Source organism: Roseateles sp. (genome assembly GCF_052436255.1).
Lineage (GTDB): Bacteria > Pseudomonadota > Gammaproteobacteria > Burkholderiales > Burkholderiaceae_C > Pelomonas.
This window is the reverse complement of sequence record NZ_JBQVNP010000005.1, coordinates 1-100,679: the sequence shown is the minus strand read 5'-3', so window position 1 is coordinate 100,679 and position 100,679 is coordinate 1. Positions and strand designations below refer to the sequence as shown.

The 100,679-nt window shown below is 66.7% G+C and carries 101 protein-coding genes and 1 tRNA gene; 61 read left to right on the top strand and 41 right to left on the bottom strand.

Translation table 11 applies throughout. From position 1 onward, the window contains the following. From truB to ACT6S0_RS02560, 12 genes are all read left to right on the top strand, one after another. Positions 1-862, top strand: an 862-nt coding sequence (gene truB / locus ACT6S0_RS02615) for a tRNA pseudouridine(55) synthase TruB (protein ID WP_444762358.1), incomplete at its 5' end; no start/stop codon positions are given. A gap of 26 nt (positions 863-888) precedes the next feature. Next, the gene (gene typA / locus ACT6S0_RS02610; RefSeq protein ID WP_444762357.1) at positions 889-2,712 is read left to right on the top strand and encodes a translational GTPase TypA; all 1,824 of its coding nucleotides are present in this window, start codon (positions 889-891) and stop codon (positions 2,710-2,712) included. A 108-nt stretch (positions 2,713-2,820) separates the two neighbouring features. Next, entirely contained in the window at positions 2,821-3,702 is an 882-nt protein-coding gene (locus ACT6S0_RS02605) for a DMT family transporter (RefSeq protein WP_444762356.1), read from the top strand. After that, positions 3,699-4,814, top strand: a complete 1,116-nt coding sequence (locus tag ACT6S0_RS02600; RefSeq protein ID WP_444762355.1) for an enoyl-CoA hydratase/isomerase family protein — start codon at positions 3,699-3,701, stop codon at positions 4,812-4,814. Before ACT6S0_RS02605 ends, ACT6S0_RS02600 begins: the two co-directional genes overlap by 4 nt. Further along, positions 4,811-6,820, top strand: coding sequence for an acyltransferase family protein (locus ACT6S0_RS02595; RefSeq protein WP_444762354.1), 2,010 nt, complete (start codon positions 4,811-4,813; stop codon positions 6,818-6,820). Before ACT6S0_RS02600 ends, ACT6S0_RS02595 begins: the two co-directional genes overlap by 4 nt. Positions 6,821-7,167: 347 nt before the next feature. Next, a complete protein-coding gene (dusA, locus tag ACT6S0_RS02590) occupies positions 7,168-8,121 on the top strand; it encodes a tRNA dihydrouridine(20/20a) synthase DusA (protein ID WP_444762353.1) in 954 nt (317 codons plus the stop codon). Between the two features lie 64 nt (positions 8,122-8,185). Further along, positions 8,186-8,467: a hypothetical protein gene (locus ACT6S0_RS02585; RefSeq protein ID WP_444762352.1), complete on the top strand. Its 282-nt coding sequence runs from the start codon at positions 8,186-8,188 to the stop codon at positions 8,465-8,467. Continuing rightward, a complete protein-coding gene (locus tag ACT6S0_RS02580; RefSeq protein WP_444762351.1) occupies positions 8,464-8,916 on the top strand; it encodes a methylated-DNA--[protein]-cysteine S-methyltransferase in 453 nt (150 codons plus the stop codon). The genes ACT6S0_RS02585 and ACT6S0_RS02580 overlap by 4 nt, the downstream gene beginning before the upstream one ends. Before the next feature lie 131 nt (positions 8,917-9,047). After that, entirely contained in the window at positions 9,048-10,292 is a 1,245-nt protein-coding gene (locus tag ACT6S0_RS02575) for a DEAD/DEAH box helicase (protein WP_444762350.1), read from the top strand. Beyond that, complete coding sequence (locus tag ACT6S0_RS02570; protein ID WP_444762349.1) at positions 10,282-10,761, top strand: CYTH domain-containing protein; 480 nt, start codon at positions 10,282-10,284, stop codon at positions 10,759-10,761. The genes ACT6S0_RS02575 and ACT6S0_RS02570 overlap by 11 nt, the downstream gene beginning before the upstream one ends. A gap of 84 nt (positions 10,762-10,845) precedes the next feature. Next, the gene (locus tag ACT6S0_RS02565) at positions 10,846-11,349 is read left to right on the top strand and encodes a hypothetical protein (RefSeq protein ID WP_444762348.1); all 504 of its coding nucleotides are present in this window, start codon (positions 10,846-10,848) and stop codon (positions 11,347-11,349) included. A 141-nt stretch (positions 11,350-11,490) separates the two neighbouring features. Continuing rightward, the gene (locus ACT6S0_RS02560) at positions 11,491-13,581 is read left to right on the top strand and encodes a TonB-dependent receptor (protein ID WP_444762347.1); all 2,091 of its coding nucleotides are present in this window, start codon (positions 11,491-11,493) and stop codon (positions 13,579-13,581) included. Between the two features lie 4 nt (positions 13,582-13,585). Here the strand turns inward: ACT6S0_RS02560 and ACT6S0_RS02555 are convergent, their stop codons facing one another. Continuing rightward, the gene (locus ACT6S0_RS02555) at positions 13,586-14,557 is read right to left on the bottom strand and encodes a recombination-associated protein RdgC (RefSeq protein ID WP_444762346.1); all 972 of its coding nucleotides are present in this window, start codon (positions 14,555-14,557) and stop codon (positions 13,586-13,588) included. 105 nt (positions 14,558-14,662) lie between these two features. Continuing rightward, complete coding sequence (locus tag ACT6S0_RS02550) at positions 14,663-15,322, bottom strand: DsbA family oxidoreductase (RefSeq protein WP_444762345.1); 660 nt, start codon at positions 15,320-15,322, stop codon at positions 14,663-14,665. 176 nt (positions 15,323-15,498) lie between these two features. On the opposite strand from ACT6S0_RS02550, the gene ACT6S0_RS02545 reads away from it, so the two are divergent. From ACT6S0_RS02545 to ACT6S0_RS02525, 5 genes are read left to right on the top strand one after another with little or no spacing between them, the layout of a single operon-like run. Then, positions 15,499-16,755 carry a hypothetical protein gene (locus ACT6S0_RS02545; RefSeq protein WP_444762344.1) on the top strand — a complete coding sequence of 419 codons (1,257 nt, stop codon included), beginning with the start codon at positions 15,499-15,501 and terminating at the stop codon, positions 16,753-16,755. A gap of 4 nt (positions 16,756-16,759) precedes the next feature. Further along, the gene (locus ACT6S0_RS02540) at positions 16,760-17,200 is read left to right on the top strand and encodes a hypothetical protein (RefSeq protein ID WP_444762343.1); all 441 of its coding nucleotides are present in this window, start codon (positions 16,760-16,762) and stop codon (positions 17,198-17,200) included. Then, positions 17,197-18,843 (top strand): diguanylate cyclase domain-containing protein, encoded by a 1,647-nt coding sequence (locus ACT6S0_RS02535; RefSeq protein WP_444762342.1) that lies wholly within the window; start codon positions 17,197-17,199, stop codon positions 18,841-18,843. The genes ACT6S0_RS02540 and ACT6S0_RS02535 overlap by 4 nt, the downstream gene beginning before the upstream one ends. After that, complete coding sequence (gene yghU, locus ACT6S0_RS02530; protein ID WP_444762341.1) at positions 18,840-19,715, top strand: glutathione-dependent disulfide-bond oxidoreductase; 876 nt, start codon at positions 18,840-18,842, stop codon at positions 19,713-19,715. The genes ACT6S0_RS02535 and yghU overlap by 4 nt, the downstream gene beginning before the upstream one ends. Beyond that, positions 19,712-20,341 carry a glutathione S-transferase family protein gene (locus tag ACT6S0_RS02525; RefSeq protein ID WP_444762340.1) on the top strand — a complete coding sequence of 210 codons (630 nt, stop codon included), beginning with the start codon at positions 19,712-19,714 and terminating at the stop codon, positions 20,339-20,341. Before yghU ends, ACT6S0_RS02525 begins: the two co-directional genes overlap by 4 nt. Before the next feature lie 246 nt (positions 20,342-20,587). Here the strand turns inward: ACT6S0_RS02525 and ACT6S0_RS02520 are convergent, their stop codons facing one another. From ACT6S0_RS02520 to ACT6S0_RS02495, 6 genes are read right to left on the bottom strand one after another with little or no spacing between them, the layout of a single operon-like run. Next, entirely contained in the window at positions 20,588-21,571 is a 984-nt protein-coding gene (locus ACT6S0_RS02520; RefSeq protein WP_444762339.1) for a succinylglutamate desuccinylase/aspartoacylase family protein, read from the bottom strand. A 4-nt stretch (positions 21,572-21,575) separates the two neighbouring features. Next, a complete protein-coding gene (locus tag ACT6S0_RS02515) occupies positions 21,576-22,427 on the bottom strand; it encodes a PIG-L deacetylase family protein (RefSeq protein ID WP_444762338.1) in 852 nt (283 codons plus the stop codon). Between the two features lie 9 nt (positions 22,428-22,436). Further along, positions 22,437-23,327 (bottom strand): DMT family transporter, encoded by an 891-nt coding sequence (locus ACT6S0_RS02510; RefSeq protein WP_444762337.1) that lies wholly within the window; start codon positions 23,325-23,327, stop codon positions 22,437-22,439. 8 nt (positions 23,328-23,335) lie between these two features. Continuing rightward, entirely contained in the window at positions 23,336-24,517 is a 1,182-nt protein-coding gene (locus ACT6S0_RS02505) for an esterase-like activity of phytase family protein (RefSeq protein ID WP_444762336.1), read from the bottom strand. A 59-nt stretch (positions 24,518-24,576) separates the two neighbouring features. Beyond that, positions 24,577-25,893 (bottom strand): aspartate aminotransferase family protein, encoded by a 1,317-nt coding sequence (locus tag ACT6S0_RS02500; RefSeq protein ID WP_444762335.1) that lies wholly within the window; start codon positions 25,891-25,893, stop codon positions 24,577-24,579. Between the two features lie 60 nt (positions 25,894-25,953). Next, entirely contained in the window at positions 25,954-26,745 is a 792-nt protein-coding gene (locus tag ACT6S0_RS02495) for a ferritin-like domain-containing protein (protein ID WP_444762334.1), read from the bottom strand. Between the two features lie 40 nt (positions 26,746-26,785). Between ACT6S0_RS02495 and ACT6S0_RS02490 the strand changes: the two genes are divergently transcribed. Both ACT6S0_RS02490 and hslO read left to right on the top strand, forming a co-directional pair. Next, positions 26,786-27,310, top strand: a complete 525-nt coding sequence (locus tag ACT6S0_RS02490) for a gamma carbonic anhydrase family protein (RefSeq protein ID WP_444762333.1) — start codon at positions 26,786-26,788, stop codon at positions 27,308-27,310. Beyond that, on the top strand, positions 27,307-28,263 hold the full coding sequence (gene hslO, locus ACT6S0_RS02485; RefSeq protein WP_444762332.1) for an Hsp33 family molecular chaperone HslO: 957 nt from the start codon (positions 27,307-27,309) through the stop codon (positions 28,261-28,263). Before ACT6S0_RS02490 ends, hslO begins: the two co-directional genes overlap by 4 nt. On the opposite strand, the gene ACT6S0_RS02480 is transcribed toward hslO, so the two are convergent. The 12 genes from ACT6S0_RS02480 to ACT6S0_RS02425 all read right to left on the bottom strand — a co-directional run bounded on the left by ACT6S0_RS02480 (position 28,221) and on the right by ACT6S0_RS02425 (position 40,137). Next, positions 28,221-28,766 (bottom strand): AAA family ATPase, encoded by a 546-nt coding sequence (locus ACT6S0_RS02480; protein ID WP_444762331.1) that lies wholly within the window; start codon positions 28,764-28,766, stop codon positions 28,221-28,223. The genes hslO and ACT6S0_RS02480 overlap by 43 nt on opposite strands. Further along, positions 28,763-29,374, bottom strand: a complete 612-nt coding sequence (gene pnuC, locus ACT6S0_RS02475; RefSeq protein WP_444762330.1) for a nicotinamide riboside transporter PnuC — start codon at positions 29,372-29,374, stop codon at positions 28,763-28,765. The genes ACT6S0_RS02480 and pnuC overlap by 4 nt, the downstream gene beginning before the upstream one ends. A gap of 16 nt (positions 29,375-29,390) precedes the next feature. Then, positions 29,391-29,693 carry a septum formation initiator family protein gene (locus tag ACT6S0_RS02470; protein WP_444762329.1) on the bottom strand — a complete coding sequence of 101 codons (303 nt, stop codon included), beginning with the start codon at positions 29,691-29,693 and terminating at the stop codon, positions 29,391-29,393. Next, the gene (eno, locus tag ACT6S0_RS02465) at positions 29,694-30,980 is read right to left on the bottom strand and encodes a phosphopyruvate hydratase (protein ID WP_444762328.1); all 1,287 of its coding nucleotides are present in this window, start codon (positions 30,978-30,980) and stop codon (positions 29,694-29,696) included. An 81-nt stretch (positions 30,981-31,061) separates the two neighbouring features. Continuing rightward, positions 31,062-31,352 (bottom strand): DUF1330 domain-containing protein, encoded by a 291-nt coding sequence (locus ACT6S0_RS02460; RefSeq protein ID WP_056271530.1) that lies wholly within the window; start codon positions 31,350-31,352, stop codon positions 31,062-31,064. Between the two features lie 58 nt (positions 31,353-31,410). Continuing rightward, complete coding sequence (gene kdsA, locus ACT6S0_RS02455; protein WP_444762327.1) at positions 31,411-32,268, bottom strand: 3-deoxy-8-phosphooctulonate synthase; 858 nt, start codon at positions 32,266-32,268, stop codon at positions 31,411-31,413. Positions 32,269-32,270: 2 nt separating this feature from the next. After that, entirely contained in the window at positions 32,271-33,899 is a 1,629-nt protein-coding gene (locus tag ACT6S0_RS02450) for a CTP synthase (protein WP_444762326.1), read from the bottom strand. A gap of 59 nt (positions 33,900-33,958) precedes the next feature. Beyond that, positions 33,959-34,759: an alpha/beta fold hydrolase gene (locus ACT6S0_RS02445; RefSeq protein ID WP_444762325.1), complete on the bottom strand. Its 801-nt coding sequence runs from the start codon at positions 34,757-34,759 to the stop codon at positions 33,959-33,961. A 43-nt stretch (positions 34,760-34,802) separates the two neighbouring features. Continuing rightward, positions 34,803-37,328, bottom strand: coding sequence for a DNA mismatch repair protein MutS (mutS, locus tag ACT6S0_RS02440; RefSeq protein WP_444762361.1), 2,526 nt, complete (start codon positions 37,326-37,328; stop codon positions 34,803-34,805). 151 nt (positions 37,329-37,479) lie between these two features. Then, complete coding sequence (locus ACT6S0_RS02435) at positions 37,480-38,475, bottom strand: hypothetical protein (RefSeq protein WP_444762324.1); 996 nt, start codon at positions 38,473-38,475, stop codon at positions 37,480-37,482. A 193-nt stretch (positions 38,476-38,668) separates the two neighbouring features. After that, the gene (locus tag ACT6S0_RS02430; protein WP_444762323.1) at positions 38,669-38,983 is read right to left on the bottom strand and encodes an energy transducer TonB; all 315 of its coding nucleotides are present in this window, start codon (positions 38,981-38,983) and stop codon (positions 38,669-38,671) included. Positions 38,984-39,207: 224 nt separating this feature from the next. Continuing rightward, positions 39,208-40,137, bottom strand: coding sequence for an inositol monophosphatase family protein (locus tag ACT6S0_RS02425; RefSeq protein ID WP_444762360.1), 930 nt, complete (start codon positions 40,135-40,137; stop codon positions 39,208-39,210). A gap of 110 nt (positions 40,138-40,247) precedes the next feature. Between ACT6S0_RS02425 and ACT6S0_RS02420 the strand changes: the two genes are divergently transcribed. Further along, entirely contained in the window at positions 40,248-40,985 is a 738-nt protein-coding gene (locus ACT6S0_RS02420) for an RNA methyltransferase (protein ID WP_444762322.1), read from the top strand. A gap of 40 nt (positions 40,986-41,025) precedes the next feature. Further along, positions 41,026-41,802: a serine O-acetyltransferase gene (cysE, locus tag ACT6S0_RS02415; RefSeq protein WP_444762321.1), complete on the top strand. Its 777-nt coding sequence runs from the start codon at positions 41,026-41,028 to the stop codon at positions 41,800-41,802. Here cysE and mog read toward each other — a convergent pair. After that, positions 41,795-42,379 (bottom strand): molybdopterin adenylyltransferase, encoded by a 585-nt coding sequence (gene mog, locus ACT6S0_RS02410; protein ID WP_444762320.1) that lies wholly within the window; start codon positions 42,377-42,379, stop codon positions 41,795-41,797. The two genes, cysE and mog, sit on opposite strands and share 8 nt — an antisense overlap. After that, on the bottom strand, positions 42,372-42,905 hold the full coding sequence (gene yjgA, locus ACT6S0_RS02405; protein WP_444762319.1) for a ribosome biogenesis factor YjgA: 534 nt from the start codon (positions 42,903-42,905) through the stop codon (positions 42,372-42,374). The genes mog and yjgA overlap by 8 nt, the downstream gene beginning before the upstream one ends. Positions 42,906-42,987: 82 nt before the next feature. On the opposite strand from yjgA, the gene pmbA reads away from it, so the two are divergent. Then, the gene (gene pmbA / locus ACT6S0_RS02400) at positions 42,988-44,355 is read left to right on the top strand and encodes a metalloprotease PmbA (RefSeq protein ID WP_444762318.1); all 1,368 of its coding nucleotides are present in this window, start codon (positions 42,988-42,990) and stop codon (positions 44,353-44,355) included. 129 nt (positions 44,356-44,484) lie between these two features. Further along, the gene (locus ACT6S0_RS02395; RefSeq protein WP_444762317.1) at positions 44,485-45,573 is read left to right on the top strand and encodes a TRAP transporter substrate-binding protein; all 1,089 of its coding nucleotides are present in this window, start codon (positions 44,485-44,487) and stop codon (positions 45,571-45,573) included. A gap of 55 nt (positions 45,574-45,628) precedes the next feature. Here ACT6S0_RS02395 and ACT6S0_RS02390 read toward each other — a convergent pair whose 3' ends face one another. From ACT6S0_RS02390 to ACT6S0_RS02365, 6 genes are all read right to left on the bottom strand, one after another. Then, positions 45,629-47,389 carry a TRAP transporter large permease gene (locus tag ACT6S0_RS02390; RefSeq protein WP_444762316.1) on the bottom strand — a complete coding sequence of 587 codons (1,761 nt, stop codon included), beginning with the start codon at positions 47,387-47,389 and terminating at the stop codon, positions 45,629-45,631. Further along, positions 47,386-47,889 carry a TRAP transporter small permease subunit gene (locus tag ACT6S0_RS02385; protein WP_444762315.1) on the bottom strand — a complete coding sequence of 168 codons (504 nt, stop codon included), beginning with the start codon at positions 47,887-47,889 and terminating at the stop codon, positions 47,386-47,388. The genes ACT6S0_RS02390 and ACT6S0_RS02385 overlap by 4 nt, the downstream gene beginning before the upstream one ends. Positions 47,890-48,035: 146 nt before the next feature. Then, complete coding sequence (locus ACT6S0_RS02380; protein ID WP_444762314.1) at positions 48,036-48,380, bottom strand: TIGR01244 family sulfur transferase; 345 nt, start codon at positions 48,378-48,380, stop codon at positions 48,036-48,038. Positions 48,381-48,389: 9 nt separating this feature from the next. After that, a complete protein-coding gene (locus ACT6S0_RS02375) occupies positions 48,390-48,836 on the bottom strand; it encodes a GatB/YqeY domain-containing protein (RefSeq protein WP_444762313.1) in 447 nt (148 codons plus the stop codon). A 100-nt stretch (positions 48,837-48,936) separates the two neighbouring features. Next, a complete protein-coding gene (rpsU, locus tag ACT6S0_RS02370; protein ID WP_056196873.1) occupies positions 48,937-49,149 on the bottom strand; it encodes a 30S ribosomal protein S21 in 213 nt (70 codons plus the stop codon). 144 nt (positions 49,150-49,293) lie between these two features. Then, entirely contained in the window at positions 49,294-50,532 is a 1,239-nt protein-coding gene (locus ACT6S0_RS02365; RefSeq protein WP_444762312.1) for an NAD(P)/FAD-dependent oxidoreductase, read from the bottom strand. Between the two features lie 215 nt (positions 50,533-50,747). On the opposite strand from ACT6S0_RS02365, the gene ACT6S0_RS02360 reads away from it, so the two are divergent. Continuing rightward, positions 50,748-51,755, top strand: a complete 1,008-nt coding sequence (locus tag ACT6S0_RS02360; protein WP_444762311.1) for a GGDEF domain-containing protein — start codon at positions 50,748-50,750, stop codon at positions 51,753-51,755. On the opposite strand, the gene ACT6S0_RS02355 is transcribed toward ACT6S0_RS02360, so the two are convergent. The 8 genes from ACT6S0_RS02355 to ACT6S0_RS02320 all read right to left on the bottom strand — a co-directional run bounded on the left by ACT6S0_RS02355 (position 51,752) and on the right by ACT6S0_RS02320 (position 57,691). After that, positions 51,752-52,564 (bottom strand): sulfite exporter TauE/SafE family protein, encoded by an 813-nt coding sequence (locus tag ACT6S0_RS02355; RefSeq protein ID WP_444762310.1) that lies wholly within the window; start codon positions 52,562-52,564, stop codon positions 51,752-51,754. The two genes, ACT6S0_RS02360 and ACT6S0_RS02355, sit on opposite strands and share 4 nt — an antisense overlap. Beyond that, a complete protein-coding gene (locus ACT6S0_RS02350; protein WP_444762309.1) occupies positions 52,561-53,016 on the bottom strand; it encodes an EVE domain-containing protein in 456 nt (151 codons plus the stop codon). Before ACT6S0_RS02350 ends, ACT6S0_RS02355 begins: the two co-directional genes overlap by 4 nt. A 217-nt stretch (positions 53,017-53,233) precedes the next feature. Continuing rightward, positions 53,234-53,545 (bottom strand): cell division protein ZapA, encoded by a 312-nt coding sequence (locus tag ACT6S0_RS02345; protein WP_444762308.1) that lies wholly within the window; start codon positions 53,543-53,545, stop codon positions 53,234-53,236. After that, positions 53,542-53,751, bottom strand: a complete 210-nt coding sequence (locus ACT6S0_RS02340) for a DUF904 domain-containing protein (RefSeq protein ID WP_444762307.1) — start codon at positions 53,749-53,751, stop codon at positions 53,542-53,544. The genes ACT6S0_RS02345 and ACT6S0_RS02340 overlap by 4 nt, the downstream gene beginning before the upstream one ends. A 13-nt stretch (positions 53,752-53,764) precedes the next feature. Further along, complete coding sequence (gene nth / locus ACT6S0_RS02335; RefSeq protein ID WP_444762306.1) at positions 53,765-54,409, bottom strand: endonuclease III; 645 nt, start codon at positions 54,407-54,409, stop codon at positions 53,765-53,767. 9 nt (positions 54,410-54,418) lie between these two features. After that, on the bottom strand, positions 54,419-55,063 hold the full coding sequence (gene rsxB, locus ACT6S0_RS02330) for an electron transport complex subunit RsxB (RefSeq protein WP_444762305.1): 645 nt from the start codon (positions 55,061-55,063) through the stop codon (positions 54,419-54,421). After that, entirely contained in the window at positions 55,060-56,379 is a 1,320-nt protein-coding gene (locus ACT6S0_RS02325) for a polyhydroxyalkanoate depolymerase (RefSeq protein WP_444762304.1), read from the bottom strand. The genes rsxB and ACT6S0_RS02325 overlap by 4 nt, the downstream gene beginning before the upstream one ends. A 121-nt stretch (positions 56,380-56,500) precedes the next feature. After that, complete coding sequence (locus tag ACT6S0_RS02320) at positions 56,501-57,691, bottom strand: amino acid aminotransferase (RefSeq protein ID WP_444762303.1); 1,191 nt, start codon at positions 57,689-57,691, stop codon at positions 56,501-56,503. Between the two features lie 115 nt (positions 57,692-57,806). Between ACT6S0_RS02320 and uvrB the strand changes: the two genes are divergently transcribed. The 9 genes from uvrB (at position 57,807) to tsaD (ending at position 66,471) form a co-directional block, all read left to right on the top strand. Further along, on the top strand, positions 57,807-59,936 hold the full coding sequence (gene uvrB, locus ACT6S0_RS02315) for an excinuclease ABC subunit UvrB (RefSeq protein WP_444762302.1): 2,130 nt from the start codon (positions 57,807-57,809) through the stop codon (positions 59,934-59,936). A gap of 184 nt (positions 59,937-60,120) precedes the next feature. Next, positions 60,121-60,654, top strand: a complete 534-nt coding sequence (gene iscR, locus ACT6S0_RS02310) for a Fe-S cluster assembly transcriptional regulator IscR (protein ID WP_056271467.1) — start codon at positions 60,121-60,123, stop codon at positions 60,652-60,654. Between the two features lie 19 nt (positions 60,655-60,673). Beyond that, the gene (locus ACT6S0_RS02305) at positions 60,674-61,894 is read left to right on the top strand and encodes an IscS subfamily cysteine desulfurase (protein WP_444762301.1); all 1,221 of its coding nucleotides are present in this window, start codon (positions 60,674-60,676) and stop codon (positions 61,892-61,894) included. 21 nt (positions 61,895-61,915) lie between these two features. Next, positions 61,916-62,302 (top strand): Fe-S cluster assembly scaffold IscU, encoded by a 387-nt coding sequence (gene iscU / locus ACT6S0_RS02300; protein WP_444762300.1) that lies wholly within the window; start codon positions 61,916-61,918, stop codon positions 62,300-62,302. A gap of 1 nt (position 62,303) precedes the next feature. After that, a complete protein-coding gene (gene iscA / locus ACT6S0_RS02295; protein ID WP_444762299.1) occupies positions 62,304-62,627 on the top strand; it encodes an iron-sulfur cluster assembly protein IscA in 324 nt (107 codons plus the stop codon). A gap of 59 nt (positions 62,628-62,686) precedes the next feature. Continuing rightward, on the top strand, positions 62,687-63,205 hold the full coding sequence (gene hscB, locus ACT6S0_RS02290; protein WP_444762298.1) for a Fe-S protein assembly co-chaperone HscB: 519 nt from the start codon (positions 62,687-62,689) through the stop codon (positions 63,203-63,205). 6 nt (positions 63,206-63,211) lie between these two features. Next, the gene (gene hscA / locus ACT6S0_RS02285; protein ID WP_444762297.1) at positions 63,212-65,074 is read left to right on the top strand and encodes a Fe-S protein assembly chaperone HscA; all 1,863 of its coding nucleotides are present in this window, start codon (positions 63,212-63,214) and stop codon (positions 65,072-65,074) included. Positions 65,075-65,083: 9 nt separating this feature from the next. Beyond that, on the top strand, positions 65,084-65,422 hold the full coding sequence (gene fdx / locus ACT6S0_RS02280) for an ISC system 2Fe-2S type ferredoxin (protein WP_444762296.1): 339 nt from the start codon (positions 65,084-65,086) through the stop codon (positions 65,420-65,422). Beyond that, positions 65,419-66,471 carry a tRNA (adenosine(37)-N6)-threonylcarbamoyltransferase complex transferase subunit TsaD gene (gene tsaD, locus ACT6S0_RS02275; RefSeq protein WP_444762295.1) on the top strand — a complete coding sequence of 351 codons (1,053 nt, stop codon included), beginning with the start codon at positions 65,419-65,421 and terminating at the stop codon, positions 66,469-66,471. Before fdx ends, tsaD begins: the two co-directional genes overlap by 4 nt. On the opposite strand, the gene ACT6S0_RS02270 is transcribed toward tsaD, so the two are convergent. Then, positions 66,468-66,863 (bottom strand): Hsp20/alpha crystallin family protein, encoded by a 396-nt coding sequence (locus tag ACT6S0_RS02270; RefSeq protein WP_444762294.1) that lies wholly within the window; start codon positions 66,861-66,863, stop codon positions 66,468-66,470. The genes tsaD and ACT6S0_RS02270 overlap by 4 nt on opposite strands. Positions 66,864-67,250: 387 nt before the next feature. Here ACT6S0_RS02270 and rpsO point away from each other — a divergent pair, with 387 nt between their 5' ends. The 24 genes from rpsO (at position 67,251) to ACT6S0_RS02150 (ending at position 92,742) form a co-directional block, all read left to right on the top strand. Further along, entirely contained in the window at positions 67,251-67,520 is a 270-nt protein-coding gene (gene rpsO, locus ACT6S0_RS02265) for a 30S ribosomal protein S15 (RefSeq protein WP_444762293.1), read from the top strand. Between the two features lie 208 nt (positions 67,521-67,728). Continuing rightward, a complete protein-coding gene (gene pnp / locus ACT6S0_RS02260) occupies positions 67,729-69,882 on the top strand; it encodes a polyribonucleotide nucleotidyltransferase (RefSeq protein WP_444762292.1) in 2,154 nt (717 codons plus the stop codon). Between the two features lie 10 nt (positions 69,883-69,892). After that, positions 69,893-70,879, top strand: a complete 987-nt coding sequence (locus tag ACT6S0_RS02255; RefSeq protein WP_444762291.1) for an NAD(P)H-quinone oxidoreductase — start codon at positions 69,893-69,895, stop codon at positions 70,877-70,879. Positions 70,880-70,889: 10 nt separating this feature from the next. Further along, entirely contained in the window at positions 70,890-71,633 is a 744-nt protein-coding gene (tpiA, locus tag ACT6S0_RS02250; RefSeq protein ID WP_444762290.1) for a triose-phosphate isomerase, read from the top strand. A 58-nt stretch (positions 71,634-71,691) separates the two neighbouring features. Further along, positions 71,692-72,081, top strand: a complete 390-nt coding sequence (gene secG, locus ACT6S0_RS02245) for a preprotein translocase subunit SecG (RefSeq protein ID WP_444762289.1) — start codon at positions 71,692-71,694, stop codon at positions 72,079-72,081. Between the two features lie 111 nt (positions 72,082-72,192). Then, positions 72,193-72,277, top strand: a tRNA-Leu gene (locus ACT6S0_RS02240). Positions 72,278-72,506: 229 nt separating this feature from the next. Beyond that, positions 72,507-72,866 (top strand): NADH-quinone oxidoreductase subunit A, encoded by a 360-nt coding sequence (locus ACT6S0_RS02235; RefSeq protein WP_444762359.1) that lies wholly within the window; start codon positions 72,507-72,509, stop codon positions 72,864-72,866. 30 nt (positions 72,867-72,896) lie between these two features. Next, complete coding sequence (locus ACT6S0_RS02230; protein WP_046113908.1) at positions 72,897-73,373, top strand: NuoB/complex I 20 kDa subunit family protein; 477 nt, start codon at positions 72,897-72,899, stop codon at positions 73,371-73,373. 10 nt (positions 73,374-73,383) lie between these two features. Beyond that, on the top strand, positions 73,384-73,980 hold the full coding sequence (locus ACT6S0_RS02225; protein WP_444762288.1) for an NADH-quinone oxidoreductase subunit C: 597 nt from the start codon (positions 73,384-73,386) through the stop codon (positions 73,978-73,980). A gap of 11 nt (positions 73,981-73,991) precedes the next feature. Further along, positions 73,992-75,248, top strand: coding sequence for an NADH-quinone oxidoreductase subunit D (locus tag ACT6S0_RS02220; RefSeq protein ID WP_444762287.1), 1,257 nt, complete (start codon positions 73,992-73,994; stop codon positions 75,246-75,248). Next, complete coding sequence (locus tag ACT6S0_RS02215) at positions 75,245-75,748, top strand: NADH-quinone oxidoreductase subunit NuoE family protein (RefSeq protein ID WP_444762286.1); 504 nt, start codon at positions 75,245-75,247, stop codon at positions 75,746-75,748. Before ACT6S0_RS02220 ends, ACT6S0_RS02215 begins: the two co-directional genes overlap by 4 nt. Positions 75,749-75,755: 7 nt before the next feature. After that, positions 75,756-77,099 carry an NADH-quinone oxidoreductase subunit NuoF gene (nuoF, locus tag ACT6S0_RS02210; RefSeq protein WP_444762285.1) on the top strand — a complete coding sequence of 448 codons (1,344 nt, stop codon included), beginning with the start codon at positions 75,756-75,758 and terminating at the stop codon, positions 77,097-77,099. Positions 77,100-77,119: 20 nt separating this feature from the next. Beyond that, positions 77,120-79,426 (top strand): NADH-quinone oxidoreductase subunit NuoG, encoded by a 2,307-nt coding sequence (gene nuoG / locus ACT6S0_RS02205; protein WP_444762284.1) that lies wholly within the window; start codon positions 77,120-77,122, stop codon positions 79,424-79,426. A gap of 14 nt (positions 79,427-79,440) precedes the next feature. Further along, on the top strand, positions 79,441-80,538 hold the full coding sequence (gene nuoH / locus ACT6S0_RS02200) for an NADH-quinone oxidoreductase subunit NuoH (RefSeq protein ID WP_444762283.1): 1,098 nt from the start codon (positions 79,441-79,443) through the stop codon (positions 80,536-80,538). A 249-nt stretch (positions 80,539-80,787) separates the two neighbouring features. Beyond that, entirely contained in the window at positions 80,788-81,276 is a 489-nt protein-coding gene (gene nuoI / locus ACT6S0_RS02195; protein WP_444762282.1) for an NADH-quinone oxidoreductase subunit NuoI, read from the top strand. Positions 81,277-81,330: 54 nt separating this feature from the next. Beyond that, on the top strand, positions 81,331-81,972 hold the full coding sequence (locus tag ACT6S0_RS02190; RefSeq protein WP_444762281.1) for an NADH-quinone oxidoreductase subunit J: 642 nt from the start codon (positions 81,331-81,333) through the stop codon (positions 81,970-81,972). After that, the gene (gene nuoK, locus ACT6S0_RS02185) at positions 81,969-82,289 is read left to right on the top strand and encodes an NADH-quinone oxidoreductase subunit NuoK (protein ID WP_444762280.1); all 321 of its coding nucleotides are present in this window, start codon (positions 81,969-81,971) and stop codon (positions 82,287-82,289) included. Before ACT6S0_RS02190 ends, nuoK begins: the two co-directional genes overlap by 4 nt. A 7-nt stretch (positions 82,290-82,296) precedes the next feature. Next, the gene (gene nuoL, locus ACT6S0_RS02180) at positions 82,297-84,327 is read left to right on the top strand and encodes an NADH-quinone oxidoreductase subunit L (RefSeq protein WP_444762279.1); all 2,031 of its coding nucleotides are present in this window, start codon (positions 82,297-82,299) and stop codon (positions 84,325-84,327) included. A 21-nt stretch (positions 84,328-84,348) separates the two neighbouring features. Then, positions 84,349-85,824, top strand: coding sequence for an NADH-quinone oxidoreductase subunit M (locus ACT6S0_RS02175; RefSeq protein WP_444762278.1), 1,476 nt, complete (start codon positions 84,349-84,351; stop codon positions 85,822-85,824). A gap of 20 nt (positions 85,825-85,844) precedes the next feature. Continuing rightward, complete coding sequence (gene nuoN, locus ACT6S0_RS02170) at positions 85,845-87,326, top strand: NADH-quinone oxidoreductase subunit NuoN (protein WP_444762277.1); 1,482 nt, start codon at positions 85,845-85,847, stop codon at positions 87,324-87,326. A gap of 13 nt (positions 87,327-87,339) precedes the next feature. Next, complete coding sequence (locus tag ACT6S0_RS02165) at positions 87,340-87,654, top strand: DUF2818 family protein (RefSeq protein WP_444762276.1); 315 nt, start codon at positions 87,340-87,342, stop codon at positions 87,652-87,654. Continuing rightward, entirely contained in the window at positions 87,641-88,225 is a 585-nt protein-coding gene (locus ACT6S0_RS02160; protein WP_444762275.1) for an NUDIX domain-containing protein, read from the top strand. Before ACT6S0_RS02165 ends, ACT6S0_RS02160 begins: the two co-directional genes overlap by 14 nt. 101 nt (positions 88,226-88,326) lie before the next feature. Then, entirely contained in the window at positions 88,327-89,496 is a 1,170-nt protein-coding gene (locus ACT6S0_RS02155) for an efflux RND transporter periplasmic adaptor subunit (RefSeq protein ID WP_444762274.1), read from the top strand. Between the two features lie 12 nt (positions 89,497-89,508). Continuing rightward, the gene (locus tag ACT6S0_RS02150; RefSeq protein ID WP_444762273.1) at positions 89,509-92,742 is read left to right on the top strand and encodes an efflux RND transporter permease subunit; all 3,234 of its coding nucleotides are present in this window, start codon (positions 89,509-89,511) and stop codon (positions 92,740-92,742) included. Here the strand turns inward: ACT6S0_RS02150 and ACT6S0_RS02145 are convergent. Then, a complete protein-coding gene (locus ACT6S0_RS02145) occupies positions 92,720-94,123 on the bottom strand; it encodes an FAD-binding oxidoreductase (protein WP_444762272.1) in 1,404 nt (467 codons plus the stop codon). The two genes, ACT6S0_RS02150 and ACT6S0_RS02145, sit on opposite strands and share 23 nt — an antisense overlap. Continuing rightward, entirely contained in the window at positions 94,120-94,500 is a 381-nt protein-coding gene (locus ACT6S0_RS02140) for a DUF2069 domain-containing protein (protein WP_444762271.1), read from the bottom strand. The genes ACT6S0_RS02145 and ACT6S0_RS02140 overlap by 4 nt, the downstream gene beginning before the upstream one ends. A gap of 21 nt (positions 94,501-94,521) precedes the next feature. On the opposite strand from ACT6S0_RS02140, the gene ACT6S0_RS02135 reads away from it, so the two are divergent. After that, a complete protein-coding gene (locus tag ACT6S0_RS02135) occupies positions 94,522-95,823 on the top strand; it encodes a YihY family inner membrane protein (protein WP_444762270.1) in 1,302 nt (433 codons plus the stop codon). Here the strand turns inward: ACT6S0_RS02135 and ACT6S0_RS02130 are convergent. Together ACT6S0_RS02130 and ACT6S0_RS02125 are read right to left on the bottom strand one after the other, a co-directional pair. Next, positions 95,795-96,754 (bottom strand): Bug family tripartite tricarboxylate transporter substrate binding protein, encoded by a 960-nt coding sequence (locus ACT6S0_RS02130; RefSeq protein ID WP_444762269.1) that lies wholly within the window; start codon positions 96,752-96,754, stop codon positions 95,795-95,797. The two genes, ACT6S0_RS02135 and ACT6S0_RS02130, sit on opposite strands and share 29 nt — an antisense overlap. A 28-nt stretch (positions 96,755-96,782) precedes the next feature. Then, positions 96,783-97,358, bottom strand: coding sequence for a helix-turn-helix domain-containing protein (locus ACT6S0_RS02125; RefSeq protein WP_444762268.1), 576 nt, complete (start codon positions 97,356-97,358; stop codon positions 96,783-96,785). An 80-nt stretch (positions 97,359-97,438) separates the two neighbouring features. On the opposite strand from ACT6S0_RS02125, the gene kbl reads away from it, so the two are divergent. The 3 genes from kbl to ACT6S0_RS02110 are packed head-to-tail and all read left to right on the top strand — an operon-like array spanning position 97,439 to position 100,435. Continuing rightward, positions 97,439-98,635: a glycine C-acetyltransferase gene (kbl, locus tag ACT6S0_RS02120; RefSeq protein ID WP_444762267.1), complete on the top strand. Its 1,197-nt coding sequence runs from the start codon at positions 97,439-97,441 to the stop codon at positions 98,633-98,635. After that, entirely contained in the window at positions 98,632-99,576 is a 945-nt protein-coding gene (locus tag ACT6S0_RS02115) for an NAD-dependent epimerase/dehydratase family protein (protein ID WP_444762266.1), read from the top strand. Before kbl ends, ACT6S0_RS02115 begins: the two co-directional genes overlap by 4 nt. Positions 99,577-99,610: 34 nt before the next feature. Then, positions 99,611-100,435: a MipA/OmpV family protein gene (locus tag ACT6S0_RS02110; protein WP_444762265.1), complete on the top strand. Its 825-nt coding sequence runs from the start codon at positions 99,611-99,613 to the stop codon at positions 100,433-100,435. The last annotated feature ends 244 nt before the right edge of the window (positions 100,436-100,679 follow it).

The following is a 100,679-nucleotide window of genomic DNA, read 5'->3' as shown; positions in this document are numbered from 1 at the left end:
GTCGAGCAACGACGCGTTGCAGAAGGCCAAGTGGCTGCTGCGCGCCGAGAAGGCCGGCCACACCGGCACGCTGGACCCGCTGGCCACCGGCCTGCTGCCGCTGTGCTTCGGCGCGGCGACCAAGTTCAGCCAGCTCAGCCTGGATGCCGACAAGCGCTATCTCGCGACCCTGGCCTTGGGCATCCGCACGACCACCGGCGACGCCGAGGGTGAAGTGCTGGAGCGCCGCGAGATTGACGGCATCACGCCCGAGCAGATCGCCGTCGCCTGCGCCGCCTTCACCGGCGAGATCGACCAGATGCCGCCGATGTACTCGGCGCTCAAGCACGAAGGCAAGGCGCTCTACGAGTACGCCCGTGCCGGCATCGAGATCGAGCGCAAGAGCCGTCGGGTGACGATTCATGCCATCGACATCGTCAGCGTGCAGGCTGGCAGCGTGACCCTCGACGTGCGTTGTACCAAAGGCACCTACATCCGCACGCTGGCCGAAGACATCGGCACGCGGCTGGGCTGCGGCGCCTCGCTGGCCGCCCTGCGCCGCACGGCTTCAGGCAGCCTGACGCTGGACGGCAGCATCACGCTGGCAGCCCTGGAAGCCCTGCCCGAAGAGCAGCGCGCCGCGCTGCTCACCTCACCCGACCGCCTGCTGGCTGACGCGCCTGCACTGCAGCTCCCCGCGCCCGAAGCGGCCCGTTTCCTGTCCGGGCTGCGCCGCCGCGTCGACGCGCCCGATGCCCAACGGGTGCGCGTCTACGGCCCCGAAGCGCGCGCCTTTCTCGGCAGCGCCCACATCACTGCTGGCGAGCTGATCGCCGACCGCCTGTTGACCCCGCCGGAGGTCCAGGCTCTGCTCTGCGCCTGACCCGGTTTTTTTTAGAAGCAAGTCCCATGACCACCCCGATCCGCAACATTGCCATCATTGCCCACGTCGACCATGGCAAAACCACCATGGTGGACCAGCTCCTGCGACAGAGCGGCACCTTCGCCGACCACGAGAAGGTCGTCGACACCGTGATGGACAGCAATGCCATCGAACGCGAGCGCGGCATCACCATCCTGGCCAAGAACTGCGCCGTGTCCTGGGGTGGCACGCACATCAACATCGTCGACACGCCCGGCCACGCGGACTTCGGCGGCGAAGTCGAACGCGCGCTGTCGATGGTCGACGGCGTCGTGCTGCTGATCGACGCCCAGGAAGGCCCGATGCCGCAGACCCGCTTCGTGACCAAGAAGGCGCTGGCCCTGGGCTTGAAGCCCATCGTCGTCGTCAACAAGGTGGACAAGCCGGGCGCCAAGCCTGATGCCGTCATCAACGCCGCCTTCGACCTGTTCGACAAGCTCGGCGCCACCGACGAGCAGCTCGATTTCCCGGTCGTCTACGCCTCGGGCATCAACGGCTGGACCTCCCTGACCGAAGGCGCGCCGGGCGAGCAGTGGGGGCCCGACATGTCGGCCCTGTTCGACACCATCCTCAAGCACGTGCCGCCGCAGTCCGGCGACCCGGCCGCGCCGCTGCAGCTGCAGATCTCTGCGCTCGACTTCTCCACCTTCGTCGGCCGCATCGGCGTGGGCCGCATCAGCCAGGGCACCATCAAGCCCGGCATGCAGGTCGCCGTGATGGAGGGTCCGGACGGCAAGAGCGTCAACGGCCGCATCAACCAGGTGCTGACCTTCCACGGCCTGGACCGCGTGCAGGTCACCGATGCGGGCCCCGGCGAGATCGTGCTGATCAACGGCATCGAGGACATCGGCATCGGCGTCACCGTGACCGACCCGGCCAACCCCGCGCCGCTGCCGATGCTCAAGGTCGACGAGCCGACGCTGACGATGAACTTCTGCGTCAACACCAGCCCCCTGGCCGGCCGCGAAGGCAAGTTCGTCACCAGCCGCCAGATCTGGGACCGCCTGCAAAAGGAGCTGCAGCACAACGTGGCCCTGCGCGTGAAGGAGACCGACGAAGACGGCATCTTCGAGGTCTGCGGCCGGGGTGAACTGCACCTGACCATCCTGCTGGAAAACATGCGCCGCGAGGGCTACGAGCTGGCCGTGTCCAAGCCGCGCGTGATGTTCAAGGACGTCGATGGCGAGAAGCACGAGCCGATGGAGCTGGTGACGGCCGACGTGGAGGAAATCCACCAGGGCGGCGTCATGCAGGCGCTGGGCCTGCGCAAGGGCGAAATGCTCAATATGGAGCCGGACGGCCATGGCCGCGTGCGCCTGGAGTACCGCATCCCCGCGCGCGGCCTGATCGGCTTCAGCAACGAGTTCATGAACCTGACGCGCGGCTCGGGCCTGATCTCCTCGATCTTCGATGGCTACGAGCCCCACAAGGGCGAGATCGGCGGCCGCAAGAACGGCGTGCTGATCTCCATGGACGATGGTGAGATCTTCACCTACGCCCTGGGCAAGCTCGACGACCGCGGCCGCATGTTCGTCAAGCCGAACGACCCGGTCTACGAAGGCATGATCGTCGGCATCCACAACCGCGACAACGACCTCGTCGTCAACGCGACGCGCACCAAGCAGCTGACCAACTTCCGCGTCTCCGGCAAGGAAGACGCCATCAAGGTCACGCCGCCCATCGAGCTGACGCTGGAATACGGCGTGGACTTCATCGACGACGACGAACTGGTCGAGATCACGCCCAAGAGCGTTCGCGTCCGCAAACGCCACCTGTCGGAAAACGAACGCAAGCGAGCTTCGCGCGCTTAAGCGCACGAAGCCCGCTCGCGTTCCGCGGAAATGTTGAGCTCCCCCTGCCCCCTCCGAGAGGGGGTTCTAGTCAGTTGATTGCCCGCGCCCCGAAAGGGGCGCTCTGCTATGAGCCACCGATCCGCTGTGTTGCTGATGCTGCTGGTCACGCTGATGTGGAGCTCGGCGGGGGTGGTCACGCGGCATCTGGAGGCGGCGCGGGGCTTCGAGATCACGTTCTGGCGCAGCGCCTTCAATGCGATGGCGCTGGTCATGATCCTGGGCTTCATGCGGGGCAGGGCGCTGCTGCCCAGCCTCAAAGGCCGCGCCGTCTGGGCCTCGGGCCTGTGCTGGGCCGTCATGTTCACGGCCTTCATGGTGGCGCTGTCGCTGACGACGGTGGCCAACGTGCTGGTCACGATGTCGCTGTCGCCGCTGTTCACGGCAGTCTTTGCTCGCGTCTTTCTGCATCAGCCCATCCCCGCACGTACCTGGTGGGCCATCGGCGTGGCGGGCGCCGGCATCGCCTGGATGTTCGGCGGGCAGCTTGGCGGGCCGCTGCTCGGCGTGCTCGTCGCGTTGGGCGTGCCGCTGGCGGCCGCGACGAACTGGTGCCTTCTGCAGAAGGTTGGGCAGGGCGGCCGGCCGAGTGCGCCCGACATGCTCCCTGCCGTCCTGATCGGCGCGCTGCTCTCCATGGCGCTGACGCTGCCGCTGGCCTGGCCCCTGCAGGCCGGCGCGCACGACCTGACCCTGCTGGCCGGCCTCGGCGTCTTCCAGCTGGCTGTTCCCTGTCTGCTGGCGGTGCGGCTGGCGCGCGAGCTGCCGGGTCACGAGCTGGCCTTGCTTGGTCAGATGGAAACCCTGCTCGGTGTGCTGTGGGCTTGGCTCTTTGCGGGCGAACACCCAGGCAGCGCGGCGCTGATCGGCGGTAGCCTCGTGCTTGCCGCGCTGGTCGCCAACGAAGCCCTCGCCCCTCCCTCCGTCAAATCCGTCCTGAAGAACGCATGAACGATCCGATCCCGCCCCTCGGTGCCGATGGCCAAATCCTGGCCGAGGTCAACGGCTGCCTTGGCCTCATCACGCTGAACCGCCCGCAGGCGCTGAACGCGCTGTCGCTGGCCATGATTCGTGACATGACGGCCCTGCTGCGCCATTGGGCGGCGCGTCCCGAGATCCAGGCGGTCACGGTGCTCGGCGCGGCGCGTGAGGGCAAGGCACCGGCCTTCTGTGCTGGTGGCGACATCCGCTTCTTCCACCAGGCCGCGCACGCCGGTGACTCGGCGCTGGAGGACTTCTTCACCGAGGAATACCGCCTCAATCACCTCATCCACCACTACCCCAAACCCTATATCGCGCTGATGGACGGCATCGTCATGGGCGGCGGCATGGGCATCAGCCAAGGGGCCAAGCTGCGCGTGCTCAGCGACCGCTCCAGGCTCGCGATGCCTGAGACCGCTATCGGCCTGTTCCCCGATGTTGGCGGCGGTTACTTTCTCGCCCGCTGCCCCGGCCATGTGGGCGAGTGGCTGGCGCTGACCGGCCAGGCCATTGCGGCGGGCGACGCCATCGAGTGGGGCCTGGGCGACGTCTATGTGCCAGCCTCGCAGTGGGACGACCTGATCGCCGCCTTGAGGGCCAGCCCGCAAGCCAGCGCCGAGCATGTCGTCGCGACCGTCATGGAGCGCGCCGACCTCGCCCCGGCCGCCGACCCCAAGGCCGCCGCCGAGCGCATCGATCGCCACTTCGGCGAGCCGACGCTGGCCGGCATCCTGGATTCGCTGGCCGCCGCGGGCGACGACTGGTCACGCCAGACCCGCCAGGCGCTGCTGCAACGCTCGCCGACCATGATGGCCGTCACGCTCGAACTCGTGCGCCGCAGCCGCAAGCTCAGCCTGGCCGACGACCTGCGCCTGGAGCGCGATCTCGTGCACCACGCCTTCCACCTGCGCGGCGCAGCCCGCAGCGAGACGGTCGAAGGCATCCGCGCACTGGCCGTCGACAAGGACCACGCCCCGCGCTGGCAGCCCGCCGCGGTTGCCGACGTGGACCCCGCCGAGGTTGCTGCCTTCTTTGTCAGCCCTTGGACGGCGCCAAAACATCCACTGAAAGATCTCGCGTGAGCGCCGCTCAACCGGCGCTCTTGCGAACGGCGGGCGCTGTCGTTGCGCCAAACCGGTTTAACCCCGGCTTGCAAGGAATGCGCGGGATCGCAATCCTGCTTGTGCTGCTGAACCACGCCGGTGTGCCGGGCTTTGGCGGCGGCTACGTCGGGGTTGACGTGTTCTTCGTAATCTCGGGCTATCTCATTGGCGGACTATTGCTAAGGGAACTCGAGAGCAAGAACGGGCTGGACCTTTGGGCGTTCTATGCACGCCGGGTGCGGCGCCTGCTCCCCGCTGCCGCAGTGGTGCTGGCCTGTACTGTGGTCGGCATCCGCCTGTTGTATGCGCCTCAGGAGCAGGATGAACTCCTGTCGTCCGCGCGAGCCGCCGCGCTCTATGCCTCTAACCTCTGGTTTGCTAGCCGCCCCACAGACTATTTCGGCGGGCACACGGAGGCGAATCCCACGTTGCACCTTTGGTCGTTGGCGGTGGAGGAGCAGTTCTATGTGGTCTGGCCCCTGCTCATGCTATTTTCGACGCGCCGGTTCCGCGGCAGGCCCCGCTTGGTGACGGGTTGGCTGCTTGTGATCATCGGGGGGCTCAGCTTCGCAAGCTGCGTGGCCATCACGCAGTTAAATTTCAAGTACGCGTTCTTCCTCACGCCATTCCGGATCTGGGAGTTTGCGGTCGGTATGGCCATCGCCGTCTGGCCGCGACTTTTGATCGGCTGGAGCACGCGCACCGTGGCGGCTATGGGCTGGGTCGCAATGGCCATGCTCTGCTTGATCTCCTTACTGTTCGACGGCCGGATGAGGTTCCCCGGTTTCTTGGCGGCGTTTCCGGTCGTGGCCGGGGGTCTGCTACTTGTCGTTGTCCAGCATGGCGGGCAGACGATGGTAGGCAGGCTGCTGCAGTCTCGGGTCATTCGGCAGCTCGGCGATTGCTCCTATTCCGTCTATCTGTGGCATTGGCCCGTCCTAATCGCAGCTGCCGTGATCACGCCCAAATCCGGCGCCTTGTTGACCGTTGGGTTGATCGCACTGTCCATTGCACTGGGTTGGCTGTCCTACCGCTTCGTCGAACAGCCCTTTATGCATTCCTTGTTTCCGGGCGGGTCGGCTCGCCAGGTCGTTTTCGCCGGCTTGGCGTTGTGCGTGGTGGTCGCCGCCGGCGCGCAGTTCACCCGCAAGTTCATCCATGTCGGGCCTGAACAGGAGCGCTTCGAGCGCGCAGCCCGATGGGACATCACCGAGGCCACGGGCTGCCTCACGCTGGCCGACGCCGTAGATCAGCCCGCGTGCGAGTTCGGATTCGAACGCCCGAGCGCCACGGTCGTGCTGTTCGGGGATTCCCATGCGGCGCAGTGGTTCGTTCCGTTGCAGCAGCTAGCGCTCAAACACCACCTGCGTTTGGTTGTGCTGACCAAGTCGGCATGCCCCTCCGTGGATGTCCAAGTTGCCGTCTACACGACGCTCGGCGACTATCACGAATGCACGGCGTGGCGGGAGCGGATGCTTCAGCGCATCGAGCGGATGCGGCCTGCGCTAGTGATCATGGCTAGTTCTTCGGGCTATAGCATGGAGCCCGGCCGCTGGCAGGCCGGCCTGGACCGTACGGTGGAGCGGTTGCAGCGCACCGGCGCCCAGGTGGGCTACCTGAAGGACATTCCATTCCCCGGTTTCAACGTGCCGGCCTGCTACGCGCGCGCGTCCTGGCGCAATTGGTCCGTCGATGAGGCCTGCACCTATTTGGCCGCCGACGAAGAGGCGCGCGTTGGACCGCTCGCGACCGCCGAGGAGGAGGTGCTGGTGCGCCGTGGCGCGGCCTTCATCAACTTATCTCACGCCATCTGCGACGGGCCGGTTTGCCCAACAGCGCGAAATGGGTTGATCATGTTCAAGGACCGGAACCATTTGACGGAAGAGTTCGCGCTCAGTCTCGCGCCGGCGCTTGAAGCACCAATGCTCAAACTGCTGGCGGAGAGCGGTTCAGCCGAGCAGCAGGCGGATTCGCCGGCACCTTGACCGCTCGCCCTTGTCGCGGCTTGCAACCTCACTTTGGCCTCACCGGAACAACAGCTTTAAGCGCTTGACGATTCACAGCAGCTTCCTGTGGCGTTGCTCGGACGACGCTGCCGCGGTGCAGTCGGTAGCACCCCAGCATGAAGCTGCGCGCGAAGCCATCGGCCCGCTTCCGAGTGAGAATACTGGCCACGGTGTCGGGGCGACAGGAGTTTTGATAGCACTCGCTGTAGCACCAGGTGCTGAAGGGTGGAACGGACTGGAATGGGCAAGGATCGGCGGGTATTCGTGGGGCAGTTCTCTCTATGAAAGCGGCCACTCACAGGGGCTGGCGATTAAGCGTCGCGCCCATGATGGACTGGACCGACCGGCATTGCCGCTACTTCCATCGGCTCATCACCCGCCATACGCTGCTCTACACGGAGATGGTGACGACGGGCGCCTTGCTGCACGGCGACCAGCCGCGGCACCTGGACTTCAACGCCGAGGAGCACCCGGTGGCGCTGCAACTCGGTGGCAGCGAACCCGCCGACCTGGCCGCCTGCGCCACGCTGGCCGAGCGCTGGGGCTATGACGAGGTCAACCTGAACTGCGGCTGCCCGAGCGAGCGGGTGCAGAAGGGCGCCTTCGGTGCCTGTCTGATGGCCGAGCCGCAATTGGTGGCCGATTGCGTCAAGGCCATGCGCGACGCGACGGCGCTGCCGGTCACCGTCAAGCACCGCATCGGCATCGACAGGAACGAAAGCTACGACTTCGTGCGCGACTTCGTCGGCACGGTCGCCGCAGCGGGTTGCGAGGTCTTCATCGTGCATGCCCGCAATGCCTGGCTGCAGGGCTTGTCGCCCAAGGAGAACCGTGAGGTCCCGCCGCTGCGCTACGAGCTGGTCGCGCAGCTCAAGCGCGAGTTCCCGCAGCTGACCATCGCCATCAACGGCGGCCTGAAGACGCCTGACCAGATCGCCGACCAGCTCGCCGTGCTGGATGGCGTCATGGTCGGCCGCGAGGCCTACCACGAGCCCTGGAGCATGGCGCAATGGGATTCGCGCTTCTTCGGTGCGGCCGACCCCGCGACCTCGCGCGAGCAGGTCGAGGATGGCTGGCTGGACTATCTCGACCGCGTGCACGCCGCCGGTCGCTCGTGGTCGCACGCGATGCGCCATGCGCTGGGCCTGTGGAACGGCACACCGGGCGCGCGCCGCTGGCGCCAGGTCTGGAGCGACCATCGCCTGAAGATGCTGCCACCGCGCCAGGTGGCTGAACAGGCGACCGCGGCGCGGCTTTCGAGCGCGGCCGTCGCGGCCTGAAGGTGACGACCCGCCGGCCGCCGGTCGTGCGCGAGCATCCGCTGTTGCGCCTCTGATGCCCTTCATGGACACCGCGTGCCCGCCCGCCTGGCCGCAGATCGCAGCGCAGCCGTTCAAGCGCCCCGTGCCGGGCCACGGCCCGGTGATGAGCAGCGTCGACGTTGAGCGCTGCCGGGGCGGCTTCGAGGCGCTGCTGGTGTGTGCCGACCAAGGCCTGCATCCGGCGGCCTGCTCGGCGGCCCGGCGCTCCCACGTCGCACCCTGGCTGGACGACGCCGGCCGCGCGCGCGGCGCTGGCATGCTTGGCTACTACTTCAAAACTGCAAGCGCCGCCCGGATAACGTGAGCGATTCTGTCAACGATCTTGAGATGCCGCACGACGAGCCGCTGTGGAGCCACAGCTTCGCCACCGCGCTGGGAACCTGCGGCATCGTCTGGAGCGCGCAGGGCGTCGTCGCCTCGCTGCTGCCTCAGGCGAGCCCGACCCAGCTCAAGCGGCGGCACCCGGGCGCTCGGCTGACAGATGAACTGCCGCCCGCCATCGCCCACGCCGTCGATGGCATCCGCGCGCTGCTGGCCGGCGAGGTGCGTGACCTCAGCGACATCCCGCTCGACGAACGCGGCATCCCGGCGTTCCGCCGCCAGGTGCATGCGCTGACCCGCGCCATACCGCCGGGCCAAACGCGCACCTATGGTGACATCGCCGCCGCGCTGGGCCGGCCAGGCGCGGCACGCGCGGTCGGCCGCGCCGAGGGCGATAACCCGTTTCCGCCCATCGTGCCCTCCATCGCGTGATGGGGGCGGGAGGCGAGCCGACGGGCTTTTCTGCGCCCGGCGGCGTCGAGACCAAGCGGCGCTTGCTGCTCATCGAAGCGCGCGCTGTCGGCCAGCTCGCAGGCGACCAGCGGCCGCTGTTCTAATTCCGCATGTCTTTTTCTTCCCTGGGCCTGTCGCCCGCCCTGCTGCGCGCCGTGCGCGAACAGGGCTATCACGCCCCTACCGCCGTCCAGGCCGCTGCGCTGCCGCCCATCCTGGCCGGCGCCGACGTGCTGGCACTGGCCCAGACCGGTTCGGGCAAGACCGCCGCCTTCGCGCTGCCGCTGCTGCAACGGCTGATCACCGCGCCGCCGCGCCCCGGACCGCGCGTGCTGGTGCTGGCGCCCACCCGCGAGCTGGCCGCGCAGACCGCCCAGCTGCTGCGCGACGTCGCGGCCCTGCTGCTGCACCGCCCCAGGATCGCGCTGGCGTTCGGCGGTGTGTCCATCAATCCGCAACTGATGGCACTGCGCGGCGGCTGCGACGTGATGGTGGCCACGCCGGGCCGCCTGCTCGACCTCATCGATCACAACGGCCTGAAGCTGGCGGGCATCGACTGCCTGGTGCTGGATGAGGCCGACCGCCTGCTCGGCCAGGGCTTCGCCGATGAGTTGCAGCGTGTGCTGGCGCTGCTGCCCGTGCGACGCCAGACCCTGCTGTTCTCTGCCACCTGCCCGGCGGCGGTGCAGACGCTGGCCGAGCAGTTGCTGCGCGACCCGGTGCGCATTGATATCCAGGAGGCAGCACCGCAGATCAAGCAACGCGCCATCCAGCTTGACCGCGCCCAGCGCCTGCCGGCGCTGCGGCACCTGCTCAAGGACGAGGCTTGGGACCGCGCGCTGGTCTTCGTCGCCAGCCGCTACACCGCCGAGCTGGTGTCGGACAAGCTCTTCGCCCACGGCTTCAAGGCTGGCGCCCTGCATGGCGAGCTGAGCCAGGGCGCGCGCAGCGACGTGCTGGCGGCGCTGAAGGCCGGCAGCGTCAAGGTGCTGGTCGCCACCGACGTGGCCGCGCGCGGCCTGCATGTCGATGCGCTGGATGCCGTCGTCAACTACGAGCTGCCGCGCTCGCCGGCCGACTATACCCACCGCATCGGCCGCACCGGCCGCGCTGGCGCCACCGGCGTGGCGGTCAGCTTCATCTGCGCGGACAGCGCCGAGAACGCCGAGAGCCATTTCCGCGTCATCGAGAAGCGCCAGGGCCAGCGCGTGCCGCGGGAGCGGCTGGACGGCTTCGAGCCGACGGCACTGGCCAGCGAGGCGCAGGCAGCGGGCGGCATCAAGAGCACGACGCGCAAGAGCAAGAAGGACAAGCTGCGTGAGGCGGCGGCAAAGGCGGCGCAAGATGGGCATTGAGATCGAACGCAAGTTCCTCGTCACGGGCGACGGCTGGCGGGGGCAGGCGTCAATGCAGACCCGCTTCAGCCAGGGCTACCTCAGCCGCGAGCCGGCGCGCACGGTGCGCGTGCGCATCGCGGGCGACGCCGCCTTCCTGACCATCAAGGGCGCCACGCAAGGCGCCACGCGGGCCGAGTTCGAGTACGGGATCCCGCTCGCCGACGCCGGGCAGCTGCTGGCGCTGTGCGACGGTCCCGTCGTCGAAAAGATCCGCCACCTCTGCCCGCATGAGGGCATGACCTGGGAGGTCGACGAGTTCCTTGGCGCCAATGCCGGCCTCGTCGTCGCCGAGATCGAGCTGGTGGCGGAGGGACAGGTCTTTGCCAGGCCGGGCTGGCTGGGTGCCGAGGTGACCGGCGATGCCCGCTATGTCAACGCGAACCTGGCGGTGAACCCGTTCACGCACTGGGGCGCTGCGAGAAGCTAGGGGGCGGTCGGCGAATCCGCCGGCCGCACGGGCGCGTAGAGGCTGTACGACGGTTGTCCGCAGCTCGCCCACCTCTGCCCACCTGTGCCCACCTGCCTGTCCTCACTGCTGCACCGAACGCGCATCGCCGTCCTGGCGATGTTGCTCGTCGTGTTGCCGCTGCAGGGCGCCGCGCAACTGGTCGCTGGTATCCAGGGCCAGCGTCATCTGCACACCGGCGCGTCGCATCAGGACACGCCTCTGGCCAGCGTGCGCGGCGCGTTGCGAGCCGTGCTGGATCAGCTTCACGCCGCCCAGGCGCCGCAGCTCAGGCATCAGCAGCACGCCTGGCTGCCCAGCACCGGGCCGGCAACCGGCTTGCATGAGCATGGCAGCGTCTATCACCAGCACTCGCACGACACTGGCGACGTACTGGATGTGACCGACCCGGCCGACAGCTCGCCGCAGGGTGGGGCGACCGTCTTCCAGGCGTGGCTGCCGGCCGGCCTCGCCGTCCCGCCTGCTGCCGCTGGCCACCATCCCGCCATCGCCGAGCCTGGCTGGCGCGACCGGGCCGTCGCGCCCCCGCGCATGCCCCCACGCGGCTGACCGTGCGCGGGCACGCTGCCCGCTGCAGCACCACCAAGGCGCCTCGCTGCGCCTGCCCCACGCTGCCCCGGTTTCCGCCTGCTCCGGCCGGACAGGTGGCGCCTGCGCATGACCGCCGGTCCCCGACCCCGAGGCAATCAAATGTTCATCCATCGTTCCTCGATCCCTGCGGCGCTGGCCCTGATGGCCGCGTCGGCTTCGCAAGCCCAGCCCACAGCGCCCACCGTGGTTGCCGCAGCCACCCAGCTGGAGCGTGTGCAGCTCGCAGGCCGCCACTACGACAACGCCATCGGCAGCGCCGACGCCGCTTCCCAAGGCACGATCCGCGCCGAGCTGCTGAAGAGCCGCCCCGCGCTGCGCCCGGGCGAGGTGCTGGAGTTCGTGCCCGGCCTGATCGTCACCCAGCATTCGGGCGACGGCAAAGCCAACCAGTACTTCCTGCGCGGCTTCAACCTCGACCACGGCACCGACTTCGCCACCAGCGTCAACGGCCTGCCGGTCAACATGCCCTCGCACGGCCATGGCCAGGGCTATTCGGACCTGAACTTCCTGATCCCCGAGCTGGTCGACCGCATCGAGTACCGCAAGGGCCCTTACTTCGCACGGAACGGCAACTTCGCCGCCGCCGGCTCGGCCGACATCGCCTATCGCACGACGCTGGACCAGAGCTTCGCCACGCTGACCTTGGGCCAGCGGCAGTTCCAGCGCTTTGTCGGCGGCGGCTCCGTCGCGCTGGGTGACAAGCGACTGCTCGGCGCCGTCGAGGTGCAGCACAACGACGGGCCCTGGACGCTGCCGGAGCGCCTGCGCAAGCGCAATGGCGTGCTGACCCTGTCCGGCGGCACGCGGGCCGCGGGCTGGAGCGCCAGCGCGATGGGCTATGACGCCAGCTGGAACTCGACCGACCAGATCCCCGAGCGCCTGATCGCCGCCGGCAGCTTCAACGGCCAAACCTTTGGCCGCTTCGATGCCATCGACACCAGCGACGGCGGCCAGACGCGCCGCAGCAGCCTGTCCGGCGAATGGCATGACGTCAGCAGCACGCAGGCCACGCAGGTCGCCGCCTATGCGATGGACTACCGGCTCAAGCTTTTCTCCAATTTCACCTATGCGCTGGAGCGCCCGGGCGATGGTGACCAGTTCTCGCAGCAGGACAGCCGCCGGGTCTACGGCTTCAGCGCCAGCCACGCGGTCGAGCACCGGCTCGGCGCACTGCCGGCGCGCAGCGAGATCGGCCTGCAACTGCGCCATGACCGCGCGCGCGTCGGCCTGTTCGACGCCGTCGAGCGCCGCATCACCGCCACCACACGCGACGACGCCGTGCGCGAGACCCAGCTTGGCATCCACGGCCAGACCTCGGTCGAGCTGACGCCCTGGCTGCGCAGCGTCGTCGGCCTGCGTGCGGACGACGCGCGCTTCAGCGTGGAAAGCCACAGCAACGCGGCCAACTCCGGCAGCGCCTCGGCCCAACTGCTGTCGCCCAAGCTGTCGCTGATCGCGGGGCCTTGGGCCAGGACCGAGTTCTTCTTCAACGCCGGCCGCGGCTTCCACAGCAACGACGCGCGGGGCACGGCGGCCCGCATCGACCCCAAGACGGGCAGCCCGGTCGACGCGGTGCCAGGTCTTGTCGCGGCGCGCGGCCTGGAGCTGGGCGCGCGGACCGAGTGGGTACCCGGTCTGCAGAGCTCGGTGGCGCTGTGGAAGCTGGACTTCGACTCCGAGCTGATCTACGTCGGCGATGCCGGTGCGACCGAGCCCAACCGGCCCAGCAAGCGCCGCGGCATCGAGTGGAACAACCGCTTCGTCCCAGCCCCATGGCTGCTGATCGACGCCGACCTGGCCTGGACGCACGCCCGCTTTGCCAACGTCGACCCCGCCGGTGACCGCATCCCGAATGCGGTCGACAAGGTCGGCTCCGTGGCCGTGACACTGTGCGACCTCGGGCCCTGGTCGGCCAGCCTGCAGTGGCGCTACCTCGGCGCGGGCTCGCTGGTCGAGGACAACAGCGTGCGCTCACGGTCGTCGCTGACGACGAACCTGCGCGTCAGCCGCAAGTTGTGGGCGGGCAGCGAGCTGACGGTGGACGTGTTCAACCTGACGGATCGCAAGGTCAACGACATCGAGTATTTCTACGAATCACAGCTGCCCGGCGAGGCCGCGCCGGTGGCCGATCGGCATGTGCACCCGGCCGAGCCACGCACGGTGCGCGTGACGCTCAAGCTGGGTTTCTAGCGCCTCACCAGGGCGGCGCTTCCTCGGCCACGGCCTCGGTCGAGGCGGGCAGGGCGGCAGGTGCCGGCGCCCCGGCGGCGGCGAAGTCATGCTCGCCGCCCAGGCCCTCGATCAGCGCCGGGATCAGCCGGCCCAGCTCGCCGGTGGCCAGCGCCATGTCGGCGTCAAACGCCTCGTCGCCACTGGCCTCGGCGCGGCCCTCGAAGGCCAGGTCCAGGAAGCTGATCTTCTTGACGGCGAAGCCCTCGGTCAGCGTGAAGGCGACGCGCTCGTTCCAGCTCAGCGCCAGGCGGGTCGGCATCTTGCCGCTGGTCAGGTGGGCGCGCACCTCATCGATGTCCAGCGGGTGGCGGGCGTAGCGCACGACGGGCTTGTGCTCGTCGCTGCCCTTGAGCTCGCATTCGCGCTCGATCTGGAAGCCCTCGGGCGTCACGCCGTCCAGCAGCCAGGCGGCCATGCAGGCGGCGGGGCTCTCGGCGGTCTGCACCAGCTGTAGCGACAGACCCGGGCTGGCCTGGATCAGCAGCGTGATGACCTCGTCCGCACGGCTGCTGGAGCCGGCGTCAACGAACAGCAGGCGCTGCGCGGGCGCGATCCATACCTGGGTGGCCGAGGTCTTGGTGAAGGCACGCGGCAGCAGCTCGTGCTCGGCCTGCTCCTTCAGTTCCTTCTTGGCCTTCTTGCCGGGCTTGCGGCCGGTGGTGGCCTCGATGTGTTCGGCCAGTTCGTCCACGCGCTCCTGCACGACCGACGAGGGCAGCAGGCGCTGCTCGCGCTTGAGCTTGACGAGCCAATGGCCGTCGACCACTTCGACGAGGGGGGCGTGCTCGATGCCGCGCGGCGGTGCCCAGCCGACGGCCAGGGGTTGCGTGGGGGCGCAGGCCAGGAAGGGTTCCTTGGCGAGCTGCTCGGCGAGCTGCTTGGCATCGGTGGCCCAGCCTTCGCCGATGCGGTAGGTGATCAGGTTCTTGAACACGGGAAATGGAACTCCGGAGAAAGGCGAAGCCCGCCAGCGGCGGGCTTCTTCGGGATGGCGTGATTGTCGCAGGCTCGGCCGGACCTGCCCCGGGTCGTGAGCTTGTTACACCGCCGCCGGCTGGGCCATGACCTGGCGCAGCAGCTGCTCGAACACCTCGACGGATTGCCCACCCTGGATCAGGTGGCGCTGGTTGACGACGATGGCTGGCACGGCGTGGATGTTCTGGGCGTGGACCTGCGCCTCGGCGGCGGCCACGTCGGCCGCGTGGCGGTCACCGACCAGCAGCTCGCGTGCCTCGGCCTCGGGCAGGCCGGCCGCGGTCGCGAGTTCCACCAGCACGTCGTGGTTCGAGACGTCGCGGCCATCGGTGAAATAGGCTTTCAGCATCGCCACCTTCAGCGTGCGCTGCATCGCACTGCCAAATACCTCGCCGGCCCAGTGCAGCAAGCGGTGGGCGTCACGGGTGTTGTAGATGCGGCTGCGCGCACCCGGGCGGAAATCAAACCCCAGCGTCGCGCCACGTTCGCGGATCGCCTGGCGCGTGCCGGCGAGCTGGGCGGGGCTGGCGCCGTATTTCTCCGCCAGATGTTCTTCGATGTCCTGCCCTGCGGGCCCCATGCCCGGGTTGAGCTCGAAGGGATGGAAGTGCAGGTCCAGAGTCAGCCCAGGGATGCGGGCCGCGGCCGCTTCCAGCGAATACAGGCCGATGGCACACCAGGGACAGACGATGTCGGAGATGAAGTCGATACGCATGCGTGGCATTTTCACGGGCCGGCAACGCCCCCCGTGTTTGTAAGGGTTGGGCCAAGCGTGAAGGGGTTGCCGTTGATGGTCGTGGCGCCCGCCACTTTGGGCGCTGCGGCTGAATAATCCGCAGGCAGTACCCGAGAAACATGCTTTTCAAGACCTCCCCAAGTTCCCGCCCCTGGGCAAGCCGCTTGTTTGCAGCGCTAGCCTGCGTCGCCATGGCCGCGCAGGGCGAGTCTGAGACCGACAGGCCGAGCGGCGCAAGCGGCCTCAGGGTCAGCGGTTTCGGCAGCATCGGCCTCGCGCACGTCGACGCGCCAGTGGGCTGGGGCTACCGGCGTGAACTGACCCAGGGTGGCAGCGATTCGCGCTGGCGCCATGACGTGGACACCCGGCTTGGCGTGCAGTTCAACTACAGCGTGAGCAGCCAGTTCGAACTCGTCGCCCAGGCCATCGCCAGGAAGCGCGGCAGCTACGCCGGCGGCAGCGATACGCTGGAATGGGCCTATGCAGCCTACCGGCCCACGGCCGACTGGACCGTGCGCATCGGCCGCGTCAACTTGGACGCCTTTTTGATGGCCGACTACCGCAATGTCGGCTACGGCTTCATGGCGGCCCGGCCGCCGGTCGAGCTCTACGCCATGCTGCCGACGGCGCTGGACGGCGCCGATGTCGCGCGCAGCTGGTTCCAAGGCAATGCGCAGTGGCGCGCGAAGCTGATGCTCGGCACAGCACAGATCGGCGACTTCCATACTGCTCCGCCGGGCCGGGTGCGTGACATCGTCGGCGTCATGATGTCGCGCGAGGAGGCTGGGCTGCTGGTGCGCGCCAGCGCATCGCGGACGCGCATTGAACTCGACCTCGGCAGCGCCCAGGCCGCCGTCGACGCCCTCGGCCAGTTGGGCAGCCTGCCCATCCCGCCCGTGGCCGACCAGGCGCGACAGCTGCGCGAGCGCCTGGGGGCGAGCGACATCTGGGCCACCTTCCTGGAGCTGGGGCTGCGTTACGAGCTGGGCGACTGGCAATGGAGCGCCGAGCTCGTGCGCATCTCGGCCGCGCCGCTGGTGCGCCAGCTGTCGGCCTATGCCACCGTCGGCCGCCGGCTGAGCGACTGGACGCCCTTCATCGGCTATGGCCGCACGCGCGATGCCATGCCTGTGACACCCTTGCCGGCCTGGCAAGCCGTGCTGACGCCGGTGCTCGGGCCGGCCGGCGCGGCCCAGTCGCAGATGCTGGGCACGCTCATCACCGATGCCGTCAATCGCTCGCGTGTGCAGCAGTCGGGCTGGTCACTCGGCACCCGCTGGGACTTCCATCCGCAGGCAGCGCTGAAGCTGCAATGGGACCGCATCCGCGTCGACGCCGGCGGGCCCGGGCTGTGGACCGGTGCCGACGTCGCCGCTGCAAAAGCCCATGTCGCGACGGCCGTCGTGGACTTCATCTTCTGAAGTCATGAAAGCCCCTTCCGCACTCCTGGTCGTGCTGCTCGGCCTGGTGCTCGCGCTGCCGGTGCGGGCCGACTTTTACATCGTCGTGCACGCCAGCAACCCGCAGCGCGCGCTGACTCAGAAGGAAGCGGTCGACCTCTTCATGGGCCGCAGCCGTGCCTTCGCCAATGGCGACTTCGCGCTGATCTTCGATCTGCCGCGCGACAACCCGCGCCGCGCGGCGTTCTACCAATCGCTGACCGGCATGAGCGTGGCCCAGGTCAACAGCTACTGGTCGCGGCTGATGTTCTCCGGCCAGAGCGCCCCGCCTCACGCCCTCCCTGACGAGACTGCCATGGCCGGCATCCTGCGCCGCAATCCCAGCGCACTGGGCTGGCTCAGCAAGGAGCCGGCCGATCCTGGCCTGCGCACGGTATTGGTCATCAAGGAAGCACCGGCGCAATGACGATTCAGGCCGGTGGCACCCTTCGTGTGCGCGGTGCAGACAGCCTGCAACTGCGGTTCATGCTGCTGGTGTGCCTCAGCGCGGTGCTGCTGGCCGTCGTTGCGGCCACCATCGCCTACCAGTTTGCCCAGGCGCGCGCCCTGGCCAGCAGCCGCAACAGCGTCCAGGCGCTGGCGACGGCGGTCGAGAAGACCGTGGCCATCGGCGCCTTCGCCAACGACGCCGTGCTGCTGCAGGAGATCGTCGCCGGCCTGGCGCGCAACGAGTTGGTCGCCCTCGCCGAGGTTGTGGGCACCGACGGCAGGGCGCTGGCCCAGGTGCTGCGGCCCGGCGTGGCCGAGGGAGGCGGCGGCACGCTGCTGGCATGGCCGGTCGTGTCGCCCTTCGACGCCAGCCAACACCTGGGCCGGTTGCGCATCCGCCTGGATGGCGCCCAAGTCCGGGCCATCGCCGACCGCGAGGCCTACACGCTGGCAGCGGCCATGGCCGGGCAGGCGGCGCTGCTGGCTGCCATCCTCTACCTGCTGGCCGCGCGCATGGTGTCGCGGCCCATCGTGCGCCTCGCCAGTGCGCTGCGCGGCATGACGCCCGGCTCGGCCGAGCGGCTTGAAACACCGGCCGGCCATGAGCGCGACGAAATCGGCGTGTTGATCGCCGGAGCGAATGCGCTGCTGCAAAGCAATCAGCGCCAGCTGCAGACTGAGCGCGCGCTGCGTGCCGAGGTGGAGGCCATGGAGGCCCAGTATCGGCAGATCTTCGACTCCAGCAGCGCCGGCATCTTCGTGCTCAACGAGAGCGGCCGCCTCATCAACGGCAACCCGACGGTGTCGCGCGTCGTCGGCCTGTCCATGGACGAGCTGCGCACCCTCAGCGAGGACGACTTCATTGCCCGCGTCTTCCACCGCCCCGAGCAGGTGCGGCAGATGATCGATGCCGCCACCGCGCGCGCAGAGACCGTCTCGGCCGACCTGGAGTTGGTGCAACTCGGTGACGAGCGGCGCTGGGTGCATTGCCTGATCTCCGTGCAGCACATCGACGTGGACGGCCAGACGGTCGAGGGAGTCATCTACGACATCACCGATCGCAAGAGCGACGAGAACGCCGTGCGGCATCAGGCCAACCATGATGCGCTGACCCAGCTGAAGAATCGCGCCGCAGGGCAGGCGACGCTTGAGCGTCATGTCGCCGAAACGCTGGCGCGCCGGGCCCCGCTGAGCGTGGCCTGCGTGGACCTCGACGGCTTCAAGCAAATCAACGACCGCCACGGCCATGCTTGCGGTGACGAGGTGTTGGTGGCCTGCGCCGAGCGCATGCGCTCGGCGGTGCGGCGGTCTTCGGACCTGGTTGCACGGCTTGGCGGCGACGAATTCCTCGTGGCGCTGCGCGACGTCGGTCCGGCGGACAACGTGCTCGGCCAGGTCATGCGCGACCTCATCGACGGCCTGTCCCAGCCCATCGTCCTGTCCAATGGCGCGGTGGTCAGCGTCGGCGTCAGCATCGGCGTGGCCTGCCTGCCGCTGCACGGTGACGATCCGCAGCTTCTCGTTCGCATCGCCGATGAAGCCCTCTATTACGTCAAGCGAAACGGTAAACAGGGTTTTGCGCTAGCGTTGCCGGGTTCAAACCCGACACCGCTTCGATGACCGACTACATCCCTCCCCAGATCTGGACCTGGAACAAGGCCAACGGCGGCCAGTTCGCCAGCATCAACCGCCCGGTGGCCGGCGCGACGCACGACAAGGCGCTGCCGGTCGGGCGCCATCCGCTGCAGCTGTACTCGCTGGGCACGCCCAACGGCATCAAGGTGACGGTGATGCTGGAAGAGCTGCTGGCCCTGGGCCATGTCGGCGCCGAGTACGACGCCTGGCTGATCCGCATCAATGAGGGCGAGCAGTTCGGCAGCGGCTTCGTCGAGGCCAATCCCAACTCCAAGATCCCGGCGCTGGTGGACCGCGGCGCCGGGCCTGACACGGAGCCGGTGCGGGTGTTCGAGTCGGGCGCCATCCTGATGTACCTGTCCGAGAAGTTCGGCGGCGCCTTCCTGCCCGTTGGCGGTTCCGCTCGCGCCGAGGCCCTGAGCTGGCTGTTCTGGCAGATGGGCAGCGCGCCCTTCCTGGGCGGCGGCTTCGGTCACTTCTATGCCTATGCGCCGACCAAGCAGGAATACCCCATCGACCGCTATGCGATGGAGGTCAAGCGCCAGCTCGACGTGCTGAACCGCCATCTGGCCGAGCGCCCCTACCTGGCCGGCGAGGCTTACAGCATTGCCGACATGGCCGCCTGGCCCTGGTATGGCGCGTTGGCCAAGGGCCAGCTCTATGGCGCGGGCGAATTCCTGTCGGTGCATGAGTACACCCACGTCATCCGCTGGGCCGACGAGATCGCGCAGCGCCCGGCCGTGCAGCGCGGCCGCAAGGTCAACCGCACCTGGGGCGAGCCGAGCAGCCAGCTGCACGAGCGGCATGAGGCCAGCGATTTCGACTTGAAGACGCAGGACAAGGTGGTAGCGCCATGATCACTCTCTACGACTGCGCCACCGCCCCCAGCCCGCGCCGCGCGCGCATCCTGCTGGCCGAGAAGCGCGTGCCGCATGAGACGGTGCAGGTCGACCTGCGCAGCGGCGAACAGCTCGGCGAGGCGTATCGGCGCATCAACCCGCAATGCACCGTGCCGGCGCTGGTGACGGGCGAAGGCCCGGTGCTGACCGACAACGCCGCGATTACGGCCTACATCGAGGCGCGCTTCCCGGAGCCGCCGCTGCTGGGCCGCACGCCGCTGGACAAGGCCGAGATCGCAAGCTGGCAGTGGCGCGTCGAGTTCGAGGGGCTGGCGGCGATCGCGGAGGCATTCCGCAACAGCAGCCCGGCGATGGCCAACCGCGCGCTGACCGGACCGGTGGCCTTTGCCCAGATCCCGGAGCTGGCGCAGCGCGGCCTGGCGCGCGTGCAGCTGTTCTTCGCGGCGCTGGACGAGCACCTCGCCGGCCGCGACTTCATCGCCGCAGGGCAGTTCAGCGTCGTCGACATCACGGCCGTCGTGGCCATCGACTTCGCGCGAGTCGTCAAGGTCAGGCCGGGTGACGAGCATGCGCATCTGCGCCGCTGGCGCGAGGCCATGCAGGCGCGCGGGACGATGGCGTGAAGAAGTGGGATCGCTGAGGTGAAATTCAAAGGCAACCACAGAAGCACAGAGTGAACACAGACAGCACTTCTCTGGCATCCGCACGGTTCAGGATGCGCGGCGCTTATCTGGAGGACGCGCTTAAACGCGTGACGACCAACTCGGCTCCGCCTTCCAGCGACCAGCAGGTGCTGTTGTAGGCCATCGAACTGCGAGGTGGCCTCGTCGATTCCGCGTTGCGAAGTCGACGGCACCGCGGGGCAGCACTCAACCGAGCTTCCGGTCGCTCGGCCTGGCCAGGTAGAACCACTCCGTCCCCGGCTGCGACTTGACGTTGGGGAAGACGATGCGCCCCTGGCTCGGCGCCAGCACGGCGGCGCCGCTGGCGCGGGTGCCGATCTTCTGACCCTGCTCGATGGCGTCGAAGCTGGCCCATTCGCGCTCGAAGCGGTCGCCCATGTCCTCACGGTCGATGACGTCGTAGAGCTGCAGCAGCTCGGGCGGCTGCGCGGGCCGGTGCGGCTCGACGACAGCCTCGTCCAGCATGCCGAGGAAGACCAGGGTGCGCAGGATGGCCAGGCGCGCGACCTCGGGGCCGTTGGGGTCCAGGTGCTGGCCGCATTCCAGCGTGATGGCCCAGCCGCCAGTGGAGCGCATGTACTCGGTGGTGCCGACGCCGTAGTGCGGGTCGGAGATCAACGCCGCGCGGCGCGAGCCGTCGTGCTCGCGCTGCTGGCGGCGCTGCAGGCCCAAGGCGTAGGTGGACAGCCAGCCTTCGACGATGCGGCCGACGCCCAGGCGGGCCGCGAGCGCAGATTCGGTCGCCTCCTGCGAGAACGGCTCCAGGTCGCCCGTGTTGTTGCGCGGGCCGATCATGGCGAAGGCCGGGCCCTGGCCCTGGAAGCTGTGCAGGTCGAGGATGCCGTCGTGCTGCGCGATCAGCGGGCACAGCTGCCTGGCGATGCGGTCCTCGAAGTCATGTGCGATGACGGGCGGGCGCAGGTTGCGGTTGAGGTTGCGGTCGCCCTCGCGGCGGTTCAGCTGGTGGGCCAGCGGGTTGACGATAGGGACCAGGGTCAGCGTGCCGCGCAGCAGCGTCAGCTCGCCGGCGTCAAGCTGGCGAATGATCTCGGCCATCGCCGTCGTGCCGTGGATCTCGTTGCCATGCACGGCGCTGGTCACGAGGAAGCGCGGGCCGGTCTGCAGGCCGGCGAACTGGTGCACGCGGATATGGGTCGGTGGGCTGGACATGGGATCAGGGCTTGAGCGAGGCGGAAGAGAGGGCGCGGTCGGCGGCGAAGACGCGGCGCGGCAGTTCGGCCGCGGGTTGGCCGGCGCGGTAGGCGACGAGGCGATACAGCGTAGCGAAGGCGAAGTCGGGCACCGCCTCGCCGGCCCCCAACACCAGCTCGCCACCGCGGCGCACGGCGTCGGCCAGGAAGGCCGGCAGGCGCAGGTGGTAGGGGTTGCGCTCGATCTCGCCGGCATGGCGCTCCAGCGCGGCGATGAGGCGGGCGGTGTCGGCGATGCTCGTTTGCACCAGCGCGTTCGGCGCGGCCTGCGTCGACCAGAACTCCGTGTGGCCAACAACGGTATCCAGCTGCGTGACCGCCAGCGCCTCGGTGACGAGCCGGCAGACGCCGCGATGGCTGGGGTTGTCGTCCAGCGCATGCGGCGCCAGCACGAGGGCCGGGCGATGCTTGGCCAGCAGGGCGGCGATGGTGTCGACATGCACCTGCCACAAGCGTGGCTGGCGCTCGGCCGTGTCGGCGCGCACATCCGACAGGCCCTCGGCACCGACGCGGATGCAGTCGAAGCCCAGCACGGCGCAGGCATCCTGCAACTCGGCCCAACGCGACTCGCGGCGCTCGGCGTTGCTGCCCAGCGTCACGGCGACATTGCTGACGCGCCAGCCCGCCTCCTGCTGCAGCCGCAGCGGCAGCGCGCCGACGATGCATTCATCGTCGGGGTGGGGGGCGAAGATCAGGCAGTGGCCGGGCGCCCGTTCGGGTGCCGGCGTCGCGCTGCGGTCGGGCGGGTCGCCCAGCAGGGCGGCGAAACGGCTGAGGTGCTCGCGCCAGCGGGCGAGGTCGGCATCCAGGGACATGCCGGCATCCTACCGAGCCAATGGGCGCGCCGGCCATGTCGCCAGCAGCACGCCCAATAAGGCCAGGCCATAGGCCAGGGCCTGCTGGACCGACAGCGTCTCGCCCAGCAGCAAGCCGACCAGGGCCGTGCTGATGGGCAGGAAGACCATGAAGACCCCCGCCTTGGCCGCGGGCAGGCCCTTGAGCCCGGCCATCCACAGCCAGACCGTGATGACACTGGCCGTGGCGGCGTAGTAGCCCAGCAGCGCCCAGTCGAGCAGGCGCGGCGCGCCGAAGTCGAAGCTCAGGCCCTGCCAGACGGCCAGCGGCGCGACCAGTGCGAGACCCCACAGGTTGATCAGCGCGCTGATGCGCTTCGGCCCCAGGCCGGCGGTGAGCTTCTTGCCGATGACGACATAGCAAGCCTCGCAGAAGACGGCCGCGATCAGCAGCAGCGCGCCCAGCGTCGTCGTCTCGCCAGCTTCGTATCCTGGGCCCTGCTTGCCGCCGGCGACCAGGGCGATGCCGCCGACGGCGCAGGCAATGCCAGCCAGCACGCGGCCGCTCAGGCGCTCGCGCAGGAAGGCCCAGCTCAGCAGCGCGACCGCCGCTGGAATGCCGGCCAGGATGACACCGGCGACGACGGCGGAACTCTGTCGCAGCCCGAACAGCATGCAGATCGAGAACAGGAAGTTGCCAAGGAAGGACTCGAGAAACAGCAGCCTCCTTGAGCGCGCGTCCAGCGGCGCCTCGTGGGCGGGCTTGCGCAGCCAAGGCAGCATCAGCACGGCCGCAAAGCCGAAGCGCAGGCCGGCGAGCAAGAAGACGGGAAAGGCCGCGACCAGCAGCTTGGACAGGCCGACGTAGCTGCCGACAAGGCTGGTGCTGGCCGCAAGCAGCGCGTAGGCGCGCCACGGCACGGCTGAACTCAGGGCAGTGGTCCTTCGATCGTTAGAGCCACGAACTGCGTGAACTGCGCCGGGTTGAAGTTGTTGTCAGACACCAGGATCAGCGTGCGCTTGCCCTCATGCATGGGGCCGAAGGTGAGGCCCTCGATGTTGTCCAGGGCCAGCACGCTGCCGTCGTCGTTCTTCAGGGACGACAGGTCCAGCAGCATGGTGCGCTTGACCGGCACCACGTCGCGGCCCTTGATGCTGGGCCAGCCGGACACGTCGGTGGCGCCGCGGGTGTCGACGAGGTAGAGCTTGATGGTGTTGCTGGTCGGCAGCTTGGTGTGCGCGGCGGTGCCCGGTGTCAGCGCGCCCACGGCGAAGGCGCGTTCGATGACGATGAACTCGTGGGCCGACAGGGCCAGCATGTCGGGCACGCCGTTGGTGGCGAAGTCACCCGGGCGCGCGGGCGGGAAGGGCACGGGCCCGACGTCGTAGAGGTACTCGGCACCGGCCTTGCCGCTTTCGAGGTCGAAGGAGAGCATGCGTGCCCGGCTGCCGCGGCCCAAAGCTGCGGGCAGGCTGTCCTGGGCCAGGCCGTTTTCGCTCATGGTCCACAGCGTCTTGCCGTCGGGCGTGAGCGCGATGCTTTCGAAGGCGAGGTTGCTATAGGGGCCGGTGTCGCCCGCCGCCAGGCCGCCGGCGCTGCCCGATGGGTTGTAGTAGCCCGGCACAGCGAACTCGCCGGCTGGCTTGCCGTCGGGGTGCATGCGGCGCACCGTCGGGTTCTGCATGGCGCTGGAGATGCGTTGGCCCTCGTTGCTCCAGTAGATGAGGTTGCGTTTGGTGTCCAGGCGCAGGCTCTCTGGGTCGACCTGGTTGCGACCGAAGGGCTGGCCGTCCAGGTCCAGCAAAGTCGTCATGCCTACCCAGGCGACACCGGCCGAGCCGGGGCTGGCACTGCGGCGGAACTTGGCCAAGTCCAGCGCCAGCTCGTAGAAGCGCGCCGGCCCGCGGTCGCTGCGGTCATCGCAGATGGCCAGGTAGCGGCCGGTGGCCGGCACGTAGTCGAGGCTGGACAGGCCGCCCACGGGCGAGCCCTGGAAGCTCGCGCTGGTGGGCACGATCTGCTGGCCCAGATAGGTCAGCGTCTGTGAAACGGCCGGCAGGGCTGCCAGCGTCAGGCTGGCGGCAAGGGCGCAGCGGGCGAACAACTTCATCAAAATCCTTGGGCGCGGCCGGGGTGCCGCAGCGCGGCGGCGCAGTCTAGTGCAAGCTTTCAGGCGGCCCGGCGCAGCGCGCCACGCAGCGTGTCGATGATGCGTTCGATGTGGCTGCTCTCGATGATCAGCGGCGGCGACAGCGCGATGGTGTCGCCCGTCGTGCGGATCAGCAAGCCCTTGTCCCAGCAGTCCAGGAAGACGTTGAAGGCGCGCTTGGCGGGCTCGCCGGGCAGCGACTTGAGTTCGACGCCGCCAACCAGGCCGATGTTGCGCACATCGATGACATTGGGTTCGTCGCGCAGCGAGTGCAGCGCCTTGGCGAATTCGTCCTGCATGCGCGCGGCGCGCATCAGCAGGTCGTCGTCGGCATAGGTGTCCAGCGTGGCGATGCCGGCGGCGCAGGCCAGCGGGTGGGCCGAGTAGGTGTAGCCGTGGAAGAACTCGATCAGGTGCTCGGGCCCGGTCATGAAGGCGTCGTGGATCTTCTGCTGCGCGAACACCGCGCCCATGGGCACGCAGCCGTTGGTGATGCCCTTGGCGACCGTCATCAGGTCGGGCGTGACGCCGAAGGTCTGCGCAGCGAAGGGGTTGCCGGTGCGGCCGAAGCCGGTGATGACCTCGTCGAAGATCAGCAGGATGCCGTGCTTGTCGCAGATCTCGCGCAGGCGCTGCAGATAGCCGGCTGGCGGGACCAGCACGCCGGTGGAGCCGGCCACGGGCTCGACGATGACGGCGGCGATTGTTGAAGCGTCATGCAGGGCTACCAGGCGCTCCAGGTCGTCGGCCAGCTCGGCGCCGTGTTGCGGGATGCCCACCGAGAAGGCATTGCGTGCCGGGTCGTGGGTGTGGCGGATGTGGTCGACGCCGGCCAGCAGGCTGCCGAACATCTTGCGGTTGGCCACCATGCCGCCGACCGAGATGCCGCCGAAGTTGACGCCGTGATAGCCGCGCTCGCGGCCGATGAGTCGGGTGCGGGCACCTTCGCCGCGCACGCGGTGGTAGGCGATGGCCATCTTCAACGCCGTGTCCACCGACTCGGAGCCCGAGTTGGTGAAGAACACGCGGTTCATGCCCGTGGGTGCGATGGCCGCCAGCCGCTCGGCCAGCTCAAAGGCCTTGGGATGGGCCATCTGGAAGGGCGGGGCGAAGTCCAGCTCCGCAGCCTGCTCCTGGATCGCCTTGACGATGCGCGGCCGGTTGTGGCCGGCGTTGACGCACCAGAGGCCGGCAATGCCGTCCAGCACCTCGCGGCCCTTGTCGTCGCGGAAGAACATGCCGTCGGCCCGGGTGAGCAGGCGCGGCGCCTGCTTGAACTGGCGGTTGGCCGTGAACGGCATCCAGTAGGCATCTAGCTTGGCAACGTCGGCGGTCATGCGGGGCTCCTTGCAGGATTCGGTTGCCTTGGATTCTGACGGGTTGGTCAGATTTTGGACTCAGGGCTTGCCTGCATCCGCCAGAGCGGCCAGCTCCGCCTCTTCAAAACCGGCGGCGCGGCGGGCTTCGAGGTTGAAAGGCGCGCGCAGCTTGGGCGCTTGGTAGCGGACGGCCAGTTCGGCGTAGGTCGTGATCGGGTCCAGCCCGCGCTGCTCGCACAGGAAGCGGTACCAGCGGTTGCCGGCCAGCACATGGCCGATTTCGTCGTGCAGGATGATGTCGAGGATCGCGCCTGCACGCTTGTCGCCCGCGCCGACGAGCTTGGCGCGCACGGCGGGGGAGGCGTCCAGCCCGCGCGCTTCCAACGTGCGCGGCACCAGCGCAATGCGGGCGAGCAGGTCGTGCCGGGTGCGCTCGGCCATCTCCCACAGTGCGTTGTGGGCGTCGAAGTCGCCATAGTCGAAGCCCAGGCTCAGGAGATGCTCGCGCAGCAGCGTGAAGTGCCTGGCCTCCTCCTGGGCAATGCGCAGCCAGTCGCGGTAGAAGGCCTCGGGCATGCCGGTAAAGCGCCAGCAGATGTCCAGGGCCAGGTCGATCGCGTTCAGCTCGATATGGGCGATGGCATGCACCAGGGCGGCGATGCCGGCGGCTGTGCGCAGTGACGGAGGTTTGAGCGTGACATGCCCGACCAGCTGCGGGCGCGCGGGCCGACCGGGGATACCGGCAGGCTCGGCAATGACGACGGTGGCATCGACGGGCAGCGTGGCGTCGAGAGCGAGCGTCGCACTTGCCTTGGCGGGCGCTTCGGCAATCAGCAGGGGGCCGAGCGTGGCCAGGCGGAGTTCAGACATGGTCGGGATTCTAAAATTCGCGTTTTGACGGAGGGCCGTGATGGCGATCTACCAGCTCGACGAACACCTGCCCGATGTGGCCGATACGGCCTGGGTGGCCGATAGCGCCGAAGTCATCGGCCGCGTCACCCTGGGTGAGGGCGTCAGCATCTGGTTCAACGCCGTGCTGCGCGGCGATAGCGACACATTGACCATCGGTGCGGGCAGCAATGTCCAGGACGGCTCGGTACTGCACGCCGACCACGGCTTTCCGCTCGTCATTGGTGAGAACGTGACGGTCGGCCACCAGGTCATGCTGCATGGCTGCACGGTGGGCGACGAAAGCCTCATCGGCATCGGGGCCGTGGTCTTGAATGGCGCACGTATCGGCCGCAACTGCATCGTCGGCGCTGGCGCGCTGGTGACCGAGGGCAAGGAATTCCCCGACGGCTCGCTGATCGTTGGCGCGCCGGCCAAGGTCGTGCGCGAGCTGAGCGAGGCGCAGATTGCCGGGCTCAAGACCAGCGCCGCCCATTACGTCAACAACGGCCGCCGATACGCGGCCGGCCTGAAAAGAATCCGATGAGTGAATTGCACAAGTTCCTGTTCGACGGCCTGCCCGTGCGCGGCATGCTCGTGCGCCTGACCACGGGCTGGCAGGAACTGCTGTCGCGCCGTGAGCCCGGCGCCGAATATCCGCCCGAACTGCGCGACCTGCTGGGCCAGATGAGCGCGGCCGCGGTGCTGATGCAGGCCAACATCAAGTTCAACGGCGCACTGGTGCTGCAGGTCTTCGGCGACGGCCCGGTCAAGCTGGCCGTGGCCGAAGTGCAGCCCGATCTGAGCTTTCGCGCCACGGCCAAGTGCGTCGGCAGCGTCGAGCCCGGTGCGACGCTGGAGGCCATGGTCAACCTGAACGGCCAGGGCCGCTGCGCAATCACGCTGGACCCCAAGGACAAGTTCCCCGGCCAGCAGCCCTACCAGGGCGTCGTGCCGCTGTACGGCGACCAGCGCGAGCCGCTGCAAAAGGTCAGCGAGGTGCTGGAGCACTACATGCTGCAGTCAGAGCAACTCGATACCAAGCTGGTGCTGGCGGCCGATGGCGAGATCGCGGCTGGTCTGCTGATCCAGCGTCTGCCGGTCGAGGGCGAGGGCAACCTCGAAGGCCGCCGCAATGAAGACGACATCGGGTTGTCGGACGCCTTCAACCGCATCTCCATCCTGGCCGGCACGCTGACCACCGAGGAGCTGCTGACGCTGGATGCGGACACGGTGCTGCGCCGCCTGTTCTGGGAGGAGACGGTGACGCGTTTTGAGCCCCAGCAGCCACGCTTTGCCTGCACCTGCTCGCGCGAGCGCGTGTCGCAGATGCTGCGCGGCCTGGGGCGCGACGAGGTCGACAGCGTGCTGGCCGAGCGCGGCGATGTCGAGATCGGTTGCGACTTCTGCGGCCGGCACTACCGCTTCGATGCGGTGGACGTGGGTGCGCTGTTCGATCAGCGCACGGAGCTGGGTGGCGGCTCGACGACGCTGCAGTAGCGATCGACAGCGGCGCTGGCCTGCGCGAGGCGCGTGGGGCCGTCGCCGCTGATGTCCACCCAGGCCAGCCCGGCCTGCGCCAGCGCGGCGCGTAGCCGGTCGTCGAAGGCGGCGCGCACCGCCGGGCCGTCGCGCTGGATGCCGTCGGCCTGCCAGGGCAGGTCAGGCGCGCACAGCAACGTCAGGTCGCAATCGCGCTGGAAGGCGATGGCGCCGGCGAGCAGGGCGTCGTCTTGAAAGTAGTGCTGGCTGCACAGCGCCGTGATGAGCGGCGTCGTGTCGCAGAACACCAGCTCATGCGCGCGCGCGGCGGCGTCGATGCGCGCGGCCTGCTCGGCGGCGATATGGGCCTGCTCATGCCGCTGCGGCGTGCGGCCGTGGACCTCGCACCATTCGCGCAGGTACTCCGTGACGAGGCCGGCGTTGAAGCGCAGCGCCAGCGCTTCGGCCAGCGTCGACTTGCCGGTGCATTCAGCACCCAGCAGGGCAACACGACGGCTCACGCCCGTCTCCACGCGCGCCACCCGATCACGCTCATCGGGATGAATCCGGCATAGAGGATGACCGTCAGCCAATAGCCCTTGAGGCCGAACAGCACGACGCTGGCGATATTGACGACGATCCAGGTCGGCCAGTTCTCCTCGTACTTGCGGGCCAGCAGCCATTGGCCAAGCAGGCTGGCCACGGTGGGGAAGGCGTCCCAGTAGGGCAGGGGGCTGTCGGTGGCACGGTCCAGGAAGAGGCCGAGCAGCGGCCAGGCAGCCAGCGTCAACAGCGCGGGCGCGGCGAGTCCCCGCAGCCCGAGGCGGCGCACCTTGAGCACCTCGCCCGTTGCCATGCGGCCAAAACGCCATTGCCACCAACCCCACACGGCCAGCGCGGCGAAGACGATCTGCAGCGCGGCCTCGCCATAGAGCTTGCCGTCCCAGAACAGCGCGAAATACATCAGCGAACTGGTGAAGGCCAGCGGCCAGGCCAGCAGATGGACGCGCATATTGCAGACCACCATCCAGACGGCCAGCACGAAGGCGATCAGCTCCAGCCAGGACGCGGGGCTGCCAAAAGCGGTGAAGGCCGGCGCCAGCAGGGCCGCCCAGACGGTGGCAAGCATCGGCGGCGGCGGACAGCTAGCGACTGACGGCCGACGCGGCCGGCCGGACCGATGCCGCCAGCGGCACGAAGACTTCGTCGGCCTTGATCATCCCCAGCTCGAAGCGAGCCTTCTCCTCGACCATCTCGAGGCCTTCGCGCAGGTCGCGCAGTTCGGCCTGCAGCTGGGCATTGCGGGCACGCGCCTCGTCGTTCTCGATGCGCGCCTGGGCCACCTCCTCCCGGAGGTGGGCCACATAGGGAATGCTGCCCCGGCCCACCCAGAGCTGGGCTTGGATGGCGATCAGGAAGAGCGCCAGGACCGCGGCCAGAACCTTCAATTACTTGAGGTTGTAGAAGGCGGCGCGGCCAGGGTAGACAGCGACGTCGCCCAGATCCTCTTCGATACGCAGCAGCTGGTTGTACTTGGCCATGCGGTCCGAGCGCGACAGCGAGCCGGTCTTGATCTGGCCGGCGTTCAGGCCGACGGCGATGTCGGAGATGGTGCTGTCCTCGGTCTCGCCCGAGCGGTGCGAGATGACGGCCGTGTAGCCGGCGCGCTTGGCCATCTCGATGGCGGCGAAGGTCTCGGTCAGCGTGCCGATCTGGTTGATCTTGATCAGGATCGAATTGGCGATGCCCTTGTCGATGCCTTCCTGCAGGATCTTTGTGTTGGTGACGAACAGGTCGTCGCCGACGATCTGCACGTTTTGCCCCAAGCGCTCGGTCAGGATCTTCCAGCCGTCCCAGTCGCCTTCGGCCATGCCGTCCTCGATGGAGATGATGGGGTATTTGTCGACCCAGGTGGCCAGCATGTCGGTCCACTCCTGCGCGGTCAGCTGGATGCCGCCTTCGCCTTCGAGCACGTACTTGCCGTCCTTGTAGAACTCGCTGGCGGCGCAGTCCAGCGCGATGGCGATCTGCGAACCGGCCTGGTAGCCGGCCTTGTCGACGGCCTGCAGGATCAGCTGGATGGCGGCTTCATGGCTCTCGACGCTGGGCGCGAAACCGCCTTCGTCGCCGACGGCGGTGGAGATGCCCTTGTCGTGCAGGATCTTCTTCAGCGCGTGGAAGACCTCGGCCCCCCAGCGCAGCGCTTCGCGGAAGCTCGGCGCGCCGACCGGAACGATCATCAGTTCCTGCAGGTCCAGCGAGTTGTTGGCATGCGCGCCGCCGTTGATGACATTCATCATCGGCACGGGCAGTTGCACGGCGCCCATGCCGCCGAAGTAGCGGTACAGCGGCAGGCCGGACTCTTCGGCGGCGGCGCGCGCCACGGCCATCGACACGGCCAGCATGGCGTTGGCGCCCAGGCGGCTCTTGTTCTCGGTGCCGTCGAGGTCGATCAGTGTCTTGTCCAGGAAGGCCTGCTCGGCGGCATCCAGGCCCAGCACGGCCTCCGAGATCTCGGTGTTGATGTGCTCGACGGCCTTGAGCACGCCCTTGCCGAGGTAGCGGCCCTTGTCGCCGTCACGCAGCTCGATGGCCTCGCGCGAGCCGGTGGACGCGCCCGACGGCACCGCTGCACGGCCCATGACGCCCGACTCCAGCAGCACGTCGCATTCGACGGTGGGGTTGCCGCGGCTGTCTAGGATCTCTCTGCCGACGATGTCATCAATGGCGCTCATTCGTGTGTCTCCAGGAAGTGAAAAATTCAAAGCGGGCGCAGTGTGCCAATCGGGCGTTACCGCGTCACAACAATGCGGGCGTCAGACGCCTTCGATCAAAACCATGCGCATGACGGCGATGCCCTCGCGGGCCTCGCGCGCGGCGCCGTACTCGGGCGAGTCGTAGAAGGCCTGTGCGGCCTCGGGCGACGGGAACTTCAACAGCACGACGCGCTCGGGCGTCCAGTCGCCTTCGAGCACGGTGGTCTTGCCGCCGCGCACCAGCACCTCGGCGCCGTGCTGCTTCATGGCCAGCGACGAGAGGCGGCGGTAGTGCTCGTACTGCTCGGGATTGGTGACCTTGACGTTGGCGAGGATGTAGGCACTGGGCATGGCGAAGGAGCCTGTAGAAGTCGTGCGGATGAAGGTGCAGGCCCGCTGCGGGCGGCGGTCAGCAGGAGAAATCGTTCTCCAGCAAGGGCTGCTGCTTGACGACGCGGTCCAGCGCGACGAGCTGGGTCAGCAGGGTCTTCATGTGCCTGAGCGGCACGGCGTTGGGGCCGTCGCTGAAAGCCTCGGCGGGGTTGGGGTGGGTCTCCATGAAAAGCCCGGCCACACCCACGGCCACGCCAGCCCGGGCCAGCACGGGCACCATCTCGCGGGCGCCGCCGCTGGAGCCGCCCAGTCCACCGGGCTTTTGCACCGAGTGGGTGACGTCGAAGACCACCGGTGCGCCGGTGTTGCGCATCTCGGCCAGGCTGGTCATGTCGGCCACCAGGTTGTTGTAGCCGAAGCTCACACCGCGCTCGCAGGCCAGGAACAGGTCTTCGGGCAGGCCCACCTCAAGCGCGGCGGCGCGCGCCTTGTCGATGACGTTCTTCATGTCCCAGGGCGCGAGGAACTGGCCCTTCTTGATGTTGACCGGCTTGCCGCTTTGCGCCACGGCGCGGATGAAGTCGGTCTGGCGGCACAGGAAGGCCGGCGTCTGCAACACGTCGACGACGCTGGCGACCTCGGCCACCTGGGAGGCATCGTGCACGTCGGTCAGCACCGGCAGCCCGGTCTGGCGGCGCACCTCGTCGAGGATCTTCAGCCCCGCCTCCATGCCGACACCGCGCTGGGTGGTGCCTGACGAGCGGTTGGCCTTGTCGAAAGAGCCCTTGTAGATCAACGGGATGCCCAGCGTCGTGCAGGCCTCCTTCAGCAGGCCGGCAACGTCGAGCGACATCTGCAGGCCCTCGATGGAGCAGGTGCCGGCGATCAGGAAGAAGGGCTTGTCGATGCCGACGTCGAATCCGCAGAGCTTCATGGTCAGCCTTTCTTGTGGTCCAGCGCCGCCTTGATGAAGGCCGCGAACAGCGGGTGGCCGCCCCAGGGCGTGGACTTGAACTCGGGGTGGAACTGCACACCGACGAACCAGGGGTGGACCTCGCGCGGCAACTCGACCATCTCGGTCAGCTTCTCGCGCTGGGTGATGGCCGAGATGACGAGGCCGGCCTGCTGCAGGCGTTCCAGGTAATGCTCGTTGGCCTCGAAACGATGGCGGTGGCGCTCGGTGACGACCTTGCCGTAGATGTCGAAGGCCAGCGTGCCGGGCTTGACGTCGGAGCTCTGCGCACCGAGGCGCATGGTGCCGCCGAGGTCGCTCTTCTCATCGCGCTTCTGGATGCTGCCGTCGGCGTCCTGCCACTCGTCGATCAGCGCGATGACGGGGTGGGGCGTGTCGGGCTCGAACTCGGTCGAGTTGGCGCCTTCCAGGCCGGCCAGGTGACGGGCCACCTCGATGGTCGCGACCTGCATGCCCAGGCAGATGCCGAGGTAGGGAATCTTGTGTTCGCGGGCATATCGGGCAGCGAGGATCTTGCCCTCCACGCCGCGCTTGCCGAAGCCGCCGGGCACGAGGATGGCGTCGAACTTGCCCAGTTCTCCGACCGTCTCGGGCGTCAGGGTCTCGCTGTCGACGTACTCGATCTTCACGCCGGCGTGGTTGTGGATGCCGGCGTGGCGCAGCGCTTCGTTGAGCGACTTGTACGAGTCCGACAAGTCGGTGTACTTGCCGCACATGGCGATGGTGACCTCGGTCTTGGGGTTCTCGACCTCGTAGACCAATGTGTCCCAGCGCTTCAAGTCGGCGCTCTTGGTGTTGAGCTGCAGCTTGGTGCAGATGAGCTGGTCCAGCCCCTGCTCGTGCAGCAGGCGCGGCACCTTGTAGATGGTGTTCACGTCCCACATCGAAATGACGCCGTACTCGGCAACGTTGGTGAACAGCGAGATCTTCTCGCGCTCATCGTCGGGGATACGGCGGTCGGCGCGGCACAGCAGCGCATCGGGCTGGATGCCGATCTCGCGCAGCTTCTGCACCGTGTGCTGGGTCGGCTTGGTCTTGAGTTCGCCGGCAGCGGCGATCCAGGGCACGTAGGTGAGGTGGACGAAGGCCGTGTTGGTCGGGCCGGCGCGCAGGCTCATCTGGCGCACGGCCTCGAGGAAGGGCAGCGACTCGATGTCGCCCACCGTGCCGCCGATCTCGACGATGGCCACGTCCACGCCCTCGGCGCCGCGCTTGATGAATTCCTGGATCTCGTTGGTGATATGCGGGATCACCTGTACCGTCTTGCCGAGGTAGTCGCCGCGGCGCTCCTTTTCGAGCACGGTCTTGTAGATCTGGCCGGTCGTGAAGTTGTTGGTGCGCTTCATCCGGGTCGTGATGAAGCGTTCGTAATGGCCGAGGTCGAGGTCGGTTTCAGCGCCGTCGTCGGTGACGAAAACCTCGCCGTGCTGGAAGGGCGACATCGTGCCGGGGTCGACGTTGATGTAGGGGTCGAGCTTGATCAGGGTGACCTTGAGGCCGCGCGATTCAAGGATGGCCGCCAGGGAAGCCGACGCGATGCCCTTACCCAAGGAGGACACCACACCGCCGGTGACGAAGACGTATTTGGTCATGTCTTGCAGCAGCCCAGAACAGGCTGCTGTGGTGGGAAATCGAGATTGTACGAGAGCGTCTACGGCGCACTCAGCAGTTGCAGCACCAACTCGGCCGTCTCGTCTGGCTTCTCGAAGGGAAAGAGGTGGCCGCCCTCCATCCAGCGCCAGTTCTCACCGGCCAGCTTCTTGGACGCCGCCGCACCCGCCTGGCGCAACTCGTTGGAGCGCGTGCCCCCGACAAAGGCAACCGGGCATTGCGGCGGGCGCAGGCGCAGCAGCAGCGGCAGGTGGTGGGGCAGGGTGCGGTAGATGTGGGCCTCGACCTCGCGCGTGAAGCGCAGCCGCACCTGGCCGTCGGCCTCCTCGAAGCCGGCCTCGACATAGTCGAACAGCACGCGCGGGTCCCAGCGGGCGAACATCTTCTTGGCCGCGAAATGGCCATGCACCGCCTCGCGGTTGGGCCAAACGTGGCGGCGCTCGCGGGCGATCTTGGACGGGCCATAGCGGTGGATCAGGCCGGTCGTCTTGGCCATCGCGACGGCGGCGGCCTTCAGGCCCGACACGACGGGCGAATCCAGCATGACGAGGCGGCTGACCAGGTCGGGCCGGCGGCAGGCCGCCATCAGGCTGAGCATGCCGCCGAGCGAATGGCCGACCAGCACGACCTGACCCTCGGGCCTGACATCGTTCTCGATGAAGTCGATCAGCTGGTCGCGCAGCTTGCGCCAGTCGCCAGTGACGGGGAAGCGCGCGTCGTGTCCGAAGCGGTCCAGCGCCTCGACGCGCCATCCCGCTGCGCGCCAGTGCTCGAACAGCACGCGGTAGCAGCCGGCCGGGTAGCTGTTGGCGTGCGAAAACACGAGAGTGCCTACGCTCATGGCAGGCTCCGAGTGTTTCGCCAGAAAACGATGGTTCGACTGCTCATGCCTTGGCCAGCTTCTTCAATTGATAGAGGGCCTCAAGCGCGTCACGTGGTGACAAGGTGTCGGGATCGATCCCGTCGAGTGCTGCGATCAAGGCGCTGGGCTCGGGGGGGCCAGGCGGCGCGGGCGGCGCCGCGAACAGGTCGAACTGGTCATCCCCTGCGCTGGCGCGCGTCTCCAGCGCCTCAAGCGTCGCGCGCGCCTGCCGCACCAGGCTGGCCGGCATGCCGGCGAGTCGCGCGACCTGCACGCCATAGCTGCGGCTTGCGGGGCCGGGCTGCAGCTCGTGCAGGAAGACGATGTCCTCGCCGCTCTCGACGGCCGAGACGTGCCAGTTCTGCGCCATCGCGTGCTTGGCGGGGAACTCGGTCAGCTCGAAGTAGTGCGTCGCGAACAGCGTGAAGGCGCGGGTCCTGTCGTGCAGGTGGCTGGCGATCGCCGACGCCAGGGCCAGGCCGTCGAAGGTCGAGGTGCCGCGGCCGATCTCGTCCATCAACACCAGCGACTGGTCGGTCGCCGAGTGCAGGATGGCTGCGCCTTCCGTCATCTCCAGCATGAAGGTGGACTGGGCGTTGGCGAGGTCATCGGCCGCGCCGATGCGGGTATGGATGGCGTCCATCGGCCCGAGTCGGCAGCGTGTGGCCGGCACATAGCTGCCGATGGCGCCGAGCAGCGCGATCAGCGCGACCTGGCGCATGAAGGTGCTCTTGCCGCCCATGTTGGGGCCGGTGATGACCAGCATGCGGGTTCGCGCATCGAGCCTGCAGTCGTTGGGCATGAATTCCGCGCCGCCCATCTCGGCCAGGCGGGCCTGCACGACGGGGTGCCGGCCGGCCTCGATCTCCAGGCAGGGCAGGGACACGAACTCCGGCCGGCACCAGTTCAACGTAACGGCGCGCTCGGCCAGCGCTGCGAGAGCGTCCAGTGCCGCGAGCGTGCGGCCCAGCGCGGTCAGCGGTTGCAGGCGGCTGACCAGGGCATCGATCACCTGCTCGTAGAGCAGCTTCTCGCGCGCCAACGCGCGCTCGTTGGCGGACAACGCCTTGTCCTCGAAGGCCTTCAGCTCGGGCGTGATGTAGCGCTCGGCGTTCTTCAGCGTCTGGCGGCGCTGGTAGTCCGTCGGCACCTTGTCGACCTGGCCCTGGGTCACCTCGATGTAGAAGCCGTGCACGCGGTTGAACTGCACGCGCAGGTTGGCAATGCCCGTGCGGGCCCGCTCGCGGGTTTCGAGATCGAGCAGGAAGCCGTCGCAGTTCTGCTGGATGCCGCGCAACTCGTCGAGTTCGGCGTCGAAGCCGTCGGCAATGACGCCGCCGTCGCGCGTCAGCAGCGCCGGCTCCAGCGCAATGGCGCGTTCCAGCAGTTCCTGGATGTCGGCCGGTGGCGTCAGGCTGGGATCGCGCAGCGCGGCGGGCGTCACGGCGCGCAGCTGCGGCAGCACCTGCAGCGTTGCGCGCAGGCCGGTCAGCTCTCGCGGCCGAATCTGGCGCAGCGCGATGCGGGCCGAGATGCGTTCGACATCGCTGACCGATTTCAGCGCCTCGCGCAATGGCTCGAAGCCTTCCGCATGGAGGGCGGCAATGGCGTTGTGACGCGCGGTCGCTTCGGCCCGGTCCCGCTTGGGATGCAGCAGCCACTGCCGCAGCGTGCGGCTGCCCATGCCAGTCTTGCAACTGTCCAGCAGCGAGAAAACCGTGGGGCTGGGCTCGCCGCGCAGCGTCTGCGTCAGTTCCAGGTTGCGCTGGGTGACGGGCGGCAGGTCCAGCAGGTCACTGCTGCGCTGCACGCGCAAGGAGCGCACGTGGGCGAGGGCGCGGCCTTGCGTGTGCTCGGCAAACGCAAGCAGGGCGCTCGCCGCGGCATGGGCGCTGCCAAGTTCGTGCGCGTTGAAGCCCTGCAGGCTGGCCACCGCCAACTGTTCGCAGAGCTTGCGCTGGCCCAGCGACGCGTCGAACTGCCAACTGGGCCGGTTGGTGACGGGAAAACGCGCCCGCATGACGCCTGCGGGCTGCTGCTCGCGGTCAACGAGGACCTCGGCCGGCGACAGGCGTGCCAGCCACGCCGGCAGCTCCACGTCGCTGCATTCGGCCAGACCAATCTCGCCTTGCGTCAGCGACAGCCATGCCAGGCCATGGCGGCGGCCGCTGCCGCAGACGGCCAGCAGCACGGCATCTTGCTTGTCGGCCAGCAGTTCCGTATCGGTGATGGTGCCGGGCGTGACGACGCGCACCACCTTGCGCTCCACTGGGCCCTTGCTGGCTCCGACCTCGCCGACCTGCTCGGCAATCGCCACCGCCTCGCCGAGCTTGATGAGCTTGGAGAGATAACTCTCCAGCGCATGGACCGGAACGCCGGCCATGACGACGGGCTGGCCAGCGCTCTGGCCGCGCTGTGTCAGCGTGATGTCCAGCAGCGCATTGCACTTGCGGGCATCGTCGTAGAAGACCTCGTAAAAGTCCCCCATCCGGTACAGCAGCAGCGTGTCCGGGAAGTCAGCTTTGAGCCCAAGATACTGGGCCATCATCGGCGTGTGGCCGTCGAAATTTCTCTCTATCGACGGCTCGTTGGCTTGCTGCGGTGTCTTCAAGATGGGGCGGGCGCCCTGGCGGTGAGGACGTCAATGGAAACGGCGGATTCTCGGGCCATTTCCGCGCAGCGCCCCACCGTGCGGCGCCTCAGCGCCGCGTGGCCGCCGTGTGGCGCTTCAACCAGCCCAGCAAGCCCAGCCCTGCCAGCAGCAACAGGCCCGGTGGCGCTTCGGGCACCGGCGCGTTGATGGCCAGGTTGAAGTCGGTGCCGGTACCGGAGCTCAGCGCGTAGCTGGCCACCAGCGCATTGCCGCGGTAGACGCCGTCAATGCCGCCCCAGCGCGCCGTGCTGCCGAAGGAAGACAGGCCGTCGGCCTGGGTGAAGGTCTCGCCGTCCGTGAAGGTGACGCCTTGGGCATAGCTTCTGGCGTAAGCCCAGAAGCCGATCTCGAAGGGTTGGCCGAAGACGAAGGGCACCTCGACGCCGATGGTAGTGTTGCCGAAGCTTCGCGTGCCGTCGGCCCATCCGTTGTAGCCACCGGCGCTGGCGTTGGTGCAATAGGCATAGCCAGCCTGGCAGCCGGCGGTCGACCCCATACCGATGCCGTTGATCTTGAACTCCGCGAATGACTGCGAGAAGAAGGGGCCGACTGAGGCCAGAACGCTGCCACTGATGAGGACATGGGCCTTCAACGTGCCCGCGGTTCCATTGGCTGCCTGGGGACTGGTGATCAGTAGCGTGTCCCACCAGCCCGCGTTGGATTCCGCCATAGCCCAACTGCCGTTGAGCACATAGAGGCCGGCATTGGGCACGCCCGTCGCGGTGCTGGCGGCCGTGACGCCGGCGGCGCCCGGCGCCGCCCAGCCGCCGGCGGCGGCATTGGCAATGGGTCCCGAGCCGCCGGCGGCCATGGCCAGTTGCGACGCACCGGCGGCGATCAGCCAGCGTCCCTCGCGGGAGTCCTCGCCTTGCAGATAGCTTTGCACGTCCGGCCCCGTGCTGGGGCGGTAGGAGCTGAAGGTTTCGACCCGTGCGCCGGCCTCGGTTTCCCCGGGTGCCAGCGCCAGCGCGGTGGGTACCCAGAGCAACGCGGCGGCTGCAAACGACAGATGACGGAGGCTGGTCAGCAAGGCGTGTGACATGCGCGGTCCCTCGGTGGTGACGAATCGGGGAGTGTGCAAAAGAAGCCTTGTCCGAAGTGGGACACCCCCCTTGGTCGCGGGGTGTCCTGTCCTCGCTCCTTCAGCGCGACCGGGCGGCACAAAGCAAAGGGCCGGAAGCTTGCGCTCCCGGCCCTTGTGGCGTGCTTTTTGAGCCGCTTGGCAGCGGATGGACTCAGTCTTCCGACTTGAACACCAGCTTGACTTCATGCGTCTGGGCGGCGCCGGTTCCCTCGAACTTCCACTGGCTCAAGGCCTCGGTAGCGGCGCGGTCGAACACGCGCTTGGGTTCGGCTTCGACGATGGCGACGTCCGAAACCTTGCCGTCGCCGGCGATGGTCATCTTGGCGCGCACGCTGCCGGCGCTGATGTTCTTCTTGATGGCCTCGTTCGGGTACTCAGGGGCGACCTTCTTCAGAACCTTGGCGTCGGCATGGGCCAGTGATGCGGCGGCGACGAGGGCGAGGGCGAGGGCGAAACGGGCAAGCATCGGTAGCGACTTTCGGGCAGGTTGGATGGACGGAATAGAGCGGTTTCGACCGCGTTGCTGCACGCATTCTGTCCATCCGAGCCCCCACAGGTAAGGGATTCGGCCGTGCAGAAGTCACGCAGCCATGGGCGGGTTAGCCCGGAGTCGCGCTGGCTGCCAACTCGTTCACGGCCGGAAACGACGAAGCCCTCGCAAGGAGGGCTTCGAGTCGGACCAATCACGGCTCAAAGCGGCGCGTCGTCGGCCTTTTCATCCCGCTTGATGCGCACCGGGGCGCGCTTCCTGGCCACCGGCGCAGCCTCGGCATCCGGGGCGGGAGCGGGCGCGGCGGCGGTGTCTTCTTCCTTGATGACGCGGGTGTAGGGCGACAGCATGGTCACCAGTTGGGCGTAGATCTTGGGGTTGCCCGCAACGACCTCGCGCTGGTGCAGATAGTCGGCCTCGCCGGTGAAGTTGCCGATCAGGCCACCAGCCTCGGTGATGATGAGCGAGCCGGCCGCCACGTCCCAGGGCTGCAGTCCGGTCTCGAAGAAGGCGTCGTAATAGCCAGCGGCCACGTAGCACAGGTCGAGTGCCGCAGCACCCGGTCGGCGCAGGCCCGCGCAATGCTGCATGACTTCCTCGAACATCTTGACGTAGCGCTTGAAGTTGTCGCCGCGGCGGAACGGGAAGCCGGTACCGATCAGCGAGTCGCTCATGCGGGTGCGCTTGGACACGCGCAGGCGGCGGTCATTGCAGAACGCGCCGCGTCCCTTGGTGGCGTAGAAGAGATCGTTGCGGGTCGGGTCGTAGACGACGGCCTGCTGCACGACGCCGCGGTGGGCCAGCGCGATGGACACGCAGTACATCGGCAGACCGTGGATGAAGTTGGTGGTGCCGTCCAGCGGATCGATGATCCAGACGTATTCGGAATGCTTGGCGCCGTGGGTGCGGCCCGACTCTTCGGCGAGGATGCCGTGGTCCGGGTAGGCGCCCAGCAGCGTCTCGATGATCACCCCTTCTGCAGCGTGGTCGACCTCGGTGACGAAGTCGTTCGGGCTCTTGGTATTGATGCGCAGAGCTTCGAGGTCCAGCGAGGCGCGGTTGATGATGGCGCCAGCCGCACGCGCCGCCTTGATGGCGACATTGAGCATGGGATGGTGGGACGTTTGCAGCATGCGTGGCACTCGCTGGGGAAGGGGCTGACGGGAGGAAAGAGCGGCGGTTCACCACGAGGGTGGCCCGGATAATCGCGCGATTCTAGCCGCCGACCCCGAGTAAACCCGTGGAATCCTCACGCTTCGTTCTCGTCAAAACCAGCCATGCCGGCAACGTCGGCGCCACGGCGCGGGCGATGAAGGTGATGGGCTTCAAGGACCTGGTGCTGGTGGCGCCACGCTTTGCCGATGTGCTCTGCCACGAGGAAGCCGTCGCCATGGCCAGCGGGGCGGCGGACATCCTGGCTCGCGCCCGCGTCGTCGACACGCTGGCCGAGGCACTGGACGGCGTGGACTTCGCCTGCGCGACCGCCATGACGCCACGCGACTTCGGCCCGCCGACGCACGAGCCACGCGCGCTGTTCGCCCAGCTGGCCGCCCGTGCAGCGGCGCCGCGGCTGGCGCTGGTGTTCGGCTCCGAACGCTACGGCATGAGCAACGAGGACGTCTACCGCTGCCATGCAGTGCTGAGCATCCCGACCCACCCGGACTACGGCTCGCTCAACCTCGCGCAGGCCGTGCAGTTGCTGGCCTACGACCTGCGCCAGTCGCTCGGTGGCTTCGGCGTGCAGGCGCGCACGCCGGATGCTGAAGTGGCCGATGCACGCGCCGTCCAAGGCCTGCTGGAGCACCTGCAGACCGCGCTCGTGGATGTCGGCTACCTCGACCCCGCCGCGCCGAAGAAGCTGATCCCGCGCCTGAACCAACTCTTCAATCGTGCGGCGCTGACGAACGAGGAAGTCCACATCCTGCGCGGTATCGCGAGGCAGATCAGCAAGACCGTAGTGCCAGCAGGCTCAAAGTAGCCGCACCTAAACTGGCCCGCCCTTCTCCCCTGGCAGCACCATGTTCCAGCGCCTGCGCGAAGACATCGACCTCATCCTCGAACGCGACCCGGCGGCCCGCTCGGTGTGGGAGGTGCTGACCTGCTACCCGGGCCTGCATGCGCTGATGTTCCACCGCCGCGCCCACTGGTTCTGGCAGCGCGACTTCCAGTGGCTGGCGCGCTGGATTTCGCACTGGGGGCGCTTTCTCACCGGTATCGAGATCCATCCCGGCGCGCGCATCGGCCGCAAGGTTTTCATTGACCACGGCATGGGCATCGTCATCGGCGAGATGGCCGAGATCGGCGAGGGCTGCACCATCTACCAGGGCGTGACGCTGGGCGGCACCTCGCTGGTGAAGGGCGCCAAGCGCCATCCGACGCTGGGCCCCGGCGTCATCGTCGGCGCCAATGCCTCGGTACTCGGGGGCTTCACGGTCGGGGCCGGCGCACGCATCGGCTCGGGTGCCGTCGTCACCAAGCCGGTGCCGGCGGGTGCCACTGCGGTGGGCAACCCGGCCCGCATCATCGAGGCCGCCAGCGAGCAGGCCCGCGAGCAAGCCGCTGCCAAGATGGGCTTCTCGGCCTATGGCGTGACCCAGGGCGACGACCCGGTGGCCATGGCCATGCGCGGCCTCATCGACAGCGCGTCGGGCCACGAGCACCAAATCGCGCTGCTGTGGTCGGCCGTCTGCAAGCTGTCGGAGCGGCAGGGCCAGCCGGTGGGCGACTGCGTGCCCTGCGATGCCCAGCGCGACGAGAACTTCGACGCGGCCGAGCTGACCCGGCTCGTCAAGTAGCCGGCGGCCGCTGCGCCGACTTCGGCCGGAAGGCCTTGCAGACCTCGTCGCGCGTTGCCAGATAGGGCCCGCCGATCAGGTCGATGCAATAGGGCACGGCCGCGAAGATGCCGCTGGCCCTTTCATGGCCGGCCAGCGTCTCCGCAATCGCCTTGGGCTGGCCGGGCAGGTTGATGACCAGCGCCTTGCCGCGAATGATGGCGACTTGTCTCGACAAGATCGCCGTCGGCACGAAGTGCAGCGAGATCTGGCGCATCTGCTCGCCAAAACCCGGCATGACACGGTCGGCGATGGCCAGCGTTGCCTCGGGTGTCACGTCGCGCGGTGCGGGGCCTGTGCCGCCGGTGGTCAGCACCAGGTCGCAGTGCTCGACGTCGACAAGCTCGACGAGCGCGGCCGAGATGCCGGCCTGCTCGTCGGGGATCAGGCGTGGTACGAAGCTGATTGGGTTGTGCAAGGCGCTCGTCAGCCAATCCTTGAGCGCCGGCAGGCCCTTGTCCTCGTAGACGCCCGTCGATGCGCGGTCGCTGATCGACACGATGCCGATACGGACGAGTGCAGGGACGGCGTCACTCATCGGCCGCGGCTTCCGATGCCTTGATGAACTGGAACAGCTCGCGGTAGGCGCGACCGCTGCGCTGTTCGGGTTCGTTGGCCGCGTCCTTGCGCGCCGCGCGCACGAGGTTGCGCAACTGCTGGATGTCGACCTCGGCGTGCTGGGCCAGGAACTCCTGCAGCGCCTCGTCGTTGGCGAGCAGACGCTCGCGCCAGCGTTCGGACTGATGCAGCCGCAAGCTGTCCTGCGCATGGCCGAGCTTGAAGGCGGCCACGGCCTCGCGGATGGGCTCGGGGTCGATCTTGCGCATCAGCTTGCCGATGTATTGGATCTGCCGGCGCTTGCCCTCGAAGTTGGTGATCTTCTTGGCGTGGCGCAGTGCGTCGTGCAGGATCTCGGGCAGGGCCAGCGGCTCCCAACGCGACTCGGGCAGGGCCATCAGGTCCTCGCCAAGCTTCTGCAGCGCGGTCATGTCGCGCTTGAGCTGGCTCTTGCTGGGGCGGTCGAAGTCGTCGTCGTCTTCGAGTTCAGGGATGGGATCGTGCATCGCGGTGCGGAAGAGGGCAGAGTCTTATCATTGTCCCCCACCCCATTTCACCGGCGCCGGCATCGCCCGGCGCTTTGCTTTCATGCCCCAGCCCCAGAACGGTTTTGCCTACAGTCCCGAGCAGTTCCAGCAGTGGATCGAGGATGCCCTCGGCGAAGCGAAGAAGATCGGCGCCACCGACGCCGGTGCCGAGGTGTCCGAGGGTTGCGGGCTGTCGGTCTCGGCACGCCTGGGCAAGCTGGAGAACGTCGAGCGCAACCGCGACAAGTCGCTCGGCATCTCGGTCTACCTCGGCCAGCGCCGCGGCAATGCCAGCACGTCTGACTTCTCGCCCCAGGCCATCCGCGACACGGTTCGTGCGGCTTATGACATTGCGCGTTTCACGGCCGAGGATGAGTTCGCCGGCCTGCCCGACGAGGCCGACCTGGCGCTGGATGCAACCGCGCGGCCCGAGCTGGACCTCTTCCATCCCTGGGCCATCGACGCCGCCCAGGCTGCCGAGATTGCGCTGCGCTGCGAAGCTGCCGCCCTGGGCGTGGACAAGCGCATCACCAATAGCGAGGGCGCGGCCGTGTCGGCCCAGCAGTCGCATTTCTGGATGGGCAATACACGGGGCTTTCGCGGCGGCTATGCCAGCTCGCGGCATTCGCTGTCGGTGGCGCCGATTGCCGGCCGCGGGGCCGGCATGCAGCGCGACGCCTGGTACACCTCCATGCGCGACGCCGCCGATCTCGCACCTGCCGAGGCCGTGGGCCGTTACGCGTCGGAGCGCGCGCTGTCGCGCCTGAAGGCACGCAAGGTCGCTACCGCCGAGGTGCCGGTGCTGTTCGAGAGCACGGTCGCCATCGGCCTGCTGGGCGCGCTGGTGCAGGCCACCAGCGGCGGTGCGCTGTACCGCCGCACGACCTTTCTGCTCGACAGCCTGGGCAAGCCGGTCACCGCCTCGCATATCGACATCTCCGAGGACCCCCATGTGCCCAAGGGCAAGGGCAGTTCGCCCTTCGACGACGAAGGCGTCGTGACGCGGGCGCGCTCGGTTGTCGAGGGCGGCGTGCTGCAGGGCTATTTCCTGTCCAGCTATTCGGCACGCAAGCTCGGCATGAAGACGACGGGCCATGCCGGCGGTTCGCACAATCTGCGCATGACCAGCCGTGCGACGGCGCCCGGCGACGACCTGCCGACGATGCTGCGCCGCCTTGGCCGCGGCCTGCTCGTGACCGAGCTGATGGGGCAGGGCGTGAACTATGTGACGGGCGACTACTCGCGCGGCGCCAGCGGCTACTGGGTCGAGAACGGCGAGATCGCCTACCCGGTCCACGAGGTCACCATCGCGGGCAACCTCAAGGACATGCTGCAGAACATCGTCGGCATCGGTGCCGATGAGTATTCGATGGGCACCAAGACCGTTGGATCGGTGCTGGTCACCGGCATGAAGCTGGCTGGCAACTGAGCCCCGGGACAGCGCCGGTACAAGCATTCGCGCCGGGGTAAATCCCGGCCGGTGCGTGAGACGACCTTCCTAGAATCGCTCCGCCCTCTACTCTGAACGAACCCGAAAGCAGGAGACCCATCTATGTCCATGGAACGTCGTTCCTTTGTGCGCAATGCAGGCCTGGCCGGCGTGTTGGCCGCAGGCGCCGCCCCCGCCATCGTTCAAGCTCAGGCGCAATTGCGCTGGCGCCTCGCGTCGAGCTTCCCGAAGTCGTTGGACACCATCTTCGGCGCGGCCGAAGTGTTCGCCAAGAAGGTCTCAGAGATGACCGGTGGCAAGTTCCAGATTTCGGTGCATGCCGGCGGCGAGCTGATGCCGGCGTTCGGCGTCGTCGACGGCGTGCAGAACGCGACGGTCGAGATGGCGCACACGGCGCCTTACTACTTCTTCGGCAAGGACGAAACCTTCGCCATCGGCTGCGCCATCCCCTTCGGCCTGAACAGCCGCCAGATGACGGCCTGGCAGTACGAGGGCAATGGTCTGAAGCTGATGCGGGAGTTCTACCGCAACTACAACATCATCCATTTCCCGATGGGCAACACCGGCGCCCAGATGGGCGGCTGGTATCGCAAGGAGATCAAGTCGGTCGCCGACGTGAAGGGGCTGAAGTTCCGCGTCGGCGGCTTTGCCGGCAGGGTCTGCGAACGCATGGGCATGGTCCCGCAGAACATCCCAGGCGGTGAGATCTACCAAGCGCTCGAAAAGGGCACCATCGACGCGGCGGAGTGGGTCGGCCCCTATGACGATCTGAAGCTGGGCTTCTTCAAGGTCGCACCGTTCTACCACTACCCGGGCTGGTGGGAGGGCGGCCCGCAGCTGGATCTCTACATCAACACCAAGGCCTACGAGGGTCTGTCGGCCGAGTACAAGGCGGTCGTCGAGGCGGCGTCGGCCTATGCGCACGTCGAGATGCAGGCCAAGTACGACGCCCGCAATCCACAGGCGCTGACGCAATTGCTGGCCAACAAGACCAAGCTGGTGCAGATGCCCCTGGACGTGATGGACCTGGCGTTCAAGGAGTCGATGGCGCTCTACAGCGATCTGTCGGCCAAGAACCCGAACTGGAAGAAGGTCTATGCGGATTACGCAGTCTTCCGCAAGGACAGCAACCGCTGGTTCCGCTACACCGAAGCCATCTTCGACCGCTATATGCAGAACAAGGTCAACCAGCTCTAAGCTGCCAGCTCTTCATGCCAAAGGCCCCGCGATGCGGGGCCTTTTTCGTGGCGCCTCACTGCGGCGCGGAAGCAGGCTGTTCGCTCTCGAGGGGTTCGACCGGCTGCACGTCGAACATGTCGTCCTTGGGCGCCATCTGTTCCATGGCCGCCTCCGCATCGATCTTCTCGCTCACCTGGATATTGCCCGCGACGAGTTGCGGGAAGGCGATCACGGTGGCCACCATTACCACCTGCAGCACGATGAAGGCGATCGAGCCCTTGTAAATCTGTGCGGTGGTGACGGCGGGGATGTTGGCTTCGGTGACGCGGTCCTTGTAGTCCTTGGCGGGTGCCACGCTACGCAGGTAGAACAGCGCAAAGCCGAAGGGCGGCGTCAGGAAGGACGTCTGCAGATTCATCGCGACGATGACGCCAAACCAGATCATCACCATGTCGGGCGGTATTCCAGGTACCAGTGCCGGCAGGATCTTCTCCGCCACCGGCGCGAGGATGGGCACGACGATGAAGGCGATCTCGAAGAAGTCGATGAACATGCCGAGCACGAAGATCAGCAGGTTCACGATGATCAGGAAGCCCAACGCGCCGCCGGGCATGTTGTCGAACAGGTGCTCCACCCAGATATGGCCATCGGCCGCGTTGAAGGTGAAGCTGAACACCGTGGAACCGATCAGGATGAAGAGGACAAAGCACGACAGGCGCAGCGTGTTGTCCAGCGCCTGGTTGAGCAGCTTCATCGACAGCCGGCGCTTGGCCAGCGCCATGAACAGTGCGCCGACGGCACCCATGGCGCCGCCCTCCGTGGGCGTGGCCACGCCCAGGAAAATCGTGCCAAGCACCAGGAAGATCAGCACCAGCGGCGGAATGAGCACGAAGGTCACCTGCTGGGCCAGGCGCGAAAGCAGGCCCAGGCGCAGGAACTTGTTGGCCAATGCCAGGCCCCAGGCGACCAGTGCACCGACCGTCATCGACAGGATCAGCCGCTCGTCTTCGGGGGCCGCCAACTCCCGTTCGATCAGCGGGTTGATGAGCCGCTCATGCTGGCCATGCCAAAGCCAGCCGACGCCCACGCAGACCAGCATCAGTACCAGCAACGAGCGGTAGCCTGGCGAGCCGTCGGCCTCCTTGTAGATGCGGGCCTCGGGCGGCAGTGCGGGGACCCAGGACGGCTTGACGATGGCGACTGCGACGATGAACAGCAGATAGAGCCCGACCAGCAGCAGGCCCGGCACCAACGCCCCGGCATACATGTCGCCCACCGAGCGGCCGAGTTGGTCGGCGAGCACGATGAGCACCAGCGATGGCGGGATGGCCTGCGCCAACGTGCCGCTGGCCGTGATGGTGCCGGTGGCGATGCTGCGGTTGTAGCCGTAGCGCAGCATGATCGGCAGTGAGATCAGGCCCATGCTGATGACGGCCGCAGCCACCACACCCGTCGTCGCCGCCAGCAGTGCGCCGACCAGCACCACGGCGATGGCCAAGCCGCCACGCACCGGGCCGAAGACCTGGCCGACCGTCTCCAGCAAATCTTCCGCCATGCCCGAGCGCTCGAGGATGATGCCCATCAGCGTGAAGAAGGGGATCGCCAGCAGCGTGTCGTTCTGCATGATGCCGAACACGCGCAGCGGCAGCGCCTGGAACAGGCTTGCGCCGATGCTCAGCACCTCAGGATGCAGGCCGGTCAGCGTCATGCCGAGCCAGCCGAAGAGCAGGCCGGTGGCCGCCAGGCCGAACGCCACCGGAATGCCCGACAGCAGCATCAGAAACAGCCCCGCAAACATGAGGGGCACGAAATTCTGGGCAATCCACAGCGTCATGCCTGGCCCTCCAGCTTGGGCTTGAGCGGCTCGGACTGCTCCTGCGAGAACGGCAGTTCGAGGTGCCCACGGAGGAAGGCGAACCGCTTGATCAATTCCGCCACGGCCTGCAGCAGCAGCAGCAGGAATCCTGCGGGAATCATCAGCAGCACCGGCCAACGGACCAGTCCGCCGGCGTTCTGGCTCATCTCGCCGGACACCCATGCGTTGTGGAAAACCGGCCAGGACAGGTGGATCAGCAACAGCGATAGCGGCGCGATGATGGCAACGATGGCGACCATGTCGATCAGCGCGTTGGTTCGCATCGAGAGCCTGTTGGACAAGAAGTCGATACGCACATGGGCGTTCTTCAGGAAGACGTAGCCTGCGGCCAGCAGAAAGCAGGCCGAGAACAGATACCACTGCACTTCGAGAAAAGCGTTGGAGCCGATGTCGAAGGCCTTGCGCATCACTGCATTGCCGGCACTGATCAGCACCGACGCCAGAATCAGCCAGCGCATCAGCCGGCCGGTGGCCAGACTGACTGCGTCAATCGCTCGACTGATTGATAGAAGAAATCCCACCGCGCAGCACCTTGAATCAGGACCCGCCCGGGCCGGGCGAAGAGGCGCGCGATTCTATGAGCAGCTACAGGCGGCGCCGACCTTCAGACGTCGCGATTGGCCTGGGCGAAAAGGTTTGTCGAACGGGCACCTGAGCGGCAGAACACCAGCAGCGGCCGCGGCAGTTCTGCGAGCAGGTCGGCAAATGCAGCGATCTGCTGTGGCGACTGGTAGCCGCCAGCGACCGGGAGATGGCGGTACTCCAGACCTGCAGCCACCGCGGCCGCTTCGATGGCGGCTGATGTCGGTTGATCGGGACCGTGCTCGAAATCCGGACGGTTGTTGATGACGGCGCGAAAGCCCATGGCTGCGGCTTCCGCCATGGCCTCGGGCGTCAGTTGCGGGGCGACGCAAATGTCAGGTGTCAGGGCTTGCACGGGCAGACTCATGGGGGCTCCTTACTTTGTCAGCGCGGCCTTGACCGCAGCCGACACCGTGCTCATCTCGGCCATGCCGCCGAGTGCCGCCTTGGCGGCAGCCATGACCTTGCCCATGTCGCCAGGGCCGGTGGCGCCCAATTCAGCGACGATCACCGCGACCTGCTCTGCGACCGCCTCGGCGGACAGGCGCTCGGGCAGATAAGCCTGGAGCACGGCCAGCTCGGCCGTTTCCTTGGCAACGAGGTCTTCGCGGCCGGCGGCACCGAACTGGCCGATCGAGTCCTTGCGCTGCTTGATCAGCTTGTCGACGATGGCCACGAGGGCTGTGTCGTCCACGACGACGCGCTCATCCACTTCCTTTTGCTTGACGGCGGCCAGCAGGCCACGGATGGTCAGCAGACGGTCGCTTTCCTTGGCGCGCATCGCGGCCTTCATGTCTTCGGTGATGCGGTCTTTGAGGCTCATGGCGGTTGGCTCAGGTTGAGAAAGACAAAAACCCGCGACAGCGTCCTGTGGCGGGCTTTGGTATCAACCGGAGCGGGGTGCTCCGGGTCGCGTCAGACGATCAGAACAGCTTCTTGGGCAGCTGCATGCTGCGTACACGCTTGTAATGGCGCTTGACGGCAGCAGCCTTCTTGCGCTTGCGCTCGGCGGTGGGCTTCTCGTAGAACTCGCGGGCACGCAGTTCGGTCAGCAGGCCCAGCTTCTCGATGGTGCGCTTGAAACGGCGCAGGGCGACGTCGAACGGTTCGTTTTCCTTGACGCGGATGGTGGTCATTTAATTCCTTCGGATTGCGCTCGGTGTTCGCGGCTGGGATCAGCAGCAGGTTCCGGATTACTGCTTCTCTTGAGTCTTCATCGAGAAGTGCAGCGAATCGACGCGCGGGGTTTGCCAGCAAAGCCGGGGATTGTAGCCAGGAAATCAAGGACTTGCCAAGATGGGTCGGGTCGGGACGGAAACGTCCGCCATGGCGTGGGCGCACGCAGCTGCACTGGCCCAGGCCCACTGGAAGTTGTAGCCGCCCAGCCAGCCCGTCACGTCAACGACCTCGCCGATGAAATAAAGCCCGGGAATGTGCTTGCTTTCCAGCGTCCGCGAACTCAAGTCCTTGGTGCTGACGCCGCCGCGCATGACTTCGGCCTTGCGCCAGCCTTCGTCGCCGCTAGGCATCAACTGCCACTCATGCACGCTGCGGCCAAGCCGCTGCAGGTCGGCGTCGCGACAGTCCGGCAGCGGCTTGGCAGCGTCCAGCCCCGCGCGTTCCAGCCAGGTGGCAGCCAGGCGCTGCGGCAGCCGCGTCGCCAACTCGTTGCCCAGTTGGCGACGCAACGCCACCTTGGCTTCCGGCAATTCCTTGTCCAGTTGCAACTCAGGCGCAAGATTGATCTGCAGGGCTTGTTCGGCCGTCCGGTAGCTGGAAATCTGCAGGATGGCTGGGCCGCTGAGGCCACGGTGCGTGAATAGCAGGTCTTCCAGGAATCGTGCGCGCGCCTTGCCTGTTCCGCAGGACACCTCGACCGGCAGCGACAGCCCGGCCAACGCTGCAAACGGCACCCAGATGTCGGGGGCGAAGGTCAGCGGAACCAGCGCCGGGCGGGGCTCGACGATGGCGTGCTCGAAGCGCTTGGCCAGGCGCAGGCCCCAGTCGCTGGCGCCGATCTTGGGCACCGGCAGACCGCCGGTCGCCACAACAACGCGCGGCGTGCGCAACAGGCCCTGGCTGGTGTCGAGTTCAAAGCTGCCGTCGCCCGCTCGGCGCACTTCGACCACCGTACAAGGCTGCCAGCGCGTCACTCCGCCGGCCTCGCATTCCTTGACGAGCATCTCGATGATCTGCTCGGCAGAGTCGTCGCAGAACAACTGGCCCTTGTGCTTTTCGTGAAAGGCGATGCCGTGGTTCTGCACCAGCTTGATGAAGTCCTGTGGCGAGTAGCGGGCCAGCGCCGAGCGGCAGAAGGCCGGGTTCTCGGACAGGAAGTTGGCTGGACCGACGTCGCGATTCGTGAAATTGCACCGGCCACCACCCGAGATACGGATCTTTTCTGCCAACTTGGACGAGTGGTCGATCAGCAGCACTTTGAGGCCGCGCTGGCCGGCCAGCCCCGCGCAGAACAGGCCCGCGGCGCCCGCGCCGACCACCACCGCGTCGAATCCCTGCATATACCTCCCGTGAATGGGGCCGCATTGTCGCGGGTGGGTGCGGCGAAACTCGTTAGGATTCAAGTCGGGTAGCAAACGGGTCTTTTAGGGGGGAGGCCCGATTCACGGGGTAGCACGGTCTTGCTGACGCTACTTTCGCCCCACTACATTCCTCCAGACACCTTGGCATCGCGGCTTCGCCGTGAGTGCTCGACTGCCTTTAACGATTCATGGATATGACCGCAGACCAGACCGCGATGCAGCCGGAGCCCGGCAGCTTGGCGCATTGGCTGGCCGGTCATGCCCATTTGGGCGGCGAGGCGCTGGCTGGCCTGGTTGCGCTCATCGAGCCGCTGGGTAGCCAGGCTGCCATCAAGGCGGTCGCCACAGGACGTTATGTGTTCGCCAGTGCAGGCCTGGCCCAGATGTTCGAGCGCCAGGAGGTCCTCGGCCGCACCGACGCCGAACTGCTCAAGCCCGACGAGACGACGGCGCTGCGCCGCGTCGAGCAGACGGTGATGGCCCAGCGACATCCGGTCGTCAGCGAGCACAAGCTGGAGATCAACCATCGCCGGCGTGAGTTCAGCGTGACGCGGCTGGCGCTGAGCCCGGATTTCCTGCTTGCCGTCTGGCATGAGCGCACCGAAGAGCGCCACCGGGAGGCGCATCTGCAGCGCGCGCTGGCCCAGATCGAGCAGCAGCAGAGTTCCATCGAGCAGATCCGCCGCGAGCTGCAGCAAGGCTCGGGCCGCGACGATGTCTCGGGCCTCTATATGCGGGCCCAGTTCGATGACCAGTTGCTGCGCGAGATCGACCTGTCCTCGCGTGAGCATCGCGAGTTCGCGCTCGTCGTCATCGCCCTTGACGCTTCGCCCGCAGTGGCCGGTCTGGGTGATGATGCCCAGCAGCGTCTGCTCGAGGGCATGGGCCGCATGCTGCGCGCAAATACGCGGGCGATGGACTCGGCCTGCCGCATTGGTGCGCAGCGCTTTGCCGTGCTGCTTTCGGGCGTCGGCCTGGCCACTGCCCATGCGCGCATGGAGCAATTGCGGCGCCAGTGCGCCGCTCAGATCGTCGTACTGAACGGGCAGGACCTGGGGCTGTCGATCTCGATGGGCGTCTCCAGCTTCCCCCACACGGCTTCGCGACAGGAAGAGCTGATGGCCGCCAGCGAGGCGGCCGTGCACGAGGCTCAGCGCCGCGGCGGCAACCAGGTCGTGCTGGCCTCCATCGCCTTCGGTTAAAGCGCCGACAGGCCTCGCCAGAGCATGTAGGCGGCGAGGGCGAACAAGAGCGTCGCGAAGACCTTTTTCAGCTGCGCCACGTTCATCGCATGCGCGGCGCGCGCGCCAAGTGGTGCCATCGTCACGCTTGCCGCGGCAATCAATGCCAACGCCGGCAGGTAGAGATAGCCAAAGGCGCCCGGCAGCGCGGCCTCCAGGCCCCAACCGCCGACGACATAGCCCAGGGTGTTCGCGACGGCGATGGGAAACCCCAGTGCGGCGCTGGTGGCCACGGCCAGGTGAACCGGCACATTGCACCAGACCATGAAGGGCACGCTGGCAAAGCCGCCACCCGCCCCCACCAGGCCGGACAACAGGCCGATGCCGGCGCCCACGCCGAACTGGCCGGCCTGACCTGGCATCTGGCGGCCCGGGGCCGGGCGCTTGTTGCGCAGCATCTGCCAGGCCGAGAAGCTGACGAACACCGCGAAGACCAGCGCGAGCCAGGCGCCCTTGAGCAGCCCGAACAAACTCGCGCCAGCGAGCAGGCCACCGGCCAGGATGCCGGGCGCCAGGCCCTTGACCAGATCCCAGCGCACGGCGCCGCGTTGGTGGTGGGCGCGCACGCTGGACAGCGACGTGAACATGATGGTCGCCATCGATGTCGCGATCGCCATCTTGACCGCCAGGCCGGGCTCGACGCCACGCTGGCCGAGGATGAAGGTCAGGATGGGCACCATCAGCATGCCGCCGCCGATGCCGAGCAAGCCGGCCAGAAAGCCGGCCGCCAAACCCAGCGCGATCAGCTCGGCAACGAGGCCCGCCGTCATTTCTTCAGGCGGTTCAACACCGCCCGCCATTCGATCGGCGTGACCGGCGTGATCGACAGCCGGTTGCCGCGCTGCAGGACCTGCATGGACGCAAGCTCGGGTGCGTCGCGCATCTCCTTCAGGCTGAGCAGCCGCGTCGTCTCACGCCAGCGCACGTCGACGTGCATCCAGCGCGGCGCGTCGGGCTTGGACTTGGCGTCGTGGTAGGGGCTGCTCGCATCGAACTGCGTGGCGTCCGGGTAGGCCGTGCTGCAGACCTCGGCCAGGCCCACGATGCCGGGTTCGGGGCATGACGAGTGATAGAAGAGCACGCCGTCGCCAATGCGCATGTGGTCGCGCATGAAGTTCCGCGCCTGGTAGTTGCGCACGCCGGTCCACGGCAGGGTGCCGGCGCGTTCCAGGTGAAGGATGGAGGCCTCGTCGGGCTCAGACTTCATCAGCCAGTAATTCATGGGCTGATGCTAAGTGCGAAGAAGGTGTCCACCGCAATCGGGGGGCCGAGATCCTGAACACCCAGGGGTAATCAGGTGGGCGAGGTCAGCCGGACTTCGGGTTCATCTGACGCGAGACGATCACGCCCGTCCGGTATGTTCCAAGCCCTTGCTCATAGAGCATCGGATGAAGGAAATAAAGCCCCGGGAAAGCGGTGGACGGTGCCAATTCTAAGACTCAGAGCAACTGCCCATCGTTTCCGAGTGCTTCATCCAGGCGCTTGATGAGGGTATCGACTTCGGGTGAAGAAACCGGCGTAGAAGCCGGCCCCGAAACCGGCGCTTGATGCGGCGCTTCGACCAGCTGATAGGCAAGGTTCAGCGCGGCCAGCACGGCGATGCGCTCGCGTGCCTTGACTTTGCCGGCGTCGCGGATGGCGCTCATCTCGCGATCCACATGGGCCACGGCGGCCGTCAGCGCGGCCTCGCCACCCTCGGGGCAGCCGAGCAGGTAGCCCTGGCCCATGATGGTCACTTCCATCTGCTTCATGCGTCTTCCTTGGGGGCCTCGATGGGCAGCCGTTCCAGCAGGGCGTCGACGCGGGCGCGGGCAGCGTTCAAGCGCGAGCGCAGGCTGTCGCGCTCCTGCATGAGTGTGGTGACCTGCTCAAGCAGCAGCGCGTTGGTGCGGGTGATCTCGTCGTGGCGCAACAGCAGGCGTTCGACGCGGTCGGTCAGATCGTTGAGGCTGGCCATGGGGGGAGGTGAGTCAAGCAGCAGCCGATTTTAGGAGGCGGCCGGTGCCGCACTCATTGATGACGGCGCAAACGTGACAAAGCGGCCTGCGCGCCTGGCAAACGTAGCGGCCGTGCAGGATCAGCCAGTGGTGGGCATCGACGAGATAGTCGGTCGGCACGCGGTCCAGCAGCCCCATCTCGACGGCAGTGGGTGTCTTGCCCGGTGCCAGACCGGTGCGGTTGCTGACGCGAAAGATATGCGTGTCCACCGCCATCGTCGGCTCGCCGAAAGCGACGTTGAGCACGACGTTGGCCGTCTTGCGGCCCACGCCGGGCAGGGCTTCGAGTTCGGTGCGCGTGCGCGGCACTTCACCGCCGTGCCGGTCGATGAGCATGTGGCAGGTCTGCAGCAGATGCCTGGCCTTGCTGCGGTAGAGGCCGATGGTCTTGATGTGCGACTCAAGGCGCTCTGGGCCGAGCGCGAGGATCTGCGCAGGCGTGTTGGCGACGGCGAACAGGCGGCTGGTGGCCTTGTTGACGCCGACGTCCGTGGCCTGTGCGGACAGCAGCACGGCGGTCAGCAACTCGAACACGCTCGCGAACTCCAGCTCGGTCTGCGGTGCCGGGTTGGCGGCCTTGAGCGTGGCAAAAAAGCGTTCGACTTGACTGGCGTTCATGCCGGATTGTCAGTCGCGTTTTGCGCGCGCACGGGCCAGCGCGGCTTCGATGGCCGCGCGCTTGCGGTCGAGTTGGGCGGGGTCGGTGATGCTTGAGGCGGCGGGCAGATCGGCCAGCTTGGCTTGGGCGCTTGCGGCCAGTCGCACCTCGTTCTCCTGGGCCTCGCGATGGCGGCGGAACTGGCGGAAGGCGTAGCGTTCGCGGGCTTCGTCGGCCTGTGGCTGGCTCCAGGCGGCCCACCCGGTCGCCGCCGTGATCTCGGGCATGGAGATGCAGTCCACCGGGCAGGCGGGTACGCACAGCTCGCAACCGGTGCATTGGGCGGTCACGACGACATGCATCACCTTGGGCGCTCCGACGATGCAATCCGCAGGGCAGGCCTTGATGCACAGCGTGCAGCCGATGCACCAGGCCTCGTCGATGACGGCGACACCGCGCGTCGCTTCAACGCCATTGACGGGGTTCAACGCGCGGGCAGGGCGCCCGGTGATCGCCGCCAGCCGCGCGACGCCCGCAGCACCGCCTGGCGGGCATTGGTTGATGTCGGCCTGCGCCGCGGCAACAGCCTCGGCGTAGCTGCGGCAATCCGGGTAGCCGCAGCGGGTGCACTGGGTCTGCGGCAATGCCGCGTCGATCAGCGCGGCGAGGTTCACGCTTTGCGACGTGGGCGTGGCGCCGGTGCGGTGGCCCTCGTCGTTGAGGCCTTGGTGGTTTTCTTCAGCGGCGCGGCTTCGTACTTGGCGATGAAATCGCGCACTTCCGGGTAGACGTTGTCGCGCCAGCGGCGGCCCGAGAAGATGCCGTAGTGGCCCGCGCCGATGGCGTCGTAGTGGAACTGGTGAGCCTTCGGCACGCCCGAGCAGATGTCATGTGCGGCCTTGGTCTGGCCAGCGCCGGAGATGTCGTCCAGCTCGCCCTCGACAGTCAGCAGCGCGGTGGTCGTGATGTCCTGTGGCCGCACGAACTCGCCATTGACCTGCCACGTGCCGTTGACGAGGGCGAAGTCCTGGAAAACCGTCTTGATGGTGTCGAGGTAGTACTCGGCCGGCATGTCGAGCACGGCGTTGTATTCGTCATAGAAGCGCCGATGCGCCTCGGCGCCCTCGTCGTCGCCGCGCACCAGGTCTAGGAAGTAGTCGTAGTGCGAAGTCAGGTGGCGGTCCGGGTTCATCGCCACGAAGCCGGTGTGCTGAAGGAAGCCGGGGTAGACCGCGCGGCCGGCGCCAGGGAAGTTGGTGGGCACGCGGTAGATGACGTTGTTCTCGAACCAGCTGTAGCTGCGGTTCATGGCCAGGTTGTTGACGGCCGTCGGGCTCTTGCGGGCGTCAATGGGCCCGCCCATCATGGTCATGCTGCGCGGTGTCGGCTCGCCGCGGCTGGCCATCAACGAGATGGCAGCCAGCACCGGCACGGTGGGTTGGCAGACCGAGATGACGTGGCTGTCGGCGCCGCCGACATGGCGGATGAACTCCTGCACGTAGGCGATGTAATCGTCCAGGTGGAAGGGGCCAACTTCCAGTGGCACCATGCGCGCATCGGTCCAGTCGGTGATGTAGACCTTATGGCTCTTCAGCAGTTGCTTGACGGTCTCGCGCAGCAGGGTGCTGTGGTGGCCGGACAGGGGCGAGACGACGAGGACCGTGGGCTGGTCCTTCATTTCGGACAGCACGCCGAGGTCGTCGGTGTAGCGCTTGAAGCGCAGCAGGCGGCAGAAGGGCTTTTCTAATGCCACCAACTCCTGCACGGCGACGTCGACGCCATCGACCTCAACCGTCTTGATGTCGAACTCGGGCTTCTCGTAGTCCTTGGCGAGGCGGTGCGCCAGGTCCAGGCTAGCCGACAGGCGCTGCGCCATCGGCGTGTGCGCGAACGGGGACAGCGGGTGGCTGTAGAGCTTGGCCGATGCGGCGGCGAACTCCGAGAAGGGGCTGAGCAGAGCGCGCTGGGTTTCGAAGAGCTGATACAGCATGGCAAAACCTTGAACTAGGGGCCGGGAATGCCGCGATGGTGCCAGAAAACGCTTTCCTGCTTGTGCGCTGCAACATGGATTGGCGGTCAAACCGCCAATCCTGCGCACTTCAAAGGTGCGTTCAGTCCTTGATGACAGCGGCCATGGCACCGGCAACGGTCGGTAGATTGCCCTCGTTCAGAGCCGCCACGCAGATGCGGCCCGAGTCGACGCCGTAGACGCCAAACTCGCTGCGCAGGCGCTGCATCTGCGGCGCCGACAGACCCGAGTAGCTGAACATGCCGAGTTGTTCGGTGACAAAGCCCAGGTCCTGGGTCACACCGGCTGCGTTCAGCGCCGCCACCAGCGCGCCGCGCATCGCCTTGATGCGGGTGCGCATGCCGGCCAGCTCTTCCTCCCACAACGCGCGCAACCTGTCGTCGCCCAGCACCTGGGCGACGACCTGCGCACCATGGGTGGGCGGGTTGGAGTAGTTGGTTCGGATCATGATCTTGAGCTGGGACAACACCCGCACGGCTTCCTCGTCGCTGCTGCAGACGACGCTCAGCGCGCCGACGCGCTCGCCATAGAGCGAGAAGCTCTTGGAGAAGCTGGTCGATACGAAGAAGCCGACACCGGCGGCCATGAACTGGCGCACGGCCTCGCCGTCTTCCTTCAGGCCGAAGCCAAAGCCCTGGTAGGCCATGTCCAGGAAGGGTGTCAGGCCCCTGGCCTTGACGGCTGCGACGACCTGGGCCCACTGGGCCGCCGTGATGTCATAGCCGGTCGGGTTGTGGCAGCAGGCATGCAGCACGACGACGGTGCCGGCCGGCGCTGCGTTCAGCGCGGCCAGCATGCCGTCGAAGTTGATGCCCTTGTTGGCAGCGTCGTAGTAGGGATAGGTCTCGACCGTGAAGCCGGCCTGCGTGAACAGCGCGCGGTGGTTCTCCCAGCTAGGGTCGGAAATCAGCACCTTGGAGGTCGGGTTGAGCTGCTGCAGGAAGTCCGCGCCGATCTTCAGCGCGCCGGTGCCGCCCAGGGCCTGCACGGTGGCGACATTCTTCAACTCGCTGCCGAAGACCAGCTTTTGCACCGCCTTGTCATAGGCGGCGATGCCGTCGATGGGCAGGTAGCCGCGCGGCTTGGGGGCGGCGGCCATGGCGGCCTCGGCTTCCCGGACGCACTTCAGCAGCGGCAACTTGCCGGCTTCGTCGTAGTAGACGCCGACGCCGAGGTTGACCTTGCCCGGGCGCGTGTCGGCGTTGAACTGCTCGTTCAGGCCGAGGATGGGATCACGGGGAGCAAGGGTGACTTCGGCGAACAGAGAAGACATGAGGGATTCCTGAAAGGGCGTTGGCAGCAGGGAGAGGTTGAAAACTCAGGGTGTGCGCTAACCTGCCTGGTTTCGCAGCGCAGCAATTTTGCCCGTGAACCCAGGGATTCCCCCCATGCAAGAAGCCTTGAACGCCAAGCCCGGCTCCGAAAGCGACACGGAGGAACGCAAGGGCGAATTCGTCAGCTTCGAAGGCTCGCCGTTCCAGCTGTTCCAGCCCTTCCCGCCTGCGGGCGACCAGCCGGCAGCGATTGAGCAATTGATCGAGGGTATCAACGATGGCTTGAGTTACCAGACGCTGCTGGGCGTCACCGGCTCGGGCAAGACCTTCACGATGGCCAATGTCATCGCCCGCCTGGGCCGGCCGGCCATCGTGTTCGCACCCAACAAGACGCTAGCCGCCCAGCTCTACAGCGAGTTCAGGGACTTCTTTCCGAACAACGCGGTCGAGTACTTCGTCAGCTACTACGACTACTACCAGCCCGAGGCCTATGTGCCGCAGCGCGATCTCTTCATCGAGAAGGACAGCGCGATCAACGAGCATATCGAGCAGCTTCGGCTGTCTTGCACGAAGAGCCTGCTGGAGCGGCGCGACGTCATCATCGTCGCGTCGGTGTCGGCCATCTACGGCATCGGCAACCCGAGCGACTACCACCAGATGATCATGACGCTGCGGGTGGGCGACAAGATGGGCCAGCGCGACGTCATCGCCCACCTGATTCGCATGCAGTACACGCGCAACGAGATGGAGTTTGTGCGTGGGCATTTCCGCGTGCGGGGCGACACCATCGACGTCTTTCCGGCCGAGCACTCGGAGCTGGCCATCCGCATTGAGCTGTTCGACGACGAGATCGAAGCGCTGTCGCTGTTCGACCCGCTCACCGGGCACATTCGCCAGAAGATCCCGCGCTTTACCGTCTACCCCAGCAGCCACTACGTGACGCCGCGCGAGCGCGTGCTGTCGGCCACCGACGCCATCAAGCAGGAGCTGCGCGAGCGTGTCGACTTCTTCGTCAAGGAAGGCAAGCTGGTTGAGGCGCAGCGCGTCGAGCAGCGCACCCGGTTCGATTTGGAGATGCTGCAGGAGGTGGGCCACTGCCGTGGCATCGAGAACTACACGCGCCACCTGTCCGGCGCCCAGCCGGGCGACCCCCCGCCGACACTGGTGGACTACCTCCCGCCCGATGCCCTCATGTTCCTGGACGAGAGCCATGTGCTGATCGGTCAGTTCGGCGGCATGTACAACGGCGATCGGGCACGCAAGACGACGCTGGTGGAGTACGGTTTTCGCCTGCCGTCTGCACTCGACAACCGGCCGCTGAAATTTGCCGAGTTCGAACGCAAGATGCGCCAGGCGATCTTCGTGTCCGCCACGCCGGCCCAATACGAGCAGGACAATGCTGGCCAGGTGGTCGAGCAGGTGGTACGCCCCACCGGCCTCGTGGACCCGCTGGTCGAGGTGCGGCCGGCCACGCACCAGGTGGACGATGTGCTGCAGGAGATCCGGTTGCGCGTCGAGGTCAACGAGCGCGTGCTCATCACGACGCTGACCAAGCGCATGGCCGAGCAGTTGACCGACTACCTGAGCGACAACGGCGTCAAGGTGCGCTACCTGCACTCCGACGTCGACACGGTGGAGCGCGTCGAGATCCTGCGTGACCTGCGCCTGGGGGCCTTCGACGTGTTGGTGGGCATCAACCTGCTGCGTGAGGGGTTGGATATCCCCGAGGTTTCCCTGGTTGCCATCCTTGACGCGGACAAGGAAGGCTTCCTCCGCGCCGAACGCAGCCTGATCCAGACCATCGGGCGCGCGGCCCGCAATGTCAACGGCAAGGCCATCCTCTACGGTGACCGCATCACCGAGTCGATGCGCAAGGCCATCGGAGAAACCGAGCGGCGGCGCGCCAAGCAGATTGCCTTCAACGAGGAAAACGGCATCACGCCGCGCAGCGTGACCAAGCGCATCAAGGACCTGATCGACGGGGTCTACTCGGCGGAGTCCGGCCGGGACGATGCCAAGCTGCTCGCTGCAGCCAAGGTCGAGGACTTGTCCGAGAAGGATCTGGCCAAACGTATCGCCCAGCTCGAAAAGCAAATGCTGGAGCACGCGCGCAACCTGGAGTTCGAGCAGGCAGCCCGCATGCGAGACCAGCTCGCCCAACTGCGTGAGCAGGCCTTTGGCGCACGCGTACACGACAACATTGTTCCCTTGGACAGCGCGCGCAAAGGCGGTGCGCCGCGCTAGCTCGGTTGAGGGGCGCTAAACCCCGCTCGAATCTAGGGATACCCGCCTACGCTGGGGCGTGACCGATTAGTCGAGTAAAATGATCGGAAATGATTCGCTCGGCTATTGTCCGGGTGTCCCGGGTTAACCCCGAATCATTTGTCCTGGACAAATCCTGTCCAGGCGTCTCGCAAAGGAGTTTCGTATGCGTCTCACCACCAAAGGCCGGTTTGCCGTCACCGCGATGTTGGACTTGGCGCTGCGCGAGAATACTGGCCCCGTGGCGCTGGCGGCGATCAGCCAACGGCAGCAGATTTCGCTGTCCTACCTGGAGCAGCTTTTCGGCAAACTGCGCCGCCATGAGCTGGTGGAAAGCACCCGTGGCCCGGGAGGCGGATATTCGCTGGGCCGCAAGGCCGAGAACATCACCGTTGCCGACATCATCGTCGCTGTGGACGAGGCGCTTGACGCCACCGGCTGCGGCGGCAAGGAAAACTGCATGGGCGAGGACAGCGGTCGCTGCATCACCCATGAACTTTGGACCAACCTGAACGCCAAAATGATCGAGTACCTCGACTCCGTGTCTCTGCGCAAGCTGGCCGATGAGCAGCTCGCCAAGGGCTTCGAAGTCGAGGCCGCGCCGGTCAAGCGCGCGATCTCATCGCAGCCGGTGCTCAAGCCGATCCGCGTGACGGCGCCGAACTCGGTTTTTGCGCTGGGCAACGCGTTCAGCAAGTAAGACAACAAGCAGTCGCTCCATGGACATGACCCCGCACTTCCCCATCTACCTCGATTACGGTGCCACGACGCCGTGCGACCCCCGCGTGGTGGACGCGATGATCCCCTGGTTGCGCGAGCACTTCGGCAACCCGGCGTCGCGCAGCCACGCCTGGGGCTGGGAAGCGGAAGAGGCGGTCGAGAAGGCGCGCGTGCAGGTCGCCGAGCTGATCGGCGCCGACCCGCGCGAAATCGTCTGGACCTCTGGCGCGACCGAGTCCAACAATCTTGCGTTGAAGGGTGCCGCGCAGTTCTACAAGACGCGAGGCAAGCACCTGATCACCGTCAAGACCGAGCACAAGGCCGTGCTCGACACGATGCGTGAGCTGGAGCGCCAGGGCTTCGAGGTGACCTATCTCGACGTGCTGGAAAGCGGCTTGGTCGACCTGGAGGCCTTCAAGGCGGCGCTGCGCGCTGACACCATCCTGGCCTCGGTGATGTTCGTCAACAACGAGATCGGTGTCATCCAGGACGTTGTGGCTCTCGGCAACCTGTGCCGCGAGCGCGGCATCATCTTCCACGTCGACGCGGCCCAGGCCACCGGCAAGGTCGAGATCGACATGGCCAAGCTGCCCATCGACCTGATGAGCCTGGCCTCGCACAAGAGCTACGGCCCCAAGGGCATCGGCGCGCTCTACGTTCGGCGCAAGCCGCGCGTCCGCCTTGAGGCGCAGATGCACGGCGGCGGCCATGAGCGCGGCATGCGCTCCGGCACGCTGCCGGTGCACCAGATCGTCGGCATGGGCGAGGCCTTCCGCATCGCCCGTGAGGAGATGGGTGCCGAGAATGAGCGTATCCGCGCGCTGCACGACAAGTTGGTCCAGGGCCTGTCCGGTATCGAGCAGACTTTCATCAACGGTGACATCGAGCGGCGCGTGCCGCACAACCTGAACATCTCGTTCAACTTCGTTGAGGGCGAATCCCTGATCATGGGCGTCAAGGGGCTGGCGGTGTCGTCGGGCTCCGCCTGCACCTCGGCCAGCCTGGAGCCGAGCTACGTGCTGCGCGCCCTGGGCCGCAGCGACGAGTTGGCCCACAGCTCGCTGCGCATGACCATCGGCCGCTTCACGACCGAGGAAGAAGTTGACTACGCGGTCAGCGTGCTGACCGACCGCGTGGCCAAGCTGCGCGAACTGTCCCCGCTTTGGGACATGTACAAGGACGGCATCGACATCTCGACCATCCAGTGGGCTGCCCACTGATAGGCGACTCAGGAGAACACCATGGCATACAGCGAAAAGGTCGTTGACCACTACGAGAACCCGCGCAACGTCGGCAAGTTCGATAACGGCGACGACGATGTCGGCACCGGCATGGTCGGCGCGCCGGCGTGCGGCGACGTGATGAAGCTGCAGATCAAGGTCAACCCGGCGACCGGGTTGATCGAGGACGCCAAGTTCAAGACCTACGGTTGCGGCTCGGCCATTGCGTCGAGCTCGCTCGTGACCGAATGGGTCAAGGGCAAGAGCCTTGACGAGGCGCTGACGATCAAGAACACCCAGATCGCCGAGGAGCTGGCGCTGCCGCCGGTCAAGATCCACTGCTCCATCCTGGCCGAAGACGCCATCAAGGCGGCGGTGGACGACTACCGCGCCAAGCATTCCGGCTGATATGTCGGTGACCCTGACCGAGGCGGCCGCCCGCCACGTCAAGCGCTACATCGCCAAGCGAGGCAAAGGCGTGGGGCTGCGCCTGGGCGTCAAGACAACGGGCTGTTCCGGCCTGGCCTACAAGCTGGAGTACGCCGACGAGGTGGCGCCCGAGGACGTGGTCTTTGAAGGGCATGAGGTCAAGATCCTCATTGACCCCAAGAGCCTGCCTTACCTCGATGGCACCGAGCTGGACTTCGTCCGCGAAGGCCTCAACGAAGGCTTCAAGTTCCGCAACCCGCGCGAGAAAGACAAGTGCGGCTGCGGCGAGTCCTTCCGTGTCTGAAACTTGCTCAATCCACGACAGGCGCGGTGTGAACCGCGCCTTTTGCTTTTCCACCCGCCATGCGCCTCACTGACAACGACTTCCAGCTCTTCGGCCTGCATGAACAGCAGGCCCAGGTGCGCGCTGACATCGACGCGCGCTGGAAATCGCTACAGGCCGAGGTCCATCCCGACCGATTTGCATCGGAAGGCGCTGCGGCCCAGCGCGTGGCGATGCAGTGGGCCATGCGCGTCAACGAGGCCTACCAGCGCTTGCGCGACCCGATCAAGCGTGCAGCCTACCTGTGCGAGTTGCGCGGCGCGTCGGTGCAGGCCGAGAACAACACGCAGATGCCCGCTGCCTTCCTGCTGCAGCAGATGGCATGGCGCGAGGCGCTCGACGAGGCCGACGGTGAAGTCGCCCTGACAGCACTCGATGACGAAGCGGCCCGGGCGGAAACGGCGGCGCTTGCCGCGGTCCAGCGGCTGCTCGATGACGCCAACGACGCGTCGTCCGCTGCATCCCAGGTCCGCGCGCTGATGTTCATCCAGCGCTTCCGTGCCGATATTGACCAGCGCCTCGCCGCGCTGGATGCCTGAACACCCATGGCCCTTCTACAGATCTCAGAACCTGGCGCCTCGCCGGACCCGCACCAGCGCCGCATCGCCGTCGGTATCGACCTCGGCACGACGCATTCCCTCGTCGCCGCGGTGCGCCACGGCGTGGCGGAATGCCTGCCCGATGAGCATGGCCGGGTCATCTTGCCGTCCGCCGTGCGCTACCTGCCCGAAGGTCGTCGCCAGATCGGCGCCGACGCGCTCGCGGCGCAGGCCGAGGACCCCGAGAACACGATTGTCTCGGTCAAGCGCTTCATGGGTCGCAGCCTGGCGGACGTGGCCAATCGCGAGCGCCTGTCTTACCAGTTCGAGGACCGCCCCGGCATGCTGGCCATCGCCACGCGCGACGGCGTGAAGAGCCCCGTCGAGGTATCGGCCGAAATCCTTGCGACGCTGCGCTTCCGCGCCGAGGACAGCTTTGCCGACGACCTGTTTGGCGCCGTCATCACGGTGCCGGCCTACTTCGACGACGCCCAGCGCCAGGCGACCAAGGACGCCGCCGAGCTGGCTGGCATCAAGGTCCTGCGCCTCATCAACGAGCCTACCGCCGCGGCCATCGCCTACGGTTTAGACAATGCCAGCGAAGGGCTCTATGCCGTCTACGACCTGGGCGGGGGCACTTTTGATATTTCGCTGCTGCGCCTGACGCGCGGCGTCTTCGAGGTCGTTGCGACCGGCGGCGATGCGGCGCTGGGTGGCGACGACTTCGACGAGCAGTTGGCAGTGTGGGCTTTGGAGCAGGCGCGCTTGCCTTCACTCGAGGCGCTCTCCGCGAGTGAGCGTAGAACCGTGCTGGTGGAATCGCGACGGGTCAAAGAGGCCTTGAGCGAGGCTGCGGAAGTACCTTTTGCGTTCGATGTGCTTGAGGGGCGCCCGTTGCGCGTCAACGTCACGCGCGATCAATTCGAGCAGTTGGTTCAACCGCTGATCACCAAGACGCTGACCGCCGTGAGGCGGGTGTTGCGCGACGCCAGGGTCAAGGCTGCAGATGTGGTCGGCACCGTCATGGTCGGCGGTTCGACGCGCATGCCCATCGTGCGCCGTGCGGTGAGCGAACTCGTCGGCCGCGAGGTGCTGACCAACCTGAACCCCGACGAGGTGGTCGCGCTCGGCGCCGCCATCCAGGCCAATCAGCTCGCCGGAAATGCCGCCGATGGCGAGATCCTGTTGCTCGACGTGATCCCGTTGTCCCTTGGCCTGGAGACCATGGGCGGCCTGACCGAGCGCGTCATCGAGCGCAACTCGACCATACCCGTCGCCAAGGCCCAGGACTTCACGACCTTCAAGGACGGTCAGACCGCGCTGGCTATCCACGTCGTGCAGGGCGAGCGCGAACTGGTCAGCGACTGTCGCTCCCTTGCGCGCTTCGAGCTGCGCGGCATCCCGCCCATGGTGGCGGGTGCGGCGCGCATTCGTGTCAGCTTTCAAGTCGACGCGGATGGCCTGCTGAACGTGTCGGCCGAGGAACTGACCTCGGGCGTACAGACGGCCATCACCGTGAAGCCGAGCTATGGTCTGGGCGACGACGAGATTGCCAACATGCTGAAGGACGGATTCACGAGCGCGGAAGGGGACATGGCGGCGCGCAAGTTGCGGGAAGCCAAGGTCGAGGCCGAGCGCATGATCCTGGCGACGCGCAGCGCGCTGGCAGCCGACGGTGACCTGCTGCCCGCGACCGAGCGCGAATCGCTTGAAGCCCGCCTGGTGCAGTTGGCGGCGATGGGCGACGATGCCGATGCCATCGATGACGCCGTCAAGTCGCTCGCCGAAGCCACCGAAGGCTTTGCCGCAGAGCGCATGAACCGCTCCATCGCCCGTGCATTGACCGGCCGCAACGTCTCGGCCCTCTAAGAGAACAACATGCCCGTCATCAAGATACTCCCGCACGCCGAGTACTGCCCCGATGGTGCCAACATCACGGCCACACCCGGCACGTCGATCTGCGAAGCGCTGCTGGCCAACGACATCCACATCGAACATGCCTGCGACCAGGTCTGCGCCTGTACGACCTGCCACGTCATCGTGCGCGAGGGCGGCCGATCGCTGAGCGAGATGGAGGAGGACGAAGAGGACATGCTGGACCGTGCCTGGGGGCTGGAGCCCGACTCGCGCCTGTCTTGCCAGGCGCTGCTGCGCCAGCAGGACGTGACGGTCGAGATCCCGAAGTACTCGATCAATCACGCCAAGGAAGGTAAGTGAAATCGGTCCGGCGCATCCTCGGGTTCGAGTCGTCCTGCGACGAGACCGGGGTGGCGCTTGTCGAGGTAGACGGCGATGCGCCGCCGCGATTGGTCGCGCAGGCGCTGCACAGCCAGATCACCATGCACCAGGCCTATGGCGGCGTCGTGCCAGAGCTGGCATCGCGCGACCATGTGCGCCGCGTGCTGCCGCTTGCGCGCGAGGTGCTGTCGCAGGCCAATCTGACTCTGCGGGATGTCGACCTGATCGCCTACACCCAAGGCCCCGGCCTTGCAGGCGCGCTACTTGTTGGCGCTGGTGTGGCCGTGTCGTTGGCTGCGGCGCTGGATGTGCCGGCGCTGCCCATCCATCACCTGGAAGGGCATCTGCTGTCGCCCTTCCTGTCAGCCGACGCACCGGAGTTCCCCTTCATCGCCCTGCTGGTCAGTGGCGGTCACACGCAGCTGATGCGCGTGGACGGCGTGGGCAGCTACGAGATGCTCGGCGAGACCATCGACGACGCGGCAGGCGAAGCCTTTGACAAGAGTGCCAAGTTGCTGGGCCTGCCTTACCCCGGCGGCCCACATCTGGCGCGCATGGCCGAGTTTGGCAACCCTGATGCGTTCACGCTGCCACGTCCGCTGCTGCACAGCGGCAAGCCCGATTTCAGTTTCGCCGGGCTGAAGACTGCCGTGCTGACCCAGGTGAAGAAGCTGGGCCTGGATGGATCCGGGCCCTGCGATCAGACGAAAGCCGACCTCGCTGCGGCAACGCAGGAGGCCATCGTCGAGGTGCTGGTGAAGAAATCAATGCTGGCGCTGAAGATGACCGGACTGGAGCGCCTCGTCGTTGCTGGTGGTGTCGGCGCTAACGCCAAGCTGCGGGAGCAGTTGAACGCCGCCTGCTACAAGCGGGGCGTGCGCGTGCACTACCCCGAGTTGTCGCTGTGCACCGACAACGGCGCCATGATCGCCATGGCCGCCGCGCTGCGGGTGCAGCGCGGCATGGCCAGCCCCGCGCATGACGGCGGCTTTGAAGTCCGTCCGCGCTGGGAGCTCGGTGCTGCTTAGTTGACGGTCAACTGCCCCCCGTTTTGGGCAACGCGCTTGACCAGGGTCAGCGTCAGCACGCCGTTCTTGAAGACAGCTGCGGACTGCTGCTGATCGATCTCGGCAGGCAGAGAGAAGCTGCGGGCATAGCGTGCGGCGCGGCGCTCCCGGTAGAGCAGGCGCGATCCATCGGTGGGTGCAGCGGCCTGTTCGGTCGCTGTCTCGATGTGCACTTGCCGGCCTTCAACGCGGACCCTGACAGCTTCCTTGGCGACGCCGGGCATGTCGACGGTGACCTGATAGCCCTCGGCGTCTTCGCTGACGTCCAGGGCCGGGGTGCGGGCAGCGTCCACATCGACGTCGAACTGGCGCAGAACGCGGGCGACATGACGGGGATGGGTGAGATAAAACATGTGGAACTCCTGTGGCGGTGACCGCTGCTGCACGGATCGGGAGCAGCACCCGATGACCGAGAGATTGGGCGGCGCTACAGCCCTTCAAGAGCCGGCTTTTGACGCGGCGCCGGGATCGCACGCAAATGCAGGGCAGGGCGCTCGCAACACTTGAAACCCGTCAGCAGCGGCCGCATGTCTGCGCGCTCGGCAGCCTGCGGCTTGGGTGTCCCGTCGCTTTGAGCTATAATCCGACGGTTTTGCGCGCCTGATGCCTTGCGTTGGGTGGCTGAACCGTTAGCACGGCTCGGGGCGGTTTCCCCCGTGTCCGCAAGTCAACCCATGGAAACCGTCTGCGGCAGCGCTGAGCGCCCGCCCGGCCGGACTTCCGAAACACCAGGAACGAAAATGTCCGTCGCCGATCTGAATAAGGCCGAAATCGTCAAGGCCAACGGCCGCAGCGCCAATGACACCGGTTCGCCCGAAGTCCAAGTGGCTCTGCTGACCGCTCGCATCAACGAGCTGACCCCCCACTTCAAGCTGCATGCCAAGGACCACCACGGTCGCCGCGGTCTGCTGAAGATGGTCAACACCCGCAAGAGCCTGCTGGCCTACCTCAAGCGCATTGATTCCAGCCGCTACACCGCGCTGATCGCCAAGCTCGGCCTGCGCAAGTAATCTGCTTTCGTCCACGAGGAGCCTGTCTGGTCCATTTGCCCAGTACAGGCTCTTCGTCCATCTATCTGCCGGAACCGAGCTGACGTGGTGTCGGATCATTCCAAGACGGTTCTTCAGTGAACCGCCCTGGAATGGCATCTGGACCAAACCCAGTCTCGTTCCCGGTTCCCCCGGGTGCCCCCGCACCCACTAAAACCAGGAGATGAGCATGTCCATTTTCAACAAGGTCACGAAGTCCTTCCAATGGGGCCGCCACAACGTCGTGCTGGAAACGGGTGAAGTCGCCCGTCAGTCCAGCGGTGCCGTCCTCGTCAACATCGAAGGCACCGTCGTGCTGGCCACCGTGGTCGCCAAGACCGAAGCCAAGGCTGGCCAGGACTTCTTCCCGCTGACGGTCGACTACCTCGAGAAGACCTACGCCGCCGGCAAGATCCCCGGCAGCTTCTTCAAGCGCGAGGGCCGCCCCAGCGAGCACGAGACGCTCACCAGCCGCCTGATCGACCGCCCGATCCGTCCGCTGTTCCCTGAAGGCTTCTTCAATGAAGTCCAGGTTGTGGTCCACGTGGTGAGCCTGAACCCCGAAGTGCAGGCCGACATCGCCGCGCTGATCGGTTCGTCCGCCGCGCTGGCCATCTCCGGCATCCCCTTCAGCGGCCCCATCGGCGCCGCCCGCGTCGGCTATGTCAATGGCGAGTACGTGCTGAACCCCAGCAAGTCTGAACTGGCCAGCAGCCAGATGGACCTCGTCGTCGCGGGCACGCAGGCCGCCGTGCTGATGGTCGAGTCCGAAGCCTCGGGCCTGTCGGAAGAGGTCATGCTGGCCGCCATCGTCTACGGCCACGAGCAAGGCAATGTCGCCATCGCCGCGATCAATGACCTCGTGCGCGACGCCGGCAAGCCGGCCTGGAGCTGGGCCGCTCCGGCCAAGGACGAAGCCTTCATCGCCAAGGTCAACGGCCTCGCCGAAGGCCCGCTGCGCGAGGCCTACCAGATCCGCTCCAAGCAAGCCCGCACGCAAGCCTGCCGCAGCGTCACGTCCAGCGTCTTCGCTTCTCTGAAGGACGAGGGCGTCGCGTTCGACAAGGTCGAAGTCGAAGGCCTGCTGTTCGAAATCGAAGCCCGCATCGTCCGCAGCCAGATCCTGGCCGGGGAGCCGCGCATCGACGGCCGCGACACCCGCACCGTGCGCCCCATCGAGATCCGCAACGGCATCCTGCCGCGCACCCACGGCTCGGCGCTGTTCACGCGCGGCGAGACGCAGGCCCTGGTCATCGCCACGCTTGGCACGGACCGTGACGCGCAGCGCATCGACGCGCTGGACGGCGAGTTCGAAGACCGCTTCATGATGCACTACAACATGCCCCCCTTCGCCACCGGCGAGACGGGTCGTGTCGGCTCGCCCAAGCGCCGCGAAATCGGCCACGGCCGCCTCGCCAAGCGCGCGCTGATCGCCGCGCTGCCGAGCAAGGAAGACTTCCCCTACTCGCTGCGCGTGGTCTCGGAAATCACCGAGTCCAATGGCTCCTCGTCGATGGCTTCGGTCTGCGGCGGCTGCCTGGCGCTGATGGACGCCGGCGTGCCGATGAAGGCCCACGTGGCCGGCATCGCCATGGGCCTGATCAAGGACGCCAACCGCTTCGCCGTGCTGACCGACATCCTGGGTGACGAAGATCACCTCGGCGACATGGACTTCAAGGTGGCCGGCACGACGACGGGCATCACCGCGCTGCAGATGGACATCAAGATCCAGGGCATCACCAAGGAAATCATGCAGGTCGCTCTGGCGCAAGCCAAGGAAGCCCGCCTGCATATCCTCGGCAAGATGGTCGAGGCCATGGGCACGGCCAATACCGAGGTGTCGCAATTCGCGCCGCGCCTGTACACGATGAAGATCAACCCGGAGAAGATCCGTGACGTCATCGGCAAGGGTGGCTCGACGATCCGCGCGCTGACCGAAGAGACCGGCACGACCATCGACATCGGCGAAGACGGCACGATCACCATCGCCTCGACGGACGCCGACAAGGCCGAACTGGCCAAGAAGCGCATCCAAGAGATCACCGCCGAAGTTGAAGTCGGCAAGGTCTATGAAGGCCCGATCGTCAAAATCCTTGACTTCGGCGCCCTCGTGAACCTGCTGCCTGGCAAGGACGGCCTGCTGCACATCAGCCAGATTGCCCACCAGCGCGTCGAGAAGGTCACCGACTTCCTGCAAGAGGGTCAAGTAGTCAAAGTCAAGGTGCTCGAGACTGACGAGAAGGGCCGCATCAAGCTGTCGATGAAGGCACTGCTGGACCGCCCGGAGCGTGAGGCTGCACCGCTGGCTCAAGCCGCTGACAGCACCCCGCCCGCAGCGGAGTAATTGCGCAGCGATGAAAGCCATCGCGATCACCCGCCCCGGCGGGCCCGAGGTGCTGGAGCTGGCTGACAGGCCGGACCCAGTCGCGGGCCCGGGTGAGTGCCTGATCCGCGTTGCAGCCTCTGGCATCAATCGGCCGGATGTGCTGCAGCGCAAGGGCGCGTATCCGCCGCCGCCAGGCGCGAGCGATCTGCCAGGGCTGGAGGTCGCGGGCGAGATTGTCGCTGGCGATGCCGAAGCTCTGGCTGCGCATGGCTTCCAGCTGGGCGACAAAGTCTGCGCGCTGGTCAACGGTGGTGGCTATGCCGAGCTGTGCACGGCGCCGGTTGCCCAATGCCTGCCGGTGCCCAAAGGCTGGACGCTGACGCAGGCCGCCACGTTGCCCGAAACCTGCTTCACCGTGTGGGCCAACGTTTTCGACCGCGCAGCGCTGCAGGCAGGCGAGACGCTGCTGATCCACGGCGGCGCCAGCGGCATCGGCGTGACGGCCATCCAGATTGCCAAGGCGCTCGGCGCGCGCGTGCTGGTGACGGTCGGCAGCGCCGACAAGGCCGAAGCCTGCAGAGCGCTGGGTGCCGAAGTCGCCATCAACTATCGCGAGCAAGACTTCGTCTCGGAGGCCAAGGCCGCCACCGATGGCCGTGGCGTCGACGTGATCCTGGACATGGTGGCCGGCGACTACATAGCCCGTGGCGTGCAGGCGCTGGCTGAGGACGGTCGTCTGGCGTTGATTGCGGTGCAGGGCGGTGTGAGGTCGGAAATCGATGCCGGCCTCGTGCTGCGCAAGCGTCTGACGATCACCGGCTCGACACTGCGGCCGCGTTCGGCGGCGTTCAAGGCGGGCCTGGCGCGCGCGCTGCGCGACAAGGTCTGGCCGCTGATCGAAGGCGGTCGCATCCAGCCGGTCGTTTACCGCGAGCTGCCGGCGGCCCAGGCGGCTGAGGCGCATGCGCTGATGGAATCTAACCGGCACATCGGCAAGATCGTGCTGAACTGGTGATGGAGCTGAGATGAGAAAGAAACTCGTTGTCGGCAATTGGAAGATGCACGGCAGCCGCGCTGCCAACGCCCAGTTGCTTGCCGGCCTCAAGGAAGCCGGCCCGTGGAATGCCGACGTCGCGGTCTGCGTGCCTTATCCCTACATCGCTGAAACGGCCCTCGCGCTGACCGGCAATGCCATCGTCTACGGCGCTCAGGATTGCTCCTCGCACGAGCAGGGCGCCTACACGGGCGAGGTGTCGAGCGCGATGCTGGCCGATGTCGGCTGCCGCTATGTCATCGTGGGACATTCGGAGCGCCGTGCCTATCACGCGGAGACCGACCAGCTCGTCGCCGACAAGGCCAAGGCGGTGCTGGCCCATGGCCTCACGCCCATCGTCTGCGTTGGCGAGACGCGTGCTGAGCGTGAGGCTGGCCAAACTGAAGCCGTCGTCAAGCGGCAGCTCGCCGCTGTCATCCACACGCTGGGCCACTGCTGCGGCGAGATGGTCGTTGCCTACGAGCCCGTCTGGGCCATTGGCACCGGACTGACGGCTTCACCCGCCGAAGCGCAGGCCGTGCACGCCGTGCTGCGCGCGCAGTTGCACGCGGCAACGGACCGGTCCGGCGTCATGCGCATCCTCTATGGCGGCAGCGTCAAGGCTGACAACGCGGCGGAGTTGTTCTCTCAGGCCGACATCGATGGCGGCTTGATCGGCGGCGCGTCGCTGAAGGTGGCTGATTTCGCGGCCATCTGCCTGGCCGCAGCCCACTGAGTTTTCCGGCGCCCGCCGATGGCGGCGGGGCCATGCGAGTTTTGATGGAGTGTTTGGAATGCAGTTCTTTGCGAATCTGATCTTGATCGTTCAGTTGCTCTCGGCCCTGGCGATCATCGGCCTGGTGTTGGTGCAACATGGCAAGGGTGCGGACATGGGCGCCTCCTTCGGCAGCGGCGCTTCGGGCAGCCTGTTCGGCGCCACGGGGAGCGCAAACTTCCTGTCACGCACCACGGCAGTGGCCGCGACGCTGTTCTTCGGCTGCACGCTCGGGTTGGCCTTCCTGGCCAACGGCCGTACCGGCAGCGCGCCTGACGCGGACAGCGTGCTCGACCGCGCTGCCCTCATCGCACCCGCCCCCGGGGCGTCCGGTGCCGCTGCCATCCCCGGTGCCATCGTGGCTCCAGCCGTCCCCGCTTCTCCGGCGGCCTCGGGCGTAGCAAACTGAAGTCCGACTAAAAACCTCGCTTCGTGCCCGGACAGCTGTAGATCCCGGTATAGAATGCGAGGCTGTCTGGCATGCAATCCCTCCTTTGATTGCCAGACGCTTTTGATTACTGCCGTCGTGGTGAAATTGGTAGACACGCTATCTTGAGGGGGTAGTGGCGAAAGCTGTGCGAGTTCGAGTCTCGCCGACGGCACCAGAACATCGGCTAGCATTTCCCGTTGATTCGATGCGGGAGGCTGCCAAAGCGGCCTGTCGCCATGGATCGGCCAGCGTCAAGCTGGGTTGATCAACGCAAGGTTCAAGGCGGGCGCGATCCGCAAGCGAAATCTTTCGATTCGCTGGTGGCGCGCCTGTTTGCTTTTGTGGTTTGCCTTCGGGCAAACCGTGTTGAACGAAGACTTGTTGTCGGCCCCGAGAAAGCCCAAATGAATCTCGAACAATATCTGCCCGTCATCCTCTTCATTTTGGTCGGCGCAGGTGTCGGGATTGCTCCCCAGATCCTGGGCGGGTTGCTTGGCCCCAACCGGCCCGATGCGGCCAAGAACTCCCCCTACGAATGCGGCTTTGAGGCCTTTGAAGACGCGCGCATGAAATTCGATGTGCGCTACTACCTCGTCGCCATTCTGTTCATTCTTTTCGACCTTGAGATTGCCTTCCTGTTCCCCTGGGCCGTGGCGCTCAAGGAAATCGGCCCCACGGGCTTCTGGGCGATGATGATCTTCCTCGGCATCCTGGTCGTCGGCTTTGCCTACGAGTGGAAAAAGGGCGCCCTCGACTGGGAATAAACGTCCGCCGACACAAGCTGGGAATTCCAAATGGGTATTGAAGGCGTCTTGAAAGAAGGCTTTGTCACCACGTCGGTCGACAAGCTCATCAACTGGTCCAAGACCGGCTCGCTGTGGCCGATGACGTTTGGCCTGGCGTGTTGTGCCGTCGAGATGATGCATGCGGGTGCCGCGCGCTACGACATCGACCGCTTCGGCATGCTGTTCCGCCCGAGCCCGCGCCAGTCCGACCTGATGATCGTGGCCGGCACGCTGTGCAACAAAATGGCGCCGGCGCTGCGCAAGGTCTACGACCAGATGGCCGAGCCGCGCTGGGTGCTGTCGATGGGGTCCTGCGCCAACGGCGGTGGCTACTATCACTACAGCTACTCCGTCGTGCGCGGCTGCGACCGCATCGTGCCGGTGGACGTCTATGTGCCCGGCTGCCCGCCGACGGCCGAAGCGCTGCTTTATGGCATCCTGCAGTTGCAGGCCAAGATCCGCCGCGAAAACACCATTGCCCGCTGAGCGCCAAGGTATGAGCCTGAATCTCGAAACCCTGGCCCAGCAAGTAGGCGCCATCCTCGGCGAGCGCGTTGTCTCGCTGCAGTTCGCCCTGGGCGAACTGACGCTGACCGTGCGCGCGGCGGACTATCTCGATGTCGCGACGACGCTGCGCGATCACCCCGAGATCAAGCTGGAACAACTGATCGACCTCTGTGGTGTCGACTACAGCAGCTACGGCGATGGCGCCTATGAAGGCCCTCGCTATGCGATCGTCACTCACCTGCTTTCGGTGACGAAGAACTGGCGCCTGCGCCTGAAGGTCTTCGCGACCGATGACGACTTTCCCTGCGTGGCCTCGGTCACCGGCGTGTGGAGCGCCGCCAACTGGTTCGAGCGCGAGGCCTTCGACATGTTCGGCGTCATCTTTGATGGCCACGACGACCTGCGCCGCATCCTGACGGACTACGGCTTCATTGGCCATCCGATGCGCAAGGACTTCCCGGTGTCGGGTCATGTCGAGATGCGCTACGACGCCGAACAGAAGCGCGTCATCTACCAGCCGGTCAGCATCGAGCCGCGCGAGATCACACCGCGCATCATTCGCGAAGACAAGTACGGCGGCCTTTGAGTCTGTAACCCATGGCAGAAATCAAGAACTACACGCTGAACTTCGGCCCTCAGCATCCGGCCGCCCACGGCGTGCTGCGCCTGGTGCTGGAGCTCGACGGCGAAGTCATCCAGCGTGCCGATCCCCACATCGGCCTGCTGCATCGCGCGACCGAAAAGCTCGCCGAGCAAAAGACCTACATCCAGTCGCTGCCCTACATGGACCGCCTCGACTACGTGTCGATGATGGCCAACGAGCATGCCTACTGCCTGGCCATCGAGAAGATGCTGGGACTGGAAGTGCCGGTCCGCGCGCAGTACATCCGCGTGATGTTCGCCGAGATCACCCGGCTGCTGAATCACCTGCTTTGGCTGGGCGCGCACGGGCTGGACTGCGGTGCGATGAACATCCTCATCTACTGCTTCCGCGAGCGCGAGGATTTGTTCGACATCTACGAGGCGGTGTCTGGCGCACGCATGCACGCTGCGTATTTCCGTCCAGGTGGCGTCTACCGCGACCTGCCGGATTCGATGCCGCAGTACAAAGTCAGCAAGATCCGCAACGCCAAGGCCATCGCCCAGCTCAACGAGAACCGCCAGGGCTCGATGCTGGACTTCATCGACGATTTCTGCGCGCGCTTCCCGAAGAACGTCGACGACTACGAGACGCTGCTGACCGACAACCGCATCTGGAAGCAGCGCACGGTCGGCATCGGCGTCGTGTCGCCGGAGCGCGCACTCAACCTCGGCTTCACCGGTGCCATGCTGCGTGGCTCGGGCATCGCCTGGGACCTGCGCAAGACCCAGCCCTATGACGTGTATGACCAGATGGATTTCGACATCCCGGTCGGCACGAATGGCGACACCTACGACCGCTATGTCGTGCGTGTCGAGGAGATGCGCCAGTCCAACCGCATCATCCAGCAGTGCGTCAAATGGCTGCGTGCCAACCCGGGCCTGCCGGTCATCACCGACAACCACAAGGTGGCGCCGCCTTCGCGCGTGGACATGAAGTCCAACATGGAAGAGCTGATCCACCACTTCAAGCTCTTCACCGAAGGCTTCCACGTGCCCGAGGGCGAGGCCTACGCGGCCGTCGAGCATCCCAAGGGCGAGTTCGGCATCTACATGGTCAGCGACGGTGCCAACAAGCCCTATCGCCTGAAGATCCGTGCGCCGGGCTTCTCGCATCTGGCGGCGCTGGACGAAATGGGCCGCGGCCACATGATCGCGGACGCCGTCGCCATCATCGGCACCATGGACATCGTGTTCGGCGAGATTGATCGATGAGCAGCTACCAACTCTCTGACGCGACCCGCGCGCGCTTCGACCGTGAGGTCGCCAAGTACCCCTACGAACAGCGCCAGTCGGCTGTCATGGCCTGCCTGTCCATCGTGCAGCAGGAAGAGGGCTTCGTGTCGCGCGCCAGCGAGGACGTGATCGCCGCCTACCTTGGCATGCCGCCCATTGCGGTCTACGAGGTCACGACCTTCTACAACATGTTCAACCAGCGCAAGCTGGGTCAGTTCAAGCTCAACGTCTGCACCAACCTGCCTTGCCAGCTGCGCGACGGCCAGACTGCGCTGGAACACCTGTGCAGCAAGCTTGGTGTGGAAGAGGGTGGCACGACGGCCGACGGCCTGTTCACCGTGCAGAAGAGCGAGTGCCTGGGCGCCTGCGCCGACTCGCCGGTGATGCTGGTCAACGACCGCCAGATGTGCAGCTTCATGACGGCAGAGCGTCTTGACGAACTCGTCGACGTGCTGCGGTCCAATGCTGTGAAGGCCTGAGGACGACATGCTGGACCTCACCAAATTCCAATCCACGGGTGTCGAGACCTGCTTCCACGGTCGTCACATCACGCCCCAGATCTACGACGGCCTGAATGGCGCGAACTGGTCGCTCAAGGACTACGAGGCCCGCGGCGGCTACCAGGCGCTCAAGAAGATTCTGGCGGCAGACGGCGGCATGACCCCCGACCAGGTCATTGCCGAGGTGAAGACCTCGGCACTGCGCGGCCGTGGCGGCGCGGGGTTCCCGACCGGCCTGAAGTGGAGCTTCATGCCGCGCCAGTTCCCGGGCCAGAAGTACCTTGTCTGCAATTCCGACGAGGGCGAGCCGGGCACCTGCAAGGACCGAGACATCCTGATGTTCAACCCGCATCAGGTCATCGAAGGCATGGCCATTGCCGCATTCGCGATGGGCATCACGGTGGGCTACAACTACATCCACGGCGAAATCTTCGAGGTCTACGAGCGTTTCGAAGCCGCCCTGGAAGAGGCGCGCGCCGCCGGCTACCTCGGTGACAACATCCTCGGCTCCTCGTTCTGTTTCCAGCTGCACGGCCACCACGGTTTTGGCGCCTACATCTGTGGCGAAGAAACCGCGCTGCTGGAGTCGCTGGAAGGCAAGAAGGGCCAGCCGCGCTTCAAGCCGCCGTTTCCGGCCAGCTTTGGCCTCTACGGCAAGCCCACGACGATCAACAACACCGAGACTTTCGCGGCGGTGCCCTGGATCATCCGCCACGGCGGCCAGGCCTACCTGGATATCGGCAAGCCCAACAACGGCGGTACCAAGCTGTTCTCGGTGTCCGGCGACGTCGAGCGCCCGGGCAATTACGAGGTGCCGCTGGGCACGCCCTTCAGCAAGCTGCTGGAATTGGCCGGCGGCGTGCGCAAGGGTCGCACACTGAAGGCTGTCATCCCTGGCGGTTCGTCCGCGCCGGTGCTGCCGGCCGACGTGATGATGCAGTGCACGATGGACTACGACTCGATCGCCAAGGCCGGCTCCATGCTGGGCTCGGGGGCCGTCATCGTCATGGACGACTCGCGCTGCATGGTCAGGAGCCTGATGCGCCTGTCCTACTTCTACACGCACGAGTCCTGCGGCCAGTGCACGCCCTGCCGCGAGGGTACGGGCTGGATGCACCGCGTCATCGAGCGCATCTACCACGGCCAGGGCAGGGCAGAGGATCTGGACCTGTTGAACTCGGTCGCCGACAACATCCAGGGCCGCACCATCTGCGCGCTCGGTGATGCCGCTGCGATGCCGGTGCGGGCCATGATCAAACACTTCAAGCACGAGTTCGTTCATCTGATCGAACACAAGAAGCCTCTGGTGCCCCAGCCCTTGGCGGCCTAACGGACACCCGGAACAGAGCCATGGTTGAAATCGAACTCGACGGTCAGAAGGTCTCGGTCCAGGAAGGCAGCATGGTCATGCATGCTGCCGAGAAGGCTGGCACCTATATCCCGCACTTCTGCTATCACAAGAAGCTGAGCATCGCGGCCAACTGCCGCATGTGCCTGGTGGATGTGGAGAAGGCGCCCAAGCCCATGCCCGCCTGCGCCACGCCGGTCACGCAGGGCATGATCGTCCGCACCAAGAGCGACAAGGCGGTCAAGGCCCAGCAGGGCGTCATGGAATTCCTGCTGATCAACCACCCGCTGGACTGCCCCATCTGCGACCAGGGCGGCGAGTGCCAGCTGCAGGACCTGGCCGTCGGCTATGGCGGCAGCAAGAGCCGCTACTCCGAGGAAAAGCGCGTCGTCTTCCACAAGAGCGTCGGCCCGCTGCTCTCGATGGAAGAGATGAGCCGCTGCATCCATTGCACCCGCTGCGTGCGCTTCGGCCAGGAGATCGCCGGCGTCATGGAGCTGGGCATGGCCCACCGCGGCGAGCACAGCGAGATCCAGACCTTCGTCGGCCGCACGGTCGACTCCGAACTCTCGGGCAACATGATCGACCTCTGCCCGGTCGGCGCCATCACCAGCAAGCCCTTCCGTTACAGCGCCCGCACCTGGGAGCTGTCGCGTCGCAAGAGCGTCAGCCCGCACGACTCGACCGGTGCCAACCTGATCGTCCAGGTCAAGGGCAACCAGGTCATGCGCGTCGTGCCGCTGGAGAACGAGGCCATCAACGAATGCTGGATCGCCGACCGCGACCGCTTCAGTTATGAAGGCCTGAACAGCGACGCCCGCCTGACCGCGCCCATGATCAAGCAGGGCGGTGCCTGGAAGCAGGTCGACTGGACAACCGCGCTGGAATACGTCGCCAACGGCCTGAAGTCCATCAAGGCCGACCATGGCGCAAGCGCCATCGGTGCGCTCGCTTCACCGCACAGCACGGTGGAAGAGTTGCACCTGCTGGCTCAACTGGTGCGTGGCCTGGGCAGCGACAACATCGACCACCGCCTGCGCCACAGCGACTTCGGCAATGCCGCGCCGGCCGGCCAGGCTCGCTGGCTGGGCAGAAGCATCGCCAGCCTGTCCGAACTGGACCGCGTCCTCGTCGTCGGCTCCTCGCTGCGCAAGGACCACCCGCTGTTCGCTGCCCGCCTGCGTGGCAGCGCGCGCCGTGGTGCCACGGTGCATCGCATCGGCGTCAACAGTGATGACTGGCTGATGCCGCTGGCCGCCTCGCTGTCCGTGGCGCCGTCTGCCTGGGTGCAGGCCCTGGCCGACATCGCTGCGGCGATTGGTGAAGGTGCCCCGCTACGCGGCACCGCCACCGACGAGGCCAAGGCGATTGCTGGCAGCCTGATGTCTGGCCGCGCCAAGGCCGTGCTGCTCGGCAATGCCGCCGCTGAACATCCCCAGGCTTCTAGCCTGCTGGCACTGGCCCAGTGGATTGGTCAACAGACCGGTGCCAGCGTCGGCTACCTGACCGCCGCCGCCAACAGCGTCGGTGCTCAGCTCGTCAAGGCGCAACCGCAGATCGACGGGCTGAACGCCGGCCAGATGCTGACCGGCGCACCGCTCAAGGCGGCCCTGCTGCTGAACACGGACCCGGTGCTCGACGCCGCCAACCCCGGCGCCGCCGCCAGGGCGCTGGACGCGGCAGAGATGGTCGTCGTGCTGAGCCCCTTCAAGTCCGGCCTCGACTACGCCGACGTGCTGCTGCCCGTCGCGCCATTCACGGAAACGTCCGGCAGCTTCGTCAACGCGGAAGGGCGCCTGCAGAGTTTCGTCGGCGTCGCCCGTCCGCTGCTTGAAACCCGTCCGGGCTGGAAGGTGCTGCGCGTGCTGGGCAATCTGCTCGGCCTGGCCGGCTTCGACCAGGACAGCTCCGAGCAAGTGCGTGAGCAGGCCCTCGGTGGTGACATTGCTAGCCGCCTCAGCAATGCGACCACGGCGTCGCCGAAAACCGCTGCGCCTGCCGAAGGCATCGAGCGCTTTGCCAACCTCCCGATCTACGCCAGCGACGCGCTGGTGCGCCATTCGACGTCGCTGCAACTGAGCACCGACGGCCGCGAAGCACCGACCGTCGGCCTGCCGGCCAGCCTGTGGCAGCAGCTCGCCCTTCAGGCGGGTGACCAGGTCCGCGTCGTGCAGGACGGCGGCGCTGCGCAGCTGCCTGCGCGCCTCGAAGCCGGCCTGCCCGACGGCGTGGTCCGCGTGCCGGCCGGCCTGCCGCAAACCGCGACCCTCGGCGCCGCTTTCGGCACGCTGAGCGTCAGCAAGGTCTGAGGGAGCCCCAAGAAATGATCGACACCCTCTACCAGAACGGTGCCTCACTGCTGGGCGGCCTGTGGCCCCTGGTCTGGAGCCTGATGAAGATCATCGCGGTCGTCGCGCCGCTGATGATCTGTGTGGCCTACCTGACGCTGTGGGAGCGCAAGGCCATCGGCTGGTCGCAGATCCGCCCGGGCCCCAACCGCGTCGGCCCCTTCGGCCTGCTGACGCCCATCGCCGATGCGGTCAAGCTGATCTTCAAGGAGATCATCAGGCCTGCCGCCGCGCACAAGGGCCTGTTCTTCCTCGGCCCCGTCATGACCATCATGCCGGCGCTGGCCGCCTGGGCCGTGGTGCCTTTCGGGCCCGACGCGGCCGTGGCCAACGTCAATGCCGGCCTGCTGTTCATCATGGCGATCACGTCGCTGGAGGTCTACGGCGTCATCATCGCCGGCTGGGCGTCCAACTCGAAGTACGCCTTCCTCGGCGCACTGCGCGCCTCGGCGCAGATGGTCTCCTACGAGATCGCGATGGGCTTTGCGCTGGTCGTCGTGCTGATGGTGACCGGCAGCCTGAACATGACGACCGTCGTGCAGGTGCAGGAGAAGGGCATGTTCGCGGACATGGGCCTGAACTTCCTGTCCTGGAACTGGCTGCCGCTGTTCCCGATCTTCATCGTCTTCTTCATCTCCGGTCTGGCTGAAACCTACCGCCTCCCCTTCGACGTGGTCGAAGGCGAGTCCGAGATCGTTGCCGGCCACATGATCGAGTACTCGGGCATGTCGTTCGCGATGTTCTTCCTGGCCGAGTACGCCAACATGATCCTGGTGTCGGCCCTGGCCGTCATCCTGTTCCTCGGCGGCTGGAGCGCACCGATTTCCTGGGCGCTGTTCGGCATGGAGACGCCTAGCTTCATCCAGAACACGATGGCGCTGTGGAACTGGCTCTGGCTGTTCGGCAAGACCTTCGTCGTCGTCACGATGTTCCTGTGGGTGCGTGCCACGTTTCCACGCTTCCGCTACGACCAGATCATGCGTCTGGGCTGGAAGATCTTCATTCCCATCACGCTGATCTGGCTGGTCGTTGTCGGTGCCTGGATGCAGACGCCGTTCAACATCTGGAAGTGAGGCGGCGAAGATGATCCTAGACCCGGCAATTGACCGCTTGCTACCGATCGGAAGTTCCGGTGCGTCAACGCCTGCCCGATTTCGCCACGCTCACCGCTTGGGCGAGGAGCGCTGTACGCCCGCTGGGCTGGCGCTTCGTGCCGCTAGCCGCGTTGCTTCTCCTCGTGGGCACAAGCCCACTTCGTCGGCGCGCCTTGCCGGCAACCCGCCTCGCCAGCCCCTCGGACGCGCCCAACTGCGGGATCTAGGATGACTGCAATCACGAATTTCGCGAAGACCTTCTTCCTCTGGGAACTGCTCAAGGGGATGAAACTCACCGGGAGGCATTTCCTCTCGCGCAACATCACCGTCCAGTTTCCCGAGGAGAAGACGCCGCTGTCGCCGCGCTTCCGCGGCTTGCACGCGCTGCGCCGTTACGAGAACGGCGAAGAACGCTGCATTGCCTGCAAGCTCTGCGAGGCCGTCTGCCCGGCGATGGCCATCACCATCGAGAGCGACGTGCGCGCCGACGGCAGCCGCCGCACGACGCGCTACGACATCGACCTGACCAAGTGCATCTTCTGCGGCTTCTGCGAGGAAAGCTGCCCGGTGGACTCCATCGTCGAGACCAGCATCCTCGAATACCACGGCGAAAAGCGCGGCGACCTCTACTTCACCAAGGACATGCTGCTGGCCGTCGGCGACAAGTACGAGGCTGAGATCGCGGCTCAAAAGGAGGCCGACGCCAAGTACCGCTGATCGCCGGCACGCCGCATGGCGCGCTGCGGTCCGGCTCAGCTGGCCTGGATACGTATGGACACCACGACCATCCTCTTCTACGTCTTCTCCGGCATCCTGCTGGTGAGTTCGTTCCGCGTCATCACCGCGCGCAGCACTGTGCATGCGGCGCTGTTCCTCATCCTGTCCTTCTTCACCGCGGCCTGCATCTGGATGCTGCTGAAGGCCGAGTTCCTGGCCATTGCGCTGGTGCTCGTCTATATCGGCGCTGTGATGGTGCTGTTCCTGTTCGTCGTCATGATGCTGGACCTCAACACGGACAGCGCCCGTGAAGGCTTCTGGAAGCACCTGCCCGTAGCCGCCGTCATCGGCGCGCTGATCGCCTTCGAGATGGGTATCGTGCTGATGGGCGGCTTCCAGCTGGCCGATGCACCGACGGCCACCGCCGCGCAGATCGAGATGGGCAACACCAAGTTGCTTGGCATCGAGATCTACACGGCCTACCTCTACCCGCTGCAGATCGCCGCCGTGCTGCTCCTGGTGGCCATCGTCGCGGCCATCGCGCTGACCTTGCGCCGCCGCAAGGACTCGCGCGCCATGGATCCGTCGGAGCAGGTCAAGGTCACCAAGGCCCAGCGCCTGAAGATCGTCAAGATGGCACTCACCGTCAACACGCCGGCGCCGCCTGCCGCACCGGCCGAAGGAGGCCAGCCATGATCGTCGCCGCTGGATTGACTCTGGGCCATTTCCTGACGCTCGGCGCGATGCTGTTCGCGCTGTCGGTGATCGGCATCTTCCTGAACCGCAAGAATCTGATCGTGCTGCTGATGGCCATCGAGCTGATGCTGCTGGCGGTCAACATGAACTTCGTCGCCTTCTCGCACTACCTCGGCGACATGGGCGGCCAGGTTTTCGTGTTCTTCATCCTGACCGTCGCGGCGGCCGAGTCGGCCATCGGCCTGGCCATCCTCGTTGTGCTGTTCCGCAACCGCGCCAGCATCAACGTCGAGGAACTCGACGCGCTGAAGGGATAAGAACAAGATGTCTGCACAACTCTCGCAAAACACGCTGCTCGCGGTGCCATTGGCGCCGCTGGCGGGCGCCATCATTGCCGGCTTCTTCGGCAGGACGGTCGGCCGACGCGGCTCGCACGCGATCACCATCCTCGGGGTGCTGATCGCCTTCATCCTGTCGGCGCAGACTCTCTACAGCGTTGCGGTCCACGGCGCGCGCTTCAACGAGACCATCTACGAATGGATGGTGCTCGGCCCGCTGAAGATGGAGGTCGGCTTTCTCGTGGACGGCCTCACGGCCATGATGATGTGCGTGGTGACCTTCGTGTCGCTGATGGTGCACATCTACACCATCGGCTACATGGAAGAGGACGACGGCTACCAGCGCTTCTTCTCATACATCTCGCTGTTCACGTTCAGCATGCTGATGCTGGTCATGAGCAACAACATGCTGCAGCTGTTCTTTGGCTGGGAGGCGGTGGGGCTGGTGTCCTATCTGCTGATCGGCTTCTGGTACAAGAAACCGACGGCCATCTTCGCCAACATGAAGGCCTTCCTGGTCAACCGGGTGGGTGACTTCGGCTTCATCCTCGGCATCGGCCTGCTGGTGGCCTTTGGCGGCACGCTGAACTACACCGAGACCTTCGCCAAGACCGGCGAGCTGTCGCAGATGGTGTTCCCCGGCACGGACTGGTCGCTGATGACGGTCACCTGCATCTGCTTGTTCATCGGCGCGATGGGCAAGTCCGCGCAGTTCCCGCTGCATGTCTGGCTGCCCGACTCGATGGAGGGCCCGACGCCCATCTCCGCGCTGATCCACGCGGCCACGATGGTGACGGCCGGCATCTTCATGGTGGCGCGCATGTCGCCGCTGTTCGAGCTGAGCGACACGGCGCTGAACTTCGTCATGGTGATCGGCGCGATCACGGCGCTGTTCATGGGCTTCCTGGGCATCATCCAGAACGACATCAAGCGCGTCGTCGCCTACTCGACGCTGTCCCAGCTCGGCTACATGACGGTCGCCCTGGGCGCCTCGGCCTACTCGGTGGCCGTCTTCCACCTGATGACGCACGCCTTCTTCAAGGCGCTGCTGTTCCTTGGCGCGGGCTCGGTCATCATTGGCATGCACCATGACCAGGACATCCGCAACATGGGCGGCCTGCGCAAGTACATGCCCATCACCTGGATCACGTCGCTGCTGGGTTCGCTGGCCCTGATCGGCACGCCGCTGTTCTCGGGCTTCTATTCCAAGGACTCGATCATCGAGGCCGTGCACGCCAGCACGCTGCCCGGAGCGGGTTTCGCCTATTTCGCCGTCGTCGTCGGCGTGTTCGTGACGGCCTTCTACTCGTTCCGGATGTATTTCCTCGTCTTCCATGGCAAGGAGAACTTCCACCACAAGCCCTTCCCGGGCGAGCACGACCATCACGACGATGGCCACGCCCACACGCCGCACGAGTCGCCCTGGGTCGTCACCGCGCCCTTGGTGCTGCTGGCCATCCCCTCGGTCGTCATTGGCTTCTTGACCATCCAGCCGATGCTGTACGGCGACTTCCTCAAGGACGCCATCACCGTCAACGCCGCAGCCCACCCGGCGATGGCCGAGCTGGCCAGCCACTTCCACGGTGCGGCCGCCATGGCCTTGCACGGCCTGACGCTGCTGCCGTTCTGGCTGGCGCTTGCAGGCGTGGTTGCCGCCTATGTGTTCTACATGGTGGCGCCGAGCATTCCGGCGAGGCTGGCCAAGGTGCTGCGCCCGCTGATCATCGTCCTGGAGAACAAGTACTTCATGGACTGGTTCAACGAGAAGGTGCTGGCCCGCGCTGCGCGTCTCATTGGCGTGGGCCTGTGGAAGGGCGGCGATGGCGCGCTGATCGACGGGCTCATCATCAACGGGTCCGCCAAGGCAGTCGGCGGCATTGCGGGCCTGGTGCGCCGCCTGCAGTCAGGCTACCTCTACTGGTACGCCCTGGTCATGATCCTCGGCGTCACCGGCCTGATGACCTGGCAGCTCTGGCCCTATATCAAGCCCCAGTTCAGCGCCCTGCTCGGGCTCTGATCGAAGCGGCGGAGAACAAGAATGTTGCTGAGTCTTGCGATTTTTCTGCCCATCGTCTGCGGCGCCGTGCTGCTGATGATCGGGCGCGACGAGCAGGCGCATGCCGTGCGCTGGCTGGCCCTGGTCGCGGCCGTGGCGAGCTTCCTCGTCACCCTCCCGCTGATCACGGGCTTTGACACCTCGACGGCTGCCATGCAGTTCGTCGAGAACCAGTCCTGGATCGAGCGCTTCAACATCCACTACCACCTGGGCGTGGACGGCATCTCGATGTGGTTCGTGCCGCTGACGGCCTTCATCACCGTCATCGTCGTCATCTCGGCCTGGGAGGTCATCGAGACGCGCGTCAACCAGTACATGGGCGCATTCCTGATCCTGTCGGGCCTGATGGTGGGCGTGTTCAGCGCGCTGGACGGCATGCTGTTCTACGTGTTCTTCGAGGCCACGCTGATCCCGATGTACATCATCATCGGCGTGTGGGGCGGCGCGAACCGCGTCTATGCGGCCTTCAAGTTCTTCCTCTACACGCTGGCTGGTTCCCTGCTGATGCTGGTGGCGCTGCTCTACCTGTACTACCAGTCGGCCGGCAGCTTCGACATCCAGACCTGGCACAAGCTGCCGCTGCCGGGCGGCGCGCAGACCTGGCTGTTCTTCGCCTTCCTGGCCGCCTTCTCCGTCAAGGTGCCGATGTGGCCGGTGCACACCTGGCTGCCCGACGCCCACGTCGAGGCGCCCACCGGCGGCTCGGTCGTGCTGGCGGCCATCATGCTGAAGCTGGGCTGCTATGGCTTCCTGCGCTTCTCGCTGCCCATCGCCCCCGACGCCGCGCGTGAATGGGCCTGGCTGATCATCGCGATGTCGCTGATCGCCGTCGTCTATATCGGCCTGGTGGCCCTGGTGCAGAAGGACATGAAGAAGCTGGTGGCCTATTCGTCCATCGCCCACATGGGCTTCGTGACGCTGGGCTTCTTCATCTTCAACGAGCTCGGCGTCTCCGGCGGCCTGGTGCAGATGATTGCGCACGGCTTCGTGTCGGGCGCCATGTTCCTGTGCATCGGCGTGCTCTACGACCGCGTGCATTCGCGTGAGATCGCGTCCTATGGCGGCGTCGTCAACACGATGCCGACCTTCACGGCTTTCGCGGTGTTTTTCGGCATGGCCAACTGCGGCCTGCCCGCGACGGCCGGCTTCGTTGGCGAGTGGATGGTCATCCTCGGCGCCGTGCAGTTCAACTTCTGGGTCGGCCTCGTCGCCGCGACGGCGCTGATCTTTGGCGCGGCCTACACGCTGTGGATGATCAAGCGCGTCTACTTCGGTGACGTCGCCAACGAGGATGTGCGCGCGCTGACCGACATCAACAGCCGCGAGTTCCTGATGCTGGCGGTGCTGGCGGTTGCCACCCTCTACATGGGCCTTTATCCGAAGCCCTTCACCGACGTGATGCACGAATCGGTCACTGAGCTGCTCAAGCATGTGGCGCTCACCAAGATCCCGGCCTGATCCGAGCAGAGGCAAGAACAATGAACGACATGAACTGGCTCGCGATCTATCCCGAAATCCTGCTGCTCGTGATGGGTTGCGTCGTGGCGCTGGCGGATCTCTGGGTCACCGATGAGCAACGCCGCCCGACCTACTGGCTGACGCAGCTGACCCTGGTCGTTGTCGGCGCTCTGCACTTCAGCTATTTCGATGCCGGCGTGACCACCTATGCGATGCAGGGCATGGTCGTCGCCGATCCCATGGGGCACCTGCTGGCGGGCTTCGCCTGCCTGGCCACGCTGATCACGCTGGTCTATGCGCGCCCCTACGCGGCCTGCCGCGAGATGCTCAAGGGCGAGCTTTTCATCCTCAGCCTGTTCGCGCTGCTCGGCATCAACGTGATGCTGTCGGCCAACAATTTCCTCGTCATCTACCTTGGCCTGGAGCTGATGAGCCTGTCGCTTTACGCCCTCGTGGCGCTGCGCCGCGACCATGCGGTGTCGACCGAGGCCGCGATGAAGTACTTCGTCCTCGGCGCGCTGGCCAGCGGCTTTCTGCTCTACGGCCTGTCGATGATGTATGGCGCCACCGGTTCGCTGAGCATCCCCGAGGTCTTCAACGTCATCTCCCAGGGCGCGCCCAACCAGTCGGTGCTGGTGTTCGGTGTCGTCTTCGTCGTTGCCGGCCTGGCCTTCAAGCTGGGCGCCGCACCCTTCCACATGTGGGTGCCGGACGTCTACCAAGGCGCGCCCACCGCAGTCACGCTGCTGATCGGTGGAGCGCCCAAGCTGGCGGCCTTCGCCATCACGGTGCGCCTGCTGGTCGAAGGCATGATCGGCCTGGCCGTGGACTGGCAGCAGATGCTGATCGTGCTGTCCATCATGTCGCTGCTGATCGGCAACCTGGCGGCCATTGCGCAGTCCAACCTCAAGCGCATGCTGGCCTACTCGACCATCGCCAACATGGGCTTCATGCTGCTGGGCCTGGCTTCGGGCGTGGTCAACAACAGCACGGTACCCGCTAACAACGCCTATAGCGCGGCGATGTTCTATGCCATCACCTATGTGCTGACGACGCTGGGCAGCTTCGGCATGGTCATCCTGCTGTCGCGCCAGGGCCATGAGGCCGAGGAGATCAAGGACCTGGCCGGTCTGGGCAAGCGCAGCCCCTGGTTCGCGCTGGTGATGAGCATCTTCATGTTCTCGCTCGCCGGCCTGCCGCCGACGGTCGGCTTCTACGCCAAGCTGGCCGTGCTGCAGGCGCTGGTCTCGACCAGCGTCGAGTTCTACCTGTACCTGGCGATCTTCGCCGTCGTCGTGTCGCTGGTCGGTGCCTTCTACTACCTGCGCATCGTCAAGGTCATGTTCTTCGACGAGCCGACCGACACGGCCGCCATCACAGCCCCCGGGGATGTGCGCTTCGTCATGACGCTCAACGGTGCCGCTGTGCTGGTCTTCGGCCTGCTGCCGGGCGGCCTGATGGCCCTGTGTTCCGAGGCCGTCGTGAAGGCACTCTCGACCTGATGGGCCAAGCCTGATGGACCAGTCGGCAGCCGTTTGGCTGGTTCTTGTCGCGGCCGTCATCGCTGCCAACCTGCCTTACTTCAGCGAGCGGTTGCTGCTCATCGGCCCGCGCCGCTCGCCCAAGTCCGGTTGGTGGCGGCTGCTGGAGCTGCTGCTGATGGCCATGCTGATCTTCGCATTGGGCTCGCTGCTCGAGGCGCGCATCGGCCAGCGCCACTCGCAGGGCTGGGAGTTCTACGCCGCCGCGTCCTGTCTCTTCGTGACGCTGGGCTTTCCCGGCTTCGTCTGGCGCTATCTGCGCCGTGGAGCGCATCGTGGCGACGACTGATGACGCCCATCTCGTCGAGCGCCAGCTCGACAGCGCCGAGGTCTACCAAGGCCAGTTCCTGCGCGTCCACAAGGATTTCGTGGCACTGCCCGACGGCAGCACCGCCACCCGCGAGTTCATCCGCCATCCCGGCGCCGTCATGGTCGTGCCGCTGCTCGACGACGGGCGGCTGCTATTGGAGCGTCAGTACCGCTACCCGATGGCCCGCGTCATGCTGGAGTTCCCGGCCGGCAAGCTTGACGCCGGTGAAGACCCGCTGGCTTGCGGCCGTCGCGAACTGCTCGAGGAAACCGGCTACAGCGCGGCCGAGTGGGCCTGCGCCGGCGTGCTGCACAACGCCATCGCCTACTCCGACGAAGGCATTCACATCTACTTCGCACGCGGCCTGCGCAAGGGCGAGCAGAAGCTGGATAAGGGTGAGTTTCTCGAACTGGTCATTCACTCGGCGCAGGAGCTGGACGCACTTGCTGCCCGCGGTGAGCTGACCGACGCCAAGACGCTGATCGGCCTGCTCTGGCTGCAGCGCTGGCAACAGGGCGCCTGGCCGCTGGACTGGCAGCGCGCTGACTGACCGTCTCCGTGCATGACCTCTGGCGCACGCTCGCCAGGCCGTTAAGCTCAAGCGTTTGAGCCGTCCGACCCTTCCCTGTTCTCTGACGAAAGCCTCGCTCCATGACGCGTGCAACGCCGATCCTGACCGCCCTGACGTTGGCCCTGCTTCTGACTGCCTGCGGCAAGGGCGGCAAGCCCGACGATGCCAAAGCCGCCGCGCCCAAGCCGGCTGCCGCGCCGCTGCTGCTGGCGCCCGAGGATCTGCGGCAGGTGGGCCAGAGCGGTCTGATCGGCGCGCCCGTCATCACGGGCGCCATCCAGCCGGCCCGCCGTGCCGATCTGCGTGCCGAGGTGGCCGCCGTCGTGCTGCAGGTGGCCAAGGACAACGGCGAGCGCGTGCGCTCGGGTGACCTCATCATCCGTCTGGACCCCACCTCCATCCGCGACGGCCTGACCTCCGCCGAGGAGGCGCTGCGCGCCGCCCAGCAGAGCTTCGAGCAGACCGAGCGCGTGCTGGCCCGCCAGCGCACGCTCAACCAGCAGGGCATGATCTCCATGCAGGGCCTCGAAGACGCCGAGGTGCGCCGCAATGCCGCGCAAAGCGAGTTGGCCGCAGCCAAGGCGCGTGCCGTCACAGCCCGCCAGCAAGTCTCGCGCACCGAGGTCCGTGCACCGTTCGACGGTGTCGTCAGCGAGCGCAAGATCTCCGTCGGCGACACGGTCCAGATCGGCCGCGAGCTCGTCAAGGTCATCGACCCGGCCTCGATGCGCTTCGAAGGCCAGATCTCCGCCGACCGGCTGGGCGAGCTCAAGCTCGGTCAGGCGGTGTCCTTCCGCATCAACGGCTTTGGCGACGCCGAGTTCCGCGGCAAGCTGGCCCGCATTGACGCGGCCGCCAACGCGATGACGCGCCAGGTCGAGGTCACGGCCGAGTTCGACGACCGCGCCAAGGCGCCGCAAGTCGCCGGTCTGTATGCCGAAGGGCGTGTCGAGAGCGCCAATCGACGCGCGCTGGTGCTGGCCGAGGGCTCCGTCGTGCGCCAGGGCGACAACGCCTTTGTCTGGAAGGTGGCAGGCAACCAGCTCAAGAAGGTCAACGTGACCCTGGGTGAGCGCGACGACCGTCGCGGCGAGATCGTCGTCGCCTCGGGCCTGGCGCTGGGCGATCTGGTGCTGCGCGCCCCCACCAGCAGCCTGACCGACGGCGCCGTGGTGCAGCGCGTTGCGGCGGGTGCCGGTGCTGCCTCCGCGATCGCCTCCGCAGCTCCCGCGCCCACGGCCAGCAAGTAAGCAGGAGGTCCCATGTTCCTCTCCAACTTCAGCATCAACAAGCCCGTCGCGACCGTCGTCCTGGTCATCGGGATGATGCTGGTGGGCCTGCTGGCGCTGTCCAAGCTCAAGGTCAACCAGTTCCCCGAGGTCGAGCCGCCCGTGCTCGTCATCAACATCCCCTATCCGGGCGCGTCGCCGGAGACGGTGGAGCGTGAGGTCGTCAACCGCATCGAGAAGGCGCTGCAAAGCATCTCCGGCGTCGACCGCTCCAACTCCACGTCGCGCGAGGGCAGCGCCACCATCGTGCTGGTGTTCGACTTCTCGAAGAACATGATCGAAGCCGCCGACGAAGTGCGCAATGCGATCGCGTCGGTGCGCTACAAGCTGCCCACCGAGATCCGCGAACCCATCATCAACCGGGCCGACCCCGGCGCCCAGCCCATCCTGCAGCTGTCGCTGTCCAGCACGACGCTGACGCATGCCCAGCTCAGCCGTCTGGCCGAAGACCAGCTGGCCGAGCGCTTCCGCGGCATCACCGGCGTGGCGGTCGTCAACGTCAACGGCGCACTCAAGCGCGAGCTGTCGATCCTGCTGCGAGCGGACAAGCTGCGCGAGTTCGGCGTCTCGGTCACCGAAGTCACCAATGCCGTGCGCGCCCAGAACACCACCGCCCCCGTCGGCAAGGTGCGCGGCGAGCTTGAGGACCAGAGCATCCGCCTGCTGGGCCGCCTCGAATCGCCGGCCGAGTTCGAGCAGATGATCATCAAGCGCAACGCCGGCACCGTTGTGCGCCTGGGCCAGGTGGCCGAGGTCAAGGACGGCTTCGCCGAGATGACCGGCTACAGCTTGCGCAACGGTCGGCCCAATGTCGGCATCTCCATCACGCGCTCGCGTGACAGCTCCACGGTCAGCGTCGCCAACGACGCGCGAGCGCTGCTCAAGGAGGTCGAGAAGGAACTGCCCCAGGGTACGACCCTGGAGATCACCCAGGACGGTGGCAAGGACGCCGAGAACAGCCTGAACAACGTGACCCACGCCCTGGTGTTCGGCGCCGGCCTGACCATCTTCGTCGTCTATGCCTTCCTGAACAGCTGGCGCTCGACGTTGATCACCGCCTTGTCCCTGCCCACCTCGGTGCTGGCCGCCTTCATCGCCGTCTGGCTGCTGGGCTTCTCGCTGAACTTCATGAGCCTGCTCGGCCTGTCGCTGGCCATCGGCGTGCTCATCGACGACGCCATCGTCGTGCGGGAGAACATCGTGCGGCATATGGAGCGCGGCAGCGACCGCGTGACCGCCGCGCGCGAAGGCACCGCCGAGATCGGCCTGGCCGTGGCCGCCACCACCTTCGCCATCGTCGCGGTCTTCGTGCCCGTGGCATTCATGGGCAATGGCCCCGGCCAGTGGTTCAAACCCTTCGCGCTGACCGTGGTCGCCTCCGTCATCGTGTCGCTGCTGATCAGCTTCACGCTCGACCCCATGCTGTCGGCCTACTGGGGTGACCCCCCGGGCTACCACGAGCAGCCCAAGAAGGGCTTCGGCAAGCTGCTGCAGCGCTTCAACCACTGGTTCGACGGCGTCGCCAACGGCTACGGCCATGTCATCGCCTGGGCGCTGCACCACCGCCGCTGGATGGCTGCGTTCGCGGTGGCCAGCTTTGTCGGCGCCATCGCGCTGCAGGCCAAGTTCGGCGGCTCCAGCTTCCTGCCGCAGGCCGATGCCGGCTTCCTCGTCATCGACGTGCGCGCGCCGGCGTCCAGCAGCCTGGAGTACTCCAAGCTCAAGCTCGACGCCGCCGCGGCGCTGGCCTCGACCATGCCCGAGACCAAGGCGACGACCGCCTATCCCAATGCCAGCGGCGGCCGCATCTATGTCGACATCGGCAAGAGCACCGAGCGCCAGCGTTCGGCCACCGACGTCGCCAAGATCCTGCGCGAGCGGGTCGGCCGCCTGGTGGGTGCCGAGTACGTCGTGCTCGACGACCTGAACAACGGCGCACAGAAGCCCGTGCAGATCCGCTTCTACGGCGCCGACTCGCGCAAGCTGCAGGAGATCACGCAACAGTTCGTGACGACGCTGCGCGGCGTCAAGGGCGCGGTCGATGTGGGCTATTCCGAGCAGGACCCGCAGAACGAGTTGCAGATCGAACTCGACCGCGGCCTGGCCAACCAGATGGGCATCTCGGTCAACGACGCGGCCCAGGCGCTGCGAGTGGCCTTCGCCGGCGTCGAGGTGGGTGATTGGATCGACCCGACCGGTGAAGCGCGTGATGTGGCCGTGCGCCTGCACCCGGCAGACCGCGTGGACGCCGCCAACATCGAGCGCCTGCCGATCACGGTGACGGGCACCAACCGCATGGTGCCGCTGGACCAGATCGCCACCGTCACGATGGGCAAGGGCCCGGGCCAGATCCAGCACGGCGACGGCAAGCGCACCATCACCGTCAGCGCCAATGCCCAGGGCCGAGCCCCCGGCGAGATCACGGCCGAGGCCAAGAAGTTGGCCCAGAAAATCGACTTCCCGCCGGGCTTCGGCATTGAGCTGGCCGGTTCGGCGCGCGACCAGGAGGTTGTCTTCACGGCCATGATCACGGCCTTGATGTCGGGCATCGCACTGATGTATTTCGTGCTCGTCATCCAGTTCAACAGCTTCACCGCGCCGCTGGGCGTCATGCTGTCGCTGCCGCTGAGCCTGTTCGGCGTCGTGCTGGCGCTGATCATGACGGGGGGCACGCTGAACCTGATGAGCCTCATCGGCGTCATCATGCTGATGGGCCTGGTGGCCAAGAACGCCATCCTGCTGCTGGATGCGACGCGGCAGGAAGAGAAGGCCGGCATCGACCGCGAGGAGGCGCTGATGCACGCGGGGCGCAAGCGCTTCCGGCCCATCCTGATGACGACCTTCGCGCTGATCGCCGGCATGCTGCCGGTGGCCATCGGCATCGGCGAGGGTGGCGAGTTCTATCGCCCGATGGCGGTGGCCATCATCGGCGGCGTCATCACCTCGACGGTGCTGACCCTGCTTGTCGTGCCGAGCTTCTACGACAGCATCGAGATCGCGCGGGACAGTGCGCTGGCCAAGTTCCACCGCCGGGCGCCGCGCTTCACCGTGGTGGGCGCCTTCTTCATGACGCTGGTCGAGGCGGTGCTGACGCTGCTGATGGTGCGCTTCGTGTTCCGGATGCTCATGCGCGTCGTCCGCCGTCCTGCCACGCTCTTGCAGTGGCTGACACTGGGCTTCGCCTTTAAAGCACCCGCGCAGGGTTGAGCAGGTCGAGCGGGTCCAGTGCCCGCTTGATCGCGCGCATCAGCGCCAGGGCCGTCGGGTCCTTGCGTGCGGCAAGCTCCTCGCGCTTGAGCCGGCCGATGCCGTGCTCCGCAGAGATCGAGCCGCCGCGCCGCTGCACCGCGTCGTAGACCAGTTCGTTGATCGCTGCCTCGTGCGCCAACAGGAACCCGGCCGGATCGACACCGGCTGGCGCCTGCACGTTGTAGTGGAGGTTGCCGTCACCGAGATGGCCGAAGTCGATGACCTCGATGCCGCTCAGATAGGCCGCCAGCGCCGCATCCGTCTCGGCCACGAAGCCGGCAATCGCCGACACCGGCAGCGAGATGTCGTGCTTGATGTTCAGCCCCGCCTGCGCCTGGGCCAGCGGGATGGATTCGCGCAGATGCCAGAAGGCCTTGGCCTGCTGGATGTTCTGGGCGATGGCGGCGTCTTGCACGCTGCCGCGTTCGAGGCCGGCTTCCAGCAGGCCTTCGAAGACGGCGCGCGCATGCTCGGCGCTCTCGGCGTCGGACAACTCCAGCAACACCGTCCATTCGGCCGCAGGCAGCGGTTGGGCCAACTGCGGCAACTCGCGCGCCACCAAGGCCAGCGACGCGCGGTTCATGACCTCGAAGCCGGTCAGTGCATCGCCGGCACGCTCGCGAGCGAGACCCAGCAGCGCGACCGCGGCGTCCAGCGAAGCACAGGCGGCCAGCGCCGTCAGCCGCTCCCTGGGCTGCGGATGGAGCTTCATCGTCGCCGCTGTGATGACGCCCAGCGTGCCCTCGCTGCCGATGAAGAGGTCGCGCAAGTCGTAGCCGGTGTTGTCCTTGCGCAGGCCCGACAGGCCGTGCCAGATCTCGCCGGTGGCGGTCACGACCTCCAGCCCCAGGCACAGATCGCGCGCATTGCCATAACGCAGCACCTGCGTGCCACCGGCATTGGTCGCCAGGTTGCCACCCAGCGTGCAGGAGCCCTCGGCCGCCAGGCTCAGCGGGAACAGCAGGCCCGCCTGCGCCGCTGCGGCCTGCACGTCGGCCAGCACGCAGCCGGCCTCCGCCGTCAGGCTCGCATTGACGACGTCGATGCTGCGCACGCGCTTCATGCGCGCCAGGTTCAGCACGAGCTGCCGGCCGCTGTCGTCGGGCGTTGATCCGCCGACCAGCCCGGTGTTGCCACCCTGCGGCACGACAGGCATGCGATGTTCGTGGCACAGCCGCATCACTGCGGCAACTTCTTCGGTCGACGCCGGCCGCGCCACCGCCAGCGCCTTGCCGGCATAGCGCTTGCGCCAGTCGTTCTCATAGGCGGCCAGGTCGCCACCCACCAGCAAACCCGCCTCGCCGAGCCGCTCATGCAGCGCACCGAGGAAATCGCTCATACCACCTTGGCAGCCGCCAGGCGCTGACGGATCTGCGCCGTGCAGGCGATGAAGATGACGACGCCCAGGACCACCTCGGCCACCGCCAGCCACTGACCAAGACCGCCTTCGCTGGTCGAGCGCACCAGGCCTTCCATCACATACAGCCAGATGGCCAGCGCCAGCCAGCGGTAGGTATACATGCGGTAGCGCCACAGGCCGATGGGTGCAGCCAGCAGCGGCAGCGCCTTCACGGCCAGCGTGCCGCGGCCGGTCGGCGCCAGCCACAGCTCCCATGCCAGGCACAGCAGGATCAGCGCGAGCGTGGCGACCAACGCCAGGTTGCGCGACAGCCGTTCGGCTGCGGTCGGTGTGGTTCGTTCAGGGGCAGGGGACATAGCTGCGGCATCATAGAAGCCATGTCCACGACACCGGTCCCGCCTGTTCCGCCCGCAGCGCCCGAGGGCGCCCTCGACGCACCGCTGGCTCGCAACCCCATCACCTTCGCGAGCGACTTCTTCACCGAGCTGCTGGCCTGGCCCTGGCTGCAGACCCTGCAGACCTTCCGCCAGCGCTTCCGCGAGGAAAAGCTCGGCCTGACGGCCGGCAGCCTCACGTTCACGACGCTCATTTCACTCGTGCCGCTGTTGACGGTGATGCTCGCCATCTTCACGGCCTTCCCGATCTTCTCCAGCCTGCAAGCGGCGCTGGAGCAGTACTTCCTGAAGAGCCTGATCCCGCCCAACATCGCCAAGCCGGTGCTGGCTTCACTCACGCAGTTCGCGGCCAAGGCCAACAAACTCGGCGCGGTCGGCCTGGTCGTGCTTGGCGTCACAGCGCTCGCGCTGATGCTCACCATCGACCGCACGCTCAATGCCATCTGGCGCGTGCAGCGCCCGCGACCGATGGCCCAGCGCGTGCTCGTCTACTGGGCAGCGTTGACGCTGGGACCGCTGCTGCTCGGCGCCAGCCTGACGCTGACCAGCTATGCCATCAGCGTCGGCCAGGGCTTTTTCACCAGGATGCCGGCCAGCCTGTCCACCTTGCTGGGGGGCGTCGATGTCGTGCTGCTCGGCCTGGCGATGGCCGGCCTGTTCCACTATGTGCCCAACACCCACGTGCGCTGGCGCCATGCGCTGCTGGGCGGTGCCTTTGTGTCCGTCGGCTTCTCGCTCGCGAAATCTCTGCTGGCCTGGTACGTCAAGCAGGTGCCGACCTTCTCAACGCTCTACGGCGCCTTTGCCACCGTGCCCGTCTTCCTGGTCTGGGTCTACCTCGGCTGGGTCATCGTGCTGCTCGGCGCGATCCTGGCCGCCAACACGCCCAGCCTGACGGGCCGCCTGCACCTGCGCCCCGATATACCCGGGCAGCCCATGCGTATCGCACTGGAGGTCCTGCGTGAGCTGTGGCGGGTGCGCGAAGCCGGTCAGCAGGGGCTGTCGCACCTGGCGCTGGCAAGCACGCTGCGCGTCGACCCGCTGCAGCTCAGCCCCGTGCTCGACAAGCTGCTGGACATGGACTGGATAGGTCGACTGGAAGAGCAGGGCGCCCAGCGCCTGGTGCTGCTGTGCGCGCCGGAGCGGGCGCCGGCCGCGCCGCTGCTTGCCGCCTTCCTGGCTCGGCGCGAGGGCCTGCTGGGCAACCTGTGGGCGCAGGGTGACTGGGCCCAGCTGACGCTGGACCGCCTGCTGCTCACTGAGGCTGGAAGCCCCCGCTCCTGATGATGCGCGCCCAGGCCGCCGCATAGGCCCGCTCGCGCGTGGCCAGTTGGGCCGAGCTCATCATGCCGACCGACAGGCCCAGCTCGGTCAGCCGGGCCTTCACGACGGGCTGGTTGACGACGCCGGCCAGTGCGTTCGACATGCGTTCGATGACGGCAGGCGGCGTGCCCGCGGGCGCGAACAGGCCGTAGTAGGGCAGGTCTTCAAAGCCGGCGACGCCCAGTTCGGCGAAGGTCGGCACCTCCGGCAGCACGCCCTGGCGCTGCTGGCCCATGACGGCGACGATGCGCAGCTTCTTCTGCTGATGATGCGTGATGAGGTCCGGCACCGAGCCCACGCCGGCGCTGATCTGGTTGCCCAGCATGTCTGCCACCATGGGCGCGCTGCCACGGTAGGGCACGCTCAGCAGGTTCAGCCCGTTCCTTTCGCCCAGCAGCTTGACGAGGAATTCCGGCACCGAGGCGGGCGCCGGCACGCCCACATTCCCCTGGCCACCCTGCTTCTTCACCCAGGCGAGGTACTCCGGCAGGCTGGCGGCGGGCGTGCCGCCGGACAGCGCCAGCGCATTGGCAAACGTCGCGAAGCCGGCCACCGGCACGAAGTCCTTCGCCGGGTCGAAGCCGGGGTTCTTGAGCACCAGCGGCAGGATGGAGATGCTGTGGTCGTGGCTGACGAAGAACGTCGTGCCGTCGGGCGCGGCGGCCTTCAGCGCCTGGGCGGCGATCTGGCCGCCGGCGCCGGGCTTGTTCTCGACGATGACCGGCGTGCCGAGGGACACTTGCAGCGCCTCGCCCAGCAGCCGCGCAATGGCGTCGGTGCCGCCGCCCGCAGGGAAGCCGACCAGCAGGCGGATGGGCTTGTTGTCTTGTGCGCCTGCAGCAAAGGGCAGGGCCGCCAGCGCGGCCAGCGTCGAGCGACGGGTGATGTGCATGCATACCTCCTTCAGCGGAGGCTGCAGTCTACGGATGAAGCACCACCAGCAGCGCGTTCGCTGCCGACTTGCCGACGTTGCGGATGGCATGCGGGCCGTCCACGGCATAACGTGCCGTCTCACCGGCCTTGATCCTGCTCGTGACGCCCTGGGCCGTGACCTCCAGGCTGCCGGTGAGTACGCTCAGATGCTCGCGCGAGCCGGGCTCGTGGGCTTGGCTGTCCAGCAGGCCGCCGGGCTGCATGCCCAGCTCGTACCACTCGAACTGACCGGCCAGCTCGATGGGCCCCAGGATGCGCAGCTTGCACAGGCCGTCCGGGCTGGTCAGCCCCGGCGTGGCGTGGGCCGGCACGGTCTCGATGGCCGGCGTGGCGGCGCGCTCCGTGCCCAGCAACTCGCCCATCTCCACGCCCAGCGCATTCGCCAGCCGCCACACCACCGCCACCGTCGGGTTGGCCTGATTGCGTTCGATCTGCGACAACATCGACTTACTCACGCCGGCCCGCTTGGACAGGTCATCCAGCGACAGGCCACGGCCCGCACGCAAGGCCTGCAGTGCGGCACCCACGCGCGGCGGTTCAAGATCTGTGGCGGGCTTGTTCATGCTTGACGTCGCTGGACGGATTTTAGATACTGCACACGTGTTCGATATATCGAACTTGTTCACTCCACGGATTGTGCCCCATGAGCCAAGCGTTCTACCAACACCTGCAGACCGAACTCGATGGCATCCGTGCCGCCGGCCTTTTCAAGTCCGAACGAATCATCACGACGCCCCAGGCTGCGGTGGTGAAGACGGCGGATGGCCGCGAGGTCATCAACCTGTGCGCCAACAACTACCTCGGCCTGTCGTCGCATCCCCAGGTGATAGCGGCGGCGCATGAGGCACTGCGCACCCACGGCTTCGGCCTGTCGTCGGTACGCTTCATCTGCGGCACGCAGGACCTGCACAAGGAGCTGGAAGCGCGCATCGCCCGCTTCGTCGGTTGCGAGGACGCCATCCTCTACGCTGCGGCCTTCGATGCCAACGGCGGCCTCTTCGAGCCGCTGCTGGGTGAGCAGGACGCCGTCATCAGCGACGCGCTGAACCATGCGTCCATCATCGATGGCATCCGCCTGTGCAAGGCGCAGCGCTACCGTTACGAGCACAACAACCTCGACGATCTGGAGCGTTGCCTGAAGGAAGCCAGGGAGAAGGGCGCCCGCTTCACGCTGGTCTTCACCGACGGCGTGTTCTCGATGGACGGCACCATCGCCCAGCTCGACAAGATCCGCGCCCTGTGCGACCGCTACGACGCGCTGCTCGGCATCGACGAATGCCATGCCAGCGGCTTCATGGGAAAGACCGGCCGCGGCACGGCCGAGCACTGCGGCGTGTTCGGCAAGATCGACATCATCACCGGCACTTTCGGCAAGGCGCTGGGCGGCGCCAGCGGCGGCTTCACGGCCGCGCGCAAGGAAGTCGTCGAGCTGCTGCGCCAGCGCTCGCGGCCCTATCTGTTCAGCAACACGCTGGCGCCCAGCATCGCCGGCGCGTCGCTGGCGGTGCTGGACCTGCTGGAGGAATCGACGGCGCTGCGCGACAAGCTCGAAGCCAACACCGCCTGGTTCCGTGAGGCCATCCAGGCCGCCGGCTTCGAGATCAAGCCCGGTACCCACCCCATCGTGCCGATCATGGTCTACGACGCGGCCAAGGCGCAGGCGTTGAGCAAGCGCATCCTGGAGCTGGGTATCTATGCCGTCGGCTTCTTTTTCCCCGTCGTGCCCAAGGGCCAGGCGCGCATCCGCGTGCAGGTCTCGGCCGTGCACGAGCGCGAGCACCTGGAAAAGGCGGTTGCCGCCTTCACGCAGGCTGGCCGCGAACTGGGTCTCGTCAAATGAAGATCCTGATCATTGGCGCCAATGGCCAAATCGGCACCGAACTGGCCACCGAGCTGGCCCGGCTGCACGGTAGTGACGCCGTCGTCACCAGCGACCTCGCTCCCAACGGCCGCGTGCCCAGCCTGCAGCACGAGGCACTGGACGTGACCGACGCGGGCGCGCTGGCCACGGTCGTCAAGCGCCACAAGATCACCCAGATCTACCACCTCGCCGCGGCGCTGTCTGCCAACGGCGAGAAGCACCCGATGTGGGCCTGGGACCTGAACATGAAGGGCCTGCTCAACGTGTTGGAGCTGGCCCGGCAGGAGAAGCTGGACAAGATCTTCTGGCCCAGCTCGATTGCCGCCTTCGGCCCCGGCACGCCGGCCATCGACACCCCGCAGACGACCGTGATGGACCCGACGACGGTCTACGGCATCAGCAAGCTGGCGGGCGAGCGATGGTGCGACTGGTACCACGCCAAGCATGGCGTGGACGTGCGCAGCCTGCGCTACCCCGGCCTGATCAGCTGGAAAACCCCGCCCGGCGGGGGCACCACGGACTACGCCGTCGAGATCTTTCACTCGGCGCTGAAGGACGGCCGCTACACCTGCTTCCTGAAGGAAAACCAGGCGCTGCCGATGATGTACATGCCCGACGCGCTGCGCGCCACCATCGAGCTGATGGACGCGCCGGTCGACCAGGTCAGGCAGCGCGGCAGCTACAACCTGGCCGGCGTCAGCTTCACGCCCGGGGGCATCGCCGCCTCCATCCGCCGCCGCCTGCCGGACTTCAAGATGGACTGCGTGCCCGACTTCCGCCAGGCCATTGCTGCGAGCTGGCCGCAGCGCATCGACGATGCCGCTGCGCAGGCCGACTGGGGCTGGAGGCTTCAGTACGACCTCGATGCGATCGTGGACGACATGGTCGTTAATCTGACACGGGAACTGAAGCTCGGCTGACAAGGCGCCTGCAACGCGCTGGTAGGCTGGGTGCATGAGAGTCGCGCTCATCGTCTTTGTCGCCACATTCACTTCGGTGCTTGCAGCGCGCGCCGAGTCGACCACAACGCGCGAAGACTCGCCGGAGAGCCCGCCGGCGCGTTACCTTCTTGGCCTGTCGATCGCCTCCGGTCCCGAATACGAAGGCGCGCGGACCCGCGAAACCAAGCTCAGGCCGGTATGGGCCGCCAAGCTAGGTCGTGTTCGTATCACCACCGGCGGTGGCAGTGCCTTGCTTGGTTTTGGCCGTGAAGGCGCGGGCGCCGGCGCCAGCGCCCAGTTGATCGACACCGATCGCTTGCGGCTCGGGATTTCAGCCCGCATCGACGGCGGGCGTGAAAGCAACGATGCCAGCACGACCCGCGGCTTGCCTGACGTCAGGCGCACGCTGCGCGCCAGGCTGTATGCCAACTACAGCCTGACCAAGGACTGGAACGTCGGCGCGTCCGCCTCACAAGACGTGCTCGGCCGGCGGGGCGGGCTGACATTCAGCCTGGACACCGGCTGGCGCTTCTACCGCAGCGCGACAACGGAGTGGACCAGCGGCATCGGTGTTTCTGCCGCTAGCGGTCTGAACATGCGCAGCTATTTCGGTGTGCCGGCTTCGGCGAGCGCCGCCAGCGGCAAGCCGGCCTACGAACCCGGGGCCGGGTTGCGCGACGTCAACGTCGGCATCAACTTCAAGCACGCGCTGTCCAAGCACTGGTTCGTCTTCGGCGGGGCCGGCGCCAGCCGCCTGCTGGGCCCTGCGGCCGACAGCCCCCTGGTCGAGAAACCCGGCGGTTCGTCGGCATCCATCGGCGTGGCCTGGCGCAATTAGGGCCTGTTGACGCTACGGCAATGGGTCGCGAAGGCCCGCCGCCAGGGGCCAATCAAGGCGCAACGCGCCGCCCGCATTGATATGCGGGCAAGCGGTGCAACGCCGAGTGGCCCCTGGCGGCGGGCCTTCCCTTCGGGTTGTGGCCAGAAAGGCCGCGCGCGGCGTTGCAAAAACTCCCCGGGTGTCCAACCCCGCGGCGGTTTGCGCCTTGCTCGCGGCCGGTCTGGCCACAACGCGACCCGGT

Coding starts and splice junctions, on each gene's coding strand:
- typA (WP_444762357.1), top strand. CDS start 889: ATGACCACCCCGATCCGCAACATTGCCATCATTGCCCACGTCGACCAT.
- ACT6S0_RS02605 (WP_444762356.1), top strand. CDS start 2,821: ATGAGCCACCGATCCGCTGTGTTGCTGATGCTGCTGGTCACGCTGATG.
- ACT6S0_RS02600 (WP_444762355.1), top strand. CDS start 3,699: ATGAACGATCCGATCCCGCCCCTCGGTGCCGATGGCCAAATCCTGGCC.
- dusA (WP_444762353.1), top strand. CDS start 7,168: ATGATGGACTGGACCGACCGGCATTGCCGCTACTTCCATCGGCTCATC.
- ACT6S0_RS02585 (WP_444762352.1), top strand. CDS start 8,186: ATGGACACCGCGTGCCCGCCCGCCTGGCCGCAGATCGCAGCGCAGCCG.
- ACT6S0_RS02575 (WP_444762350.1), top strand. CDS start 9,048: ATGTCTTTTTCTTCCCTGGGCCTGTCGCCCGCCCTGCTGCGCGCCGTG.
- ACT6S0_RS02570 (WP_444762349.1), top strand. CDS start 10,282: ATGGGCATTGAGATCGAACGCAAGTTCCTCGTCACGGGCGACGGCTGG.
- ACT6S0_RS02560 (WP_444762347.1), top strand. CDS start 11,491: ATGTTCATCCATCGTTCCTCGATCCCTGCGGCGCTGGCCCTGATGGCC.
- ACT6S0_RS02550 (WP_444762345.1), bottom strand. CDS start 15,322: ATGCCACGCATGCGTATCGACTTCATCTCCGACATCGTCTGTCCCTGG.
- ACT6S0_RS02540 (WP_444762343.1), top strand. CDS start 16,760: ATGAAAGCCCCTTCCGCACTCCTGGTCGTGCTGCTCGGCCTGGTGCTC.
- ACT6S0_RS02535 (WP_444762342.1), top strand. CDS start 17,197: ATGACGATTCAGGCCGGTGGCACCCTTCGTGTGCGCGGTGCAGACAGC.
- yghU (WP_444762341.1), top strand. CDS start 18,840: ATGACCGACTACATCCCTCCCCAGATCTGGACCTGGAACAAGGCCAAC.
- ACT6S0_RS02525 (WP_444762340.1), top strand. CDS start 19,712: ATGATCACTCTCTACGACTGCGCCACCGCCCCCAGCCCGCGCCGCGCG.
- ACT6S0_RS02520 (WP_444762339.1), bottom strand. CDS start 21,571: ATGTCCAGCCCACCGACCCATATCCGCGTGCACCAGTTCGCCGGCCTG.
- ACT6S0_RS02515 (WP_444762338.1), bottom strand. CDS start 22,427: ATGTCCCTGGATGCCGACCTCGCCCGCTGGCGCGAGCACCTCAGCCGT.
- ACT6S0_RS02505 (WP_444762336.1), bottom strand. CDS start 24,517: ATGAAGTTGTTCGCCCGCTGCGCCCTTGCCGCCAGCCTGACGCTGGCA.
- ACT6S0_RS02500 (WP_444762335.1), bottom strand. CDS start 25,893: ATGACCGCCGACGTTGCCAAGCTAGATGCCTACTGGATGCCGTTCACG.
- ACT6S0_RS02495 (WP_444762334.1), bottom strand. CDS start 26,745: ATGTCTGAACTCCGCCTGGCCACGCTCGGCCCCCTGCTGATTGCCGAA.
- ACT6S0_RS02490 (WP_444762333.1), top strand. CDS start 26,786: ATGGCGATCTACCAGCTCGACGAACACCTGCCCGATGTGGCCGATACG.
- hslO (WP_444762332.1), top strand. CDS start 27,307: ATGAGTGAATTGCACAAGTTCCTGTTCGACGGCCTGCCCGTGCGCGGC.
- pnuC (WP_444762330.1), bottom strand. CDS start 29,374: ATGCTTGCCACCGTCTGGGCGGCCCTGCTGGCGCCGGCCTTCACCGCT.
- eno (WP_444762328.1), bottom strand. CDS start 30,980: ATGAGCGCCATTGATGACATCGTCGGCAGAGAGATCCTAGACAGCCGC.
- ACT6S0_RS02460 (WP_056271530.1), bottom strand. CDS start 31,352: ATGCCCAGTGCCTACATCCTCGCCAACGTCAAGGTCACCAATCCCGAG.
- kdsA (WP_444762327.1), bottom strand. CDS start 32,268: ATGAAGCTCTGCGGATTCGACGTCGGCATCGACAAGCCCTTCTTCCTG.
- ACT6S0_RS02450 (WP_444762326.1), bottom strand. CDS start 33,899: ATGACCAAATACGTCTTCGTCACCGGCGGTGTGGTGTCCTCCTTGGGT.
- ACT6S0_RS02445 (WP_444762325.1), bottom strand. CDS start 34,759: ATGAGCGTAGGCACTCTCGTGTTTTCGCACGCCAACAGCTACCCGGCC.
- mutS (WP_444762361.1), bottom strand. CDS start 37,328: ATGATGGCCCAGTATCTTGGGCTCAAAGCTGACTTCCCGGACACGCTG.
- ACT6S0_RS02435 (WP_444762324.1), bottom strand. CDS start 38,475: ATGTCACACGCCTTGCTGACCAGCCTCCGTCATCTGTCGTTTGCAGCC.
- ACT6S0_RS02430 (WP_444762323.1), bottom strand. CDS start 38,983: ATGCTTGCCCGTTTCGCCCTCGCCCTCGCCCTCGTCGCCGCCGCATCA.
- cysE (WP_444762321.1), top strand. CDS start 41,026: ATGTTCCAGCGCCTGCGCGAAGACATCGACCTCATCCTCGAACGCGAC.
- mog (WP_444762320.1), bottom strand. CDS start 42,379: ATGAGTGACGCCGTCCCTGCACTCGTCCGTATCGGCATCGTGTCGATC.
- yjgA (WP_444762319.1), bottom strand. CDS start 42,905: ATGCACGATCCCATCCCTGAACTCGAAGACGACGACGACTTCGACCGC.
- pmbA (WP_444762318.1), top strand. CDS start 42,988: ATGCCCCAGCCCCAGAACGGTTTTGCCTACAGTCCCGAGCAGTTCCAG.
- ACT6S0_RS02395 (WP_444762317.1), top strand. CDS start 44,485: ATGGAACGTCGTTCCTTTGTGCGCAATGCAGGCCTGGCCGGCGTGTTG.
- ACT6S0_RS02390 (WP_444762316.1), bottom strand. CDS start 47,389: ATGACGCTGTGGATTGCCCAGAATTTCGTGCCCCTCATGTTTGCGGGG.
- ACT6S0_RS02385 (WP_444762315.1), bottom strand. CDS start 47,889: ATGCGCTGGCTGATTCTGGCGTCGGTGCTGATCAGTGCCGGCAATGCA.
- ACT6S0_RS02380 (WP_444762314.1), bottom strand. CDS start 48,380: ATGAGTCTGCCCGTGCAAGCCCTGACACCTGACATTTGCGTCGCCCCG.
- ACT6S0_RS02375 (WP_444762313.1), bottom strand. CDS start 48,836: ATGAGCCTCAAAGACCGCATCACCGAAGACATGAAGGCCGCGATGCGC.
- rpsU (WP_056196873.1), bottom strand. CDS start 49,149: ATGACCACCATCCGCGTCAAGGAAAACGAACCGTTCGACGTCGCCCTG.
- ACT6S0_RS02365 (WP_444762312.1), bottom strand. CDS start 50,532: ATGCAGGGATTCGACGCGGTGGTGGTCGGCGCGGGCGCCGCGGGCCTG.
- ACT6S0_RS02360 (WP_444762311.1), top strand. CDS start 50,748: ATGACCGCAGACCAGACCGCGATGCAGCCGGAGCCCGGCAGCTTGGCG.
- ACT6S0_RS02355 (WP_444762310.1), bottom strand. CDS start 52,564: ATGACGGCGGGCCTCGTTGCCGAGCTGATCGCGCTGGGTTTGGCGGCC.
- ACT6S0_RS02350 (WP_444762309.1), bottom strand. CDS start 53,016: ATGAATTACTGGCTGATGAAGTCTGAGCCCGACGAGGCCTCCATCCTT.
- ACT6S0_RS02345 (WP_444762308.1), bottom strand. CDS start 53,545: ATGAAGCAGATGGAAGTGACCATCATGGGCCAGGGCTACCTGCTCGGC.
- ACT6S0_RS02340 (WP_444762307.1), bottom strand. CDS start 53,751: ATGGCCAGCCTCAACGATCTGACCGACCGCGTCGAACGCCTGCTGTTG.
- nth (WP_444762306.1), bottom strand. CDS start 54,409: ATGAACGCCAGTCAAGTCGAACGCTTTTTTGCCACGCTCAAGGCCGCC.
- ACT6S0_RS02325 (WP_444762304.1), bottom strand. CDS start 56,379: ATGCTGTATCAGCTCTTCGAAACCCAGCGCGCTCTGCTCAGCCCCTTC.
- ACT6S0_RS02320 (WP_444762303.1), bottom strand. CDS start 57,691: ATGTCTTCTCTGTTCGCCGAAGTCACCCTTGCTCCCCGTGATCCCATC.
- uvrB (WP_444762302.1), top strand. CDS start 57,807: ATGCAAGAAGCCTTGAACGCCAAGCCCGGCTCCGAAAGCGACACGGAG.
- iscR (WP_056271467.1), top strand. CDS start 60,121: ATGCGTCTCACCACCAAAGGCCGGTTTGCCGTCACCGCGATGTTGGAC.
- ACT6S0_RS02305 (WP_444762301.1), top strand. CDS start 60,674: ATGGACATGACCCCGCACTTCCCCATCTACCTCGATTACGGTGCCACG.
- iscU (WP_444762300.1), top strand. CDS start 61,916: ATGGCATACAGCGAAAAGGTCGTTGACCACTACGAGAACCCGCGCAAC.
- iscA (WP_444762299.1), top strand. CDS start 62,304: ATGTCGGTGACCCTGACCGAGGCGGCCGCCCGCCACGTCAAGCGCTAC.
- hscB (WP_444762298.1), top strand. CDS start 62,687: ATGCGCCTCACTGACAACGACTTCCAGCTCTTCGGCCTGCATGAACAG.
- hscA (WP_444762297.1), top strand. CDS start 63,212: ATGGCCCTTCTACAGATCTCAGAACCTGGCGCCTCGCCGGACCCGCAC.
- fdx (WP_444762296.1), top strand. CDS start 65,084: ATGCCCGTCATCAAGATACTCCCGCACGCCGAGTACTGCCCCGATGGT.
- ACT6S0_RS02270 (WP_444762294.1), bottom strand. CDS start 66,863: ATGTTTTATCTCACCCATCCCCGTCATGTCGCCCGCGTTCTGCGCCAG.
- rpsO (WP_444762293.1), top strand. CDS start 67,251: ATGTCCGTCGCCGATCTGAATAAGGCCGAAATCGTCAAGGCCAACGGC.
- pnp (WP_444762292.1), top strand. CDS start 67,729: ATGTCCATTTTCAACAAGGTCACGAAGTCCTTCCAATGGGGCCGCCAC.
- ACT6S0_RS02255 (WP_444762291.1), top strand. CDS start 69,893: ATGAAAGCCATCGCGATCACCCGCCCCGGCGGGCCCGAGGTGCTGGAG.
- tpiA (WP_444762290.1), top strand. CDS start 70,890: ATGAGAAAGAAACTCGTTGTCGGCAATTGGAAGATGCACGGCAGCCGC.
- secG (WP_444762289.1), top strand. CDS start 71,692: ATGCAGTTCTTTGCGAATCTGATCTTGATCGTTCAGTTGCTCTCGGCC.
- ACT6S0_RS02235 (WP_444762359.1), top strand. CDS start 72,507: ATGAATCTCGAACAATATCTGCCCGTCATCCTCTTCATTTTGGTCGGC.
- ACT6S0_RS02230 (WP_046113908.1), top strand. CDS start 72,897: ATGGGTATTGAAGGCGTCTTGAAAGAAGGCTTTGTCACCACGTCGGTC.
- ACT6S0_RS02225 (WP_444762288.1), top strand. CDS start 73,384: ATGAGCCTGAATCTCGAAACCCTGGCCCAGCAAGTAGGCGCCATCCTC.
- ACT6S0_RS02220 (WP_444762287.1), top strand. CDS start 73,992: ATGGCAGAAATCAAGAACTACACGCTGAACTTCGGCCCTCAGCATCCG.
- ACT6S0_RS02215 (WP_444762286.1), top strand. CDS start 75,245: ATGAGCAGCTACCAACTCTCTGACGCGACCCGCGCGCGCTTCGACCGT.
- nuoF (WP_444762285.1), top strand. CDS start 75,756: ATGCTGGACCTCACCAAATTCCAATCCACGGGTGTCGAGACCTGCTTC.
- nuoG (WP_444762284.1), top strand. CDS start 77,120: ATGGTTGAAATCGAACTCGACGGTCAGAAGGTCTCGGTCCAGGAAGGC.
- nuoH (WP_444762283.1), top strand. CDS start 79,441: ATGATCGACACCCTCTACCAGAACGGTGCCTCACTGCTGGGCGGCCTG.
- nuoI (WP_444762282.1), top strand. CDS start 80,788: ATGACTGCAATCACGAATTTCGCGAAGACCTTCTTCCTCTGGGAACTG.
- ACT6S0_RS02190 (WP_444762281.1), top strand. CDS start 81,331: ATGGACACCACGACCATCCTCTTCTACGTCTTCTCCGGCATCCTGCTG.
- nuoK (WP_444762280.1), top strand. CDS start 81,969: ATGATCGTCGCCGCTGGATTGACTCTGGGCCATTTCCTGACGCTCGGC.
- nuoL (WP_444762279.1), top strand. CDS start 82,297: ATGTCTGCACAACTCTCGCAAAACACGCTGCTCGCGGTGCCATTGGCG.
- ACT6S0_RS02175 (WP_444762278.1), top strand. CDS start 84,349: ATGTTGCTGAGTCTTGCGATTTTTCTGCCCATCGTCTGCGGCGCCGTG.
- nuoN (WP_444762277.1), top strand. CDS start 85,845: ATGAACGACATGAACTGGCTCGCGATCTATCCCGAAATCCTGCTGCTC.
- ACT6S0_RS02165 (WP_444762276.1), top strand. CDS start 87,340: ATGGACCAGTCGGCAGCCGTTTGGCTGGTTCTTGTCGCGGCCGTCATC.
- ACT6S0_RS02155 (WP_444762274.1), top strand. CDS start 88,327: ATGACGCGTGCAACGCCGATCCTGACCGCCCTGACGTTGGCCCTGCTT.
- ACT6S0_RS02150 (WP_444762273.1), top strand. CDS start 89,509: ATGTTCCTCTCCAACTTCAGCATCAACAAGCCCGTCGCGACCGTCGTC.
- ACT6S0_RS02145 (WP_444762272.1), bottom strand. CDS start 94,123: ATGAGCGATTTCCTCGGTGCGCTGCATGAGCGGCTCGGCGAGGCGGGT.
- ACT6S0_RS02140 (WP_444762271.1), bottom strand. CDS start 94,500: ATGTCCCCTGCCCCTGAACGAACCACACCGACCGCAGCCGAACGGCTG.
- ACT6S0_RS02135 (WP_444762270.1), top strand. CDS start 94,522: ATGTCCACGACACCGGTCCCGCCTGTTCCGCCCGCAGCGCCCGAGGGC.
- ACT6S0_RS02130 (WP_444762269.1), bottom strand. CDS start 96,754: ATGCACATCACCCGTCGCTCGACGCTGGCCGCGCTGGCGGCCCTGCCC.
- ACT6S0_RS02125 (WP_444762268.1), bottom strand. CDS start 97,358: ATGAACAAGCCCGCCACAGATCTTGAACCGCCGCGCGTGGGTGCCGCA.
- kbl (WP_444762267.1), top strand. CDS start 97,439: ATGAGCCAAGCGTTCTACCAACACCTGCAGACCGAACTCGATGGCATC.
- ACT6S0_RS02115 (WP_444762266.1), top strand. CDS start 98,632: ATGAAGATCCTGATCATTGGCGCCAATGGCCAAATCGGCACCGAACTG.
- ACT6S0_RS02110 (WP_444762265.1), top strand. CDS start 99,611: ATGAGAGTCGCGCTCATCGTCTTTGTCGCCACATTCACTTCGGTGCTT.